Genomic DNA, 110,832 nt, shown 5'->3' on the forward strand with positions numbered 1-110,832 from the left:
CGACGGTGAGGGCCTTCTGGGTGAGCTGGCCGGTCACCAGCAGCAGCTCGGGGGAGTTGTCGGCGGCACCGCGGACCGAGACGACGTCGATCTTGTCGCCCTTCGGCTCGTTCGCGACCTTGGCGACGTGGAAGCCGCGCTTCTTGAGCACCTCGGCGACGGCGGCCGCCGTACCCGCTTTGGCTCCGCCGTTGTAGACGTTCACCACCACCTGCTTGGGCACCAAGCGGTTGTTCGGCAGCTTCTGCTCGACGCAGGTCGGCTCGGCGCTGCTGTTGATCAGTGAGTTCCAGCCCCACCAGGCACCGCCGACGAGGACGCCGAGCAGGATCACCATCGTGATCGGCGTCCGCCAATGGATCCGCGAGTGCGGTCGCGGCTGCGGATGTATCGCGGTCATCGGCTCAACCCCCCGTGAGCAGCCATTGTGTCAGTCCACGACCAGTACCCGGGCGTGGAGGACGGAACGCTGCTGCAGCGCCGCGCGCAGGGCGCGGTGCAGACCGTCCTCGAGGAACATCTCACCCTTCCACTCGACGACGTGCGCGAACAGGTCGCCGTAGAAGGTGGAGTCTTCGTCGAGCAGTGCGTTGAGGTCGAGAGTGCCCTTGGTCGTGACGAGTTCGTCCAGCCGCACCTGCCGTGGCGGCAGCGACGACCAGTCCTTCGGCTTGAGCCCGTGGTCCGGGTACGGCCGTTCCTCCCCGACGCGCTTGAAGATCACCCCGCAAAGTCTAGCGGGGTAAAAGGTCTTGTGAGAGGTCGTGAATGTCACCGGAATAGTCCGGAGTGGGGACTCAACCTTTTGGGCACGATCTGCGTCACACGGGGAAAGGGGTAGGGGCAGGGCACAGCTGGTGGGCGCCCACGGTGCCCGCGACTTAGGGGGTAAACCGCATGCGAATTCTTTCCAAACTCGGTGTCGCGGCCGCGTCGATCACGCTCGTCGCCGTCGGTACGGCGCTACCGGCCGACGCGATCACCGTGACCCAGGCCAAGGCCGCCCAGACCCGGCTGAACAAGCTCGGCTGCGGCGCCGGGCCGGTCGACGGCAAGATCGGCACGATGACCAAGGCCGCCACGGTCCGGTTCCAGTCCGCCAACCGGCTCAGCCAGAACGGTTCGCCGACCGGTACGACGTACACCCGCCTGATGGCGAGTACGGCGAAGCGCTGTGACGTCCGCGCGGTCCCGGCCCGGTCCGGGAGCGGCCGCCGGATCGTCATCAGCCAGTCGCAGAACTGGGTCTGGCTGATCGATGCCCGGGGCAAGGTCGTCCGTCAGGGCGGGATCATCGACAACCCGCGGTACCTGCGGGCCGGGACGTACACCAGCGGCGCGAAATGCGGCCGGGCGGCCCGGATCCGGAAGAACACCGACGGCGGGTCGCTGTACCTGAACAACTTCGTCCGCTTCGCCCCGTGCGGGATCGGGTTCCACCAGATCCCGACGTACAAGTCGAACGGCCGGCAGATCCACGCCGACTACCTGCTGGGCACGAACTACAAGGCCTCGCACGGCTGCATCCGGGTGTCCGCCTCGATGTCGGCAACCATCTGGTCGTTCGCCGCCAAGTCGGTCCGCGTCGTGGTGATGCGCTGACCGGGGACGCTTGCAGCCCGTCAACCCCCAGGCTCGAGTTGCCCAGGCACTAGCATGCGCAGCGGGTAGTTCTGTCAACCGGGGAAAGGCACGCTGACATGGCCGAGACAGCCGACGTCGTGGAGACCGTCAAGCAGGGGTACGCGTTCGAGGGGGCGGCGATCGAGCTCGGCGCGCTGCTGGCCGGGGACGAGCCGAAGCCGGAGGCGGCGGTCCGGATCCCGTTGTCGATGGTGAACCGGCACGGCCTGGTGGCGGGTGCGACCGGTACCGGTAAGACGAAGACCCTGCAGTTGATGGCCGAGCAACTGTCCGCGGCGGGTGTCTCGGTGTTCGCCGCGGACATCAAGGGCGACCTGTCCGGGATCTCGCAGCCGGGGCAGGAGAGCGAGAAGCTGCTGGCCCGGACCAAGACGATCGGCCAGGAGTGGACCGCGACCGGGTTCCCGACCGAGTTCTACGCACTCGGCGGCCAGGGCACCGGTGTCCCGATCCGCGCCACCATTACGTCGTTCGGCCCGGTGCTGCTGTCCAAGGTGCTCGGGCTCAACGACGTCCAGGAGTCCTCGCTCGGCCTGATCTTCCACTTCGCCGACAAGCAGGGGCTGACCCTGCTCGACCTGAAGGACCTGCGCGCGGTCATCACGCACCTGACCAGCGACGAGGGCAAGGCCGACCTGAAGGAGCTCGGCGGGCTGTCCGCCGCGACCGCCGGGGTGATCCTGCGCTCGCTCATCGGGTTCGCCGACCAGGGCGCCGAGGCGTTCTTCGGCGAGACCGAGTTCGACACCGCGGACCTGATGCAGCAGCGCGACGGCAAGGGTGTCATCTCGCTGCTCGAGCTGCCGAACCTGCAGGACCGGCCGGCGCTGTTCTCCACCTTCCTGATGTGGCTGCTGGCCGACCTGTTCCACGACCTGCCCGAGGTCGGTGACGTGGACAAGCCGAAGCTGGTGTTCTTCTTCGACGAGGCGCACCTGCTCTTCAACGACGCGTCGAAGGCGTTCCTCGACTCGATCGCGCAGACCGTCCGGCTGATCCGGTCGAAGGGTGTCGGCGTCTTCTTCGTCACCCAGACGCCGAAGGACGTACCGGACGAGGTGCTCGCGCAGCTCGGCTCGCGGGTGCAGCACCAGTTGCGGGCGCACACCCCGAACGACGCCAAGGCGCTGAAGGCGACCGTCTCGACCTTCCCGAGCTCGTCGTACGACCTGGCGGAAGTGCTGACCCAGCTCGGGATCGGCGAGGCGGTCGTCACGGTGATGAACGAGAAGGGCGCGCCGACCCCGGTCGCGTGGACCCGGCTGCGGGCACCGCTGTCACTGATGGCGCCGGCGTCGCCGGAGCAGCTGACCGCCTCGGTGCAGGCGTCGCCGAACAACGCCAAGTACACCGAGGTGATCGACCGCGAGTCGGCGTACGAGAAGCTCGCCGCCAAGGTCCAGGCCGGCGCCGAACAGGCCGAGGCCGAACAGCGGGCCGAGGAGCAGGCCAAGCCGGCACCGGAACCGAGGCCGCGGGCGCAGAAGCAGGACAAGTCGATGGTGGAGCAGGTGATCGGCTCGTCGGCGTTCAAGCAGTTCGCCCGCTCGGCCGGCCGCGAGATCGTCCGCGGCCTGTTCGGCGCGGCCCGCCGCAAACGCTGAGGTCAAACGTTTCACCTGTCAGGGCAGCTGTTTTCACCTGTACTGGAAGGGATTCACGCGTTTGATGGTTGATCAAACGACTGAATTCTCAACGGTCGACCATCGTTTCCACATCGTCATCCACAGCGCGCCGTCGCGGATTGGGACGAGACGCTCACTCGTCGTACCGTGAGAGGTGATGGTTGCGCAGAGTAGGCGAGCGGTACGTTATTGGGCGCTGTGGACCCTGACGGTCCCGGCGTTCGCTGTTGTCGTGCTGGTCGACCTGGCCGCCATCGGGTACGGCGTGCAGGCCTTCGCCGAGCTGCCGAGCTGGCGCGGGCTCGACGTGGTCTTCGCGCTGACGGTCTCGGCGCTGATCGCGGTCGAGGGTGCCCGCCGGGTCGAGAACCGGCGACGTCGCGGCGGCGCGCTGCACAAGGACCTCGCGCCCGCCTGGATGATCGCAGCCGCCGTGGTGCTCCACCCCGCGCTGGCGATCCTGGTGGTCGTCCTGCTCCGGATCTGGTGGCGGATCCGGGCCGGCAAGTGCATCCCGTACCGCTGGGCCTTCTCGACCGCTGTCTACGTGCTCGCGGTCGGCGCGGCGCACACCGTCTTCACCGCCGTCAATCACCTGACCGGCAACGGCGGCCTCGGCCTGGTCGTCGCGATGGTCGCGGCGGCGATGGCGTACGTCGTGACCGACACCGTGCTGTGTGGCCTGGCGATCTCGCTGATCCTCCCCGGCAGCAGCTGGCGCGAGGCGTTCGGCACGATGGACGACCTGTGCACCGACGCGACAGCCGCGACCCTCGGCTGCCTGCTGGCAGCGGCCTGTCTGGTGAGCCCGTGGTTCGCGTTCCTGGCGATCCCGATCACGCTCACCGCGCAGCGGGCGTTGCTGCTCACGCAACTGGAGTCCGAGGTGCAGACCGATCCGAAGACGAGCCTGAGCCGGGTCGACTGGTGGCGGCGCCGGACCGAGGAGATGCTGCGCGTCGCTCGGAACCAGAGCGAACCGATGGCAGTGCTGCTGATCGACATCGACCACTTCAAGCAGGTCAACGACCGGCACGGGCACCTGGTCGGCGACGAGGCGCTGCGGGCGGTCGCGACGATCCTGCGCAGCGCGATCCGGGCGAAGGACGTGATCGGCCGGTTCGGCGGCGAGGAGTTCGTCATCGCCCTGCCGGAGACCGGTCTCGACGACGCGACCGTGACGGCGGACCGGCTCCGCAACGCGGTCGCCGCCAGCCCACTCGCCGCGATGTGCGCGGGCGTCCTGGACGACCCGGACCTCGATCCGGACACGTTCCACCTGACCGTCTCCATCGGCGTCGCCGTCTACCCCGCCGACGGCATCACCGTCGACAACCTGCTCCTTCGTGCGGACCGGGCCATGTACGCCGCCAAGGCCGCCGGCCGCAACCGGGTCCGCCTGGCCGCCGACGTACTCCCGCCGCCCCGCCCCATCCCGCACCCGGCCGTGCCCTTCGACGACTCGGACTCCCACCCCAGCCGCCAAGCCGCCGATCACCCGGTGACCACTGGCGCCGCGGCTCCGACCGACCGCACCTGACAGCACTCCGTCGAGTCCCCCTGCGGACGGGCAGAACCTTTTGCCCGGGTACGGCGTCCTGTGTGTGAGGGCAGCAGGACGGAGAGGGTATGGCGGGTCCGGGGAGTCGTGACGACGACTTCACCGCATTTGTGCTGGCCAGGTCCGCGCGATTGGTGCATTTCGCGCGGATGCTCTGCGGCGACGCCGGACTCGCGGAGGATCTGGTCCAGACGGCGCTGGAGAAGGCGTACCTGCGCTGGGACCGGATCGAGTTGGCCGATCCGTTCGGCTACGTCCGGCAAGCGGTGGTGAACCAGCACCTGTCCTGGGTACGGCGTCGTCCGTGGCGCGAGCGGCCGAGCGGTGACGCGAGCGAACTGGATCAGTACTTCGGGACGTCCGTCGCCGACCCGGCCGGTGCGGTGGCTCGCCGTGTCGCGATCGGCGCCGCACTGGCGACGCTGAGCCGGCGCGAGCGTGCGGTCGTCGTACTGCGGTATGTCGAGGACCTGACCGAGAAGCAGACGGCGGCCGTCCTCGGGGTCGCGGTCGGGACGGTGAAGAGCGCGAACGCGCGAGCGCTGGACAAGTTGCGCGCGGCTCCCGAGCTGAGCGGCCGGTATGTAGGAGAACGAGCATGAACGATGAGCGCCGCACCACGCCCGAGGACGATCTCCGGGTCGCGCTGGCACCGGACGACACCATCGCGCCGCTCGATCCGGCCCGGGTGATCGCCGGTGCGCGCCGCCGACGGAAGGTTCACGGTCTCGCCGCGGCCGGCGTCGCCGCGGTGGCTGTCATCGGCGTCGCCGCGGGCGGATTCCTGGCCGGTGGCGGGTCTCTCGACGACGCGCCCCAGCCCGCCGACCCTGCACTGACTGTCCCAGCTCCGACGCTCGCGACGCAGGACAGGCCGACGCCGCGACCATCCGAGACGCCGGAGCCGAACGCGTCCACGCCGCCGTCCAGTGGACAGACAGGGGGTCCGGCGGGAACCCCGCCGACGGTGGAGAGCTGTCTCCAGGAGGCGGCCGCATCCGGCGTTCCGGTGCCTGCGCCGGCTGCCAAGCAGCGAGGTTCGCTGGATGGCCGGCTAATCATCGTGGCCGATAGCAACTACTGGATGGCGTGCGACAACACGTTCCGGACAACCCCGTCGGCCCGCAAGCCCGCTAAGCTGCAGAGACCGGGCATCCAGGACAACAACGCCTTCGCGGTCGCGGGCAACACCATCGGCACCGCCGCCGGCGAGCGTGACTTCTTCTGGGCGGCCGGGATGCTGCCCACCGGCGTCGCGACCGTGCGGTACAGCTTCGTCGACGGTGCTGTCGTGGATGCCGAGGTCAGCAACGGCTTCTGGATGATGCGGCACGTCTCGACCGTGCCGCCCGGTGCACACGACCTGGGCGACCGGATCCGGGTCCAATTGCTCTCGCCTTCCGGCGCCGTACTGAACGACGTCCGGCTGAACTGGGGGACGCAGACCTGCGCCCAGATCAGCCATGGCTGCTGAGCAGAACTTATCCAGGCAGAACCGTTCCAGGCAGAACCATTCCGGCCGGGCCGCGCGTCCTTCAGCCCGACCGACCGGACGAAAGGGTGTGGAGGGCAACGATGATCGAACAGGACCGGAAGCGGCGCATCGTCAGGCTGCTGGTGACCGGGCTCGCGGTCGCGGCGGTGGCCGGCGTCGCGATCGCCGGTACGGCGGTGGCACGCAGCAGGCAGTCGGCGGGAGAGACCGCGGTCGCGGGCGGACCGGACACCCCGGCCGCGACACCGAGCCCGGCCAACCTGGCCACCCCAGCAGCCGGTACGGCGAACCCCGCCACACCGTCACCGGCGCCCGAACCGGCTGCGACGCCTGAACCGGTGGCAACCCCCGAACCAAGCCAGACTCCAGGTCCGGAAGGCACCGGACGCAAGCCCGCCATCCCGCCGAAGCCGGCGGCAAAGGCGCCGCCAGCCGACCCTGTCGCAGCCTGCAAAACCTGGCTCAAGGAGGTCGCGAGCGAGCGCGGCGAACCGGCACCGGGTCCGAACGCGAAGGTGGCCGCCCGGCTGGACGGCGTACCGGGCACCGTAATGATCCTTGCCGACAGCAAGTACTGGGCCGGCTGCGACACCGCGTTCGCGCGGAACGGCAGCGAGGGCTCGATCCGGCAACCGGCCAAGATCGCCAAGCCCGCACCGGGTGACGCCGAGGCCTTCGAGGTCGCGAACAACCTGATCCCCATCAAGGGCAAGGAGTACGCGTACTACTGGGCCGCCGGCCAACTGCCGTCCGGCGTCGCGAAGATCTCCTACACCTTCCCCGACGGCCGGACCACGGACGCCGTGATCAAGGGCAACTACTGGCTGATGCAGCACCAGACCGCGACGCCCTGGCAGGAAGGTTCGGCGCCGGGCCCGCAGATCAAGGTCACGCTGTTCGGTCCGAACGGCCAGTCGCTACGGACGTTCCTCCTGGTCTGGGGCGAGGACACCTGCGCTCAGGTCAGCCACGGCTGCTGAAGCACCACCTCCCGTACGCCGCCCAGAGCGGCGTACGGGAGTCACAAACCTCAGCAGGCGGCGAAGGACCCGGCCGAGATGTAGGCCTTCGCGACGTACATGCCGGAGTGCACACGGAGCCAGATGTTGCTGGTGCCCTGCGAACCAGTGACGGTCTGACCGGTGGTCTGGCACTCGACCGTCACCTGGGCCGACTTACCCGCCATGCCGACGACCGCGCCGGACGAGTTCGGGGTGTTCCGCACGTTGAGGTAGCCGGACGTGATCGACACCGTGCCGCGGCCGCCGTCGCCGGTCCACAGGTAGGTCACGTCGACCCACGCGTTGTTCGTCAGTGCGAGTGCGTCCCAGAACGTCCCGTCCGCGAGGTCGATCCCGGCCGGGTTGGCGACGGTCCGGCCGAACTGGTCCTTACCGCCGTTGTAGCCGTTCTGGTACGCCGCCTGGGCCTCCGGGCGACCCTGCGGCAAGTCCTTCCACATCTCCCGGATGGCACTCGGGTTCCAGTAGTCGTCCTTGGTGTTCCACGGGCCGACGTCCCACACCGGCTCGAAGGCACACCGGGAGGCTGTGCACACCTTGACCGAGTAGGTGCCGGAGCCGTTGCCGGAAAGTCCGCGGCGAGACGGCAGGGCGACGAAGTGGTCGCGGTTCACGATCACGTGGCCGTTGGCCGTCGTACCTCCGACCAGGCCTTCGCGGGTGGCGAAGACGCGGGACTGCAGCGGTGCGGCCTGGACGCTTATCCGGCTCGGGTCGACCTTGTCGGTGGGCAGGACCGTCAGGTCGCCGACCCACGGGCTGCCGCCGGTCGGTGGGGCGCTGACGATGATCCGGAGCTGGACCTGGTCACTGGCTCCGGGCAGGGCGGTCGGCGTACCGGACCGGGCGGGCGTCCACTCTGTCCACCTGTCCTTGACCCACGCCCGTACGTCGACGTCGGCCGACGAACCGTCCGGCGTACCGGCGGTGTAGCCGACCACGACGGCCGAGGTGGCGGTGTCGAAGCGGACCGGGACGAGTTCGGCCAGGCCGGAGCGCTGCTTGATCTCGCTCGAGCCGGTCGCGGCCGGGGCGTCGCCGAGGATGATCCGGCTGCCCTCGACCTTCACGTTGCTGGATCCGGCGACTGGTTGGGCCGCGACCGAGACCGGATCGGTCGGTGCGGCGGTGCTTTGCAAGGTGGCGGTGAAGATCGCCAGCGTCGCGGCCAGACAGGCTGTGAGCTGGGCAGGTCGGGTGATACGCATGGGCGGTTACCTCCGGGGCGGTGAAGGTGCACTGCGTGGTTCACCCAATGTGACAAATCAACCGGGCCTCTGTATAGCCCGTGAATAAATTTCTTCGAAGGAGTTGGTGTACGGACAGAACCGGATCGATCACCCAGCGGGTTTGGACCGGTGTGACAGAGGCAGAGGAGAATCGATGACCCGGACCGCGGACGCCGATTTCGAGCGCTTCGTGTTGGCGCAGTCGACCCCCTTGCTCCGCTTCGCGGAGATGTTGTGCGGCGATCGGCACAACGCCGAGGACCTGGTGCAGCAGGCGTTGATGCGGTCCTATCCGAAATGGCACCGGCTGGACGGTGACCCGATGCGCTACGTACGCCGGGTCCTGGTCAACCGGTTCCTCTCCCAGACCCGCCGGCGCTGGAACAACGAGGTTCCCAGCGACCCGGTGAGCAACGACTGGGACCAGCGAGCGGTGGCGGACTTCGCCGGCGAGGTCCAGACCAGGGAGGCCGTGCTCTCGGCTCTCGCCGGTCTGACCGTGCGGGAGAGAGCCGTGGTCGCGCTGCGCTACTCGCAGGATCTCTCCGAGGCCGAGACCGCCGAGCTGCTGGGGATGGCACCCGGGACCGTGAAGAGCACGGCATCCCGCGCGCTGGCCAAGCTGCGTCTGGCACCCGACCTGATCGATACCGGAGTTGGAGGACTGTGATGAGTGACGAGCAGCGGGTACGCAGCGCACTCGAGTACGACCTGGAGCCCTGGCAGCCGAACGCGACCGACCTGATGCGTCGCGGCAAGCGGCTGGCCTGGCTCCGCCGTGGACTGGCCGCGGCGGGCGTCACCGCCTTGGCCGGAACCGTTGCGACGGTGTCCGCCGCGGTCGGCGGTCCGTCCGCCGCAAGGAATCTGCTGGCCGGTGACGGCAAGCCGCCGGTACCGTCCGTGGTTCCGGCGGACACGCCGAAGCCGTCAGTCGACCCGACCTGTCTGCCGGCCAAGCCGACGTTGCCGAAGGCAACCGTGTCGGTGGACAAGACGATCGACCCGAACAACCCGCCGAGCGTGAAGCCGTCGCTGCCGGCCAAGCCGACCGTGCCGTCGGTTCCGAGCGGCAAGCCGTCGCTGCCGACGACGAAGCCTTCGCTACCTGGTACGACGGCCAAGCCGTCGATCCCGACGAAGACGCCGTCGCTGCCGCCGAAGCCCACCTTCCCGACCGGCAAGCCGTCGATCCCGACGGCCACGCCGAGCCTCCCGACGGGCAAGCCCACGCTGCCGAGCAAGCCGTCGATCCCGACGGCGACGCCGTCGCTGCCGGGTAAGCCGACGGTGCCGACGGCCAAGCCGACCCTGCCGTCGGTGGCGGTCCCGAGTCAGAAGCCCTCGCTCCCGTCGGCCAAGCCGTCGCTGCCGGGCAAGCCGGTCGCGACGCCGACCCTGCCCGACTGCGTGGACGGCGTTCCGACCGAGAAGCCGTCCGTGCCGGCGCCGAAGCCGACCCTGCCGGGCAAGCCGTCGCTGCCGACCACGAAGCCGTCCGCGCCGAAGCCGGCCGTCCCGACGGTGAAGGTCTCCGGTGGCGTCAAGGTCACCGTCGACCCGGGTCAGCAGCCCGCCGTCCCGACGACCAAGCCGTCCCTGCCCACCACGAAGCCGACCCTCCCCAAGGAGACCCCGAGCTTCCCGACCACCTTCCCCACCGGTCAACCCTCCTCAGACCGGTGAGGTCCCGGTCACCGGCGGGTAGGCGAATGCGAGTCCCTACTCGCCGGTGACCCCATCTGCTAGTTCGCGGACGACGTCCAGATGGCCGGCGTGCCGTGCGTACTCCTGCAACACGTGGAAGAGGATCCAGTTCAAGGTCGGGCGGTTCGCCTCACCGAACCGCCCACCGACTGCTCCCGGCGTCGCGGGATCCACCCCGCTCACCAGTCGGCGGGTGGTCGCACCACCTTCGTGCAGCCGGGCGATCAGCTCGGCAAGGGTCTCATCAGGCCCCACCGACCAGCGGCCGTCCGGGTCTGCGGCGGAGTCGCCCCACGGTTCGTCCACCTGCTCGCCGGCGAACCCCCAGCGCAGCCAGCGCCGCTCCATGAACACCAGGTGCTTCAGCAGCTCCAGCGGCGACCATCCGGACGGCAACCGGCTGGACCTCAGCTCGGCCTCGGTCAGCCCGGTCAGCTTGGCCTCGATCACGCCGCGGTAGTGGTCCAGGAAACCGAGATGCAGCGCGATCGTGTCGCCTTCTCCGACAGGCGGAGGCTGCGTCATGACAGTCCTCGAAGGAACTCGGCGGTCGGCTCGTCGGCCGGATAGAAGGACTCGATCATCAGCTCCGACACCGTGACGTCCAGCGGCGTCCCGAAGGTGGCGATCGTGGTGAGCAGCGACAGGTCGTGCCCCTCATGCCGGAGATTCATCGGTACGACGACCTCGGTCGGCCCCGGGTGGACGGGCTTGTCGCCGGCAGCGTACTCGCGGAGTTCGTCGTACAGGTCCTGGAGTTCGGGGTCGGCGGTACTGGCGACCTGGCGTTGCAGGCTGGACAGGGCTGCCGCGCGGACCTCGGCCAGGTTGCCGAGCCGGCGCGCCAGGCCGTCTGGGTGCAGGGTCAGCCGCAGTGCGTTGATCGGTGCCTTGAGCAACTGCTCGTCGACGTCAGTGGTGAAGATCTGGATGCCGGCGTTGGCCTCGACGATGTTCCACCAGCGGTCGACCACGAGGGCCGGGTACGGCTCATGCGCCTTCAGCAACCGGCGGAGCGTCGTACGGATCGCGAGCATCGACGGCGAGTGCAGCGACGCCTCGCTGTAGATCGGCGCGTAGCCGCCGGCCAGGAGCAGCTGGTTGCGGTCCCGCAGCGGTACGTCGAGATGCTCGGCCAACCGGAGCACCATCTCGCGACTCGGCTTCGAGCGGCCCGTCTCCACGAAGCTCACGTGCCGCGTCGACACCTCGACCCGGTTCGCCAACTCGAGCTGGCTCAGCCGGCGGCGCTCCCGCCAGCCGCGTAAGAGCTCACCCACCGGGCGCTGGAAGGTCTCCTCGATCGTCGCTGCCATGGTCCGACCGTAACCGTTGGGGTGGTCGTCGCGATTACCTCCGACGTCATCGACCGGATGCGGCGCTCGGCGGCAAGGTTCTGGTCATCCGAACTTCCGAGGAGGAAACCATGAATGCCAACGCTCTCGCCGACCAGTACTTCGCGATGTGGAACGAGGCCGACGCGGACCGCCGGGCCGCGCTGATCGGGGCGAGCTGGGCCGCGGACGCGACGTTCGTCGACCCGAGCTTCGAGGTCGCCGGCCACGACGACCTGAACAAGCTGGTCGGCACCGCCCAGCAGATGTTCCCCGGCCTCGGCTTCGTCCGCATCGGCGACATCGACGAGCACCACACCTACCTGCGCTGGACCTGGCACCTGACGGCGGAGGGCCAGGAACCGGTGGCCGGTGGCACCGACATCGTCCTGCTCACCTCCGACGGCCACATCCAGCAGATCATCGGCTTCCACGACTTCGCCCCTGCTCACTGAGGTCTCGAAGTCACACTGCTGACAGGAGCCGGGCGCAGCGCACTGGGTCTTCGGTGAGACCGACGGACAGACCCCAGAGCCAGTAGTCGACGGTGCGGTAGACGACCCAGTCGCGCGCCCGGTCCCTGTCCAGCCCGGCCTCGCGGACGGCGATGTCGAAGTGCGCGACGATATCGGTCATCTCGTCGAGCCGGGTCCAGAGCACCCGGGCGAGGTCGTACTCGATGTCGCCGCGCAGCAACACCGGATCGACCGTCAGCCAGTCCTCGCGCGTACCCGCGAGCACCTGGTCGGAGTGCAGGTCGCCGTTGACGGCAAGCTCTGACGTGGTCTCGGTCAACGCCGGCGCGACGTCGAGCGCCTCTCGCAGGATCCCGACATCGAACGGCCGGCCCAACCGCTCCCACTCGCGTTCCAACTCCGCGGACCGATCGGCCACGATCACCGCGGTCGACAGCGCATCCGGCGGTGCCGGCACCGCCAACCGCCGCATCAGTTGTCCGAGTACGGCGACCGCCTCGGCGACCGGTTTGGTCGTCAACGGCGTCGACAACCGCTCTAGCAACATCGCACCGGCGTCGAGGTCGGCGTCGTACAGCAGAACCATTCCGCGCCCGTCCCACCACCGCAGCGCCCGGACCTGCTCCTCGACCTCGGGACCAGGCGGGTTCATCCGCAGGACGAGATCCGCCCCGACCGGCACCACGATCGCGTTGGAGCCAAAGGCAACCTCGCCCGTGACCGAGAGCCCCCACTCGGAACATTGCCGTTCCACCGCCCGGGGCAGCCCTGCCAACCACTCCGCGCCCTCCCGCCACCAGCGCGGCATGGCCAGGAACTCCGCGGGCACCTCGATCATCCGGACAAACTAGCCCGGGGCAGATCGGCGACGCGCCTCATTTAGGTCTGTCCGGGCGGCAGGTGGCAGACCATGATGTGGGGATGGGCGGAGATGCATTGCAGTTTGATTCGGGGGTCTCTCGGCAGGTCGAGGCGGTCTACACGGCGCCTGATGTGGTCGAGCAACGGCGGATCGTCCGGGCCGCACTGGCGTTGCGGCCGGGCGATCGGGTGCTGGATGTCGGAGTCGGCCCGGGATTGCTGGCGGCGGAGATGGCGCCCGAGGTCGGGCCGAGTGGGCGGATCTGCGGGATCGACGTCAGTGACAGCATGCTGGCGATCGCGCGGACCCGCGCCGACGTGCCCGGCGGGCCGGGGATCGAGCTCGAAGTGGGGTCCGCGACGAGCATCCCGCACCCGCCGGAGAGCTTCGACGTGGTCGTCTCGACCCAGGTCTTCGAGTACGTCGACGATGTCGCCGGCGCGCTGGACGAGGTACGACGGGTGTTGCGGCCGGCGGGTCGCGTCGTACTGCTGGACACCGACTGGGGTTCGGTGGTGTGGCGGTCGAGTGACGACTTGCGGATGCAGCGGGTGCTGACCGCGTTCGAGGACCATCTGGCCGATCCACATCTGCCCCGGCGGCTGGGCGACGTACTGGCCGAGTCCGGTTTCATGCTCACTCATCTGCAGGTGGTGCCGATGCTGAACGCCGGGTACGACGCGCACACGCTGAGTGCCGGCCTGATCGACATCATCACCGCGTTCGTGCCCGGTCGCGCGGGTGTCACCGAGGAGGAGGCGCAGGCGTGGGCGAACGATCTGCGGGCGCTCGGCGGCAGTTACTTCTTCAGCCTCAACCGGTACCTGTTCGTCGCCTCGGCGCTCTGACCGTCAGTCACCGGGAGGGGTCCGAACTCGGCGGGCGCACCCTGGGATACGCCCGCCGGGGCCGGTCGTTCTCCCGCCCCTCAGTGGGAGAACTCGCGGCTCGGTGAACACCACCCATGCCCGAATGGCACTGACCGAACCGCGGGACCACTAACTGGTACCCCACCCGCCGCCGGATCACACCCCCCGGCACGCGGAAACCGGCCCGATCTTCACATTCCCCGAACCTTCGGTGCCCCGAAAGACATTTACCGCGACCCTGCGCGCACCTACGCTGGACGGCGATTCCGCGCGCCGGGGGAGGCCGCGGGACGGCACAGGGGGAAGGAACGAGGGATGTCGAGTTTGTTCGACGACGAGTTGACCGATGACGACCTGGACGAGCTGGAAGCGCTCGGAGCCGCGGAGGACGCGGACCTGATCGTGACCGCGGCGCTCGGGGAAGCAGCAGATGCCTGAGGCAAGGATCGTCTGGCGGGACACCACGCTGAACAAGCGGACCGTGGCGATGATCGAGGCCGCGGAGAAGCTGTACAAGTCGAAGTTCGCGCTCCTGCAGGGGTCGTACAACAAGGGTGGCGTGGCCGCGTCGGCCGGTACCCATGACGGCGGCGGGGCGGTCGACCTCGACGTCGCGTCGAAGAGCCCGGCCCAGCGCCTGGCGGTGGTGAAGGCGATGCGGCAGGTCGGGTTCGCGGCCTGGCTGCGGACGCCGGCCCAGGGCAACTGGCCGTATCACGTGCACGCGATCGCGATCGGCGACAAGGATCTGTCCCGGGGCGCGGCGCACCAGGTGGCGGAGTACCGCCGCAAGCGCAACGGGCTGGCCAACCGGGGCAAGGACGACGGCCCGGCCGGGTACTACGGGATGACCTGGGAGCTGTACCTCAAGGCGCACCCGCCGGCCCAGCCGGTGCCCGACTCGACCATCTCGCTCGGCGCGATGGCGCACGCCCGCACGCACGACGCGATGACCGGGGCCTGGGGTGCGGACCGGGCCCGGGTGATCGCCTGGGCGGCGCACCCGCGGGTCGGCGCGATCACGAAGGCGGAGACGGTGCCGCCGAAGGGAGTGCCGTGGCACCTGCACTTCCAGCGGGTGATCCGCAAGGTGCAACTGCACTTCAAGCTCGAGGTCACCGGCGTCTTCAACAACTCCGTCGCCGCGGTGATGAAGCGCTACGGGTACAAGATCGTCGCCTGAGACGTCGTCGTACCGGAACAACGACAAGGCCCCACCGGTAGCAGCCGGTGGGGCCCTGGTGGTCCACTACCGCCCGGGCATTCCCGGTGCAGCTGTGGAGGTGGAGAGCGGAACCGACGCCGATGCAGGGGTCAAGACGTCAGCTCCGCTTGCCTGTGTGGAGTTATCTCGTGTCGACCGCCCAGACGTGTGCCTGGTGGAACTCGAGGTCCTGCCGCATCGCCGCCGGGGTGCCGACCGAGCCGAGGTGGTTCATCGTCGGTACGACGACGGCCCGGACGTCGGTCCGCTTCACCTCTTCGAGCAGTGCGTGGAAGGCCGCGGACTCGGCCGCGTCGCGCTCGGTGTAGACGGTGCCGAGGGTGAATCCCTCGGCGGTGGCGAAGGCGACGAGGGAATCCGTCGCCGCGGCCAGCTCCTCCGCGCAGCTCAGCGCGTCGGCCCGTACATACCCCAGAAGCGTCGGCCGGGTCGTCATCGTCCCGGCTCCGCGGTGCTGTCCGCCAGCACCGGCTCGCTCGTCACCCGGAGGGAGGCGAACCGCCGCCGCATGGCTTCCTCGTACTGCGCTGCCTGCTCCGCTGTGGCGGTGTGGTCCGCGATCGGGTGAGCTCCGAACCAGACTCGCACGCGGCGGTGCGAGGCGGGGGTTTCGAGCGTCTCCGTCATCAGCGGGTCCTTCGGCAGTCTCGGTCGGTGCCCCGAACGGCTTTGTCCGGTGCTGAGAAAAGAACACAACACCCGAAGGTCCCTCCGGAACAGTTCCGAAGGGACCTTTACAGAGCCTTGACGCAGAGTAGGGAAACCCTACGAATCCGCTGGTCAGAGCAGTCGTGACAGACTGGCCTGGACCAGTTGAAATGTCCTGTCAAGAATGTTTGCCGGAATTTGCCAATAACGATTCGGCGACGCTGCTTTTTCGATCAAGACCGAAATGTATGACGTCCTGCTAACCGTTTGCACTCACCTGCTTACCCACCGGTATCCGCAGTCCCCCGCCGGCCACGAGAACCCCCACCACAGCTGCCACCAGTGGCACCGCCAGCCCGTTTCGGAAGCCGTCGATCGTCAGTTCGTCCGCAGCTGTCAGCACTGCCGCGACGATGGCCAGCCCGAGCGCCGACCCGAACTGGAACGACGTCGTCAGGACGCCGCTGGCCAGCCCTTGCTCGTCCTCGGAGACCCGCTCGGTCGCGGCGATCGTCAACGGCCCGTAGGCCAGGGCGAATGCGAGTCCGAGCAGCAGGAAGGCCGGCAGCATCGCCGCGAAGGTCGATCCGAAGGGCAGGAACGCCGCGTAGCCGATGACGGCGAGCACGAACCCGCCGAACACGACCCGCCCGTTGCCGAAGCGATTCACCAGCCACGGCGTCAGTGTCGGCGCCAGCACCGAGTCGATGCCGATCACCATCAACGCCAGCCCGGTCTCCAGTTCGGACCAGTGCCGCAACTCCTGCAGGTACAGCACCGCGATGAACTGGAAGCCGACGAACGACCCGACCAGCAGGATCGCGCCGACGTTGGCCCGGATCAGCGCCGTGTTCCGCAACAGTCCCAACCGGACCAACGGCGAGGCCACTCGCATCTCGATCAGTACGAAGATCCCCAGCAGGACCAGCCCGCCGACGCCGGTCGCCAGCGTCTGCGTCGACGACACGTCCGGCGCCCGTACGACGGTGGCCACCAGTAGCAGCATCGAAGTCGTCAGCGTCAGTGCGCCGGTGATGTCGAATCCCTGGCGTGGCTGGGTGCTCGGTACGTCCCGTGGGAGCAACGCGAGTGCCCCGACCAGGATCACCGCCGAGACGATCACCGGCGCGAAGAAGACCCACCGCCAGTCGATCGCGGTGAGGAGTCCGCCGGTGACCATGCCCAACGAGAATCCGCCGGCCGCCGTACCGGCGTACACGAGCAGGGCCTTGGTGCGCTGGGGTCCTTCGGGGTAGGTCGTGGTGATGATGGACAGGCCGGCCGGGGTCATGAAGGCCGCGGCGACACCGGTGACGAAACGGGCCAGGATCAGCACCCAGCCCTCGTCGGCGAATCCGCCGAGGCCGCTGAACAACAGGAACACCACCAGCCAGCCGACGAACATCCGGCGCCGGCCGAGCAGGTCCGCGGCTCGGCCGCCGAGCAGCACGAACCCGCCGTAGCTGAGCGCGTAGGCGCTGACGATCCACTGCAGTTCACCGGTGGCCAGGCCGAGCTCGGCCCGGATGGACGGCAGTGCGACGCCCATCATCGAGATGTCGATGCCTTCCAGAAAGATCGCGCCGCAGAGCACGAACAGAACGGCCCAGGCGCGGCCGGTCAGCCGCTCCTGGGTGACGGTTGATGACACGAAAGACTCCCTCGATCCACAGTTACCTCTTGTAACTGACCCCATCATCAGGAACCATGAAGAATTGTGGAAGAAGGCACTTCAAAGGAACCGAGTTACTCCTGCTGCACCGAGGAGGCGTTCCAGTGGGACACCCGGGAGGACTGTGACGTCCGGCAGATCCTGGACCGGATCGGTGACAAGTGGTCGCTGCTGGTGATCGCGCTGCTGGACAACCAGTCGATGCGTTTCACCGAGCTGAAGACGACGATCGACGGGATCAGCCAGCGGATGCTCACGGTGACGTTGCGCCAGCTGGAGCGCGACGGCCTGGTGAAGCGGACCGTGTATCCCGTCGTACCGCCGCGGGTCGACTACGAACTCACCCCGCTCGGCGTCACCCTGCACGCCACGATCCAGTCGCTCGTCAACTGGACCGAGACCCACCAGTCCGAGATCGCCGCCGCGAGGGCGAGGTACGACGCCGCTACCGCCGCGCCGGCGTCTTCGTGAAGTTCGCCGGATGACCCGGTACGGCGACCAACGTCAGAGCCGCCGCGAGTACGGCGAAGGCCGCGAGTGCGTTCAGCGTCAGCGGTAGATCGAGGAGCAGTGTCAGTGCGGGGGCGGCCAGCGCGCCGATGAGCAGGGCGAGGGAGTCGGCGGCGAAGAACAGGGCGCCGATCCGGCCGAGCAGGCCCGTCGGCGCGGTGCGCTGGATGGCGGTCTCGGCGGTGATCAGGAGGATGCTGCCGGGGAGGCCGATGAGGACCGCGGCGGCGATCGCCCAGGGGATGCCGGGGGCGTTGAAGAGGGCGAAGTAGCCGGCGGCGGTGACGAGCTGGGTGAGCGCGAGGAGGTCGCGGACTCCCAACCAGGACTGGGCTTTCGTGCTCAGTGCTGCACCGATCAGGTAGCCGGCGCCGAGGCCGGAGATCAGGTAGCCGAGCACGTAGCCGGGTGCGTGCAGACGGTCGACGGTGAACGGGACGAGCAGGGCGGTCAGGCCGGCGTTCGCGGTGAGGAAGACCGTCTGGCCGATCAGGATCCCGCGCAGCGCTCGGTGGCCGGCGACGTACCGGAATCCGGCGGGTGGGTTGTCGACGCGCTCCGCGGTCACGTGCCGGCGGGTGCGGACCGCGCTGATGATTGCCGCCGACAACAAATAGCCGGCGATGTCGACGGCGAGGACGAACTCGATCCCCGGGCCGGCCAGCAGGAGCGCGCCGAGCGGTGGTGCGGCGAGCCGGATCGCGCTGCCGGTGAAGGCGTTCAGGGCGTTGGCCGCGGCGAGTTCGTTGCCGGTGCCAACGATCGCGGGCAGCAGGGCGCGGGTGGCCGGGCGGAACACGGTGGTCGCCGTACTCTCGATCAGGATCGCCAGGTAGATCGGCCAGATCCGGTCCGCGTCGGCGAACAGGATCAGCGCGACCGCGGCTGCGCTGACGAGATCGGCGATCCACATCGCGCGGGTGAGATCACAGCGGTCCAGCAGGACGCCGGCCCACGGCCCGATGAACAGGGCCGGCAGCGCCTCGAGGGCGAGGGCGAGGCCGGTCGCCACGGTGGATCCGGTCAGGGTGAACACATGGAACGGGATCGCGACGACCAGCAGCCAGGAGCCGATCCCGGAGATCCCGCCACTGATCCACAGGTGGCGGAAGTCGCGGTTCCGAAGTGTGCTCACGGATCGGGAAGCTATCTTGACGAGATAGATATTGGCAAGAGTGTTCTGTGAGAATATGCTGGCGACTGTGGAACTGGGTGAAGTCCTCCGGGATCGCCGCAAAGCGGCCGGTCGCACGATCGCGTCGGTCGCCGTCGACGCCGGCCTGTCCGTGCCCTACATCGCCAACCTGGAGAACGGTCGCGGCAACCCGACAGTGTCCGCGCTGGACCGCCTCGCCACCGCGCTCGGTGCCCAGTTGGAGGTGAGCATCTCCGACGAACCGCCGCCGCCTCCGCCATCGGTCGGCGCCGATCTCCTGGCCGCATCCCCTCGAGCCGACCGGGTGGTCGCCACTCTCGCCGCCGCTCAATCGCCCACAGTGCCCACGGCCGTGGGCCGCGAGTCCCGCCCTCGCGCCGCCGTGCGCGCCCAGCTGATCGAAACCCTCGACTCTCTGGCAGCCGTCCTCGGTCGCCCACCCGTCGCCGCCGATCTCGACCGTCTCCTGGACCTGCTGCTTCTCGCTGACCAGGGATAACCGGTCGAGTGGTGTGGTCCGCGCCCCGTAGGGTCCGAGCATGGAGATCGGTGCGCGGATCGCCGCGGCTCAGCTGGCCGGATCGTCGAGATCGAAGCGGCAGGTGGTGGCAGGGCCCTTGGTGGGGTTGTTGCACGACGACGATGCCTGGTACCTGTCCGCCATGCTCGCGGCCGAGCCTGGACAGCCGTTCGATCCGGACGAGGTCCCGTGGGCGCTGGCGACCATTCGCCAGGCGTTCGCCGCCGAGGGCCGGTGGCTGAGTGCCGAGTTGGTCGACGAGGCCAACCCTGGCCTGGCCGAAGCTCTCGAGGCCAACGGCATGACGATCGTCTCCCATCCGCCGCTCCTCGTCGTCGAGTCCGGCGACCTGCTGAGCCCTGAGCTTCCCGCTGGTGTCACCGTCCAGGTGGTCACCACCGACGATGACCAGGTCGAGGCGAACGCGGTGTCCGCTGACGCCTATGAGATGGAGGGAGCGGGTTTCGCTCGGCACTCCGATCCTGCGAACGGCGGCTGTGTCCTCGTGCGCGTCGATGGGGTTGCTGCTGCCAGCGCTTCCTGGGTCGCTGTGGCGGATGGCGTCACCGAGGTGGCCGGCGTCGGCACGATCCACACGCACCGTCGTCGTGGGCTCGGTGCGATCGCGACGGCGTACGCGACCCAGCAGGCCTTTGAGCTCGCAGGCGCCACGCTCGCTTGGCTGACGCCCGGCGATGACGGTGCCGACCGCATCTATCGCCGTCTCGGCTACGCACCGAAGGCGACCGCCGTACACCTGGGCGATCCGGGCGGCCATCTCGCCGACCTACGCTGAGGCGGGTTCTGGTCAGGGCGTCAGCAGGCGGATGACGCTCGTGCGGAGCGCTGTGGATGCCTTCTTCGCCGGCAGCCGGTTGGCGCCCGCGGCTTCGCCGGCCGCGTGGCCGAGGGCGATCAGGGCGGAGACCAGCCAGGCGACCGGGACCTCGCGGGTGATCTCGCCGGTGCGCTGACCGCGGCGGATCAGCCGCTCGAACCGCTCGACCACCGGACCGTGTCGCTCATCCTGCTCGACCGACAGCGGTAGGTGGAGCAGCAGTGGGTGCTGCTCGAATTCTCGCCAGCCGAGGTCGATCAGTGCCAGCAGTGTGTCCATTGCGGGCCCGTGATCGAGATCGAGGGCGTCGATCGCCTGCACGGTCTCGTGGGTGAGTTCGTCGACGACCGCGGTCAGCAGGACGTCGCGCGACGGGAAGTGCGCGTACACCGTCTGCCGGGTGACGCCCGCCGCCTCGGCGACGCTCTCCATACTCGCGTCGATCCGCTCGTCCAGCAGCGTGATCGCCGCGGCCAGGATCGCGGTGCGGCTCCGATCCGCGTCCGCGCGCCGCCTTCTCCGTTGTACCAGCTCATCCTTTGACACCTTGTCAAGGTTAGCGGAGCGAGTTAAATTTGACGGTATGTCAGAGTTAACTGTGCGGGAGTTCTTCGACGCGTTCACCCGGGAGGTCGTCGGAGGGGGTGACGCGGGGGAGATCGTGGATCGGTACTACACACCGGATATCGAGCAGGTCGTCGACGGAGTGACGCTGGACCGGCAGCGGCTGATCGATCACCTGCGGCCGGTGCGGAAGAACTTGGTGGCCTGGGAGTACGACGTGCATGAGGCGGTGCGGTCGGGTGATCGGCTCGCGGCGCGGTTCACCGTGCATGCGGAGATGCGGCGAGGGCGGACGATCTCGACCGAGGTCTATCTGTTCGGCGAGGTCGCGCCGGACGGGCGGATTCGCCGTACGACGCAGGCGACGCGGGATGTGAGTGCGCGATGAGTCGCCAGGAGTTCCGCGTGCTGGGGATGAGTTGTGGTCACTGCGTGCAGTTCGTGACCGAGGAGCTCGAGGTGCTGCCCGGGGTCGAGTCGGTGACGGTCGATCTGCCCGCGGAACAGGTGACGGTGGTGAGCTCCCGGGTCCTGGAGCCGGCCGCGGTCCGTGCTGCGATCGAGGTGGCCGGCTACGAGCTCGCCGAGGCTTTGTGATCAGGCCGTGCGTCGATAGATGAGCAGGACGATGCCGGACTCGAACGACGTGGTCTTCGTCAGGCGCAGCGACTGCGGAGTGCCGTCGGGGAACAGTCGCCGCCCCTCGGCAACGACGGTCGGGTAGACGAACAAGCGGTACTCGTCGACGAGGTCCGCCGCGATCAGAGCGTGCGCGAGGCTGATGCTGCCGGTGCAGACGATGTCCTTACCGGCCGTGGTTTTGACCTCGCGCACGCCGTCCAGGTCGCGCAGGATCGTGGTCGGCTCCCACCCCGGCTCCTGCAGCGTGCTGGACACGACGTACTTGTGCACCTGGTTCAGATACGCGGTGACGCCGGTCGTGTCGTCCGTCTGCTGCGGCCAGTACTCACGCATGGCCTCGAACGTCAGCCGCCCGACCAGGAACCCGTCCGCCCGCGAAGACTGCTCGTTCAGTACGTCGAGCACGTCCGACCCGCCGTCGGCCGGGCCGAACCAATCGCCCGCCTCCACGACGCCGTCCACCGTGATGTTCTGGGTGACGATCAGCTCCCGCATCAGCTCTCCTCCTAGGTCTCAGCTGTACGTCGGACTCGATCGCCACCCGTCGACATCATGTCGTCAGCGGACGGTGAAGCCTGCCTTGCGGAAGGCATCGGCGAGCGAGGTCTCGTCCATCGGGGTCTCGGGCTGGGAGGCGCCACGGTTCGACCCGCCGCGGCCGTCACCGCGTCCGCCTTGGCCGCCCGGGCCGCGTCCGCCGCGACCACCCTGGCCGCCACTCGGTCCACGGCCCTGACCGCCGGAGCCACCCTGACTGCCTGAACCACGGCCCTGCCCACCGGAACCACCCTGGCCGCCGCCGGGTCCGCGGCCCTGGCCGCCCTGTCCACGGCCGCCCTGGTTGCCCGCCGTACGGGCGCCGCGGTCACCGGGGCGACCGCCTGAGCTGCCGAGCTCGTCGTCGAGGCGCAAGGTGAGGGAGATGCGGTTGCGCGGGATGTCGACCTCGAGCACCTTCACCTTGACGATGTCGCCGGGTTTGACCACCTCGCGTGGGTCCTTGACGAAGTTCTTGGACAGCGCCGACACGTGCGCCAGCCCGTCCTGGTGGACGCCGATGTCGATGAACGCCCCGAACGCGGCCACGTTGGTGACCTGACCCTCCAGCCGCATCCCCGGCTTCAGGTCGGCGATCTTGTCCACACCCTCGGCGAACACCGCGGTCTTGAACGCCGGCCGCGGGTCCCGGCCCGGCTTCTCCAGCTCGGCCAGGATGTCGGTCACCGTCGGCAGACCGAACATGTCGTCGACGAAGTCCGCCGCGTTCAGCTTCTTCAGCGCCGCCGACCCGATCAGCGACTTCACGTCCTGCCCGGTCGCGTCGAGGATCCGCCGGACGACGGGATAGGCCTCCGGGTGCACGCTGGACGTGTCCAGCGGGTCGTCACCGCCGGGGATCCGGAGGAACCCGGCCGCCTGCTCGAACGCCTTCGGCCCGAGCCGCGCCACCTCCTTCAGCGCCGAGCGGGACGCGAACGGACCGTTCTGGTCGCGGTGCAGGACGATGTTGTCGGCCAGGCCGGGCGTGATCCCGGAGACCCGGGTGAGCAGCGGCGCGGACGCCGTGTTCAGGTCGACGCCGACCGCGTTCACACAGTCCTCGACGACCGCGTCGAGGGACCGGGACAGCGAGTTCTCCGGCAGGTCGTGCTGGTACTGCCCGACGCCGATCGACTTCGGGTCGATCTTCACCAGCTCGGCCAGCGGGTCCTGCAGCCGGCGGGCGATCGAGACCGCGCCGCGCAGCGACACGTCCATCCCGGGCAGCTCCTGCGAGGCGAAAGCGGACGCGGAGTAGACCGACGCGCCGGCCTCGGACACGACCGCCTTGGTCAGCTTGAGCTCGGGGTGCTTGGCGATCAGCTCCGCAGCCAGCTTGTCGGTCTCGCGCGACGCCGTACCGTTGCCGATGGCAATCAGCTCGACGTTGTGTGCGGCGGCCAGCGCGGCCAAGGTGGCGATCGACTTGTCCCACTGGTTCTGCGGGACGTGCGGATAGATGACGCCGGTGTTGACCACCTTGCCGGTCGCGTCCACCACGGCGACCTTCACGCCGGTCCGGAAGCCCGGGTCCAGGCCCATCGTCGCCCGGGTGCCGGCCGGGGCGGCGAGCAGCAGGTCGCGCAGGTTGGCCGCGAACACCCGGATCGCCTCGTCCTCGGCGATCTGCCGCAGCCGCATCCGCAGATCGATACCGAGGTGGACCAGGATCTTCGTCCGCCAGGCCCAGCGGACCGTCTCGACCAGCCACTTGTCGGCCGGGCGGCCCTGGTTCTCGATGTCGTTCTTGCGGGCGATGGTGGTCTCGTACTCCGTCGGGCCGTCGGGCTCGACCCCGGCCGGGAGCGGCTCGACGGTCAGCGTGAGCACGTCCTCCTTCTCGCCGCGGAACATCGCCAGGATCCGGTGCGACGGCATCTTGGTGAACGGCTCGTCGAAGTCGAAGTAGTCCGAGAACTTGGCGCCCTCGGTCTCCTTGCCCTCGCGGACGGCCGAGGCGAGCCGGCCCTGCGTCCACAGCCGCTCGCGCAGCTCACCGATCAGGTCGGCGTCCTCGGCGAACCGCTCGACCAGGATCGCCCGCGCGCCGTCCAGCGCCGCCTGCGGGTCGGCCACCCCGGCCTCGGGATTCACGAACACCGCGGCCGCGGCGAGCGGCTCGACCGACCGGTCGGCGAGCAGGCCGTCGGCGAGCGGCTCCAGGCCGGCCTCGCGGGCGATCATCGCCTTGGTCCGCCGCTTGGGCTTGAACGGAAGGTAGATGTCCTCGAGCCGCGACTTGGTGTCCGCCGCGAGGATCGAGGCCTTCAGCGCGTCGTCGAGCTTGCCCTGGCTCTCGATCGACTCGAGCACCGTCTGCCGGCGCTCCTCCAGCTCGCGGAGGTAGCGCAGGCGTTCCTCGAGTGTGCGCAGCTGCGCGTCGTCGAGCATCCCGGTCACCTCTTTGCGGTACCGCGCGATGAACGGAACCGTGGACCCCTCGTCGAGCAACGCCACCGCCGCCCGCACCTGGTTCTCGCCGACCTCCAGCTCGCTGGCGATCCGCTGCTCGACCGACTGCACCACCACTGTCCGATTCCCCTCTACCGACAACCTGCCCGGGCGACCCGCACCCGCGTGGCCCATATCCTTCCCCATCCCACCCCCCACGCCGAAACCCGATCCCCCTCCCTGTGGACAACTTCCGTGCAATGATCACGCCACGGCCTGGGAGGAACACATGCGGCAGTTCGACGTCTACGTGGTGCGCACACTGCTGCCGCCGCGTGTCGCGCTGCGAATCGTCCAGGTGGTGTTCAGCGTCGGGGCCCTCGCAATCGTGGTGGTGGCCGGCCGGTGAGCGGGAAGGTCGAGTCGCCGGGGCGTGGGCCGACGTGGATCGGTATGCCCGCGGTGGTTCTGGTGCTGCTCGGCGTACTGGTGCTGGTCGACGTGACGTCGCGGCAGCAGCTGAGTCGTGAGTTGCTCGACAGCGGGATCGAAACGGTGGCCGACTCGGTTCAGGTCGAGGTCACCGGTGGGGCGGGCCGTCCGGCGATCAGCGAAGTACGGGTCGACTTCACCGCCGGCGGTGTGGACCGGATCCGGACCACGCTCAACGACATCGAAGACGATCGGCAAGGGATGAAGGAAGGTGCTCAGGCACCCGCTGCCGGCACGCGCTACGCAATGCCGCTGCACATCGTTTACCGCCAGTCCGAGCCGTCGACCGCGCTGGCCGTGGTCGACGCCCGCAAGTGGGCCGACGACAAGAACACTCCGAAGCTCGGCCTCGGCCTGGTGGGTGGCGGCCTGGCTCTCGTCCTGCTGGCGATGCTGCTCCTGACCATCGGAGCTCGCCGCCGCGGCCTGTCCTGGTGGCAGTGGTACACCGAAACCCCGGCACGACATCGCAAATAGACGAACTCCCCGTGACCACAGTGGTCGCGGGGAGTTCGTCGTAGTTGCTCAGGCTGCTTCGAGGGCGAGGTCTTCCTCTTCGGCAACCTCAACCGGCTGCTTGGCCGGGCGCATCAGGGTGCAGGCGATGACTACGGCAGCGGCGACGATGGCGGCGGCGATGCCGAAGGACAGGTGGTAGCCGGAGGTCAGGGCTTCCAGGGGAGCCTTGCCGGCGGCGTCCAGGCCGGCGGTGCGGGTGGCCGACAGGGTGGCCAGGACGGCCAGGCCCAGCGCCGCGCCGACCTCGGCGGTAGTACCGATCAGGCCGGAGGCCAGACCAGCGTCCTCGGGCTTCACGTCTGCCATCGACAGACCCATCAGAGCCGGGAAGCAGACACCTGCGCCGAGGCCCAGCAGGATCAGCACGGGCAGCACGTGGACGAAGTAGTTGCCACCGACGGGAGCCTGGGTGAACAGGGCCAGGCCGACCACGATCAGCACCAGTCCGGCGATCAGCGGACGGCGCGGACCGAACCGCATCACCAGCTTCTCGGAGTACCGCACCGACAGCAGGCCCATGACCACGGTGGTCGGCAGGAACGCCAGTCCGATCTCCAGAGCGTCGTACCCGAGCACTCGCTGCAGGTAGAGGGAGCCGAGGAAGAAGATGCCGAACATGCCCGAGCTGGACAGTGCCTGGATCAGGTTCGCACCGGTCAGGTTGCGGGAGCGGAAGATCCGCAGCGGCACCAGCGGGTTGGCCGCGGTCGCCTCCCGGATGATGAAGCCCGCCAGCAGAACCAGCGTGACAAGGCCGAGAACGAGCGTCCGCGGCGCGGTCCAGCCCTCTTCGGCGGCCGGCTTGACGATGGTGAAGACGCCGACCATCAGTGCCGCGGTGATCAGCACCGCACCCGGTACGTCGGTGCCGCGGCCCATCCCAAGACCCTTGTCCTTGTCGATCAGCTTGACGGCCAGTACGGCGGTCAGCGCGCCGATCGGCAGGTTGACGAAGAAGATCCAGTGCCAGTTGATCGCCTGGGTCAGCAGACCGCCGGCGAGCAGACCGATCGAGCCGCCGGCCGACGCCACGAACGCGTAGACGCCGATCGCCTTGGCCTGCTCACGCGGTTCGGGGAACAGGGTCACGATCATGCCCAGGATCACCGCGGAGGTCAGCGCGCCGCCGACGCCCTGGAGGAAGCGGGCGATCACCAGGACCTCCTGTGACTGTGCCAGTCCGCACAGCACCGAGGCGATGGTGAAGACGATCAGGCCGCCGACGAAGACGTTCCGCCGGCCGAGGAGGTCGCCGAGTCGTCCGGCCAGCAGGAGCAGGCCGCCGAACGTGATCAGGTAGGCGTTCACCACCCACGCGAGCGAGGAGCTGGTGAAGCCGAGGTCGTCCTGGATGGCCGGCAGGGCCACGTTCACCACGGTGACGTCGAGCACGATCATCAACATGCCCGCGCACAGGGTGTAGAGCGCCAGCCAGCGCGAGCGGCCGCCCTGCGCGGCCGGCGTCGTCGCCAGGGTGTCGGTCGTCGCGTACATTTCCGGTTCTCTCCTTGGTCCGTAGGGGCCTTACACCCTTACGTCGGACCAGGACCGCTCAGATTGACACGCCCTTCGAAGTTTTTCTGGCCGGTTTCGACATCCAGTACGCGAGCAGCGCCGGGACGAGCCCGGATCCGACCACGAACAGGGTCGGCAGCGTGGAGAGCAGAGCGAACCAGGTGAACAGACCGATCACCCCACCCGCCACCGGCAGCGACCGGCGGAGCAGGAACAGGTTCGCGGCCCGGAACAGACTCTTCGTGGTCGTCTCGTCACCGGCATCCGGGAGTACGGCGAGCGCACACAGGTACAGGCCGACGATCATCCCGGTCAGCGGGATCAGCACCGCCAGCGCGAAGATCCGCGCCACACCGTCGCTGTACGCCCAGAACGCCAGGCCGAAGGCGAGCGCGATCCCGCCGAAGTACAGCCCGAGCCCGACCAGCCAGAACCTCTTGAAGGCCCACCTGAACTGCCGGAAGTAGTGCCGCAGCAGCGACGGCCGGTCCTGGCTGATCGCGTCCGGCAGCACTCGCTGCATCGCGAACGCCGCGGGGAACAGGGTGACGATGCCGACGCTGAGAACCAGGAAGACCAACTGCAGCATGAGCAGGTCGCCGATCATCGACAGCTTCGCCACGACGGCGTTGGTCCGGCCGGCACCTTCCACCGATTGCCTCCTCGTTCCGCGCGGGCTGCGTTGATCGTATGATCACGATCAATCACGCGCCATCTCACAGGGCCACAGCACAGGGGACTGCATGCTTGCACCGGAGCGCCACGAGCTGATCCTGCGGAGCCTACGGCGGCACGGCCGGCTCCGGGTGACCGAGCTGGTCGCCGAGCTCGGCGTCTCCGCGATCACAGTACGCCGGGACCTCGCCGAGCTGGACTCGGCCGGTCTGCTCCGCCGGGTGCACGGCGGTGCGATCGGGGCCAGCGCCGAGGGGCGCAACAGCGCGCAGGGCAGCCGGCTCACGATCGGGATCGTCGTACCGAGCGCGGCGTCGTACTACTCCGACGTGATCCGCGGCGCCGAGGCGATGGCCGACCGGTACGGCGCCCGCCTCGTCCTCGGGGTGTCCGGATACGACGTGGTGAAGGAGCAGGAGCGGGTCGAGCGGGTGCTCGGCATCGGGGTGGCCGGGCTGCTGATCAGCACCGCGCTCGGTGACGGCGATGCGGACCGGCTCGGGTCGTGGCTGGACGACATCGACGTACCGGTGGTGCTGATGGAGCGGGCGTTCGGGTTCCCGCAGCTGGCGCGCGAGTACGACCATGTCCGCACCGATCACGCGTACGGCGCGATGCTCGCACTCCGGCATTTCGCGAAACTCGGGCATCGGCGGATCGCGATCAACCTGCAGGCGACGGTGACGGCGTACTGGCTGCGGCGCGGGATCGAGGCGGCCGCGTCGACGCTGGACGTCGAGGTGTTTCTCTCCCCGGTGGACCTGCCGGCGCACGGTGAGGACCCGGCTGCGCTGGCGCAACTCGATGCGTTCCTGGCCGAGTGCGAGTCGTTCGGCAGCCGGGCGGTGCTGGTGCACTCCGACGAGCACGGTGCGCGGCTGGTGGAACGGGCGATGGAGCGTGGGCTCCGGGTCCCCGAGGACCTGGCCGTGATCGCCTACAACGACGTGACCGCTGCGCTGGCCGTCGTACCGCTGACCGCCGTCTGCCCGCCGAAGTTCGCTCTCGGCGAGACGGCCTGCGAGCTCCTGCTGCGCAAACTGCAGTCGGGTCCGGCGCCGGTGCAGCACCTCAGCCTGCTGCCTGATCTGAACATCCGGACCTCCTGTGGGGCGGCCCTCCCAGCGGAACCCGGCGTCGTTTTGTTCCGGAACTGATCGAATGTGATCATTCGAGCGCTAGGGTATTGACGAGGAAAGCCCTTTCCCATACTTTCGCTGCACTTGGGTGGTGGTCTGGTCACGGACCCCGGCCGAACCAGGCAGCGAAGGAGTTCCCCTGTGAGACGTGGTGTGGGACTGACCTTGCTGGCCGCGGCGCTCAGCGTGGTGGTCAGCAGTTGTGGCAACGGGGTGATCGACAAGAGTACGGACGGCGTCCCGCCGGCCGAGGCGACCGGGACGTTGCGGGTGCTGATCCCGTCCTTCCCGCCCAGTACCGCGGGCCGGGAGGCGTTCCAGAAGGTCGTCGACGACTTCAGCAAGACCTATCCGAAGATGAAGGTCGAGCCGGACTTCGCGACGTACAAGAACCTGAACGAGAAGCTGTCCACCTCGATCGCGGCCGGCATCCCGTACGACGTGGTGGTCACCGGCGTCGGCTGGGTCCAGCCGTTCGCGTCGAAGCGGATCTTCGAGGATCTGGGCAAGTACGGCGTGACACCGGACGTGATCAAGGAGAAGAGCCTCGGGGCGCTGATCCCGGCGGCGACGTACGACGGCAAGCTGTTCGCCTACCCGCTGCTCGCCGACGCCCGCGCGGTCGCGCTGCGCAAGAGCGCGTTCCGCGAGGCCGGTCTGGACCCGGACAAACCGCCGACCTCGCTGGCCGACATCAAGGTGGCCGCCGAGAAGCTGACCAAGCGGGACAAGGACGGCAACATCACCCGCAGTGGTTTCGACCTCGCCTCCGCGACCGGATTCCGGCAGTCGTTCACCACCTTCCTGGCCTCGACCGGTACGCCGCTGTACGTCGGCGGCGAACCGAACTTCAACAACAAGGAAGGCCTGGACACGCTGTTGTGGATCAAGTCGATGATCAACAACGTCCAGCCGTACGGCCAGCAGAACGCCGCCCAGCAACCCCTCGTGCTCAGTGGTGAGGCCGCGATGGGCATCGTCAACGGCGGCGTGGACTGCTCGGACAAGGGCATCGGCCAGAAGACCTGCGACGACCTGAAGTTCTTCCGCTTCAACAGCGGCAAGGAGATCGAGTACGTCGGTGGCGACCTGGCCTCGATCGGATCGCGCAGTCGGCACAAGGACGCGGCCTGGGCCTTCATCCAGGAGCTGACCAAGCCGACCACGCTGGACGCGGTCGCCAAGCTGAACAAGAAGATCCCGGCCTACAAGGACGCCAGCAACTCGCCGCAGGCGAAGTCGAACCCACTGAGCCAGTTCGTCGCCGACGGCCTCGTCTACGCGGCGAACGAGAACGAGGTGCCGTCCAACTGGCTCGAGATGCGCGGCAATTTCGACATCCAGCTCACCCAGGCGGTCCTCGGTCAGAAGGATCCCGCCAAGGTGCTGGCCAACCTGGCAGGACAGTCACGATGAGTACAACTCTTGAACGTCCGTCACTCGCCACTCCCCGCAAGGTCGCTCCGAGCAAGGACGGCCGAACGCTGATCCGCAGCCAGGTCCGGGCCGGCTGGGCCCTGCTCGCGCCGGCGCTGCTGCACTCCGGCGTCTTCATCGTGATCCCGGTGATCGCGGTCCTGGTGCTCAGCCTGACCGACTACAGCTTCGGTGACACCTGGGCCTGGGTCGGGTTCGGCAACTACGCCGACCTGTTCCGCGACGTCGACTTCCAGGCCTCGCTGTGGCACACGGTGCTCTACGCGATCGTGGTGATCCCGATCTCGATGGCAATCTCGCTCGCGGTCGCGGTCGGGCTGAACCAGAAGATCAAGGGCCTCGGGTTCTTCCGGACCGCGTTCTACATTCCGACGGTCACCGCGACGGTCGCGGTCGCCACCATCTGGCTGTGGATCTACAACCCCGGCTCGGGGCTGGCGAACGGCTTCCTCAGCCTGTTCGGCTTCGCGCCGAACCGCTGGCTCGCCGATCCGGCGACCGCGCTGCCGTCGCTGATGGTGGTCGGCATCTGGCAGGGGCTCGGGACCAAGGTGATCATCTACCTGGCCGCGCTGCAGGGCGTCTCCCGCGACCTGCTGGAGTCGGCCGAGCTGGACGGTGCCAACCGCTGGCAGCGGTTCGTCAACGTGACGTGGCCGGCCATCGGCCCGGTCCAGTTCTTCGTCCTGATCACCTCGATCGTCGGCACCTTCCAGGTGTTCGACCTGGTCTACGTGATGACCCAGGGCGGCCCGGGATCGGAGACCCGGGTGCTGGTGATGGACATCTACCAGAACGCGTTCCAGGACCTGAAACTCGGCTACGCGTCCGCCGAGACCGTGATCATGATGGTCGTGATCGCGCTCTTCATCGGGGTCGGACGCCTGCTCCAGAAGGCGGATGCCAATGACTAGCGTGAGTGTGGCCGGACCGGCGGCGTCGTCGAAGGCGTCCTCGGTCCCGCTCGGCAAGATCGTCCTGTACCTCGTCCTGACCGTCGGCGCGATCCTGATGATCACCCCGTTCATCTGGATGCTGCTGACCGCGTTCAAGAGCAACGCGGAGATCGCCAAGTTCGGCTGGCTGCCCGGGGAACTGCGCTGGCGCAACTTCGTCGAGGCGATGCAGACCGCGCCGTTCCTGCGGTACTTCCGCAACAGCCTGTTCATCGCGGTCGGCGAGACCGCCTTCACCCTCGCGGTCTGTACGACGGCCGGCTACGCGCTGGCCAAGTTGCCGCTGCGCGGGTCGAAGGCCCTGCTGAACTACTTCATCGTGCTGTTGCTGGTGCCGTTCCAGATCATCCTGGTGCCGCTGTTCCTGATCGTGAAGTCGATCCCGCTGTTCGGCGGGAACAACATCCTCGGTCAGGGCGGCATCGGCTGGCTGAACTCGTGGTGGGGCCTGATCATCCCGCTCGGCGCGGCCCCGCTGTTCACCTTCCTGGCCCGGCAGTTCTACGTCTCGGTGCCGAACGAGCTGGCCCAGGCGGCCCGGGTCGACGGGCTCGGGGAGTTCGGCATCTTCTGGCGGATCATGACGCCGCTGATCAAACCGGCCTTGATCACCATCGCCGTGTTCCAGATCGAGGCGGCCTGGAACGGGTTCCTCTGGCCGCTGATGATCACCACGTCGGACTCGATGCGGCCGCTGCAACTGGGGCTGGCGATCTTCTCCCAGAACCCGGCCGAGATCGAATGGCCCTATCTGATGGCGGGTACGGCGCTGGCGACACTGCCGATGATCGTGTTGTTCGTGTTCGCCCAGAAGCGGTTCGTCGAAGGAATGGCGAACGTGGGCATCAAGGGCTGACAGCCCGGTAAACCTCGAACAGGTGCTCACCCCGCCCCGGGTGAGCACCTGCGAGGCCCCCCACAACATGCGGTGGTCCCGAAGAAACACCGGAGCTTCCCACTCGGTCCCCCCGCCGGGTCGCTCACCCGTTTATCGTCACAGTGTGGCCGCCGTTACAGCATTCGTCCGGATTTTTCTGCTACTTCCCGGATGATTTCTGCGAGACCTTACCGAATTGCCCTGTTGGTACTACGTTTCGCACCCGCCGGGCGACCGTGGGTAGGCACAGCCCTTCCGGGGAACCTGGAATGGCATGCGGATCCGGGTGCTCACGATGAATGTCCAGCATGACGCCGGCGACCCACGCCGTACGGGGCTGATCAATGCCGAGCTCCGGCGGTTGTCGCCGGACCTCGTCGCGTTCCAGGAGGTCTGCGACGACCAGCTCGCCGAGCTCATCGACGGGACCGGGCTGACGCACACCACTCACCAGTCCGAGGTGCTGAAATCCAGCTGGCGTCACGGGTCGGTGCTCGCGACTCGGTGGCCGCATCGTGTCGTCGACGTACAGGAGCGTCGTGCTTCGGCGGAGTCGGATGTGCACTGGTGGACGCTGGCCGCGGCGGTCGACGTACCTGAGCTGGGGGAGTTGCTGTTCATCCACCCCTCGACGCCGTGGCGACTCGATCAGGCCGGGGCTCGCGAGGAGCAGTTGCTGGCGGCGGTCGAGCTGGACGAGCAGCATCGCTTCCGGCTGCCTTCGATCATCGCCGGGGACCTGAACGCGACGCCGAAGTCGGCCGGGGTCCGCTTCCTGACCGGTCTGCAGTCGCTCGGCGGTCGCAGTACGCAGTACCACGACGCGTGGGCCGTGGCCGGCGACGGCACCGGATTCACCTGGACCGTGGCCAACCCACTCGCGGCCGCCGAGATCGACCGCCTGCTCGGCCAGTCCCGCCTCCGGCGGCGCATCGACTACGTCTTCGTCGGCTCCGCACACTCCCACCCGGACGCCCGCGCCAGAGTCCTACACACCGAACTAATCGGCGACGCCCCGGTAGACGGAGTCTGGCTCAGCGACCACTTCGCCGTACTCACCGACCTGGACTACACGCTGAGCTAGCTGAGGTGGACGCGGACGATGTGTTTTACGACGGGGGTTAGGTCGTCTGTGCCGAGGAGGTCCAGGGCTTGGGTGGCGCGGAGGGTGGTTAGGCCGTGGATGTTGGTCCAGAGGGCGATTGCACGGTCGCGGGCGTCGGTGCTGTCCGGGCGGGCTTGGGCGACCAGGTCGGCGAAGTGCTGGAAGAGGGGAAGTGAGCGGGAGCGGAGGTTGCCGCCGGCGCCTTCCAGTAGGTCGTGTCTGAACAGGAGCTCGAACATGGCCGGGCGTTCGGCGGCGAACCGTAGGTAGGCCGAAGCTGCCTCGATCAGGAGCTCCTCGGGCCGGCGGGTGGACCGGCGCCTGTCCGCTTCGCCTTGCGCTGGATGCAGACGGGTGGAGAGGTCATCCAGGCCGGTGGAGGCGATGGCGGCGAGCAGTGCGTTGTGGGTGGGGAAGTAGCGGCGCGGGGCGCCGTGCGAGACGCCGGCGCGGCGGGTGATGGCGCGCAGGGTGAGGTTGGCCAGACCCTCTTCCTCGAGCAGTTCGACGCCGGTCTGGACGAGACGGTCGCGCAAGGGGGTGTCGGTCACGGTAGACATTGTCTACTATCTCTGCGTAGACACTGTCTACTGCAGGAGGATCCTGTGTGGTACTGGCTGTTCAAGTATGTGTTTGCCGGTCCGTTGCTCCGGTTCGTCGGGCGTCCGACGGTTGAGGGGCTGGAGCACATCCCGCGGTCCGGCCCGGTGATCGTGGCCGGCAACCACCTGGCGCTGGCGGACTCGCTCTACCTGTGCCTGCTGGTCCGGCGCCGGATCACGTTCGTCGCGAAGCAGGAGTACTTCGCCGGCAGTGGGCTCAAGGGCCGTTTGATCCGATGGTTCTTCACGGCAGTCGGCCAGGTGCCGATCGACCGCTCCGGCGGACGCGCCGCCCAGGACGCGCTCGCCGCCGCGACCGCGATCCTCGAGTCAGGTGGGATCTGGGGCATCTACCCCGAGGGGTCCCGATCACGCGACGGTCGCCTCTACCGCGGCAAGACCGGCGTCATGCGCGTCGCACTGGCCACCGGTGCGCCCGTCGTACCGGTCGTTGTCACTGGCACCGATCGGGTCAACCCGCCGGACACGCGGCGCTGGCACTTCGGCCACGTCCACCTGAAGATCTGCCCACCACTCGACCTCTCGCCGTACGTCGGCCGCCCGCTGAGCCAACCGGTGGTCCGCCAGGCGACCGACCACCTGATGCGCGTGCTGCAATCGCATTCGCACCAGGAGTACGTGGACGACTATGCCCGTCGAGCATCCTGATTGTCTCGAAGCCGTTCTGCGTCTAGGATTCCGGTCGTGACTACCGGGTCGGCCATTGGCCATTCACGAGTCGGGTTCCCGGCTGCGTTCTGAGCGCCGGTAGGGCCATTCGCGGCCCACCTTCGCATCTCTGTTGTCGACAAGCTCATTTCCGCATGTCCGAACACTCCAGAGAGAAGCGAATCCTGAACGATCTCATCGAGCATTTCCGGGCGAACGCTGGCCAGGTCGACGACAGCAGGTACTTGCTGTTGACAACCACCGGTGCCCGCTCGGGCCGGCCGCACACCGCGATCCTCGGCTACTACCCGGACGGCGATCGCGTCCTCGTCGTCGGCTCGGCCGGTGGCGGTCCCAAGCATCCGGACTGGTACCACAACCTGGTGGCCAACCCCGAGGTCACCATCGAGACCGGCCTTTTCACCTATCCCGCCACGGCCGTCGTCCTGCGGGACGCCGAACGCGACGAGGTGTTCGCCCGGCTCGTCGAGGCGGACCGTGGGTGGGGTGAGTACCAGGCGAGGACCACCCGCACGATCCCGGTCGTGGCGCTGGTCGCGCAGCCCGGTCCACCGGCCGGCGGCTCCTTCGCCGAGACGCTGAAGCGCATCCACACCACCTTCCGGCGTGAGCTGGCCTTGATCCGCAAGGAAGTCACCACCTCCGGCACGGCAGGCCTCGGCGCGCAGTTGCGCATCAATTGCCTGACGCTCTGCCAAGCTCTGCACCATCACCACACCGGCGAGTCCGTCGCGCTCTTCCCGGCGCTCGCCGACCAGCATCCCGAGTTGGCCGACGCGCTCGCCACGCTCCAGTCCGAGCACGACCAGATCGCCGTACTCCTCGAAGAGCTGGAGAAGCTGCTCTCCAATCCGTCGCCCGATCTGCTTCCGCAGGTGGATCGCTTGACGGCTGCTCTCATCGCCCACCTGGACTACGAGGAGGCCGTGCTCCTGCCTCACCTGTAGTCCGCTCTTGCGTTCGACGGCCGACCGGATCAGCGTTGGCCTGTGTACGACGAGGCTGTGGAGGCCGGCCGGGATGCCCTGTCGCGGGGCGCCTGGCCGGCTGCTCGGCGGCAGTTCGAGAAGGCTCTCGAGATTGCGGCGACTCCTGAGGCGTACGAGGGGTTGAGCTGGGCTGCGTGGTGGCTCGAGGACGTGGCTGCTTGTCTTGACGCGCGGGAGCGGGCGTATCGCCTGTATCGGCAGGCAGACGACGTCCGCGGTGCGGCCCGGATGGCGTTGTGGCTTGGTGACGATCACAACGAGTTCCACGGTGCCGATGCGGTGGCCGAGGGCTGGTTCAACCGGGCTGGCCGGCTGCTCGAAGACTTGGACTGTCCGGAGCGTGGTTGGCTCACGGTGTTCGACGCGCATGGCGCGCTCAATCGGCACGACACCGGTCGCGCGCGCGTTCTCGCCGTACAGGCTCGGGACGTCGGTCGGCGGCATCGGGCGGTGGATCTCGAGATGTTCAGTCTCGCCACCGAAGGACTGGCCCTGGTGGCGGAGGGCGCAGTCGAGCAGGGGATGCGGTGTCTGGACGAGGCTTCGGCGGCCGCGCTCGGGGGAGAGTACGAGAACCTGGCGCCGGCGGCGTGGACGTGTTGCCAGTTGATGTCGGTCTGTGAGGAGATCCGCGACTACGAGCGCGGTGCTCAGTGGTGCCGGCAGATCGACGAGTTCAGCCGGCGGATGGAGGCGCGGTTCGTCATCGGGGTCTGCCGGGCGCACTACGCCGCGATCCTCGGTTGGCACGGGAAGGTGATCGAGGCTGAACTCGAGCTGACCGGAGCACAGGCGGAGCTGACCGCGAAACGGCCGTACTGGCGGGCTGAGGCCGTCGTACGGCTTGGTGAGCTGCGCCGGCGACAGGGACGGCTCGCCGAGGCGGAGGCCCTCTTCAACGAGGTGTCGTGGCACCCGCTCGCCAAGCGCGGGGTGGCGGAGCTGAGTCTGGATCGAGGAGATCCGGCGGCGGCGCGGGCGGTGCTGGACCGGGTGCTCCGACAGGTGCCCGCGGTGGGATCGGTCGGTCGTGCTTGGCCGCTCGAGTTGCTCGTGCGGGCTGAGACGGCGCTGGGGGAGCTCGATGCGGCTGCGACCCACTTGGCTGAGTTCTGCTCGATCGCGGCGTCGGTGGGGACGCGGCCGTTGCGTGCGGCCGCACGCTTTCTGGAGGGTCTGTACGCGGCTGCCCTTGGGGACCACGACAAGGCGCGGGTGTGCTTCGAAGACGCTGTCGAGTTGTACGACGGGATGGCTCCTTTCGAAGCCGATCAGGCCCGGGCGGAGCTGACCCGGGTGCCGAGCCGGTCGATGCTCACCGCGCGACAAGTCGCAGTACTGCGACTGGTCGCCGCCGGCCTCGGGGATCGGGATATCGCCGAGCGGTTGGTGATCAGTGAGCACACGGTGCACCGGCACGTGGCCAACATCTACACGCGGTTGGGCTGTTCCACTCGTGCGGCCGCGGTGTCTCGGGCCACCCAGCTGGGCCTGATGGCCTGATCAGGCCATCTGAATGAGTTGGCCGCTGCGGGTGAAGCGGCCGCGGGCCGGGTCTGCCGATGCTGAGGGTCATGGAGCAACTGGCGCAGTACAAGGAATCGGTGCGGACGACCTGGTCGGCCGGGGACTACGACGCGATGATGCGTCAAGAAGGCTTGTACGACGTGGGGTCGCGGTTGGTGCGGACGGTGGGAGTCCGGCCTGGTGAGGACGTGCTCGACGTTGCCTGCGGGACGGGGAACGCGACCATCCCGGCTGCCCAGGCTGGAGCCCGGGTGACCGGTCTGGATCTGACACCGGTGATGCTCGCTCGCGCCCGGGAACGAGCGGGCGGGCTCGAGATCGAGTGGGTCGAGGGTGACGCCGAGGAGATGCCGTTCTCCGATGAGCAGTTCGATGTGGTGCTGTCGACGTTCGGTTGCATGTTCGCGCCCCGGCACGAGGTGGTCGCCGACGAGATCGCCCGGGTACTGCGGCCGGGCGGGCGGTTGGGGGTGTGTACGTGGACGCCCGCCGGCGTGATCGGTGAGTTCTTCCGCGTCGTGGGCGGGTACTTCCCGCCTGATGCGTCGTATGTCGATCCGCCGTTGAGCTGGGGCGAGGAGGACCACGTGCGCGAGCTGTTCGAGGGGACCGGGATCGAGCTCTCGTTCGGTCGCGAGGTTTCTGTCATCCGCCACGAGTCGCCGTCGGCTGCCGTCGACTGCTACGCGACGAAGTTCGGGCCGGTCGTGCTGGCGCGCCAGGCGCTGGACGATCGGTGGCCTGCGCTGCGTGATGATCTGCTCAAGCTCTTCACTTCGTATGACGCCGTACTGCCGGCTGAGTACCTGGTGATTCAGGGGCGGCGGGCCAGTAGGGCGTAGGCGTTGGGCAGTCGGCCGGACCAGGCGGCGGCGCTGTGGCCGTCGGCGGGGCGCCAGAACGGTTCGGCGTACTCCTCGAGGGCCTCGATCCGCAGGCCGGCGGCGACGACCGCGGTGACGATCTGGCCGAGGTTCCACTGCCATTCCTGGGCGCCGTTGGCCGGGAACGAGTCGTTGATGTGCGACTCGGCGAAGTAACTGCGATCCGGCCGGATCCGCGGCTCGTCCTCGTCCCAGGTCCACAGCGGCACGGCTGGGTGGGCCTCATAAACGAAGAGGTGACCGCCTGGCCGCAGTACCCGGGCCACGTCTGCTGCCCAAGCCGCGATGTCGCGCATCCAGATCAGCGCACCCTTGCCGGTGTAGACGAGGTCGGCGGCCCCGTCCTTCACTGGTACGCCGGGGACCTCGGCGACGACGTACTGGCAACTGATGCCGAGCTCGACCGCTCTCCGCTGCGCCGCACCGGCGGCCACTGAGCTGTAGTCCACTCCTACTACCTGCCGGGCCCCAGCCTTCACCAGCGCGACATCGTCCAGCCCGTGCCCACTCTGAAAGTGCACAACGATCGGCTGCTCATCGAGCAACGGCTGCAGCAGCTCCGCCTCCCGCTCAAAGAGCCGCGGCCCACTCCGCGCCTCCTCCAGCAACTCGTCGTACTCCCGCACATGCTTGGCAGAAGCCCGCTCCCAAGCCACCCGATTACTCCGCACAACCTCATCCACCGCCCCAGTCTCCCGTACGCCAAGGTCGCGGTCAGTCGGAGAGGGGGAGGATCTGGAGGATGTCTTCCAGGTGGGCTTCGAGGGGGACAGTGGCCGCGCCGTCGTGGATTGTCGCGCCACGGAGTGCGTTCGGGGCGAGCAACTCGGTCGGGAACGTTGCCTCGCAGACGAATCCAGTCTGAGTCTGGGTGAGGTTCGGGGTGCCCGTTGCCGAGACAGTCAGAGCCGAGGCAGCGTACGGCGTTCCGGCGATGAAGTACTGGGTCAGCAGGACGAAGAATCGTGGTGGATTCTCGGACCGCAGCGCCTCGGCCATCGACCGCACTTCGAGGAACCGAGTGGCCAGATGGTCAGGGACGGCGTACGGATCCACTGACGCGCTCATGTGTCACTGCCGTCCAGTTGGAATGACAGCGTGGCCGGGACGTCGGTGAGGACAGCACGGTAGGGGATGACGCCGAAACGCTTACGCCGAACCTTCGCCTCGATGGTGGTGGTGCCGGTGACTCTCGCGTCCTTCGGGGTCCGGACGACGAGGTGGAACCGATACAGGCCGCGCAGCTCGGTGGAGCTGGTGCGATAGAGCGCCCAGCTCGGGGTGGACTCCAACTCGTACATCGCCTCCAGGAATGCCTCTCGGCGTGTCACCGTCCGTGCCAACTCACCCTTCGCCTCGATACCGACACCGAGGATCTTCATGGTCGGTCCGAGACTCACCGTCCGGGACACCTCGACGGCGTCGCTCATCCGGTCCGGCTGCATCGACCAGGCGATCGGCGGCGTCTCCGTCCCCGCCGCGGTCAGGTCGAGTTCCAGCAGGGCCTCGGTGAACGGCTCGTCGTCGGTGTGCCTCAGCGTGCAGGTGAGGTGCAGCAGGTAGAAGTCCGAGTCGGCGGCCTCCTCCTTCAGGAAGTGGCGAAGTTCCGCATCGTCGGTGGAATCGGCGTCGATGCGGCGGTGGATCGGTCCGCCGACCGAGATCCGCTGCCGAACCGGTTCGGCGGCAGCCGGGTCGGAGTCGCCGCTGCGGACGAACTCCTCCTTGGCTTCCAGGACGACGTCCTGCATGGGTGGATCGGGCATTTCGACAACGATCATGATTCCTCCCCAACGTGCGCGTCGCGATCGGCCCAGTCGCCAGCGAAGTAGAAGGCCCCCCAGTCACGGTACTGCGGGAACTGTGTCCTGGTATCGCGTTGCGCCGTCACAAATGCGTCGAGCATCGGCGCTCCACCGACGCAGGCTTGATGAAAAGCTGCGAAGAAGTGCCGCGAGACCGGGTCACGGACCTTCCACAGCGTTCCGATCAGGGTGCCGACTCCGCTGATGAAGAAGCTGGCCGGGAGGCCGCGAATGTTGTCACCGCGGTCGAACCGGCCCAACGCCGTCTCGCAGGCGCTGAGAGTCAGGAGACGCAGTCCGGTCAGGTCCAGGCCGAGCAGCTCGTAGGCGTGCAGCCTTCCGTCCGACTCGGCGGTCGGGTGCAGATAGAGCGTCTGGAACGCAGGTGCGTCGACGTTGTGACGGCCGTGGGTGGCCAGGTGAACGACCGGCGAGCCGGACAATGCGGTCACCGCGGCCTGCTCGGTGGCTTGGTCGTCGATGACGGCCTGCCGGCCGAACAAGGCCGCGATCTCCTCGGCTTCCGGTACCGCTTCGGGCAGTGGATTCAGGCCGGGCCGTCCGTCGTGCGCGAAGCCGAGGCCGATCGCCGTACCGGGTCCTCGGCTCGGTTCCCGGTCACGTCCGGCGGCCAGCAGGTACAGGTGCGGCAGGTAGGTGACCACGAAGTCCTGCGCCAACGGCCGCGCGAGCGGGCCGAGCAGGTGGAAGGGGAAGAAGTGGAGCGGGCCGTGCGGCACGATGCAGAGGTGGTCGCGCCCGGTGGCCAGAAACTCCTGCAGGCGCTCGCTGACATGACCGAACAAGCCCGGCAGATAGTCCGCAAGGGCGTGCTCCGCGTCACGGGACACCACGCGGCGGCCGAGTGGCGGATCCTGCACGTCGCGCCTCACCTGTTCGACCAGCAGGCCGAACGGGTTCGTCAGCAGGCCGCCCATCTCGATCATGCTGGAGGGGAAGGCGTGCGGGATGACGCTCACGCCGACGTTGTCGTTGGTGATGTAGAGGACGTAGACCGCCATCCGGCCGTCCTTGACCGCGCCGACGTAGAGGCTGATCAGGACGGTACGCGCACCGAGCGCCGCCTGGACCTCTTCGAGCGACAGGTACGCCGACGTGGCGGTCCCGGGCGCGAGGAGCATCTTCCGGCTGACGAGCTCATCGAAGGCGTACTCGAGGTTGGCGAGCTGCTCCTTCTCGGTCGCACCGCCCTCCACAGCTCGGGGGCGAGCGTAGGTACCGAGCACGGTCTCCTCGTCGAGCAGGACGTCCGGGTCCGAATCGGCGACTCCGGGCTCTGCCGACACGACCGCACGGAGCTGGTCGATGCGCTCGAGATACCGGCCGGCATGGTCATCGGAAGTCGGGTCGTACTCAGTGCCTGCCGCCAGGACCGGCGCCAGGCGCGCACCCTTGGCGATCTGCCACAACAGGTTCAGCGCCTCGCCACTGGTCGGGTGGGCACCGATGACCGCCACCGCCTCCCGGACCATGTCCTGAATGACCTGGGTCGCGCCGTCACCGAGTCTTGTCTCGATGCGGGCCGCGTTGGGTGCGAGTGCGCGGAGGAACGGTACCTCGATCGGTGTATCTGCCTGCCTGACGATGTCACCGATCCTCAACAGGACTTGGAGTCCCTGGTCGTCGAGACCGAGGTCCAGGAACCCGGACAGTGCTTGTGCGTACCAGTCGGCGCAGTCGGCCCATTGCCGTGCGTGGTAGGCGTTGACGCCCATGTTCAGTTGAAGATTCGTCCGGCGCCAGATAAGCAGCTGCCAGTGCTCGGCGGCAACGATCGGACTGATCTCGGGCACCTGGTCGAGCAAGGTCAGGCCGAGAGCTTCCTCGTCGGTCGCGCTCGCCCGGCCCGCCAGGCGCAGCAGCGCGGCCGCTCGCCGAGCGCCGTTCCAGTTCTCCCGGACAGCTCGCTCGTCCATCGCCTGAACGCCGGCCACCAGCGACTCGTACGCCGGAATCTCGCCGACCAGGCTGTCCGCCAGCGCGGTCAGTTCGGCCTCGAAGACGCTGGTCCGTAGGTCATCGGTTCCTCCGGCGAAGAAGGGCCGGAGGCGTTTGATCTCGTCGAGTGCGGCTCGCGGCGCCGCTGGCAGGAGCAGCCGGACGGCAGCCAGCAGCATCGTGGTCGCGTTCTCGAAGCCGTAGTACTCCACCAGGCCGTCCAGCGGGCTTTCCAGAATCGGCGCGACCGCTCCGGCGTCGATCTCCTCGCCGAGGTACTGCAGATGGTTGAGAAGGAAGATCCGCAACCGGGGGTTGTCCTGCTCGGCAAGATCGGCCAGGGCCTGGTGGCAGATCTCCGCGATCTCACCGTCGTCCACGTCCTCCCCGAGTTCGCGGCGCCAGCCGAGAACATCGGCGAGAGCTTTGAGCCCGTACGCGCGGCCTCCTGGCGAGGCGAGTTGCACGGCCTGTCGTAGATAGGCCTCGGCGGTGTGCAGTGCCTCCCGCGGCTCGGGCATGGGCGGGCCGTCGTCGTCGGTCGGATCCCGCGTCAGCGCCCCCCGTTGCAACCACGTCAGTGCTCTTTCCTCGGCGCGACCGGAGGTTGCCCGGGCGAAGTATGGATCCAAGAACAAGGTGCCGAGGGCAAAGTAGAGGGAGGAACGGGCATGCCGATCGCCATCGGGACCGAGGTCTGCCAGCACTTCCTCGCAGATGGAGCCGGCCTCGGCCAACAACCCGCCATCCGGGTTCTCCGCCAGCGCCGACTTCGCCACGTCGGACCACGCGATCGCGAGGCCGACGCGAACCTCGATCGAGGCGATCGTGTGGTCGGACGCCTGGACTGCTGCCCGTGCCAGACGCGCGATCTGGAGCGCGGGACGCCAGTTGCCCCGGACGCCCTCGCGACCGAACCAGCGAGACAATGCGATCAGGTAGCGCGCGGACAGGGTCGCGGTGAATGCCGCTGAGCCCACCCTCCGCTGCCCCTCGGCCATGGAGATCTCCCCGTCGCCGACGAGTTGCCACACAGCTTCGATCGGTCCGAGATAGGCCGGATAGCCGCTGTCCTGCTCCTCATACCGTTGCCGGGCGTCCCGCACCGAGGCCAGCGCAGCAGACATCGCAGGATGCTCCCCAACGGGAATTGAGGAGAGCTGCTCGGTCATGCGCTCAGCCACTCCTGGTTCGAGCAACCAAGGGTGTCTCCACACGTAAAGCTCGCGGTCGTCGTCGGACAGCAATTGGGACAACTCGACGAACATGTCGAGCTCGAACGACGCACGGGTCTCGGTCACCACAAGCACTCCCCCTGCAATCCCCACCTGATCACTCACGGTAGTTCCAGCTCGTCCCTGTGACCAGATCGGAAGCGCTCCAGGGTGGTCGAGTTGCGGTCTGTGCCCCGGCCCGGCAGCTCGTTCGTCACGTATTGTCCGGATTCAGCTTTCCGCCTGGAGGTTTTGATGGAGCTGAATTGGCCGGATTGTTTGAATGTGCGGGATCTGGGTGGGTTGCCGGCGGGGGATGACGGACGGATCGTGCCTGGTGCGCTGATCCGGTCGGACAATCTGAGTCGGTTGACCGAGGGCGGGGTCGAGGCTGTTCGGTCGGCCGGTGTCAGTCGCATTGTCGACGTACGGACGCCGGTGGAGTGCGAGTGGGATCCGTCGCCGTTCGCGACCGACCCGATCTGCCGGAATCGGCCGCTCGCCAACGCTGACGATCCTTACGATCCGACGTTGAGCATCGAAGAGCAGTACATCCAGATGGTCGAGCAGAACCCGAGTCTGTTCGCCGCCGCGGTCGGGGCGATCGCGGATGCACCTGCCGGTGCGGTTGTCGTTCATTGCCATGCCGGGAAGGACCGGTCCGGGAGCGTGGTTGCGTTGGCGTTGAGTCTGGTCGGCGTACCGCCCGAGGAGGTTGCGGCGGACTACGCCATCCTGACCGACCGCATGCGCGACCACTTCGCCGGACAACTCGGCGAAGTCGAGGACCCGACCGAGCGACGCCACCTGGCCGAGTCCTTCACCGCACGACCCGACACGATGCTCGCCCTCCTCGATCACCTCGACCGCACGTACGGCGGCGCCGAGCGCTACCTCAAGCAAGGCGGGCTGACCAACGACCAGGCCACCAGGCTCAGAGCCCGTCTCGTTAGTGGATGACTTCGTAGCGGAGGTTGAGGGTGCCGTCGGGGGTGGGGGTGGCGGAGATGAATTTCAGCTGGGTGGGGGATTCGTCGGCGGTGAGTTCGGGGCCGTCGAAGATGGTGGGGACGGATTTGCCGGCTACGGCTGCCGGGAAGAGGGAGAGGTGGAGTTCGTCGATGAGGTTGGCTCGGAGGAGGGCGGCGTTGAGGTTGCCGCCGGCTTCTGAGACCACGCAGGTGACGCCTAGGCGATCCTGCAGCTTCCACAACGCGGTCGGGAGATCGACGCGGTCCTCGCCGGCGACCAGGTAGGGGATGGTCTTCCCGCGGAGGTAGGCCAGGTACGCCGGAGGGGTTGCGCGGGCCACCAGGAGTAAGAGGTCGATGCCTTCTTCGCCCTTCTCCGTCCATTCGACGCGGCCTCGGCTGTCGACGACCGTGAACCACTTCTTGTGGCCGGGATGATCGACGATCTCAGCAGGCAGGTAGTCCTCGAACAGTTCGGCGTCGGCCGGAACCGGGGCGAGGTCCAGCGGACCCGCGGAGTCGATGACGAAGGTGCCGCTGCCTTCGAGGAGGACCGTCGGGGCGTACAGCTCCTCGATGAGCGCGGTTCGCGCCGAGATCGCGCTGTCCGACCACAACGACCGCCAGACCTGCCCGTTCTCTTCCTGGAGGAGCAGCCGGTCGCGGCCGAGGGTGACCCGTCCGTCGACCGACGCTGTCACGGACACAATCACTCTCGGCCGCTGCATAAAGCCTTCGTACCAAGGGCCACCGACATTATTCGTTGTGGAGGACTTCGGCGATGGTGGTTCGGGCGGCGGAGCGGGCCGGGAGGAAGGCGCCCAGGGCGGCGATCGCGATGCCGGCCAGGACGAAGAGCGCGAGCAACGGTAGTGGGTAGACGTCGAGCATGAAGTCGGGGAGGGCCACCTGGGCGCCGTTGGCCATCGCGGGGACGACCAGGCGGTGGGCGATGATGCCGAACGGGATGCCGAGGACACCGCCCAGAGCCCCGAGCGCGGCCATCGACGTCACCACCATCACCGTGACCTGGCCGGGTGTCATGCCGATCGACTTGAGCATGCCGAGGTCGCGGCGTCGTTCCCGGGTGTTCAGTACGACGGTGTTGAAGACGCCGAGCGCCGCCACGGTCCCGAGCATCAGCGTGAGGAGTACGACGGTCGCCAGTACGACCGCGACGAACGTGCCCGGATCCTGACCGGGAACCTCCTGCAACCCGGAATCGCCTGCCAGCACGGCTTTGACGTAGGTATCGACGTCGGTGCCCGGCTCGAGCTGAATCTCGTACATCGTCGCCCGTAGGTCGGGGTCGATCAGTGCCAGCGTCTCCCAGTTGGAGAGCACTTCCTCACCTGAGTTGTAGAGCGCCTTGCCGACGATCGTGGCCTGCGTACTCTTGCCCTTCGACTCCAGCGTGATCGTGTCGCCGACGGAGAGACCACGCTGCCGGAGGAACCGTTCGGACACGACCACCTGACCCGGTCCGTCGAACCAGTGCCCCTCCAGCACCCGGTAGCCGATCTGCTCCGAATCGCCCCGGTAGAAGGTGACCCGGAGGTCCTGATTCGTTCCGACGAGCCGCATCAGCAGGTCCCGGCTGGCCGTGACATACGCGGCTCCGGATGTCGACCGCATCAGCGCCTCGTCCGCCGGATCGCTCAGCTTCGCGACCGGTCGCGCCGGCTCCGCACCTTCCGGAGCGAGCTGCGGACCCGGCTCCGTCGTACCCGCGAAGATCGTCACGTCGACAGCGCCCGTGCGACTCGCAGCGGTCTGGTAGTTCGTCAGCGATTCCCCGAGGCCCACCGCCAACGTCACACTCGTCACCCCGAGTACGACGGCCGCCAGCGTCAGCGCCGTACGCGCAGGACGAGCGAATGGCAGCCCAAGCCCCAGGCTGACCGACCGCGGCAGCCGAGTACCACTCAGCCAGCGCTGAGCCCGGAGCCCTCGACCGGCCCGCGGTGCGCTCCCCGCACTGATCGCCTCAGCCGCCGACAAGCTACGAGCTCGCAGCGACGGCGCCAGAGCGGACAGCGCCACCAGCAGCGGTACGCCGATCAGCGCAGCCACGTCCACCCAGATTGGCACCCCCACACCCTCAGCGCCGTAGTTCTCGAAAGCCCTTGTCAGCAAGGACTCTGCGAGGACGTTGCCGAGCACCGTCCCGAGCGCACACCCCACGATCGCCGGAATGGAGATCATCGCGAGATAGACCGCCATCACCTGCGTCGGTGTGAACCCGAGTGCCTTCAGTACGCCGATGTGCTTGAACCCAGCCACCACCGCACCACTCACCACGTTGGCCACGATCAGTACGGCGACCGCCAGCCCGAGCCACCCGAACACCATCAGGAACGGAACGAACGTGTTCGGCTCGCCGATCGCAGTGGCCCGCAGCGCAAGGTAGGACTGGGTGCCGAGCAGCGCACCCGACGGCAGACCCGCCGTCACCGCGGTCTGCCCCGCCGAGACCTGCGCATCGGTCGCGGCCTGCGTGAAGCGGTAGAGCATCTGACTGCCAGTCGGCTTCAACGCCGTCATCTGCTCAGGAGTGACCCAGGCGTCGGCAGACCCGCTGACGCTGTAGGCGAACCCGACAACGGTCAGCGTGGTTCCACCGGTCGACAGTTGCGTCCCCAGCGTCGCGGCGCCGCGCTGGTTGCTGGAGGTGACCGGGTTGCGGTTGAGCACGATTTCCCCGGGCTTGTCGGGCCAGCGGCCCTCCCACACGTTGAGGCGGTCGACAGGTCCACCAGCGTCCGCACGGCCAACGACGACCAGCGGGCGTCCATTCGCGTCCAGGTCCACAGTTGCCATGCCGAACGGTCCTGCCACCGCCTCGACCCCGGACTGCTTCGCAGCGTCGGTGAGCTGGCTGTCCGAGACCTTGCTCCGGTCGTACGACGCCACCAGGTGTGCACCGCTCTGACGCGCGTACGCCTGGTCGAATGGCCCCGACGAGGCTGCCAGGAGTCCTAGCGCCACCACGATCATCGTGGTCGACAGTGCGACGACGACGCCGATCACGATCGTCTGGAGCCTGCGACGTCGTACCGCTGCTCGGGAGACCGGCCAGACGGCGCTCACGGCGTACGCTCCAGACTGCGCTCGCGGGCGATCTGTCCGTCGACCACCTCGATCAGCCGGCTCGCGCACCGGGTGGCGAGTTGCTGGTCGTGGGTGACGAGCAGCAACGTCTGGCCGATCTGGTTGAGGTCGAGCAAGAGGTCCATCACCTGTTCGCCAGCGCGGGTGTCCAGCGCGCCGGTGGGTTCGTCGGCGAGCAGGATGGCCGGGCGGTTCATCAATGCCCTGGCGACGGCGACCCGTTGCCGCTCGCCGCCGCTGAGCTGGGCCGGGTAGGTGTTGCGTCGTCCCGCGATGCCCAGCTCATCGAAGAGCTCCAGTGCGCGCTTCCGGGCGTGCGACGCAGAGGTCCCGGTCAGCTGCGCGGCCAGAGCGACGTTGTCGAGGGCCGACAGATCGTCGAGCAGGTTGAAGAACTGAAAGATCATCCCGATCCGGCGGCGCCGATACAGCGCCAGGCCCTTCTCGTCGAGCGAGCCCAGCTCCTCGCCGTGGACCACGATGGACCCGGAGGTCGGCCGGTCCAGCCCGGCCACCATGCTCAGCAGCGTCGACTTGCCGCTGCCGGACGGTCCCATCACCGCCACTGCCTCACCGGCGTGGATCTCCAGCGAGACCCCGTCCAGCGCGACCGATTCGCCGTACTCCTTGCGGACCTCACTGAGCCGCACGACCGCCTGTTCGTTGCCTTCTGCATCCGTCATGCGTTCACGCTAGGGCCGCCGGCGCTCGCCGGACGTCAGTCTGCGGACGTAACGTCCGGGCCCTGTCATCCTGCGGATGTACGGCGTGCCACCTGCGGATGATGCAGAATCCGCGGCCCCTTGGGACAGTGGACCTTGTGATCACGATCTGGCTGCTCGTCCTGGCCTGCCTGGCGGCCGTGACACTGGCGGCCGCGCTCGTCCGGGCCCGGCGCGCGCACGCCCGGGCGCTCGAGGAGCGCGGCTGGCTGCTGGAGCGTGAGCGAGAGAGCGCCGCGCAGAACGCGGTCGACGCCGAGCGGGCCAGGATCGCCCAGGATCTGCACGACATCGTCAGTCACAACGTGAGCGTCATGGTGATCCAGGCCGGCGCCGCCCGGCACGTGCTGGCGACGGAACCGGCAGAGGCCGAGGCAGCCCTGCTCGCTGTCGAGGCAGCCGGTCGCGACACGATGGCCGAGCTTCGGCACCTGCTCGGCCTGCTCGCGCCTTCGTCCGACGGCTCGGCCGAGGAGTTGTCGCCACAGCCCAGTCTGAGCCGGTTGAGCCCGCTGATCGACCGGATCGCGTTCGCCGGTCTGCCGGTCGACGTACGCATCTCGGGGGAGCCCCGCCCGTTGCCGGCCGGGGTCGACGTCACGGCGTACCGGATCATCCAGGAGGCGCTGACCAACGCGCTCAAGCACGGCGACGGGGTGAAGGCGGAGGTGACGGTCCGGTACGCCGACAACGCGTTGCGGGTCGAGGTGCTGAACACGGGGCCAAGTGTGCTGTCCGGTGGACGTTCACCGGGTCCGGATGGGGAGGGCCGGGGGCTGCTCGGGTTGCGCCAGCGGGTCGCCGTGTACGGCGGTGACCTCGACGCGCGGCGGAGACTCGGCGGCGGGTTCCGGGTGCGGGCCAAGATCCCGTTGGAGCGGCCGTGAGCGAGCCGCGGGTCGTGATCGTGGACGACCAGGCGCTGGTACGGATCGGGTTCCGGATGATCCTGACCGCGCGCGGGATCGAGGTGGTCGGCGAGGCCGGCGACGGTGGTGAGGCGATCGAGGCGGTACGGCGGTTGCGGCCGGACGTCGTACTCATGGACATCCGGATGCCGACCATGGACGGCCTGGAAGCCACCCGCCGCATCCTGGCCGAGTCGCCGGACTGTCGTGTGGTGATGCTGACGACGTTCGACCTGGATCGCTACGTGTACGCCGCTCTGGCCGCCGGCGCGAGCGGGTTCCTGTTGAAGGATGTGACCCCGGAGCACCTCGCGGCGGCCGTCCGCCTGGTCAACACCGGTGACGCGCTGCTGGCTCCGTCGATCACACGGCGACTGGTCGAACGGTTCGCGGTCGGTGATCACGGTCCGACCCAACCCGCCGTACATCGGGATCTTGCCGTCCTGACGCCGCGCGAGCTCGAGGTGCTGACGCTGATGGGGCACGGTCTGTCCAACGCGGAGCTCGCGACTGAGCTGACTCTCAGCGAGGCGACGGTGAAGACGCACGTTGCCCGGATCTTCGCCAAGCTTTCACTCCGCGACCGGGCGCAGGCTGTCGTACTCGCGTATGAAACCGGCCTGGTCTCCCCGGGCGACCGAACGCCCGGTGCATGAACAAGACATTGCTATTGACAACGATGGAAAGCTAGAGTCCCGAGACTCGCCCGGAGGGGGACCTGTCGTCATGGCGAATGGAACGTGCATCCTGTGCGCGCAGAGCGGACCGTTCCGCCCGCGCGGCGCGAAGGACGGCTACGGCATTGAGGAATGCCCAGCGTGCGGGCTCGTGCAGCTCGTGCCGACGCCGACTCCCGAGACCTTGCGCGCTTTGTATGAGGGCGACTCGTACTTCGGCGGGGACGGTGACACGGGTTATTCGCAGTACGAGAGTCAGGAGCTCGAATACCTGGCGACGTTCCGCGAGGACGTCCGGCGGATCGCCGAGTTCATCCCCTCGGGACGCGTGCTCGAGGTGGGCTGTGGCTACGGGTACTTCCTGCAGTGCGCGCTGGACGCCGGGTACGACGCCTATGGCATCGACCTCTCACCGGCCGCCGTCAAATGGGCGGCCGAGCGTCATCCCGGTCGCGTGTTCTGCGGGCTGCTCGAAGAGGTTCCGGAGATCCAGGAGCAGCAGTACGACGTCATCTTCGGCTCGCACCTGATCGAACATCTCACCGAGCCGGGCGCCTTCCTCGAGACGGCGTCGCGCCTGCTCCGGCCCGGCGGCCTCATCGTCATGGTGACCCCGAACATCAAGAGTCTGTTGTCTCGCGTCTCCGGCTCCCGGTGGGTGTCGTTCAAGATCCCCGAGCACGTGAGCTACTACGACCCCGCCACCATCACGACGCTGCTGAACCGCGCCGACTTCACGGTCGAAGCCGTCGACTCCGCCTACCAGTACTACACCTTGCCGTTCGTCACCTCTCGCGTCCGCGAACTCCTCCACCCGGCGTCCCGGCTGATCCCACCTTTCGAACGGTTGAAGCTCCTCCGCGATCGCCGCATCCGCGTGACGAGCGGTTCGATGAGAGTGATCGCCGCACTGCGGAAGTGACCCCTGCCGGCGGCGACAATCGCGGCATGCTCATCAGCCGGCGTGCTCTCGGGACCCTCGCCGGCGGCGTCGTACTAGGACTGGTCACGGGGTGCACCTCCAACAACTCTCCCGAGCGGGCGTCCGCGGATCGGCTCGAGTGGTTGCGTGGTCTCGACGGCGTCGAGAAGGCCGAGTTGGTGACGCCCGCCGTACAGCCCGAGGACAAGCTGGTCCGGCTCACCTTGGTCAGGCGTCTTCCCGACCATGACGTGAACGCCTTGGTGGACAAGGTCAAGCGGGAGTTCCGGACGTACGATGAGGACTACTTCCGCAGCATCGAGGTGGCCATCGACGGGTACCACGGCCGGTTCTATCCATCCAGCTCCTCGAAGAGCGACCCGGACCTGGATCGGGCGCTCTGGCTGCGCCGGGACGGGCGTGCGACGTCGTCGACGTACGGCGCGTCCGGTCTGATCATCACCGCTCCGGCGGCCGCGGTGGCTGCGGTAGCCCTCGGCTTCGATCAGGTGGTGCCGAGCGAGGATGCTCGCCGTACGCATCGGGTCGAATCCGCCGATCGGCAGGTGGTCGTCGAGTGGACCGACAGTCCGACCCTCGGCTTCCGCCTCGATCGTGCCGCGGCACAGCATTTCGTCGATCTGCAGTCGAAGTACCGCAACCTGACCGGCTGGATCGCGGGGCCGGAGCGCCGGGCCGGCGTCCACTTCGCGGCCAAGGACATCTCGCTGGATGCACTGCTCGCCGGCCTGCCGAAGCTGGTGGACGCCACCACGTTCGGGGAGCTCCAGCTCGGCTGGGGGCCGGTTCGGGCGCCGGAGGCAGTCTTTGCCGCGGCGTTCACCCCGCAGTTCCGGACGCTGGTCGACCACCTGATGAAGATCCCCGGGGTCACCGCGATCGAGATCCGCGACGACCACGGCGACGGCGAGCCGGCATCGGTCACGGTCAAGGACCGGGCCGGCTTCATCACCGCCGTCACCACGGTGCGCAAGGTCTGGGACTCGTACCTGCCGATCCAGCTGGTCCGGAGGCCGTCCCGGTACGTCGGACGGCCAGGCAACCCGGTCTTCCGCAGTTCGTCCTTCGACAAGGACGTCGAGTTCCGGATCTACTCGACGATCGCCGACCTGACCGGTGTGACCGAAGTGCAGATCGGCCCGGAATTCGCCAACCTGACCGTAGCCAAGGACATCACCGACTCCGACCTCACAACAGCCGCCAAGGCGATGGCCGAACTCCCGCCGGCGAACCCGATCAACCTCGCCGTCAGCGACGGCCCCGACGACGTAGGCATCACCTCCATCGGCCGCGTGATCAACCGCAAGTACGCCCCCAGGCAACCGACCCCATCCAAGATCGACGCCACCCTGATCACCCGAATCACCAACACCTGGACCCGCTGACCACGTCATGCAGCATCGGGTCGCGCTCGCACCATCCCCAGCTGAAACGACGCCCTGCTTCTCTGTTCCGAAGCTGGCAAACTGAGGCCATGCGCCCAGCCGCAGCACCGCGGTCCGCCGGCGAGGCATTGGCACGGCACGCCTGGGGGGACGCGTTCGCGATCCTGTCCGAGGGTGATCGGCAGCATCCGCTCGCTCCCGATGACCTGGAGTGGTGCGCGCTCGCCGCGCACATGATCGGCGAGGATCCGGAGAGCGACGACCTGTGGACGCGGGCTCATCATGCGTGGCTGAGCGGTGGCGATGTGCCGCGGGCCGTACGGTGCGCGTTCTGGCTGGGCGTCAACCTGGTGGTGCGTGGCCAGTGGGCGCAGAGCGCGGGCTGGCTGGCCCGAGGACGGCGTCTGCTTCAGTCGACCCACCAGAGCAGCGTCGAGGAGGGCTACCTACTCGCGCTGGAAGGGCTCCAGAGCTATCTCGCCGGCGACGCCGCTCACGCCAAGGCTGTCTCGGAAGAGGCGTTGACCTTCGCCACGCGGTTCAGCGACCCCGACCTGCAGACCTGCGCCATGGTCACCCTCGGCGAGAGCCTGATCCGGCTCGGTGAACCAGGCGAAGGTATCCGGCTCCTCGACGAGGCGATGATCGCGGTGACGGCGGGCGAGGTCTCACCGACCGTGTCCGCGCTCGCGTACTGCGCTGTGATCGCGGCGTGCGACGAGATCTTCGACCTGCGCCGGGCCCGCGAGTGGACCGCCGAGCTGTCGCGCTGGTGTGCGGCCCAGCAGGAGGCGGTGCCCTACCGTGGCGTGTGCCTGGCCCACCGCGTCGAGATCATGCGGTTGCAAGGCAACTGGGCGGATGCCGTGGACGAGGCGAACCAGGCCTGCCAATGGCTGGGTTCACTGCCGGCCGTCCGCTCGGTCGATGCCGCCTATTACCAGCTCGCTGAGCTGCACCGGCTGCGCGGGGAGTACAGCGAGGCGGAGCAGGCATACCGCAAGGCCAGCGGATTTGGTCATACCGCGCAGCCGGGACTTGCCCTGCTCCTGCTGGCGTCCGGCGACACCGGCGCTGCCGAACGCGCGATCCGCACCGCACTCGACGGAGCCCGCGACCAGGCGTCGCGGTGCAGGATCCTGCCGGCCTTCGTCGAGGTGATGTTGGCCGCGGGCGCGATCGAGGTCGCTCGGACTGCGGCGACAGAACTGGCCGGGGTCGCCGAGCGCCTGCAGGCCCCGTTGCTGATCGCCATCAGCGGACACATGACGGGCGCAGTCCTCCTGGCCGCGGACGATGCGCGCAGCGCCCAGGCGGTGCTCGGCCATGCGGTGGCGACGTTCCGCGAACTCGATGCGCCGTACGACGCCGCCTCGCCGCGCGGGCCAGGTCGGCCACCCGCGTGGAGCGACTCGTCGGAACGGCGGTCCCCAACTTCTTCCGCACCCCGTACGGCCCCCTGGCAGGACCTCCCCCTCCGATCCCCTGACGCAGCCCTCAGGCCCGAACGAAAGAAGGCCGGTCGCTGACGCGACCGGCCTTTCTCTCTGTTCGTCCCTCCAGACCCTGAACCACGCTGTGACCTGCGGTTTCTGGACTCCAGGGGAGTGGCGGAGGATACGAGATTCGAACTCGTGAGGGGTTGCCCCCAACACGCTTTCCAAGACCGCTATCCGACGTTCAGCGGGGTTCGGGAGTCGTTCGGGAGCGTGGACCTCCCGGACCTCGTTCGTTGGCGAACGGTGCTGAACCGTCGCGGATGAGACCCACTTTGAGACCCCTGGGACCGTCTCCAATGGCGGGCGGCTGGAGCAGGGGGGCCTGAGCTACTGGCACCTGTGTCCCCCTGCGAGTGAGAGGATCCTCGCGTGGACAACACGTCGGATCTTGAGGTTCATGGGCACTGGTGGCTGGCGGACCGGCCGGACAACAAGGTGTCTGGCGTGCTGAGATTCGATCCCGACAAGGGTGGCGTGCTTCGACTCATCGGCTCGTTTCGGCGACTGTCTGAGGCTGGCGAAACGGTGACGGAGCCTGATGGGACTCAGCTCACCAAGTTCTCCCAGGACTCGCTTCAGGGATCAGGCGTATATCCCCGAATTCTCGGTGAGGACGACTGGGGTCAATACACTCTTGACGATTGCTTATCGACTCATTTCCGTTCTCAACTCTTCAGGGGCGGCGGGGAAGAGACGGTGTCGGTCAGTTCGATATTGCATGGTGCTGCGATCTCGGATCCGCTCGACATGAATCAATGTTCTGTGAGGATGCACTACCTGCCGCATTGGATCATGTGCGACGCGATTAAGGAGCAGCACCTTTTTCGTGATGAGAAGAATCCTGCGCCTTTTGGCTACGAACTCAGCGTTAAGCGCCGAGACCCAGAGCGGGTAGTCCTGGAGGACGGCACCGAGGTCATCTTGCGTCATTCCATCGGCATCGAGGGCAATCGGGTTGCGGCGCGAGAAGTCCTACAGGATTTCCGGGTTGAGGTGACGCCGTCATCGAGGCTGTCAATCGATGACATCTTGGAGATTTCCAGCGACTTTCAGGACTTGGTGTCAATCGCGACCGGCAGGATCGCTGAGTTCCGAAGTGTCGCATTGTGTCGCTCGGACGTGCGGTACCCACCGATCGGAGACGTTGATCGCGGCCCGCGTCCCCTCCAGTACTACGCTGCCTGGAGTGCTCGGGACGCTTCAACTTCCGACCTGTCGGTTCGCGACGTATATTTTACATTCTCTGATATCGGGGGGATAGATGGAGTGCGACTGTGGCTCGACAGCGCTGCTGTCTATCGATCGACCCTGGGGCGAGTTATGTCGACCCGGTATTCAGGCGGAATGCTGGTCTCTGATCGTCTGCTGAACTGTACGGCAGCACTAGAAGCGTTTGACAAGCTTCGTACCGGTTATGGAAACAGCACCTTCGCAACACGGATTTCGCGCGCGGTTTCCTTCGCTGGTACGCCGTTTGAAGTCGTGACAGGCAGCGACTCAACTGCTTGGGTCAACGTAGTGCGCTACCACCGCGACGACATTGCGCACCACCTCGGGCGCAACCTGCGGCGCGACGCGCCGGATCTGCACGTCCTGGGGGAGAGCCTGTATTGGCTCTACGTAATGTGTGCTCTGCGTCAGGCAAATGCTCCGATTGCTGTGTTCGAGAAGCTGGCTCGGGATCGCCGGATTCTCGGGCTAGGGCGCAATGTCAGGGATGTCGTCGTCCGCCAGGCGGCGCGACTGTGACCTGACGCGGGCCACGATCTGACCGGGTGGGAGTCATCGAACGCAGAGGACCTTCCGTGTTTCAGCGCCTGTTCTTGCTGAAACACCGGGGGATCGACGCCTCCGTCGAGAGTCGCTCCGGTCGACGTGTTGAGACACCTGGGACACCCGGTCGCCCTCCCCTGTCCCAGACATCGGCGCAGGTCAGAACAGATGCTGGGACGGTGGGACACCTGGGACACACGCGCGCCGATTGGATGCTGTGAGTCCCGGAGAGTCCGTGAGCCAGCGGTCGGGTTGAACTGCCAGACTGAGTCGCAATTCGACGCGACCCTGGGGAGGGCACATGGCTGACAACCCGAAGCGCATCACCCGAAGGCACCGGGAATGGCAAGCGTGGACGGGAACGACTGCTGATCTGGAGAGAATAGCGAAGGTAATGTCTCAGTTGATGGATCAGCGGAGAGAAAGCCTAGTCGCAAAATATGAGGCGGAGCACCCCAAGCCGACTGCGCCAGTCGATGAAGAGAAGGCTGCGGAAGATGTCACCGCAACGGTCTACTTTGAACTCATGGACTACAAGTCGGCCATGCAACAGCGGGATGCGGAGCTTGAGCGGCTGAATGATGTCGGAGTTCGGTTTTCGTTGGTGGACAACCATTCTGATGAGGTCATCGGCGACCCGGCAGCGGTTCTAATGGAATTTGATAAGCGAACGTATCGCGCGCTGACCTTCGAAGGCAGGTTCCCCCCGCGCCACTACGGCGAAAGTCTCAGCATAAAAATGAATCGCAGTACGCCAGCGCCTGGGGTGAAATTCGAAGTAGAGTCGGTTGACCCCGGGTGGGCTAAGCAAGCGATGGCGGAGATCAGCGAGGAGATCGACCACGGTGCACCGTGGTGGGGATTCTTTCGCTCTATGTTGGGAACGGTGATCTTCAACCTCATCGTCTATCTGATGGTGGTAGTCACCTTCTCCCTTCTGGTCGACCTCGCTGACTGGAAGAATAAATATTGGATAGCGGCTGCCGCTGCGGGTGTATTTGTGATCGCAATGCAGGTGGTTGAAAGCTCCTTCCGTCTGATATTTCCGCCGGTCGAGATCGTCGCCGAAGGCGAGAAGCCTAGAGGTGCTCGCGTGATTCCGTACCTAGTTGCCCTCGCGCTGGCCGCCGTAGTGAGTGTCGCTGTAAACACGATTGGCGGGTGAGGCGAGGTGCCTTACCGCTTCGTGCGAAGCAAGGAATTCATTGCCGAGTATCTGACGAGCAATCCTGGCAGGGATGGAGTCCTGTGGATCGAGCTGCTCGCGGAAGCCGTAAACGCCTCTGGTGCAGTTATCGTCAGCGTGGGCTATGACGCCATTGGTGAGCCGATGACCGTGCTCCTCCAGGAGAGGGACGCCGACTAACTGTTGAGCCCGTACTTGAGCATGCCGGCCGTGGTGACGTCATGCGCAGGGCGCTCGAATAGCGCGCCCGAGTTCCGGTGTGCCAATTCGACGGTGCGTACATGCCGGAATCCCTGGCAGAGATAGTACTTCTGCAAGTCGAAATTCGTACGCCAAGCGTCGAGACGCAACAGCTCCCCGCCCAGCTGTGCAGTCTTCCGGCTACACCAGTCGAGTACTGCTGACCCGAGTCCGTCGTATCCGCTGACGGTAGAAATCTTGCTGACGTAGTAGGCGGAGTCGGTCAATTCGTCAGGCGTCCAGAAATCCTTATCGCCATTCGGGCTGAGAATCGTTGTGGCAATGGCGTCTCGTCCATCCCAAACCATGTATGCGTGACCGGCTTCGATGTCGGGAAGGACTTTGCTCGGCGCAAACCGGGGCGGCCATTGCTGGATGCCGCGCGCGTGTAAGCGCGCGGTTGCGGCAGATAGCACGTCTAGAAAAGCATCCAGGTCGGAAGATTCGGCGCGCCTAATGCTCGTCATGCCTGTACCTCGTAAAGCAACCGGTGTCGATCACCGGGCAGCACACTGACGGTGCATCGAATCGGAGTACCGTCTTTCGCGCTGCCAGTCCGGGTTTGGATTGTCACGGGAACTCCAGGGCCGATTTCGAGCCTTTTCGCCTCGTCTGGCGTAGGCATTCGGCTTGTAATTTCGTCTAGGTAGGAGACCTGAACGTGACCACGGTCGGCGAGGTGCACAGTTAAGCCTGTTACGACGTCGGCCGGATCGAGGATCGCCGGGACCTCCTGGGCGAGCTCCATCGGGTAGTACGAGTCGTTGATGTTCCAAGGCTGGTCGTCGACGAGACGAATGCGCTGCCGAACGGCGGCCAAACCTCCAGGTTCAAGGCGCAATCGCTCGGCGACGTCGGACGGCGGTTGTACGACCGCGACCCCGATATCGGTCCTGGCCCGACGACCCTGCGCCTCCACGTCATCTACCCAGGAGTCCACGCCAGTCGGCCGCCTCCGTGCTCTGCTCTCCGAGCGTGATGCGTAGATCCACACGGGTTCACGGCGGCTGACGTGCCGCCCGCGCCCCTTGACGCTCGTGACAAGCCCGGCGTTCTCCAGCGTCCGTAAAGCGCCGCGCACGGTGTTCCTGGAGACGTTGTAGCGCTGCATGAGTTCGGCCTCGCTCGGCAGAGCTGCGCCGGGCGGGAGCTCGCCAGTCTCGATAGCTCGCCTCAGGTCACCCGCCATCGCCTCATGCAGATGCACCCCGGCTGCGGTTCGAGCTGGTCCATCGGTCGTCACCTGACTGCTCCTCTGATCAGTACCAACAGATCTGTACCAACAACTCTACCCAAGAGCCTTGACTTGCGGGGTGTGGTCATGTGACGGTTACCCAGTGCCACCTGTTGGTACAGATTTGTTGGCACAGGTAAGACAGGTCGGTTCCGAACGTAGCGACGCCCCGGCGGGTGCAACCGCCGAGGCGTCTGGGTCGCACTAGTCCGTTGAGAAGGAGCACAACCCAATGAGCATCATCCACCTTTCGGTCCTCCGTGACGATGAGCCATCCGCCGCCGATCTGGCGGCGATTGAGCAGGAGTGGCCGCTGATCGCGGCCGAGCGGGACTTGCTGGATGCCGAGATCGCGTTCATCAACGCTGGTCCGAACGTGTCGGTCCTGGACCGTCGCCGGATCCGCCGGGCCGAGCGCCGGGTGTTGGTGATCGCCCGTGAGTTGGCCATCCCCGCCGCAAGTGCGGAGGTCGTCGCATGAGCACGCCGCTTCGTACGTCGTACCCGGTCCCGGTGGAAGACCTGATCCCGGCCGCGCGCCGTCTGGCGGTCGAGTTGGGTGAGGTTCCGTCGCAGAACCGGTTGATGAAGCACCTGCGGGTGGGCAAGGACAAGGCCAAGGCCGTCCACGCCGCCCTGATCGAGGAGCGGACCGAGACCCGCCCGGAGACGCACCTGCACTCGGTCCCCGACACCGACGAGGCCGGGCCCGTGACCGAGACACCCGAGGCGGCCGCTGGGGAAGTTGTGGAGACACCTGCGCAGGTCACGCCTCCTGGAGACCCGGCTTCGGTGGAGCGCCCGGGTTGGCGGAAGTGGTCCCCGCGGCTACGGAACCGGCAGAGCATCTCTCCGGCCGACGACAGCGCTGCGGAGACCGCTGCCGAGACTGACGAGGACGCGCGGCTGGTGCGGTCGTGGCCGGTGCTGCTGCTGGCGCTGCCCGCGTTCGTCGCTGTCTGGTCCGGCTGGGTCGGACTCGGTGAGCTGACCGGATTCGGTGTCGTGCACCCGCTGCCGGGCATCGCGGACGACTTCACCATCAACTCTGCGATCACGCTGCCGATCGGTGTCGAGACCTATGCCGCGTTCGCGCTGCGGGTGTGGCTGTCCGGCCGCGTCCCCGCCCGCGCTCGCCGCTTCGCCAAGGTGTCCGCCCTCGCGTCGCTGGCCCTTGGCGCGCTGGGACAGGTCGCCTACCACCTCCTGGACGCCCAAGGCGTCACGGCCGCTCCGTGGCCCATCACCACCGCTGTTGCTTGCCTGCCCGTCGCCGTACTCGGCATGGGCGCCGCGCTGGCCCACCTGATCCAAACCCGCGAGAACGGGAGTCGCTGATATGACCGAGAACCTGCCCGAGCCGATCGACCTGGACGCCCACCGCACCCGCCGCGACGACGACTCGCGCCCGGCCGACGAAACCGCCGGCGCAGTGGTGCCGCTGTCGCCGGGCGAGGTCGAGAGGATGGACACCGCCTACGAAATCGCCCTGGACGGCGACGCCGACGACGACCCGGCGACCGGGAACGTGCTGGTCCCGGTGGACACCCCGGGACTCATGCTGCCTGTGCAGGAGGGTGCGCGGAATCCCATCATCCCCGTACATCTGCGGCCGGGGAACCTGCGCGGCACGGTCCGGCGCGCGCTGGTCCGCAGTGGTCACGTGGCTGCGTTCCACGCGGTCCGCACGCCTTGGTACGGCGTCAAGTTCACCTGGTTCGCTGGTCGCGGTTTCACTCGGCTGGTGCGGAACCAGGTGAACTGGTGGTGGGTGCCGAACTCGTTTGCCCTTGAGCAGAAGGCGGCTGACGCTGGCGAGCTGAGGGAGTGGGAGAAGATCCACCGTCAGCTCAAGGCCACGCGGATGTGGCGCGGCGGTGTGCTGGCCGTGCAAAACGTGGGTCTGCTGATCGGTGCGCCGATCGCGTACACGTCGGCTCCGGGTGCGGCTCTGGTCGCGGCTGGTGCAGTCGCGGCCGGTGCTCTGGCGCACTACGGACGCCCGGCCGGTCAGACCCTGATCGGTACCGCAGTCGTCGCGCCCAGGTACCGCAAACTCACCTCGGACGTGGTTCTACGTGCCTACTACGCTGCGGGTTTGGGTAATCCGGACAAGGCGGACCAGCAAGTGACGTTCGGGTCGATCATGTCCCGCGACGCCTCCGATACCGGTACTCAGGTCGTGATCGACCTGCCCTGGGGCAAGTCGTGGTCGGACGTGCTGAAGTCGCGGGAGAAGATCGCGTCGGGCCTGGACGTGCACGTGCGGCAGGTGTTCCTGACCGAGGACGACTCGTCCAGCCGCCGTCATGTGCTGTTCGTCGCCGACAAGGACCCGCTCGCGATCCCGGCCGGTCGCACCGACATGCTCGACGGCAAGCAGCGCTCGATCTGGGAGCCGATGCGACTCGGCAAGGATGAGCGAGACCGCCTGGTCGAGCTGTCGCTGATGTGGTTCTCGGTCCTGGTTGGTGCGCAGCCGCGCAAGGGCAAGACGTTCACCGCGCGCTTGGTCGCGCTGCACGCCGCGCTCGACCCGTACGTGAAGCTGATCGTTGTCGATGGCAAGAAGTCGCCGGACTGGCTCGGCTTCCGGAAGGTCGCGCACCGGATGGTGTTCGGTGAGCTGCCGAACCCGCTGGACGATGACCCGATCGGGCACCTGTTGGCTGTCCTGGACGAGGTCTTGGAGCACATCGACAAGGTCAACGCCAAGCTCACGTCCTTGCCGGTGGACGAGTGCGAGGAGGGCAAGCTCACCCCTGCTCTGGCACGGGATCGGCGCTACCCGGAGCTGCGGGTGATGGTGCTGGTGATGGAGGAGTTTCAGGTGTACTTCGAGACCGCCAGCCAGGAGGTGAACAAGCAGGTCGCGGACAAGTTGTCGAAGATCCTCGCCATCGGTCCGAGTGCTGGCGTGATCTTGGTGTCCAGCTCGCAGAAGCCGTCCGGTGTCGGTGCGGGTGACGTGCAGCGGCTGTTCAACCGCTACCGCGACAACCACACCATCCGGTTCGCGCTCAAGTGCGGCAACCGCGACGTGTCGATGGCCGTGCTCGGTGGCGACGCCTACGCCGAAGGCTACGACGCGTCCTCGCTGCCGGTCGGGGAGAAGTTCCGGGGTGTGGGCTACCTGTATGGGGCGAGCGATCACACCCCGACCGTGCGCGGTTTCCTTGCCGACGGCAAGGACGCGGACAAGATCCTGGACGCCGCCCGGAAGCACCGCGAACGGCTCGGCACGCTGACCGGCGAAGCAGCCGGGGAGGAGCTGGCCCGCGAGAGCCGCGATGTGCTCGCCGACATCCTCACCGTGTTGGGTGCGGACACGGCCGCGCACTGGGAGGCGATCGCCGGACGGCTCGCCGAGCAGATGCCTGAGCAGTACGACGGCACCACGCCCGACGCGATCTCGGCTCAGGCCCGCGCACTCAAGGTCCCCTCGCGCGACGTGAAGCGCGATGGCGTGAACCGCAAGGGCTGCCGCGCCGCTGACATCCGCGCCGCGATGGACCGTCGCAACGCGTAACTCACCGTGATCAAAGCGGGTGGGGTGGTCGGCCGCCGAAGGTAGCGCGCCAACGGCTACCGGTAGCGGCACCGCTACCCCACCCCGCTACCACGAATCTCACACCTGACCAGGCCGTCTTTCCGCAGGTAGCGGGTCGCGGCTCTGGCTCCTCGCGCCCAAAATCCGGCCTCTGGAGGCTTCCTGTGCTGTCCCGCGCCGCTACCTCTACCTTTACCGTCGCTACCCAGGGTAGCGACTCTGCCGCTACCCTCACCGCCGCCATCCATACCGCCGGCGAGGTCGCCACGGTTCTACTGATCGTGACCATCGCTCTCGGCCTGTACCTGCTGAGCTGCCTGATCTGGCCGTTCGGCAAGTGCCGCCGCTGCAAGGGTGCGGGCAAGTTCAAGTCCCCGTTCGGCCGCGCGTACCGCTATTGCAGCAAGTGCCAGGGCAGCGGCCTGCGTGTCCGGCTCGGCCGCCACATCGTCAACCACGTCCGCGCCGTCCGGGGAGCCGGGGAGAACTCGACCAGCAAGGGCGGCCGGTAATGGCCGCCGCGCTCGAAGTCAGCCTCCATCCGGCCCGCTCGGTCTACGTCGAGCTGTGGAACGGCAAATACGCGCTCGGCTGGGAGCACTACGGCACGCCGGTGTTCAAGTTCGGCTGGGCACCCGCCGGTCTGGCCACTCGCCGCCAGCTCCGCGCCGTCCACATGTGCCCCGGCGGACAGGAGCCCTACGCCCTGCTGGCTTGGCGCAAGGGCAAGCGCTGGGCGTGGCATTACCGGCTCGACCTCGCCAAGCCTTCCCGTCGCGCAACCCCGGCAGTCCTCAACGCCCTGGACAAGGCGATGCGCGCCCGCCGTACCTGCGGGCAGTGCCACCGCGAACAGACCTACTGCATCCCCACCTCGGACGGCCGCTGCATCGACTGCATCGACGCCGCCGACTGCGCCCACGCCGCTTGACCCATCTCGGAGGAGGAACCACCGATGAATGACCTGCTGACTGCCGCCCTCACTGCCGCTTCGCATGGCTGGCATGTGTTCCCGCTCGTCCCGGACGGCAAGCGCCCGGCAGTAGAGGACTGGGAGCACCGCGCCACTACCGACACGGCCCGGATCGAGCGTTGCTGGTCGGCTGGCCCGTACGGCGTCGGCATCGCATGCGGCCCGTCCGGCTTGGTCGTGATCGACCTGGACCAGCCCAAGCCCGGCCAGACGGCACCGGAGGCGTGGCGCAAGCCGGGCGTCACCTGCGGAGCTGACGTGCTCGCCGATCGCGCGGACGTGGCGGGGGAGTGCTATCCGTGGGACACCCACACCGTGCTGACGGGACGTGGCGGCGAACACCTCTACTTCGCTGCACCGGCTGGGATCGAGCTACGCAACACCCAAGCTCGGCTCGGCTGGCTGATCGATACCCGCGCACACGGTGGGTACGTCGTCGGAGCCGGTTCTGTGGTCTCAGGACGCCGCTACCGCGCGGTCTACGGCATCGGCCCGGCTCGCCTGCCTCAGTGGCTCACAGAGGCACTCAAGCCCACCCCCGCGCCGGTTCAGCAGTCCGCGCCCGTCCAGCTGGAAACGGGCCGCCGGTCGGGCTACCTGGATGCTGCGATCCGGGCCGAAACCCATCGTGTTCGGGCTGCCTGCGAGGGGCAGCGCAATCACGTGCTCTACACCGCCGCCGTTGCTCTTGGGCAGTTGGTTGCCGGTGGCTCCCTCACCGAGCCGGACGTACGCGCTGTCCTCGCTGACGCTGCGTCGGCGCAGATCGCGTCCGGTGCATACACGGCATGGGAAGCCGACAAGACGATCTCATCCGGGCTGCGGGCCGGAGCGAAGCGCCCGCGTCAGGTGGCGGCGTGATGGAACCCGCGTACGAGCCTGATCCGGACGAGACGTACCGGATGGCTGAGGTGATCTATCCCGACTGGCTGCCGCCGCTCGAGGAACGGTCCGAGCCCGAACCGGCTCGCCCGGCGAAGGTCGATCCGTTCGCGAACGCCTGGACGGCCGATCGGTTGATGGCACAGGAGTTTGCGCCGCCGCGCTGGGCAGTGCCCGGCCTCATCCCGGAAGGGTTGTCGCTTCTGGCCGGCGCACCCAAGGCCGGTAAGTCGTGGCTGTCGCTCAACCTCGCGCTCGGCATCGCTGCCGGTGCGCCGGTCCTTGGCGAGGTGGCCGTTGACCCGGGCGAGGTGCTGTACCTCGCGCTGGAGGACACACCGCGACGGCTGCAAAGCCGCATGGGCAAGATCCTTGGTGGCAACCCGGCACCGGCCGGACTCACGTTGCTGACCGAGTTCCCGACCCTGCCCGCCGGTGGCGCAGATGCCATCTGCGGATGGCTCGACAACCGGCCGAACGCACGCATGGTCGTCATCGACGTGTTCGCCAAGATGCGCGGAACAAGCCCGTCCGGCGTCAACCCGTACGACGCCGACTACGCCGCCATGGGCCGCGCAAAGCGCATCGCGGATGACTACGGCATCGCGGTCGTCCTCGTGCACCACCTGCGCAAGATGGCCGCCGATGACTTCACCGCCGAACTGTCCGGCACTAACGGCATCGTCGGCGCGGCCGACACGATCATGGCGCTCAAGCGGCCACGTGGTGAGGCTGACGGCGTACTCCACATCACCGGCCGCGACGTCGACGAAGCCGAACGCGCAATGCGCTTCGACCCCAACACCGGCACATGGGAGTTGCTCGCCGGGGCCGCCGTCGACCACACCTTGCACCGCACTCGCGCCGGGATCTTGGCCTACCTGCGGCAGTCGCCCGGAGCAACCCCCAAGGCCATCTCCGACGCGCTCGGAGAAGACCGCGACAGCATCCGCCGCACCTGCGCACGCATGGCCGACGACGGCCAACTACGCCGCCGCGATGGAGGCCGCTACTTCCCACCCGACACCGGGACTGTCCCAGGTGTCCCAGAGTCCCAGCACCTCATTTGACCTGCGAAAACGCCTGGGACACCCGTCTAGCGGACCTGTCCCAGATGTCCCCACACCAACCCGTTGGACCGAAGGAGATCCCTCCCCATGAGCATCACCGAAGGCTCGACCTCCACCACTGGGCCCCTGTTGCTGACGGTGGAGCAGGCCGCACAACGGCTCGGCATCGGCCGAACGACGGTCTTCGCCCTGCTGAAGTCCGGCCAGCTCGAATCGATCCCGCTCGGGCGTCTCCGGCGCATTCCGGCGGAGTGCATCACCGAGTACATCGACCGTCTCCGGGCTGCCGCCCGCGACAGCCGCCAGGCCGCCTAGGAAGGAGTTCCCAGTGAGCGAGGACAAAGAGAAGCGGCACAAAAATCCTGACGGCCGGTCGTCGATCTACCTCGGAGCAGATGGATACTGGCACGGTCGCGTCACGATGGGCGTCAAGGACGACGGCACACCCGACCGGCCGCACGTGAAGCGTAGGCGCAAGGAAGACGTTGTCGAGCGCGTCAAGGAATTGGAGAAGCAGCGTGACAGCGGCAAGGTGCGCCGCACCGGAACGAAGAAGTGGACCGTTGCGGAATGGCTCACGCACTGGCTGACGATCGTCCGCCCAAACTTGCGTGACGGTGCGTACGACGCGTACGAAGTCGCTGTTCGGGTACACCTCATTCCAGGGCTCGGTGCCCACAAGCTCAACAAGTTGCAGCCGGAGCACCTGGAGCGCTTTTACACGAAGATGCAGGACAACGGGGCCAAGCCGGGCACGGCTCACCAGGCGCACCGGACCATCCGGACGGCGCTGGGCGAAGCTGAAAAGCGCGGCGCGCTGACGGCCGACAACCCGGCGGAGAAGGCGAATCCGCCGCGCCTCGATCTGGAAGAAGAGGACGAGGTGGACCCGTACACCGTCGAGGAGATCAAGGCGATCTTGGCGGAGGCGGGCAGGCGTCGAAACCATGTGCGGTGGGCAATCGCGCTTGCCCTCGGGTTGCGCCAGGGTGAGGCGCTGGGACTGAAGTGGTCGGACCTCGACCTAGACGAAGGCGTCCTCAAGGTCCGGCGCAGCCTGAACCGTCCGAAGTACAAGCACGGATGCGATGACGGTTCGTGCGGGCGCAGCCCTGGCCACTGCAAAGCGCGTCAGCTTGCCCGACCGCAGACCTCACCTACCAAGTCCCGCGCCGGACGCCGCACGATCGGCCTGCCGTCAGAGCTGACCGAGATCCTTCGGGAGCACTGGAAGGAACAGGCCGACGAACGCGTCACAGCCCGCCAGCTCTGGAAGGACGAAGGGTGGGTATTCGCGAAGCGGACCGGAGAAGCGCTCAGCCCGAACATGGACTTCCGGGAGTGGAAAGACATCCTGGCCGCCGCCGGAATTCGTGAAGGCCGACTGCACGACGCCCGGCACACTGCCGCGACCGTTCTGCTCCTACTCGGTGTTCCCGAGCGGGCTGTCATGGACGTGATGGGCTGGTCGTCGTCATCGATGGTGAAGCGGTATCAGCACATCACGGCACCGGTTCGGATGGACATCGCCGAACGTGTCGGCGGCCTGATCTGGGCTGAGCCGAAGGGCAAGGCCAGGAAGAAGTCGAAGGGCAAGGAGCGGAAGAAGGGTCGCCGCGACGACGGCCCTGAAGGGCTGCCAGTACCCGCCTGAGAGGGGTCGTTGAGACCCTCGTTGAGACCCTGGGACGAGAAGAGGGGCCGGACGCTCAGCGTCCGGCCCCTCTGTCGTTCTCGCCCCCAGGCTCGGAATCACGCTCTGACCTGCGGAAACGTGGTTCCCTGTGCCTCTTGGGAGGTGGCGGAGGATACGAGATTCGAACTCGTGAGGGGTTGCCCCCAACACGCTTTCCAAGCGTGCGCCCTAGGCCTCTAGGCGAATCCTCCAAGCGGAGAGGATACGCGAGACGGCTCGCGAACCTGAAATCGGGGCGTGAACCTTATGGGGGTGCCGGGCGACTGTGCTGGTAGGAGGTGAGCGTGGAGCGGGAGTGGGTGGCGGTGGTGGTGCGGGCCCAATTGGGGGAGCGGGAGGCGGTCGCCGAGCTGGTGCGGGGGTGGCACGAGCCGGTCTGGGGGTATGTACGGCGGATGCTCGGTCGGGACGACGTAGCGGACGACGTGTCGCAGGAGGTGTGGCTGGCAGTGGTCCGTGGACTGCCTCGGCTGACGGAGCCGGAGCGATTCGCCGCGTGGCTGTTCACTATTGCTCGCCGCAGTGTGGTCAACCAACTCAGAGGCCAGTACGCCGAGCATCCGCAGCCACTGTCGTACGACGAACCGGACCCGGCGGATCAGGTGGTCGACCGGGTGGACGTACGGCGCCTGGTGGACAAGGTGCCGGTGGTCGAGCGAGAGGTACTCGTGCTGTTCCACCTGGAGGACCTGAGTCTGGAGGAGTGCGCCGAGGTGCTCGCCGTACCCGTGGGAACGGTGAAATCGCGGCTGCATCGGGCGCGACGGATGCTGCGGGAAGGAGCGGAATCGTGATCTCGGCCGAAGAGACGATCGCGGGACTCCAGGACGCGCTCTCGCTGCGCAGACGGGTCCGGTCCGTGGTGCAACTGTCAGGGGCGGCGGCCGTGGTGGCGCTCGTCACGGTGCTCTGGCTGACCGAGGACGGCCTGCCGGCCAGGACACGGATCGGTTTCGCGGTCGTTGTCACCACCGGGCTCCTGACCATGATCCGAGCGGCCCGAGCGCTCCGACGCCGCGGCCACCTGTTCGCCCGGGATCGCGTCATCGCGGGCTGGGTCGCTACCGGTTTCGCAGTCCTGCTCGCAACAGGGCTCGTCCTTGCCGGCCACGGCCTCCTCGGTCTGCCGGTCGCGCTGGCAGCGACCGGATTCCTGGTGTTCACCCGACAAGCAAGGAAGAGACTGGAGGAACGATGAAGCCGATCGGGCCCTTGGGCATCGCGTTGAGGCGCTTCGGGACAAACCGCACCGCGCTCGTGATCGCGGCCGCCTTAATTGTGCTGCTGGTGGTGGGGCTGCTCATCTAGGGTCGGTGGGGTGGACGGAGCGCCGGATCCGAACGTTGTGCACCCGATGCCTGCCGCCGAGCGGGTGGTGTTGCTGAAGGCGGTGGTGACGTCGCCGCTGATCGAGGTGGGGGACTACTCGTACTACGACGATCCCAACGACCCGACCGCGTTCGAGACCAGCAACGTGCTGTACCACTACGGTCCCGAGCGGCTCCGCATCGGCAAGTACTGCGCTCTCGGTGAGGGCACCACGTTCATCATGAACGGCGCCAACCACCGGATGGACGGCCCGTCGACGTTCCCGTTCCCGATCATGGGTGGCGCGTGGGCGGAGCACTTCGACCTGATCACCGGGCTCCCGGGTCGCGGCGACACCGTGGTCGGGAACGACGTGTGGTTCGGGTACCGCAGCCTGGTGATGCCCGGGGTGACGATCGGGGACGGCGCGATCATCGCATCCGGTGCGGTCGTGGTCGACGACGTACCGCCGTACGGGATCGTCGGCGGGAATCCGGCCAAGCTGATCCGCACCCGGTTCCCGGCCGAGGATGTGGCGCGGCTGCTGAAGATCGCCTGGTGGGACTGGCCGGTCGAGCGGATCACGGCGAACGTGCGCGCGATCATGGCCGGCCGCATCGAGGAGCTCGAGGGATGACCCTTCGTGAAGGAGTCACCAGTCGCCGGACAGGGGCTGTTCGCAACCAAACCGATTGCCCAGGGCACGGTTGTGGGACAGCTGTCCGGACAACGGGTCACCACGGCAGAGCTTCAAGAACTCCTGAAGAACCCGCCCGTCGACACGATCACCATCGACGACGACGAACACCTGGTCCTGAGCAACGATCCGCGACCGAAGATTGCTTACGGCAACCACAGCTGCGATCCGAACCTGTGGTGGATCGACGCCGTCACTCTCGAGGCCCGCCGGGACATCGCGGCGGGCGACGAGGTGACGAGCGACTACGGGACCTCGACCGGCGTGGACTTCGAGATGATCTGCACCTGCGGCTCACCGCTCTGCCGCGGCGTCGTCACCGGCGAGGACTGGAAGCGTCCGGAGCTCCAGACCAGGTACGGCGAGCACTGGATCCCGGTGCTGCTACGCAAGCAGCGTGCCGGCTAGCGTCCGCCACTGCTCGATCGGCTGTGGACCGGTCACACCGGTGATCACGTTGACCCCGACGTGGTCGGCTCCGGCGTCGAGGTGCTCAGTCAGCTTCGCCTTGATATCGGCCGGCGTACCCCACGCGGCCAGTGCGTCGACCATGTGATCGGGCAGCTCAGCCTGGTCCTTCGCGCTGAACCCCTGCCGCTCGAGTGAGGCGGCGTACGACGGGAGCCGCGGGAAGAAGCCGATCGTGTCCCGCGCGATCGCCCGAGCCCGGTCCGCGTCGCTCTCCACCACGACCAGGTGGCTCACCGCGAGCAGCTTGTCGGGCCCGAGCACCTTCCGCGCCTCGGCGGAGTACGCCGCCGTGGTCAGGAACGGGTACGCACCGGCCGACCGGTCCCGGGCCAGCTCCAGCATCCGCGGCCCGAGCGCGGCGAGCAGCCGACGCTCGGTCGGTACGTCGTCCAGTTCGTCGAGGTAGGCGTTGAGCGTGGCGATCGGTTTCGGCCCGCGCGCACCACCGAGGCCGACGGTGAACCGGCCCGGCGCGGACGACTCCAACGCCGCGTACGTCGTGCTGACGTCCGAGGCTTTGTATTGATCGACGGCGAGGATGCCGCTGACGAACTTGATCGAACTGGTCGCGCCGACCAGGTCGACGATGGTCTGGAGACCGGGCAGCGGACCGCCCGACAACCAGATCGCGGGGTACCCGAGCTCCTCGGCCGCCTGCGCGGCGGCGAGCGACTCGGGACGGCTGTCAAGGCCCGTGGTGATCCCGAACGGACCGAATTGATGATTCGTCACCTAACTAGAGTAAGCACGTCGCCCGGGTCATGGGGTGCGGATTTCGGGCCTGGCGATGCGATCACGTACACTTCTGGCTGGTTCCCCGCGTGGCGGTATCTCGCCCAACTCCCCCAGGGCCGGAAGGCAGCAAGGGTAAGTGAGCTCTTCCGGGTGCGCGGGGAATCCTCATGTCCGGGCCCTGTCTAGGCTGGTGCAGCCGAACCTAGATCGTGAGGGAGCCCGATGAGCGACGAACGCCGCTACCTGCAGGAACTGATCATCGCCGAGCTGGGCGTGTCCGCATCCTTCGACGCGGACGCCGAGATCGAGCGGCGGGTCGAGTTCCTGGCCGACCGGCTCCGGCGGACCGGCGCGTCGGCGTACGTGCTCGGTATCAGTGGCGGCGTCGACTCCGGTACGGCGGGCCGCCTCTGCCAGCTCGCGGTCGAGCGGGTCCGCGCCGAGGGCGGTCAGGCGACGTTCGTCGCGATGCGGCTCCCGTACGGCGTCCAGGCCGACGAGGCGGATGCGCAGCGGTCGCTGGAGTTCATCCAGCCCGACGAGACGCTCGTGGTCGACGTGAAGCCGGCCACGGACGCGATGGTCGAGTCGGTCCGGCACGCGGGGCTCGGCGCCGATCGCGAGGACTTCCACGTCGGCAACATCAAGGCGCGGCAGCGGATGATCGCGCAGTACGTCGTCGCCGGGGCGCGCGGCGGTCTCGTCGTCGGCACGGACCACGCGGCCGAAGCGGTGATGGGGTTCTTCACCAAGTACGGCGACGGTGCCTGCGACCTCACGCCGTTGTCGGGCCTGACCAAGCGGCGGGTCCGCGCGGTCGCGGCGCGGCTCGGTGCATCCGACGAGCTCACCGGCAAGGTCCCGACCGCCGACCTGGAGACGAACAACCCAGGTGTCCCGGACGAGATCGTCCTCGGCGTGACGTACGACGAGATCGACGACTTCCTCGAGGGACACGAGGTGAACGACAAGGCCGCAGCCACGATCATCGCCACCCACCGCCGTACCGCCCACAAACGCGCGGTGCCCCTCGCGGTCTGAGCAGCCCGGTGCCTGACGCCGGTTCAGGGGTTGGTGAGTCGGCGGACGCGGTTGGCGAGGCGGTCGAGGCGGACGGCCGCGATGCCGCGGTACGAGCGGCGGAGTACGGCTGCCAGTGGACCGGTGTGCTCGAACGAGTGGGTGATGGCGCCGTTCGTCGCGATGGTCCAGGTGCCGGCCTCATGGAATCCGGTGACCCGCCAACTCATCTCGACGCGGTCCGGTTCGATGGCTGTGTATTCCAGTGAGCCGTTCATCCCGGGCCGTACCCGCAGGATGTACCGCTGACCGACTACGGGTACGCGCGGTCCGTCGATCGCAACGAAGGCTTCGTTCCACAGCGGGAGCGCCAGCGGGTCCAGCAGCACGGCGCGGACGGTGTCAGCTGCCGCCGGGATGGTCAGCGTCGCTTGTTCCATCGTTTCCTCCGGTTCGACGGCGGGCGAGTGCCTCGCCCGCGGGGAAGGCCTCGGCGAGCACCCGCAACGTGTTGATGGTCTGGTCGACTGCTTGCCCTGCCACGAGATCGTCGATCGCCTGGTGCAGCACGTCCTCAGCAGTGGCGACCCGGCTGCTGAGCTGACGACCCTCCACCGTCAAGCTCAGCGCGAGGTACCGCCGGTCGTTCGGATCGGTGTCGCGCTGGATCAGCCCTTGTGCGACCAGCCGATCCACCAGGCGGCTCGGGCTGTTCCCGGTCTCGCAGACCAGGAGTCCTCCCAGCGCGCTGAGGGTGAGCGGACCGTGGTCCCCGAGCACGCGCAGCACCTCGGCCTGCGAGGGCGTCAGTCCGAGCGGCCGTAGCTCGGCGGCCAGCAGTCTGTTGCCCTCTCGCTGAATCGCCAGGATCAGGTACCGCAACTCCTCGGCGGTCTTCACGTCCTGCCCACCTGGACCTCGGCCAGCCGGCCGGCCGCCGCCGGGTCATGGGCCGCCAGAACGACGAGGCCCGGCTGCTGCGCCCGAAGTTCGTTGACCTGGGCGACGGCTCGGCGCAGGTCCGGCCTGGTCCCGACCCCGGGGATGTGACCGGCCGCCAGCAGGTCGGCGTCGTACGTGAGGTCGCCGACCAGCAACAGTGGCGGTTCGCCCGGGCGCCGTACGAGCATGGACAGCGAGCCGGGGGTGTGTCCGGGCGTGGGCAGGAGCACCAGACTGCCGTCGCCGAACAGGTCGTGTCCGGCGGTGAACGGCGTCAACCCGGGATCGCCCAGCGGCTCGGGCCGGATCAGCTCCCACCGGAGGCCGGGGAGTTCGATATGCCGGCGCAGGTAACCGCGGGCGGCGGCCAGCGGGCGGTCCATCGACCGCCACTCGGCTTCGCTGATCACGATGCGAGCGCCGGCCAGCTCGGGGAGTCCGCCGATGTGGTCCTGGTGCAGGTGGGACAGGACGGCGGTGTGGACATCGCGGATGTCGTAACCGTTAGCCGCGAGGAGACGGGTCAGCGTCTGCTCCGGCCCGATCTCGAACTTCGCGAGCCGGTCGTAGATCACCCCGTTGACGCCGCCTGGGAAGTAGTCGGCGTCGGTGACGGACGCACGGTCCTGTCCGGTGTCGAACAGCACCAGGCCGTCGCGATGCTCGACGACGTAGGTGTTGATCGGGCGCGGAGCGGTCCAGCTTCGCGACGTCGCGAGCCAGACGTAGAGGTTCTTCTTGGTGGGGCCGACGTGCTCCGGCCTGATCCGCACGGAGCCGGTGCTCAGTGCGGTGACGCGGCTGATGGGGTTCATGGAAGATACATTACACGACATGTATGTCGTGTCAACTATCGAAGAGGCGCCGCCCTGGAGTGCTGTGAAAGTGCCGACAGAGTGCCGCGCCGGGTCGTGGTCAAGCTGACAGCGCGGCTGGCAGAGTGTGCTCATGAAGGGTCTGATGCAGAACTACCAGCTGTCCCTCGACACCATCTTCCTCCGGGCCGAGCAGTTCTACCCGGACAAGACCATCTACACCGGCGGTCCGGCGCCGACGAAGCTGACGTACGCCGAGTGGGCCGCGCGGACCAGACGATTAGGCGGCGTGCTGGACACGCTCGGGATCAGCGCGGACGGCCGGGTGGCGACCTTCGCGTGGAACTCGGGGCGCCACCTCGAGCTGTACTTCGGTGTTCCCTGCACCGGCCGGGTCCTGCACACCCTCAACATCAGGCTCTTCCCCGATCAGGTCGTCTACATCGCGAACCACGCGGAGGACGAGATCGCCTTCGTCGACCGGTCGTTGCTCGGGCTGTTCCTGCCGTTGCTCGATCGGTTGCCGCTGCTCCGACATGTGGTCGTGATGGACGATCTGCCGGCCGGCGCACCCGGCGTGGAGGTGCCGGACGATCCGCGGTTCCACGACTACGAGGAGCTGCTGGCCGCGGCAGAGCCGGTCGAGTTCCACGTCGAGGACGAGAACCAGGCGGCCGCGATGTGCTACACGAGCGGTACGACGGGGCACCCGAAGGGCGTGGTGTATTCGCACCGGTCCACCTGGCTGCACTCGATCGGCGTGCTGACCAACGCGGGGATCGGGTTGGCCGAGACGGACACGGTGATGCCGGTCGTGCCGATGTTCCACGCGAACGCCTGGGGTCTCGCGCATGCGGCTCCGATGGCCGGCGCGTCGCTGGTGTTCCCCGGGCCGGACATGAGTCCGCAGGGGATTCTGAAGCTGTTGCAGGAGCAGGAGGTCACGCTGGCCGCCGGTGTTCCGACGATCTGGCAGGGATTGTTGCCCTTGCTGGACGGGGTCGAGTTGCCCAAGCTGCGACGGGTTCCGTGTGGTGGGTCCGCCGTACCGATGGCGTTGTCGGAGGCGTTCCGGGAGAAGCTCGGCCGGCCGATCCTGCAGGCCTGGGGGATGACGGAGACCAGCCCGGTGGCGACCGCGGCTCACGTGCCGGCGCGGTACGAGGACCTCCCGGAGGACAAGAAGGCGCGGCTCCGGGCCCGGCAGGGGCAGCCGCTGCCCGGTGTCGAGGTGCGGATCGTCGAGCCTGGGTCGATCACTCCGTTGCCCTGGGACGACGAGGCGACGGGTGAGCTGCAGGTTCGCGGTCCGTGGATCGCGGCGGAGTACTACCGGCCCGACGAAGGCGTCCAGCTGAGCACGGAAGACGGCTGGATGAAGACGGGCGACGTGGCGGCGATCGACCAGTTCGGCTCGGTGCGGTTGGTGGACCGGACGAAGGACCTGGTGAAGTCCGGCGGCGAGTGGATCAGCTCGGTCGAGCTGGAGAATCTGCTGATGGCCCACCCCGCGGTCAAGGAGGCCGCGGTGATCGGCGTACCGCACCCGAAGTGGGACGAGCGCCCCCTGGCCTGCGTCGTACTCCAGGAAGACGCGACCGCAACAAGCGAAGAGATCCTGAACTACCTGCGGCCGCTGGTGGCGAAGTGGTGGCTCCCCGACGCGGTCGAATTCATCGACGAGGTCCCCAAGACCTCAGTCGGCAAGTTCTCCAAGAAAGACCTCCGCACCCGCTTCGCGGACTACCACCTGGAGTAGCCCAGCGAACGATCCCCGGGCCAGGCCCGACGACCCCGAACTGATGCCGCTGCTTCGGGACATCACCGGTCCCTGGCCGTGGCGCCGGACGACCGCCACGGCGCCGTCCGGACAGTGTCGTCGCGGGCAAGGCCTACTCTCACCCATCAACCCGCAAGGCATTGCGCCGCAGGGGAATCCGGGTCGTCAACCCGGAGCGCAGCGACCAGATCGCGCACCGCGCCGGCATGGTCTGTGTTCTGGCTACGGTGAGCCTTTCCGGCAGCCTGACAGAGGAGAAACACGTGACGCTCCCAGCCCTCGTCCAGGACCTGTGCGACCGCTTCCTGTTGCTGGCCGAGCGGGAGCTGCCCCCGGGGCTGCTGACCGGGCTGTATCTCCATGGCGGGGTGGTCTTTGGCGAGTGGGCGCCGCGGGAGTCCGACGTCGACTTTCTCGCCACGCTCGCCCACCGGCCGGAGCCGGCGGAGGTGGAGGCGCTGCGGGGCGTCCACGCACAGATGGCGGCACACTCCTCGATCCGGTTCGACGGGCCGCACGTGCTCGCCGCCGACCTGGCGTGCGACCCGCGCACGCTGCCGGCGGTGCCGCAGATGCTGTTCACCGGGAAGCTCGAGATGGTCGCCTCGCCGTCGCGGATGATCGTCTGGCACGAGTTGGCCCAGGCCGGGATCACGGTCACCGGTCCAGATCTGTCCACGCTTCAGGTATGGACTGACAAGCAGGTGCTGCGTGACTACACCGTGGACAACCTCGACACCTACTGGCGCCGCAACGCCGAGGGCCTGGCCCGGGCGACTCCCGCCGACCTCCCGGCGGATCAGCGCGAGCGCGAATATCTGCTCACGCACTGCATCCTCGCCTCTGTACGCCTGCACCATCTCCTGGTCACCGGCGAGATGACCGCGAAGTCGCGCGCCGGCCGCTGGGCACTGACCCACTACGACGAGCGCTGGCACCGGGTGCTGGCCGAGGGTCTGCATCTGCGCGACGCCGACGGCACATCCGGGTACGCCGACCAGTCCGACCTGCTCTGGGACGTCCGGGACTTCCTGGCATACGTCGTGGAGACCGGCACTGGCAGGCCCGTGGCCACGATCGACGCCTGAGACGATCCATCTGGTCCGCGACGGCGAGGTGGCGCGCTCGGTCGCCCGCGATGTCTGACCGAGCGGGGCAGCAGGTGCTCGCAGGGTCACCCGGGGGCACCGTTGACGAAGTTGCGCAGCAGACTGGGCCGGCGTGGGTGGAATGTGCCTGTTAGCCGGAATGCGCTGGGTGACCAGGGCGCGGATTCTGGTGTCATGGCCCTGCGCTGCTTCATCGTCGACGACAGCCCTCACTTCGTCGACGCCGCACGGGCTCTGCTGGAACGGGGCGGGTTGCCGGTAATCGGCGTCGCCTCGACGACCGATGAGGCGCTGCGACGGGTGGAGGAGCTCAAGCCGGACGTCGTACTGGTCGATGTGGAACTTGGTCAGGAGAGCGGGTTCGACTTAGCCCGGCGGTTCCAGCTCGAGACGACCCTGGACCGCTCGAAGGTGATCCTGATCTCCACCTACGCGGAAGAGGACCTCGAGGACCTGGTCACCGCCGCCCCGGTCGCGGCGTTCCTGTCGAAGTCGCACCTGTCAGTCCGCGCGATCCGCGAGATCGTCGACAACCCAGGCCACTCCGACGCTTCCCGGAGGTCATGACGGCGGCCGACACACGCCGAGCCGCGAAGGTCTGCGCCCGATGGACGCGATGAGGTGAGGGCCGCTGACACTCGCCGTGCCGCGAAGGTCTGCGCCCGTGGAGGCCAAGCGCGCAGCAGTCGGAGAGCCTCGGTGTGCTGGTCCCGTTCGGATCACCAAGACCCAGCCTGAGACGCCGGTGGAAAGCCGAGCGCCGGCTGGAACGATCACCAGGATGCGGCGTCGGCGCAACGGCGTCGGCGTCTCGGTCGGAACGGCGTTTCCGGGTTTGGCGGTCTATTGATACCGGCCAGCAGGTATGGCGGTTTCCGGCTTGCTGGACTGGGGGTGGGGCGCTGGTGGGGGCGATTGCGGCTCCGTGCGCGGGCATTCTGAGAGGACATCCGAAGCCCAGCATCCTGGATGTGGGCGAGTTGCCAGGAGGCAGGCCGACATGGAACGTGCAGATTGGCTCGACGGTGCGTTGACCTCGCCCGAGGCCCGATTTCTGATGGTGACCGCGATTACGCATCACCGGATCAACTCGCCGAACTGGGGAGAGCGCGAGGTCCTCAAGCTGAACGCCGAGCTGGCGGAAATCGAGCGCGCCGCGAGCACGGTGGTTGCCGAACTTCGGTGACGTCAACGCGAGGCCAGGACGCAGCCGGATCGGGCAGGTGCCGGATGAAGCAGGTTCGGGTGAAGGTGAGTCGCACGAAGAGCTCCCGGCGGCGGGACGCTGAGCTCGACGCGCTGCCTGCTGATCCCCGCGACCCAGACGTGGCGAGGGCGAAGGCGTTACAGCGCGACGGCGAGTCACAAGTCAGGCGCACCCGCTGAGACCGAGCCCACCGACGAGGCATGGTTCGACTAGGCACACGCAGGCAGTTGGCGTAGTACTCAGAGGTTGCGGGCTGGGGTGGGGTGGTCGGTGGGGGTGAGGGGGAGGGATACCTCGATGACGGTGCCGTCGCCGGTGTGGCTGGTGATGTCGAATGATCCGCCGAGGGCCTCGACTCTGTCGCGCAAGCCGATCAAGCCCGATCCACGGCCCGGCTCGGCGCCGCCGAGGCCGTCGTCGCGGACCTGGAGGTGGAGGGTGCCGTCGCGTTCGCCGATTGTCACCTCAGCCCCAGATGCGTCGGCATGTTTGGTCGCGTTGGTGAGTGCCTCGGACACGACGTAGTACGCCGCCACCTCGATCGGCGGCGGGTAGCGGGAGTCGATGCCGATGCTCAGCTCGACCGGGACAGCCGAGCGCCGGGCCAGCATCCGGAGCGCCGCACCGAGGCCGCCTTCGGACAGGACCGAAGGGTGAATACCGCGCGCCATCTCACGCAGTTCGTCCACCACCCCGGTGAGGTCCTCGGAGATCTTGCCCAGGCCGCCCCGCAGCACGGGCAGGTAAGCGGGTACTCCGTCCTGGAGCAGGCGCAGTTCGAGCGCCAGTGAGACGAGTCGCTGCTGGGCTCCGTCATGCAGATCCCGCTCGATCCGTCGGCGCGTCTCGTCGGCGGTGGTGACGATGCGCGCGCGAGACTCGGTCAGTTTGGTGTGCGCCTCGGCGTTCGCGATGGTCGTGGCGACCAGTTCGGTGAAGTCGGTCATCCGCTGCTCGGTGTCTGGTGGAAGCCGCTCGCGCCGCGATGCGACGTTGATCGCGCCCCACAGCCGGCCCTCGACCGCGATCGGCAGGTCGACCGCCGAGCGGATGCCTTGACGCCAGGCGTCTTCGGTCAGGCTCGCCGCTGCCGCTGCCGCGCCGTCGAGTTCGGTGCGCGCGGCCCGTTCGGTGTCCCGGACCGTCGCCAGGGCGAGGCCCGGAGGTGGAGTGAACCGCGTTCCCGGCTGATGTCCGCCCAACCACCCGTGGCCGCCCACGAGCGTTGCCTGCCCATCCGGCTCGAACCTGACCAGCGCGGTCGCGTCGGCGTCGAAGAGTGCACCGACCTCCTCGGCCACCGCGGCGAACACGCGATCCGGCCCCGCCCCCTGGGCGACCATGGTCGCGACTCGCCGCAGGGCGGCCTGCTCGTCGGCCATCCGGCGCAGTTCGGCGCGTGACTCGGCGTTCTCGATGGCGGTGGCGACGAGTTCGGTGAAGCCGGCGATCTGTGACTCCGTGTTCGCCGCGAAGGGTTGCTCGCGCTTCGTCGAGGCGGCGATCACTCCCCAGACCTGCCCGGCCACCACGATCGGGCAACCGATCGACGAGCGGATGCCCAGCGCACGCGCCTCAGCGGCGATCTCCCCGGTGGCGCCGGCGAAGCTGTCGACCCGGACCGGGTTGCCGGTCAGTCGGACTTCCCGGGCCACGCTCAGCCCTTCGAGGTCGAACCGCGTGTCGACGGCCAACTGAACCGGCACCCGGCTCCAGGCGGCGACCGCGGACACGGTCCCGTCCGCCTCGTAGCGCTCCATCCGGGCGAGGTCGGCCCCGCACAGCAGCCCGACCTCCCGGGTGACGGCCTCGAACACCGCCGACGGCGCGACCGACTCCGCGACCAGCGTCGCGATCCGTCGCAACCCGGACTGCTCCGTCGTCAGTCGGCCCGACTCCATCGCGGCCCGTCGCGACCGCGCCGCCAACTCGGCCACCACGACCGCCGTCACCAGGAACACGCCGAGCGCCACCGCGTTCCGCGCCTCGGCGACCCAGATGGAACCCACTGGTCCCAGGAACAGGAAGGCGAAGGCGCCGACACTGAGGATTGAGGTCAGCGCGCCCAGCCGGGCTCCCCACGCGATGGCGACCGGGAGTACCGCGAACAGATACAGCACCAACAGGCTCAGCGCCGGAAGGTGCGGCTCGACCAGTGCGATGATCCCGGAGATCACAGCCACCAGCGCCACGCTGGTCAGCAGCCCGCGCCACCAGCGCTCGATGGGCAGATTCAACCGGGTCCATGCCATCTCGTCGCATCCCCTCAGCCGAACGCTAACGGATGGGGCTGTCGCTGACGACCTCCACGAACCCGTGAGATCCGCAGCTCATATTCGGGATCCGGCGGCGGGGATACTCTGGGGCATGACGACGGAGCCCTCCGGCGACGAGCCGGAGAGTCACGACGGTACGGCGGTCGCTCGTGTCCTGCTGGCCGAGGACGACGTACTTCTCCGCGCGGGTCTGGCCAGTCTGCTGGAGCGGTCGGGGTTCGAGGTCGTCGGGGAGACCGGCGACAGCGAGTGGATTCTTCCGCTGGTGCGCGAGTTGGCGCCCGACCTGGTGGTGCTGGACATCCGGATGCCGCCGACGAACACCACCGAAGGACTGGACGCAGCCCTGGAGATCCGCAGGGAGTTCCCCGCGATCGGCATTCTGGTGCTGTCGGCCCATGCCGAGGTCGAGCAGGCGATGGAACTGCTGGCTACCGGTCAGCGGGTCGGCTACCTGCTGAAGAGCCGGGTGACGGATGTGGGCGAGTTCATCGAGACGCTGGAGCGGATCGTCAGGGGTGGTTCGGTGATGGACCCCGCGCTGGTCCAGGAACTGGTGAGCGCCCGGCGGCGCAACGATCCGCTCGCCGCGCTCAGCCAGCGGGAGCACGACGTACTCGCGCTGATGGCCGAGGGACGGTCGAACGCCGGCATCGCCCGGCGGCTGTGGGTGACCGAAGGCACCGTGGAGAAACACGTCCGGCACATCCTCGCCAAGCTGAGCCTTCCCGAGACCGGCGATGATCATCGCCGGGTACTCGCGGTGGTCACCTTCCTCGAAGCCCGCTGACCGCCAGGATTCCGGCTAGCAGGAATGGACGTTTGGCGCTGGTGGTGACGACCTGACGGTCCCGCGAGGCGATCCTGGTTGGACGGCGGTGGACCTGGCGTTTGTGCACCCCCACACCCCTCCGGCGCCAGGTCCGCCCGCCGCCCCCGCGGCTGGGCATCAGCCGAAGTCGGTGCCGAAGTGCCGGCCGAGGTGGGTGAGGGTGGCGTCGACGAAGGCTTGTGGCCAACGGGTGCCGGTCTCCCGGGCCAGGGCGGTACCGCGGTGGATGAACTCGCGGCACATGTACTGGTTCGCCGCGATGATGTCGGCCGGGTCGGTGCCGGCTGCCGGGATCGCCTCGAGGGTGGCGCGCTGTTCGTCCGACAAGTAGGCGTTCAACCGCTTCACTCCACCAGTACGACGTACGCCGCGCTCGGCCAGCATCAGCGCGATGAGCTGGTCGCGGACCACGCTGATGCCTTGGTTGCCGACGACCCGCTCGTCCCGGCCGAGCACGACCACCAGGTTCCCCAGGAAGTAGAAGAACAGATTCACAGCCCCCTGCGGCCAGTACGGCGTACCCGGGCGACCGCCTTGTCGCGGCTGGTCGCCGTCGGGGAAGTGGGATCCGTCCCGGTCGAAGAGCACCCGGACTCCGTCGTACTGGAGACGGTCGAAGCCGGCGAGCGGGTGGATGACCAGATCGACGTGCAGCCAGTCCGGCGTGATCGCGAGGCCGCCGATCAGTCCGGGGATCCGGTCGGTGAGGACGGTCGGGCCGGTGATCAGTGCCATCGACTCGGCCCAGTGCTCCTCGAACCAGGCTGCGCTCTCGTCCGTGACAACACAGTGCACGTCGACGTCACTGAACCTGTCCGCCTCGCCGGACCCGTAGCTGCCGGCCAGATAGACGGCGAGAATCCGTTCGTCCGCCGGCAAGATCGTGCGGGCGCGCTCGATGACCCGTTGCTGTCCGGCATCCCCAGTCACCTGCGACAGCGTATGTCGCCACTCAGCGCCCCGGCGTCCGAGGGCTCACGTGTACAGCGACTCGATCACCGCCGCGTGGTTGTCCGCGACCACCCGGCGCTTCACTTTCATGCTCGGGGTCAGCTCACCGGTCTCGACGGTGAGTTCGCGGTCGAGGATCGCGAACCGCTTGATCTGGGACGCTTTCGAGTACCGCGCGTTGACCGAGTCGACCACCTCGGTGACCACCTTGAGGATCTCCTCGGGTCCGGCCGCGCCGGCGGTGTCGGGATCCACTGTCAGCAGGGCGATCGGGTACGGCCGGCGGTCGCCGTACACGATCGCGTGTGAGATCCAGGGCGACTGGCGCAGGTCGTTCTCCAGGTTGGCCGGGCTGAGGTTCTTGCCGCCGGAGGTGACGATGATGTCCTTCGCCCGGCCGGTGATCCGGACGAAGCCGTCGGCGTCGATCTCGCCCAGGTCGCCGGTCCGGATCCAATCGTCGGTCATGGTCGCGGCGGTGGCGGCGGGGTTGTTCCAGTAGCCGGCGAAGACGTGTGGTCCACGCATCTCGATCTCCCCGTCCACGCCCAGCCGCAACTCCACGCCGGGCGTCGCGCGGCCGACGCTGCCCGCCTTGAACAGGTGGATCTCGTTCACTGTGCCGACACCCGTGGTCTCGGTCATCCCGTACCCCTCCAGCACCGGTACGCCGGCCGCGTGGAAGAACTCCAGTACCTCCTGGGCGATCGGCGCCGCGCCGCACAACGCCTGGCGCAGTCGCCCGCCGAAGGCGCCGCGGACCTTCGCGAACAGGGGTTCCAGCTCGGCCTGTGCAGCGGCGAGCTCGGCGGGCACAGCCGATCCCTCCCGCTGGAGCTGCTGGATCCGCAGGCCGACCGACACCGCCTGGTTGACCGCCGCCGGATCCAGCCCGGCGGTCATCGCCGCGTACAACTTCTCGAAGATCCGCGGCACCGCGGGCAGGAAGGTCGGGCGTACTTCGACCAGCTCGGGAACGATCTTGGTGAGGTCGCCACCCCAGTAGACCAGCGTGGCGCCGATGCTGAGCGAGGCGAACTGAACCATCTGAGCGAACACATGGGCCAGCGGCAGGAACAGGTACACGACATCGCCGGCGCGGACGTAGTTCAGCTCCTCGGTCAGCTCGCCGATCCGCAACCAGTTCCGATGTGTCAGCACACAGCCCTTGGGCGGTCCGGTGGTCCCGGAGGTGTAGATGATCAGCGCCGGGTCCGTCGGCTGCACTGCGGCGCGGCGGTCGTACAAATCGGCCTGCCCGGAGCCCAGCTGGGCCAGTGACTCCAGTCCGCTCTCCAGCGAGATGACCTGCGGCGACTCGGCCAACGCGAGCCCGTCGATCCGGTCGCGCGCCTCGTCGGCGCAGACCACGATGCGCGCGCCGGAGTCGGTGATCACCCAGGCGCACTCCTCCGGCGAGCTGGTCGCGTAGATCGGCACCACCACACCACCGGCGGACAGTACGCCGAGTGCAGCCAGGGTCCACTCCGGTGTGGTCTCGGCCAGGATGCACACCCGGTCGCCCGGGCCCACGCCGTACGCCGCGAATCCTCGGGCCAGCGCATCGACCAGTACGCCGACCTCGGTGAAGGACTGGTGTTGCCAGCCGCCGCCGGATCGGTACTGCAGGGCGGGCCGGTCACCGAAGCGCTCCGCCGAGACGAACGGCAGCTCGGCGATGGTGCGGATCATGAGGCCTCCTGTGGATCCAGCACGAGCTTGCCGACGGTGCCGCGGCCGAGGATGGCCCGATGCGCGCCGGCCGCGTCCGACAGTGGGTACTCGCCGCCGACCACCGGTCGGAGTACGCCGTCCAGCGTGAGGCGGAACAACTCCTGCAGCGGCTCGGCGATCGTCGCCGGGCGGCCGAAGCAGTGCCCGAGCCAGAACCCGATCACCCCGCGCGACGCGGCCATCAGCTTCACCGGATCGATCGCCTTCGAGGCGGTCCGCGACGCCTGGCCGAACGTCACCAGCCGGCCGAAAGGCGCCAACGCCCGCAGCGACTGGTCGAACACAGTCCCGCCGACCATCTCCAGCACCACGTCCACAGGCCGGCCGCCGTTCGCCTCGATCAGCCGATCCTTCAGGTCGTCCCCGGCCTCGATCGCACTGTCGGCGCCGAGCTCTTCCGCGAGCTTCCGCTTCTCCGCAGTGGACGCGGTGGCGATCACCCGACCTGCGCCGTAGTGCTTGGCGAGTTGTACGGCGACCGTGCCGACACCACCCGCAGCCGCGTGAACAACGACAGACTCGCCTGCGGCCAGATGAGCGCTGGTGTGCAGCAGACGCCAGGCCGTCACCCCCTGCAGGACCAGGGCGAGCGCCTGTCCATCGGTGATCCCGTCCGGGATGTCGAAGATCAAGTCGTCGCGCGCCGTGGCCAGCTCGGCGTAGCCACCACCCGGTACCAACGCGACCACGCGGCGGCCGTCCGGCGTCGTACCGGCGACCTCACCGCCTGGAACCGCGGGCAACCGGGTCGGGGTGAGGTAGGTGTTCTCGGTGGTGTGGGTGTCGGCGTAGTTCACTCCGGCCCGGGTCACCCGGATCAGGGTGTGGCCGGGGCGCTCCACCGGCTCCGGCAGGTCGACGTACCGCAGGACCTCCGGGCCGCCGTACGCTGAGATCTGGATCGCCTTCATGAGCGCACCTCCGCGGCATCGAGGGCCCGGGCCAGCTCCAGCCGGGACGAGATGCCCAGCTTGTGGTAGATCCGGGACAGGTAGACCTCGACGCTGCGCGGGCTGTAGTGCAGGTGTTCGGCGATCTGCCGGTTACGGAGGCCCTGCTGGACGAGCCGGGCCATCCGTTCCTCCGTGGGCGTCATCCGGCCGAGCCGCCGGACGGCCAGTTCGACGGGTGTCAGGATCTGGGTGGTCATCGGCGTACCCCTTCGACGGACTGTTGAGGAAACACGACTGTTGCCGCGGTCGCGGCGGTGCTGTGCTGGACGGAGAGTGCTCCGAGGAGGCAGAGATGACGATCGACGGCACGTGCGCACCGGAGTTCACGGCGGTCCGGGAGGCCTTCGAACGCAACTTCACCGAGTACGGCGAAGTCGGCGCGGCGGTGCACGCCACGGTCGACGGGCAGTCGGTGGTCGACCTGTGGGGCGGACTGCAGGACCCGGCGACCGGAACGCCGTGGCAGAGGGACACGCTGGTGCACATCTGGTCGGGGACGAAGGGCGCGGTCGCCCTCTGTGCCCACCTTCTCGTTGCCCGAGGCAAGCTTGACCTGACCCTGCCGGTGGCCCACTACTGGCCGGAGTTCGCGGCCGAGGGCAAGGGCGGCATCCTGGTCCGGCAGCTGCTCAACCACCAGGCCGGGCTGCCGGCGTTGAGCGAGCCGCTGCCGCCAGGCGCCTTCTACGACTGGGATCTGATGGTGGATGCCCTCGCGCGGCAGCGGCCCTGGTGGGAGCCGGGGACCCGGCACGGCTACCACGGCCTGACCTTCGGCTTCCTGGTCGGCGAAGTGGTACGGCGAGTGGCCGGGGTGCCGCTGGGCGAGTTCTTCCGGACCGAGATCGCCGAACCGCTGGGACTGGACTTCTGGCTCGGCCTGCCGGGGTCGGAGGAGCACCGGGTGGCTCACACCATCCCGGCCGACCTGACCGTCCCGGGTGCGCCGGTGCCGAATCTCTTCATCGCCGCGATGACGGATCCGGCCTCGATCGCCGGGCAGTTGCTGCTGAACAACGGCGGCTACATGAACCCCGGTGAGGCGGACACTCGCGCCGCCCATGCCGCGGTGATCGGGGCGACCGGTGGAATCACCAACGCCCGCGGGCTTTCCGGGCTGTACACGCCGTTGGCCAACGGCGGTGGCGGTCTCGTCGACGAATTCCAGCTCGCCGCGATGGGTGCGGTCAGTTCGGCCGCTTCGGTGGATGCCGTCGTACTGGTGCCGAGCCGCTTCACCCTCGGTTTCGTGAAGGCGGTCGACAACAGCCACCTGCCGATCGCCGATGCCGAGGGCATCCTGCTCTCGGAGGAGGCGTTCGGGCATTCCGGCTTCGGTGGTTCGATCGGGTTCGCGGATCCACGCGCCAGGTTGTCCTTCGCCTACACGATGAGCCGGCAGGGGCCGGGGATCGGGATCAACGAACGGTGTCAGGCCTTGGTCGACGCGACGTACGCGGCGCTCGGGTACCGGCGGCCTCCCAGTGGCGGACTGTGGGTGCATCCCTAGTCACCGCAGCTCATACAGGTCGTAGGTGAGGGTGTTGCCGGTCAAGGTGCCCTTGCCTACGGCCTGCAGCTTGTTCAGCCAGCCGTAGCGCGGGTCGCCGGTCTCGAACCTCGGTGTCGCGTAGAGCGGGGCGACGTCGCCGTCGGTGAGGTCGACGCGGCCGCTGTACTGCAGGAAGAGCAGCGCGCCGTCGTCGGTCTCCACCAGCGACCTGACGTCCAGAGTGCCGGTGCCGTCCGGTCCGACGAGCATCCAGTCCGCCGACGAACTGCCGGCGAGCTTCGCCTTCAGCCGGTCGCCGCTGATGTGGCCGGCCGCGACCTCGTAGATCATCCGCGTCCCGGCGGGGGTCCGGAGGAGCACCTTCGGCGGCCGCAGTTCGGCGACCATGGTGGCCAGCGGGACCAGCGTCAGCTCGCTAGACATAGCCGCCGCCACTGACGGACAGCGTGTGGCCGGTGACGAACGATGCGTCGTCGGACGCGAGGAAGGCGACACAGGAGGCCACCTCTTCCGGCGTACCGCAGCGGCCGAGCATCGTGCCCGCCACCATCGCCTGCCGGATCTTGCGGCCGAGGCCGGACTCGTCCAGGCCGGCCAGCATCGGGGTGTCGATCGGACCCGGGGTGACCGCGTTGCAGCGGACTCCATAGTGCGCCGCCTCCCGCGCGATCGCCTTGGTGAAGCCGAGTACGCCGGCCTTCGCCGCGGAGTACGTCGCGCCGGCCGCCAGCCCGGCTCGTCCGGCCTCGCTGGCCATGTTGACGATCGCCCCACGCCGGCGGTCCTGCATGCCCGGGAGGATGGCGTGCGTACAGGCCATCGTTCCGCGCAGGTTCACCGCGATCCAGTGGTCCCAGTCGGCGGGCGAGCTGTCGACGAAGTACGCCGTACGGTCGCCGCCGGCGTTGTTCACCAGGACGTCGACCGGCCCGATCGCGCGCTCGACCTGGCCGACCGCGGTCTGGACCGAGACCAGGTCGGCCACGTCCAGGCGGACGCCGTACCCGCCGATCTCGGCCGCGACCTTGCCGGCGCCGGACTCGTCCAGGTCCCCGACCGCGACGGTCGCGCCCTCGGCGGCGAGTCGCCGGGCCGTGGCGGCGCCGATCCCGGACGCGCCACCCGTCACCAGGACAGTACGGCCGCTGAAGCGTAGGATTGACATGCCGTCGACGATATTTGACACTCTGTCGACAAACAAGAGGAGGGCCGATGATCGACTTCGGGCTGTCGGAGGAGCAGCGGGCGATCCGGGACGTCGCCCGCCGGTTCGTGCGCGAGCAGCTGATGCCGCTGGAGACCGAGGTGCTCCGGCGCGAGCGGACCGGCGGCGCCGGGATCGAGCCCGCCGAGGTCGAGGAGCTGCGGCAGCGGGCCAAGGAGTTCGGCTTCTGGGGGCTCGGCACGCCGGACGAGTACGGCGGGATGGACCTGCCGGCCGTGGAGCAGGCGCTGATCACCGCGGAGCTCGGCCGGACCTTCATCCCGTTCAGCTTCGGCGGCGAGGCGGACAACATCCTGTACGAGGCCGACGAACGGCAGACCAAGGAGTACCTGCTGCCGACGATCGCCGGTCAGCGGAAATCGTGCTTCGCGATCACCGAGCCGGGGGCCGGGTCCGACACCCGGGCGATCCGCACCAGCGCCCGCCGCGACGGCGGCGAGTGGGTGATCCGCGGTGAGAAGACCTTCATCACCGGCGGCAACGAGGCCGACTTCGCCATCGTCATCGCGGTCACGGATGCGCTGCGCGGTCCCAAGGGCGGGTTCACCGCCTTCCTGGTCGACCGGGACCGCGGCTGGACGTCGAGCCCGATCGTCACGATGGGCCCGGCCGGACCGGCGACGTTGCTGTTCGACGACGTCCGGGTCCCCAACGACCACGTGCTCGGCGAGGTCGGGGCCGGGTACGAGCTGGCGATGCGCTGGATCATGAAGGGTCGCTACCTGATCCCGGCCCGCGGCCTGGGGGCGTGCGAACGGCTGCTGGAGATGGCCATCGAACACGCGAACACCCGGCACACCTTCGGCCACCCGATCGGCGAGAACCAGGCGATCCAGTGGATGATCGCCGACTCGGAGGTGGACCTGGAGGCCGCCCGCTGGCTGGTCCTGCGGTCCGCGTGGGGCATCGACCAGGGCGAGCCGCCGCAGCACGACTCGGCGATCGCCAAGCTGTACGGCACGAACGCCGTGAACCGGGTCGCGGACCGGGTGCTGCAGATCCACGGCGGTATGGGCTACACGAAGGAGCTGCCGATCGAGCGGTGGTTCCGCGAGGTGCGGTTGTGGCGGATCTTCGAAGGCACCGACGAGATGCAGCGGCTGATCATCGCCCGCGATCTACTCCGCGGCTACCGGAAACCGGGCGGGCACATCTAGATGCCGTAGATGCTCCGCAGCCAGATCGTAGTCAGGGTGTCGACGATCTCGCGGTCCGCGGTGGCCGACCTGCGGGACCTGGAGTGGTGGTAGAAGACCTCGTCGTTCATCGAGACCAGGGCCAGCGCCAGCGACTTGGCCGTCGGCGGCCCGGGCAGGGCGCGGCCGGCCGCGCGTTCGGTCTCGATCCGGTCCGCGACAGCGGTGATGAACTTCCGCGCCATGTCGCTCCAGAACTGCGTCATCGGCGGGCTGGTCTCCCGGGCCCGAGTCGCGGCCCGGAGGACGGGGCCGCTGCGGCGCCAGATCGCCACCGACCCGGCGGTTGCCTCCCGCAGCGCATCCGCCGCCGGTGAGGCGGGTGACTCGGTCCAGGCGCTCGCGGTGGCGTACAACTCGGCCACGATCTTCTCCGCCAGCACGTACAGCACAGCCTCGCGGGACTCGAAGTGGAAATAGAAGGCCGAGCGCGAGATCCCGGCGCCGGTGGTCAGGTCGTCGATGGTGATCTCGGTGATGTCCCGCTCGGACAGCAGTTTCGCGGCGGCTTCCAGGATCGCCTGGGAGGTCAGATCACCCTTGCTCGGCTTACGTCGCCGTACCCCCGGCGTCCCGTTCGACATGCGTCGATTATCCCCGACACCTCGTCGATTCCGCACCGGACCGGGTTTGGGGAGGAAATGTCGGGGGTCGGCGCTAGGGTTGCGGGCGTGGAAGCACCCCTTGCGTTGTACCGCCGGTATCGCCCGGAGACGTTCGCCGAGGTGATCGGGCAGGACCATGTCACGGCGCCGCTGCGGAACGCGTTGAGCAACAACCGGGTCAACCACGCCTATCTGTTCTCCGGCCCGCGCGGCTGCGGCAAGACCACCAGCGCCCGGATCCTGGCCCGTGCGATCAACTGCGAGAAGGGCCCGATCGCGGAGCCGTGCGGGGTGTGCAAGTCCTGCACCGACCTGGCCCGCGGCGGTCCCGGCAGTATCGACGTGATCGAGATCGACGCCGCCTCGCACGGTGGTGTCGACGACGCCCGGGACCTGCGCGAGCGAGCCTTCTTCGCGCCGGTCGAGAGCCGCTACAAGATCTACATCATCGACGAGGCGCACATGGTGACCACGCAGGGCTTCAACGCCTTGCTGAAGCTGGTCGAGGAGCCGCCGCCGCATCTGAAGTTCATCTTCGCCACCACCGAGCCGGACAAGGTGATCGGGACGATCCGGTCCCGGACCCACCACTACCCATTCCGCCTGGTCCCGCCGAAGGTGCTCGGCGACTACATGGCCATGTTGTGCGAGTCCGAGGGCGTCGCGATCGAGGCGGCCGCGCTGCCGCTGGTCGTGCGCGCCGGTGCCGGCTCGGTCCGTGACTCGCTGAGCGTGCTCGACCAGCTGATCGGTGGTGCCGGGCCGGACGGGGTCACGTATGAGCTGGCCGTCACGCTGCTCGGATTCACACCCGATTCGCTGCTCGACGCGTGTGTCGACGGGTTCGCCGCGCATGACAGCAAGGCCGTGTTCGAGACGATCGAGAAGGTGATCGAGACCGGTCAGGACCCGAAGCGGTTCGCCGAGGACCTGCTCCGGCGCCTCCGCGATCTGGTCGTGCTGTCTGCCGTACCGAACGCGATCATCTCCGGTCTGATCGAAGCCGCCGAGGACCAGGGCGAGCGTCTGCAGACCCAGGCCGCCGGGATCGGTGCCGCCGAGCTCACCCGGGCGGCGGACATCGTCGCGGCCGGTCTGCTGGAGATGCGCGGGGCTACTGCGCCGCGGCTCCAGCTGGAGCTCATCTGCGCCAAGGTGCTGCTGCCCGGGGCCGACGACTCGACCAACGGCATCCAGGCGCGGCTCGACCGGATGGAACGCCGGCTCGCCATCGGAGTCCCTGCCGGCTCGCCGGACGCGGGGCCGGTGGCTCAGCCGATCGAGAACGTGGGTGGCCCTAACGCAGCCACAAGCCGCGCTGCGGCTCGAGCTGTCGCAGCATCCGGTACGACGGCCACTGCTTCCGACGCCAGTGGTATGGCGCCTGCCGGTGGAGGCAGTGGAGCCGGTGCCGGTGCCGGTGCTGCCGGTGCCGGTGCCGCCGGTGGTGCATCCGGTCCTGATGGTTCGGGCGGCAGCTCTGCCGGGACGGTTGCTGATTCGTCAGCCAGGGGCGCCGGGGCTGGCAGTCGTGGTGGCGACACCTCAGCTGCCGATCCGGCGGGACGCTCCGGTGCCTGGGCAGATGAGTCGAATGCCCCAGTGACTTCGCAGCCGTCCGCTGCGCCGGCATCGGTACCCGCCACCCCGGCATCGACACCCGCCACCCCGGCATCGACACCCGCCACGCCGTCATCGCAGTCAGCCGGCGCGGCGGGTGCTCCGTCGGGTGGGTCCGTCGGGCTGGCCGACGTACGGCGGTTGTGGCCCGAGGTGCTCGAGGCGGTGAAGGCGAAGCGCCGGTTCGCCTGGATCATGCTGAGCCAGAACGCGCAGGTCATCGCGATCGACGACCAGACACTGACGCTTGGTCTGGTTAACGCGGGCGCCCGGGAAAGCTTCGCCCGATCCGGGAGCGATGAGATTCTCCGCCAGGCGATGATCGACACAATCGGTCTCAACCGCCGCGTCGAGGCAGTCGTCGACCCGTCGACTGACCCGGGTGCGGGCGGTGGCAGTCAGCACGCAGGCGGCCCGCGCTCCGGTGGACCCCACGGCGGTGCTCCCGGTGGTGGATCAGGCGGCGGTGCTGGTGGCGGCGCGGGTGCCGGAGGATCGGATAGCGGCAGTTGGGGCGCAGGCCCCGGCGGAGCGTCCGGTGGGCCAGGCGGAGGTCCCGCAGGCGCCGGTGCACCTGGCACGAGCCCGTCCGCAGCAGGCCCCGCTGGGTCTGGCGTGAGCGGACCTGGTGCCGGCGGTCCTGGCACGGGCGGACCTGGTGCTGGCGGACCTGGTGCTGGCGGACCTGGTGCTGGCGGTCCTGGCACGGGCGGGCCTGGTGCTGGCGGCACGGGTGGTGCTGGTGGACCTGGCAACGGCGGACCTGGTGCTGCCGGATCTAGTGCTGCCGGATCTGGTGCTGGTGGGTCAGGTGCAGGCGGACCTGGTGCCGGCGGACCTGGTACTGGTGGGGCAGGTGCAGGCGGACCCGGTGCTGGCAGTGCGGGTGCTAGTGGAGCCGGGGCTGACGGGCCGCAGGGTTCGTCGGGCAACGCGGCGGCGCGGGATGCTTCGCGTGGGTCCGCTGGTGATGGTCGGAGTGGATCCGGGCCAGGCGACGGTGCGAACGGGTTCGGCGGGCCGGGTGGCAGCTCGGGGAGTTCTGGGCAATGGTCCGATGGGCCGGGTGCGGCAATTGCCGTACAGGATCCGCCGGACTCGGAGTACGACGTACCACCGGAGCCTGACCCGTGGGACGAAGGTCCCACTTCGCGACCCGGGCCAGGTCCTGGCCCGTCAGCAGGCCAACCAACGTCAGCCGGACCGGCCACCGCAAGCGGCCGCGGGACGTCAGCCGGGCTGGGCAGGTCAGTTGGGTCTGGGACGGCGGAGGTAGACCGTCGGGAGCAGGCAGCCAGTAAGCGTCGTGCGGCAGAAGCAGCTGTCGCTGCGGAGCAGGCTCGCAAGGCCGCCGCGGCTCCTGCCGCCCCGGAAGTCCCGCTGACGCCTGAGGAAGAAGCGGACGCGATCGGCGATGACGACATGGTGCTGGAAGAAGACTCCCGCTCCCACACCGACCTCCTCCGCGAAACCCTCGGCGCCCAAATCATCACCGAAGAACCCAACTGACAACCGGACCCGCGACGGCGGTCGCCCGCCCGTCCTGAACCCCACGCCAGCACCTCCGCCACCGGCGACCACCACGCCGACGACCGCCATCCCCGGCGATCATCCGCGGCGACCACCGCCGCCGACCACGACCGACGACGATCATCCCCGGCCACCACGACCGCCGGCGACCACCGGCACCGCCGCCGACGACCAGCGCCGACGGCGCTCTTCCTCGGCGGCGACCATCCCCCCGGCGCCGACGACCATCCACGGCGACCACCGGCGACCAATCCCGCGACCGGCGGTGGGTTGTCGGTGGGGGTGGCAGATTGCTTGTATGGGTTTCCGAGGGTGGACTGATGCGGCGTTTGATGTGCTGGTGGATCTTGAGGGGGATCCGAGTCCTGCTCAGTTGGAGACGCATCGGGATGACCTGGAGCGGTATGTCCGCGGGCCGTTGCAGGAGCTTTGCGATGAGCTCAATGCGGATGGTGAATTCGGCAGGTTCTGGTTGGGTGGGATGTCTGACCGGCCGGCCGCGTGGCAGCGCCAGAACGCTACGGCTTGGATCGCGCGACGGGTGCGCATCTCGTTCACGTTCGATCTGGATGGGCTCGTGCTCGGGGGTGGTTCGGCGCATCCGGAGAGCGATCAGGTGCGGCGGTTCCGCGCCATGGTCGATGCCGAGGACAGCGGTGGCGAGCTCGCCGGGATCGTCGGCGCGCTGAGCCGCGACGGGTTCGAGCTCACCGGGCCGATCGCCGCTCGGATGCCGCGCGAGTACCCGGCCGGCCATCCACGCGCCGACCTCCTCAAGCGGCGGTCCGTGTACGCCGAGAAGCCGATCGACACCAACAACGTCGGCCTGATCGGCGAGGCGCTCCGGCCGCTCATCGAGCTGACCACCTGGTACACGGACTACGTCGTCACGACCGGCTGGGAGAAGCCGTAGCCCCACGTCGGCAAGCCGGGTCGCCCGGGCAGGGGGCGGTCGGTCGTCCACAGGGCTGTGGAGAGCGTGGGTGGACCGGGGCGGGCGGGGCTCCACAGGATTCACAGGGTGTGGATAAAGGTGTCCACAGGGTTGTGGAAAGGCTGGGGAGACCGGTCGGTTTCTGGTTGGGGGACGGCGGCGGGTGGGGTTGTCCGGGCGACCGGCTAGGGTTGAGGCTCGGTGACAGGTAGCGGCTCGACGAGGAGATCGCGGTGTTCGACGGTGGCGGTGCTGGCGGCTTCGATATGTCCGACCTGCTCGCGCAGGCGCAGGCGATGCAGAACCAGTTGATGGAGGCCCAGGCCAACCTGGAGAGCCAGGAGATCGAGGGCTCGGCAGGTGGTGGGCTGGTGACCGCGCTCGTGTCCGGGACCGGCGAGTTGCTGAGCCTGACGATCAAGCAGGAAGCCGTCGACCCGGACGACACCGAGACGCTCGCCGATCTGGTCGTCGCCGCCGTGCGTGACGCCTCCGAGAACGCCAAGGAGGCCGCGGCCCGCGCGATGGGCCCGCTGGCCGGTGGGATTCCGGGCTTCGGCTCCGAAGGACCTGGGTTCGGCGGCGGTTCGTCCGCGCCGGCCGGGTTCGCCCTGCCCGGTGCGACGGGAGCGCCCGGCGGAAGCCTCCCCGGTGGGAGTACGCCGAGCAGCGGTGAGACGACGGACGACGACAGCGGTCCCGGCACCGGCGCGAGCGGCTCCAGCGCAGGCGGTTCAGGCGCGGGTGGTTCGAGCGCGGGTGGTTCGAGCTCGGGCAACACCAGCCCGAGCGGTTCGAGCGCCGGCGGGACCGGTTCAGGCGCGGACGGCGCGAGCGCGAGTGGGACGAGCGGGAGCGGGACGAGCGCGGGCGGTTCCAGCGCAGGCAGCACCGGCGTGAGTGGTTCGGGCGCGAGCGGCACTGGCGGTCGTGGGGTCGGGTTCGTCAACCCGGGTAGCGGGGCCGGGTTGCCCGGTCAGAACCCGGGCTGACGTGTACGAGGGGGCCGTCCAGGACCTCATCGACGAGCTCGGCCGGTTGCCCGGCGTCGGTCCGAAGTCCGCACAGCGCATCGCGTTCCATCTGCTGTCCGCCGACGAGACCGACGTACGCCGGCTCGCCCATGTGCTCGTGCAGGTGAAGGAGCGGGTCAAGTTCTGCGAGATCTGCGGCAATGTCGCGGAGGAGGCGCAGTGCCGGATCTGCCGTGACCCGCGCCGCGACCTGAGCCTGATCTGTGTGGTCGAGGAGGCCAAGGACGTGGTCGCGATCGAGCGGACCCGGGAATTCCGCGGCCGGTACCACGTGCTCGGCGGGGCGATCTCGCCGATCGAGGGGATCGGTCCGGACGAGTTGCGGATCAAAGAACTCCTCCAGCGGCTGGCCGGCGGTGAGGTGACCGAGATCATTCTGGCCACCGACCCGAACCTGGAGGGTGAGGCGACCGCCACGTACCTGAGCCGGTTGCTCCGGCCCATGGGGTTGCGCGTCACCCGATTGGCTAGTGGACTTCCAGTAGGCGGTGACCTCGAGTATGCCGATGAGGTCACCCTCGGACGGGCGTTTGAAGGGCGACGATCGATCGATGACTGAACCGACAGATATTGCAGAACGCGCATTGGGCACGGACTCCGAGGATCTCGCCGAGTTCGCCGAGCAGATCGCCGACCAGGTGCAGAGCTTCCTGATCTCGGTGCGCGACATCGCGGCGCAGCCGGACGAGGACGGTGTCGACGAGGGACTCGCCTCGCTGCCGTACCTGCTGCTCGAGGTGAGCCAGTTGCTGCTCGCCGGCGGCCGGCTGGGTGCGTTCGAGGACTTCGTACCGGAGGAGCGGTTCGAGAGCGACGCGGGTCCCGACCCGGATCTGGACGCGATGCGGGACCGGCTGGCGGTGCTGTTCGAGGGCCTGGACGAGTACGCCGAGGTCTTCGACCCGTACGCCGCCCCGCCCGAGATCACCGTGAACCGGCTGTCCGACGACCTCACCGCGATCGCGACCGACCTCGTGCACGGCCTGGCGCACTACGAAGAGGGCCGGATCATCGAGGCGCTCTGGTGGTGGCAGTTCTCCTACGTGTCCACGTGGGGTGCCGCGGCGAGCGCAGTACTGCGAGCCATCCAGTCGCTGATCGCGCACGACCGGCTGGAGCCGGCCCACGACGCCGAGACCGAGGCCACCGACCGTGAGTTGGTCGAGGTCGCCGAAGAGGTCGTCCAGCGTCGCTGACCAGCGCCGTCGAGAGTTATCCACAGGCACTCGACTGACCGGCGCCGCCGAGGTTCCTCAGCCACTACGGTGAGAGCTCGGTTCCGGTCAGGAGGCTTGTATGCAAGAGCAAACGCACGTCGGCGCGTCCTTCACCACCACCAGGACGCGCCCGGCGGTCGTCGCGGTGATCACGACGTTGGTCGGCCTCGCCCTGGTGCCGCACGAGCTGTCCTACACCCGGGAAACTCTCACGATCAAGCTGGTCCTGCACGTCCTGTGCCTGGTCTGCCTGGTCACCGCCTTCCGCAGTTGGCGCGTCGTCCTCAGACGACCGGCCGAGCTGCGGTTGACGCCGGCGGCGCTGACTCTGCGGCGCGGTGATCGGGAGCTGAGCGTGCCGTGGAACGCGGTCGGGCAGATCCGTATCGACGGAGACACCAGCCGGCCGTGGGTGGTGGCGTGGCTCGATCCCCTGCAGAGTCCGGCCGACGTACCCGCGTCCCGTCGTAACGACGGCGCCTACAAGCTCTTCCCGGTCGCCCACGGGCGATCGGTGAAGCACCGCTGGAGGGAACTGAAGGACGTCCGCGCGGCGATCACCGGATACGGCCGTCGCTATCTCGACGCGACCTTCTAGTGCGGCTTGAATAGGTCGGTGTCTGTCTTCGAGGTGATTCAGCGGATGCCTGATCCGGCGACTGTCAGGAGGATCAGCCGGGCGTTGGCGGTGCTTGATCTGGTGCTGAACGACGACGGGGCTGCGAACTACTTCTCGTTCGACGCGCGGTGGTCGGAGACCGAAGAGGCCGCGTTGATGCGGGACGGGTCGGGGAACGAGTACTCGATCGTGTTCTCGGCCGACGGTGCGTTCGGGTACGGGTTCGACCACGAGTCGCCGATGTCGCCGTACGTGAATGACATGCGGCCCTGGCCGGGTCTGATCGACGGCGTGCCGGAGGTGTTCCAGAACGCGCGGGACGACAAGGCGTTCTGGGACCCGCTGGGCTCGCCCCGTGCGACGGTCGCCTTCTGGCGTACGACGGCCGACACGCAGTGGCGATGTGGTCCGGTCGAAGGTGTCGACAAGGACGGCGCCGACCAACTCTTCGAGGTGCTCGCGGACGGTCGCCCGGAGGCGTACCTGACCTTCGCCGAGGACTACTACGAGCTGGCCCTCGACCTCGAGCCGATACGGCACGTTTACGCGCTGATGCCACTGACCGAGTACGTCGTCACGTCGCTCAATCGTCAGCGCCGGCTGTCGGATCTGTCCGAAGGCATCGCCGAGATCGGTTACCCGCGGTCCTGAACCGCGTTAGCCTGACTCCCCGATGACAACGCACCCAGGGGATCCGGCGACGATCGGGTCGTTCGCGATCCAGGCCCGGCTCGGTCGTGGCGCGATGGGTGCGGTGTACCTGGCGCGGTCGCCCGGCGGTCGCCTGGTCGCGGTGAAGGTGGTCCGCGACGAACTGGCCGGTGACGACGGCTTCCGGGCCCGGTTCGCCCGCGAGATCGAGGCCGCGCGGAAGGTCAGTGGCGCGTTCACGGCCGCCGTCGTCGATGCCGATCCGGACGCCGAACCTCCGTGGCTGGTCACCGAGTACCTGTCCGGACCGACGCTGCAGAAGGCGATCGACACGTCGGGCCCGCTGATGCCTGGCGGTGTGCGTTCGCTCGCGGGCGGGCTCGCCGAGGCGCTCGGCGCGATCCACCGCAGCGGGCTGGTCCATCGCGATCTCAAACCGTCGAACATCGTCCTGACCGACAACGGTCCGCGGGTGATCGACTTCGGCATCGCTCGCGCCCTCGAGGAGGTTAACCTGACGGCGACCGGTGTGGTCATCGGTACGCCGGGCTACCTGTCACCCGAGCAGATCACGGGGACGACGATCGGCCCGCCGAGCGACATGTTCGCGCTGGGTGCGGTGCTGGTGTTCGCGGCGTCCGGCCGCGGTCCGTTCGCGACCGGCAATCCGGCCTCGTTGCTGCATCGGATCGTCCACGAGCAGCCCCAGATCCCGCCGCTGCCCGAACCGTTGCAGGAGCTCGTACGCCGTTGCCTGGCAAGAGATCCTGCCCATCGCCCGACCCCCGCCGAGCTGCTGGAACTCGTGGGCTCGCCGGCGAACACCGCGATCATCACTCCACCGCCCGCGACGATCATCGCCCCCACCAAACTCCTCCCCGAGCCGCCAACGCCTGCGCAGCACCACGCACCCGCACAGCACGAGCCGCCCACGCAGCACCCGACGCCCGCGCAGCACGAGCCGCCCACGCAGCACCCGACGCCCGTGCAGCACCCGACGCCCGTGCAGCACGACGCACCCGTGCAGCACCACGTGAACGCTCAGCACGAGGCACCCGCGCAGCATGAGGCGCTCGTGCAGCACCCGGCACTCATCCAGCACCTAGCGACCCCGCACCCCACCCCTCCGCAGCAGACCGGCGCCACCTTCACCACCACGAGGACAAGACCCGCGATCATCGCCGTGATCACCACGCTCCTCGCCGCCGTCTGCATGCCGCGCGAGACACCCACACCAGACCCGTCCGGCGTGGTGATCGGCAGTATCGCGACCGCGATCAGCCTGTACTTCGCAGTCCGCAACTGGCGCCTGCTCCTCAGACGCCGCGTTGTACTCCACCTGTCACCAGAAGGCCTGGCCATCACCAGGGGATACCACCAGGCAGCCATCCCGTGGTCCTCGGTGACCCGCATCCGCATCGTCGGCGACATTCGCAGACCTTGGCTGGTCGCCTGGCTCAATCACGACGCCACCCTGCCGACGCCGACCCGCCTCCATCACGGCGGCCGAAAGCTCTACCCCGTCGCCCACGAGCGTTCCGCCCGGCGCCGCACCCACCAACTCAACGAGCTCCAGGCCGCCCTGAACTGGTACGCCGGCCACCTCCACGACAACAACTATTAGTCCGGCAGCATCGGCACCGTCAGGCCCTGGTCGCGGCCGAGCAGGATCCCGCGGGTGATCGCGTTCGTGCCGAACTTGTCCTTCACCGAGTCCAGGGCCGAGTCGAGCTCGTCGTTCGACGCCTTGTCGAACGGCAAGGCCAACTGCAGTGCCGCCTCGTTCTCCAGGTTGCCGACCGAGATGCCGATCATGGTGATCCCCTGCGTCGCGATCATCGGCCGAGCCGCGGACAGCAACGCCCGCGCGGTGACCAGGATCGCCCGCGTCTGATCCGTTGCCTGGGGCAACGTATGCGACCTGGTCGCCCGGCTGAAGTCGTCGAACCGCAGCCGCAGCGTGACCGTCCGCCCGGCCCGCCCCGCCGTCCGCATCCGCCGGGTCACCCGATCGACCAGCCCGGCCAGTACGGCGTCGAGCCGCTCAGGCGACTTGGGCGACCGTCCCAGCGCCCGCTGCGATCCGATCGACCGCCGCCGTCGGCCCACCTCGATCGGCCGGGGGTCCCGGTTGTGCGCCAGCGCATGCAGATGCCGGCCGGACGCTCGCCCGAGCATCGCCACCAGCGCCGCCTCCGGCAGGATCGCGACATCGCCGACCTTGGTCAGCCCGCGGTTGCGCAACTTCTCCGCGGTCACCTCGCCCACGCCCCAGAGTCGCTCGACATCCAACGGATGAAGAAACTCCAACTCCTTGTCCGGCGCCACCTCGAGCAGACCGTTCGGCTTCGCCACCCCGCTGGCCACCTTCGCCAGGAACTTCGTCCGCGCCACCCCGACCGTGATCGGCAACCCGACCTGCGACATCACATCGGCCCGCAACCGCCGAGCGATCTCCAGCGGCGTCCCGGAGATCTTCCGCAGTCCGCCGACGTCGAGGAACGCCTCGTCGATCGACAGTCCCTCGACCAACGGCGTGGTGTTCTCGAAGACCTGGAACACCGCTTTGCTGGCTTCGGAGTACGCCGACATCCGGGGCTCGACGATGATCGCGCCGGGACAGCGGCGGAGCGCCTGTCCACCGTTCATCGCGGTCCGGACGCCGTACGCCTTGGCCTCGTAACTGCAGGCGAGGACCACGCCGCCGCCGACGATCACCGGCCGGCCGCGCAGGCGTGGGTCGTCCCGCTGCTCGACCGACGCGTAGAAGGCGTCCAGGTCGGCATGCAGGATGGTGGCCGCACGCTGATCCGACACGAACATATGTTCGCATACCCGACACCCATCCAGATAGGGAGAAATCCTGAGGTGCTCGCCGGTATGTCAGGACAGAATGCACTCCATGGACCTGACGTCGTACCGCGATCTCTGGAAGACCCACGGTGTGATGGCGCTGCTGGCGTCGGCCCTGATCGCGCGGATGCCGGTGATGGCGACGATGGTGCCGCTGGCGTTCCTGGCCAAGGATGCCGCCGGCAACTTCGGCTGGGCCGGCGTCGTGGCCGGTGCCTACTCCGTCGGTACGGCGATCGCCAGCGTGGTGTGGTCGCGCCGGGCGGACCGGAAGGGCGCGCGCTGGGTCCTGATCGGGACCGGGATGGCGTGGGGTGTCCTGATGGCCGTCGTCGCGCTGCTGCCGGACAGCTGGTACCGGGTGCTGCCGATCGCGGCGGCGCTGGCCGGGATGTTCGTGGCGCCGGTGACCTCGGCCTTGCGGGCCAGTTGGCCTCGGCTCGTGCAGGGTGCGCGGCTGCGCGCGATCTATGCGCTGGACGCGACCGCTCAGGAGCTCCTGTTCGTCGTCGGCCCGATGCTCGGTGCCGTGATCGTCAGCTTCGCCAGTCCGCGAGCCGGTCTGCTGGCGTGTGCGGTGACGGCGGCCGCGGCCATCTGGTGGTTCGGTCTCAAGCAGCAGCCGTGCACGCCGCACGAGGAAACCGACGAGCCCCGGCCGACCGCGCGGGAGTTGGTGTTCCACAAGCACCGGTTAGGGCTGCTGATCGCCTTCGCCTGCATGGTCACGGGTTTCGCGTCGATGTCGCTCGGCATCGTCGCGTTCGCCGACGAGCACGGCAACCGGCTGATCGCCGGCGTACTCGAGACGGTGGCCGCGCTCGGCAGCTTGCTCGGCGGTCTCGTCGGCGGCGCACTGCCTGGCCGGCGCGACTCGTACGTCTGGCGGCGGATGCTGGCGATGGCGGTGCTCGTCACCGGCTGCGTGTTCGCCACCTCGTCGGTGGTCGCGCTGGCGGTGATGCTGTTCGCGGCCGGCTGCCTGATCGCGCCGACGATCGGCGCGATCTACGAGCGGCTGGGCGTGATGACGCCGGCCTCGGCCCGGACCGAGATCTTCGGCTGGATGCTCAGCGGCGGGATGATCGGCTCCGCCGTCGGGTCCGCGGTGGCCGGCGCGGTGGTCGAGGCGTTCGGTGTCCGCTACGCGTGGGTCCTGATGGCCGTTCTCGCGGTGCTGGCGACGCTGGCCGTGCTCCACGTCCCGCCCCACCGGCCGGCCGATGCCGACGTGGAAGAGGTCGCGGTCGCCGCGTAGTCCACCCGGTAGCTCGCCTCCAGTACGCCGGAACCGCCCGCGCACATCGAGATCAGCCGCAGCGCCCGCGGATCCGCGAACAGGGGAGAGCCGAAGCCGGCCTGGACCGGATGGATGAGCAGCGACATCTCATCGATCAGCCGCCACCGAAGCAGCGACCGGACCAGTTTCACGCTGCCGACGACATGGATGTCGGCACCCGGCACGTGCTTCAACGCCCGCAACACCCGGTGCGGATCCCCTTGCAGCACCTCGGTGTGCGGTCGTGCGATCACCGGCCTGGACGCGACCACCAGCTTGCGAGCCCGATCCAGCGGTACGACGGCCTGGTGGTAGCGGGCCACGGGGGCGGCGTACTCCTCGAACGTGCTCCGTCCGAGCAGCACCGTCTCCGCGCCGGTCACCAACCGGTCGAGCACATCGGCCAGACCGGTTTCGGGCAGCCAGTACTCCGGCCGGTCCACGATCCCGTCTTCCGACATGCACAGCCTGGCGACGATGTTCCGCATTCACTGCTCCTCTGGGTCTCCTTACCAACCCAGATGCAGTCCAGGGCCCGAATGTTTCAGGCCGGGCCGTACACGGTGTGCAACACGCCGGTGGGGAACGTCGTACTGGACAGGAGCTCCAGCGGGACGTGCTCGCCACCGTCGAAGAGGCGGGCGCCGGAGCCGAGGGCGATCGGGTGGATCAGGAGGTGCAGCTCGTCGACCAGCTTCGCCTGCAGCAGGGCGCGGGTCAGCGTGAGGCTGCCGCTGATGCTGATGTCCTTGCCGGTGCCTTCCTTGAGCTTCGGCAGCGTTTCGGTCGGGTCGCCCGGCAGGAGGGTCGAGTTCTGCCACTCGTCGACGCTGTCCAGCGTGTTCGAGACGACCAGCTTGGGGATGCCGTTCATGAAGTCCGCACCCTCGGCCTCCGGGTTGCTGGGCCAGAAGCCGGCGAACTCCTGCCAGCTCTTCCGGCCCAGCAGCATCGTGTCCGAGCGCGTCCAGATCGCGTCGATGGCCGCGCCCATCGCGTCGTCGAAGTACGGGAAGTGCCAGGTCGCGGGTGCCTCGGCGACCCCGTCGAGCGAGATGAACAGGCCGGCGATGATCTTCTTCATGGTGGTGACTCCTCGGTCTCAGCGGTTGCTCTCACCGACGCGTCGACCCGCACCGGCCCGGATCGACACTCAGTCCGAAGAAACTTTCCGGCGGCCGCGGCGGATCTCGGTCTCGAGGGCGTCGAGCCGATTGGTCCAGAACTTGCGGTACCGGTCCAGCCAGCTGTCGATCTCCCGCAGTGGTCCGGGGTCGACGGCGTACAGCCGCCGGGTGCCGTCGACGGTGACGGTGGCGAAGCCGTTGTCGCGCAGCACCTTGAGGTGCTGGGAGACGGCCGGCTGGCTGATGCCGAACTCGCTGCCGATCGCCGCGGCGATACTGCCGGCCGGCAGCTCGCCGTCGGCCAGCAGTTCCAGGATCCGGCGCCGGACCGGATCGCCGAGGATGTCGAACGCGTGCACGGATCGAAGTATTTCAGTGATGACTTATATGAACAAGAGGCCGCACCGGTCGGACGGTTTCCGGCCGGTCCGCACCGTCGCCGCGAACCTTCCGGGGTGGCACGGATCGGCCGGACAGCCGGACCGGCTGCTGGTCAGCGGGTAGGCAACGAACAAGTCACGGCTAGAATGAGGCCCGAGACTACGCCTGGTGCAACGCCGCACGGCGTACCGCAACCAGTGGTTTGAGGAGACACACCTGTGGGACGCGTCGTGCACAAGTACGGCGGTTCTTCGGTCGCTGACGCCGATTGCATCAAGCGCGTGGCCCAACGGATCGTCGCGACGAAGAAGGCCGGGAACGACGTGGTGGTGGTCATTTCCGCCATGGGTGACACCACCGACGAGCTGATGGACCTGGCCCAGCAGGTCTCCCCGTTGCCGCCACCTCGCGAGCTGGACATGCTGCTCACCTCGGGTGAGCGGATCTCGGCCGCACTGCTGGCGATGGCGATCGCGAACCTGGGCTACGAGGCCCGCTCGTTCACCGGCTCGCAGGCCGGTGTCATCACCACCTCCGCGCACGGCAACGCGCGGATCATCGACATCACGCCGGGCCGGATCGAGGAGGCGCTCGGCGAGGGTCACGTCGCGATCGTGGCCGGGTTCCAGGGCGTCGCCCAGGACACCAAGGACATCACCACGATGGGCCGCGGCGCCTCCGACACCACCGCGGTCGCGCTGGCCGCCGCGCTGGAGGCGGACTACTGCGAGATCTACACCGACGTGGACGGCATCTTCACCGCGGACCCGCGGATCGTGCCGGCCGCGAAGCACATCCCGAAGATCTCCTACGAGGAGATGCTCGAGATGGCCGCCTGCGGCGCCAAGGTGCTGCACCTGCGCTGCGTCGAGTACGCGCGGCGCTACAACGTCCCCGTCCATGTGCGCTCCTCCTTCTCGCAGAAGGAAGGCACCTGGGTCGTCGATGCGAAGGAGCTGAATCAGATGGAACAGGCGATCATCTCCGGCGTGGTCCAGGACCGCAACGAGGCCAAGATCACCGTCGTCGGCGTACCGGACAAGCCCGGTGAGGCGGCCCGGATCTTCGAGACGGTCGCGGGCGCCGAGACCAACATCGACATGATCGTGCAGAACGTGTCGGCGGTCGCCACCAACCGCACCGACATCTCCTTCACGCTGCCCCGCGTCGACGGCGCTCGGGCGATGTCCGCCCTGGCCCGGACCAAGGACGAGGTCGGCTACGAACAGTTGCTGTACGACGACCAGATCGGCAAGGTCTCGGTCGTCGGCGTCGGAATGCGCTCCCACCCGGGCGTATCGGCGAAATTCTTCTCCGCGCTCGCCGACGCCGGCGTGAACATCGAAATGATCTCCACCTCGGAGATCCGGATCTCGGTGGTCGTGGACGAGAACCTGGTGGACGCCGCCGTGACCGCGGCGCACACCGCATTCGACCTGGACGACGAGCACACCCAGGCTGTCGTGTACGGAGGAACTGGACGGTGACCCCTGTGAGCGCTTTGGACAACGAGACCGAGGACCGGACGGGCCTGCCCTCGCTGGCGGTGGTCGGTGCGACCGGCGCCGTCGGGACGGTGATGCTGGCCCTGCTCTCGACCCGGGAGAACGTCTGGGGAGAGATCCGGCTGATCGCGTCCGAGCGCTCCGCGGGCAAGAAACTCAAGGTCCGCGGCGAGGAGGTCGAGGTCGTCGCGATCAGCGAGGACGCCTTCGACGGCATCGACGTGGCGATGTTCGACGTACCGGACGCGGTGTCGGCACAGTGGGCGCCGATCGCGGCCGCCCGGGGTGCCGTCGTGGTGGACAACTCCGGCGCCTTCCGGATGGACCCGGACGTCCCGCTGGTGGTGCCCGAGGTGAACGCCGAGGCGGCCCGGAACCGGCCGAAGGGCATCATCTCCAACCCGAACTGCACGACGCTGTCGATGATCGTGGCGATGGGCGCGCTGCACCACCGGTACGAGCTGGAGCAGCTGGTGGTCGCGTCGTACCAGGCCGCCTCCGGGGCCGGCCAGGACGGGATCGACGCGCTCTACGACCAGCTGATGAAGGTGGCCGGCAATCGCGATCTCGGCACCACGCCGGGCGACGTACGCCGAGTGATCGGCAACGACCTCGGACCGTTCCCGGCGCCGCTGGCGATGAACGTCGTCCCGTGGGCCGGCTCGCTCAAGGAGGACGGCTGGTCCTCGGAGGAGCTGAAGGTCCGCAACGAGTCGCGCAAGATCCTCGGTCTGCCCGACCTGAAGGTGTCCGCGACCTGTGTCCGGGTGCCGGTGATCACCACGCACTCGTTGTCGGTGCACGCCCGGTTCGCCCAGGAGGTCGACGCCGACGGGGCCCGGGAGGTACTGCGGGACGCGCCCGGCGTACTGCTGTTCGACAACCCGGCCGAGGGTGAGTTCCCGACCCCGGCCGACGTGGTCGGCACCGACCCGACCTGGGTCGGCCGGCTGCGCAAGTCGCTGGACGACCCGAACGCACTCGAGCTGTTCGTCTGCGGCGACAACCTGCGCAAGGGTGCCGCCCTCAACACCGCTCAGATCGCCGAGGTCGTGGCGAAGGAGTTCACTGCCGCCGCATCCTGAAAGCCGTTGTAACAAAGGGCTCCCGGCACTGCCGGGAGCCCTTCTCATTCCCCGCTCCGGAGGCGAGGTTCTTTTGTTGTCTTTGGCAACTAGAGCCAGTTCTCCCGGGCCGCGTGCAGGGCCAGCTGGAAGCGGGTGCTGGCGCCGGTCCGGTTCATCAGGCGTTCGAGGTACCGGAAGAAGGTACGGCGGCTGATACCGAGCGTGCGCGCGATGGTGTCGTCCGCGGCGCCCGTCGCGAGCAGGGCCAGCAGCCGGCGCTCGATCGGCTCCAGCCGGTCGTCCTCGGCGCCGACCGAGGCGTGCAGCGGCAGCGCGTTGCGCCAGCACAGCTCGAACATGCCGATCAGCGCGGTCAGCAGGCTGCTCGGCCGGATGATCAGCAGCGAGCGGTTCACATCGGTGTCGCGCACCGACATCGACACGAACGCGATCGACCCGTCGATGATGGTCAGCTTCGCCGGTACGTCGGGCAGCACCCGGGCCTGCTCACCGGCCTCCACACAGGGCAGGATGTTCTCGGTCAGGTAGCCCGGCACCTCGACCGACTCCGGCGAGTACACGACCCGGTAGGAGACGCCGCGCCTGAGGTGCTCGATCTCCTCCTGGTTCGGGCCGCCGATGTAGTACGGCGGGGAGTCGATGGCGAGGATCTCCCGCTGCGCACCGCCCTTGATCTGCCGGATCCGCTCGACGATCGCGTTCCCGGTGACGACCTCGATCAGGTGCGTGGTCGACTCGTTGTGCACGGTCCGGCGGAACTCGTCGTACGCGTTCAGGACCTCGATCCGGGCCTGTTTCAGCTCGGACTCGCGGCGCAGCGTCATCGCCTCCAGGCCGGCGTCCGGAGGGACCGGCAGGTACCGGGAGTGGTCCGAGCCGGACCGCCGGGCCAGGCCCGCCTGCACCAGCCCGCCGAGGGTCGTGTCGATCCCGGCGGCGCGGTCGGGGACCGCCTCGTCCAGTTCGGTGATCGACGACGGACCGGTCCGCAGCAGGTGCTGGTAGACCTTGATCTCGTCGTCACTGAGCCCGAGTACGCGTAGGTGGTCGGCACGCTCCGTGTCGGTTGTGCTCACAACCCTCCCCTCCCTTCCGAGCGCGGTCACTGTCCGCTACCGCCACTCCAGAGTAGAGCGGGCGTTCCAGCGCAGTATGCACTGTCCGTGTCGTCGTGAATGCGCCTAGCGATATTTGTTGTCCTGTCAGCATTCTTGTGCCGTGTCACCATCTGGCCACCATTTCCGCGCAGTTGTGAGCGAGAATTGAGGTCCAGCAGCCCGGCGACGGACCACCTGAGCGCCGCCGGGCTGCTGTTCCAATTCTGGCCCGAGTTCGCTGCTACGTCAGCGGAGCCCGTTTCGGTTGGGTCTCGATCCCGGCGCATCGGTGCCCTCGCACTCCCGTGCCATCACCGGCTGTGCTGGAGGGTGTACAAACTGTGCATCTCCATCGTGAGGCCGATGAGGAGGAGAGTCCGATGCGACCGGTTCCGCACCACACCGCCGCTCGCTTCGGTGCTGCCGTCCCCAGTGCTCCGACCTGGCATCTGCCGCCGGAGCGACTGCCTTCCCTCAGTGGCCTTGGCGCGATGACCGCCGCCCTGGTCATCGTGCCGGCCGATCCGGTGCGCGCCCGGTCCGCTTCCGCCCATGGCGGACGGGTCCCCGGATCGTCGGTGATGGCCGTGTCTTCCCGGACGCGGCCTGGGCCCCGGGAGGTGCTGAGCGGAGCTCCGTGGATGGTGAGGCTGTCCATGGGGTGCGGGGACGACACGTCCCCCGCCCGGCTCGCCCCGGCCAGGAAGCACCCCCTGGGGCCCCACCGGTAACACCAGTCGCCTGCGCCCATCGACTTCACAGTCGCGGTGGGACATGTCACCCCGCTCGTGGCAACTTCCGCCCGGCGCCGGGCGTCGTACCCAGCGGGCGTGAAACCGTTCGCGTTTTCGTGCTCTGGCAGGCGTTTTGGCCGGTGACGGCTGTCAAATGTATATTCCAGATAACGATCGGCGAAGGGCGAATCTTCGGGGCAATGCACGACGTTTGGTAGCCGTCTGTACGTCGTTGCTCACTATGGAGGACCACTGTGTCGTCGGTATTGACGCCGATCCGCTACTCTGCTTCCCGGTCTGCGTGGCCCGCCGTCGTACCGGGCGGCAGCCGCCGAGCCCCAGTCGGATACCGGGCAAAGAGAGGCGTCGCCTGAATGAACGCGACTAGCGTCGACGAGGAGTTCAACCCGTCGGTGCATGTGTACGAACCGCACAAGGTCGGCCTGCCGGCGCTGCGTCCCTACTTCAAGGCGCTGTGGCAACGCCGGGAGTTCGCGGCCGAGATGTCCCGGACGAACATCCGGGCGGCCAACACGAACACCTTCTTCGGTCAGGTGTGGCTGGTCCTGAACCCGCTGCTGCTGGCGGGTGTGTACTACCTGCTGGTCGACATCATCGCGGGCGGTGCGAGCAAGACCGACGGCGCGGAGCGGTTCGCCCACATGTGTGGCGGACTGTTCGCCTTCTACTACTTCTCCGGCGCGATGACCGCCGGAGCGGCCAGCGTGGTCGGCGGCGGCAAGCTGCTGATGAACCAGTCGTTCCCGCGGATGCTGCTGCCGCTGTCCGCGGTGCGGACGGCGTTCTTCCGCTTCCTGCCTACCCTGGTCGTGTACTTCGCCATCCACCTGCTGATGCGTCAGCCGCTGCACTGGGAGATGCTGCTCGCGCCGGTCTTCCTGGTCTTCCTGACGATCTTCGCGGCCGGGATGGGCATGATCTTCGCCGCCCTGCAGGTGTACTTCCGGGACACCACGAGCTTCCTGCCGTACTTCGTCCGGATCTGGCTGTACCTGTCTCCGGTGCTCTGGTTCGCCGAGGACGCGCCGGCCAAGTTCAAGGGCTTCATCCAGTACAACCCGCTGTACACACTGCTCGGCGGCTGGACCGACCTGCTGGTCCGCGGTGACTTCCCGGAGTGGCAGATGTGGGCCGGTGCGGCGTTCTGGGCGGTCGTGGCCTTCGTCGTCGGCGCCTTGTTCTTCATGTCGAGGGAGCGTGAGTTCGTTGTCCGTCTCTGAGGCAGAGAAGAAGCCCATGCAGAAGACCACGTCGGGTATGCCGGCCGTCAAGGTGCAGGACGTGTCCATCACCTACCGGACCACGTTCGAGCGGGTGCCGACCTTCAAGAGCGCCCTGGTCCGGTTCGGCCGCGGCGAGCGGGCGGTCCGCGAGGTCAAGGCGGTCCAGAACGTCTCCTTCGACGTCGACCACGGCACCACCATCGGCATCATCGGCGCCAACGGCGCCGGCAAGTCGACGCTGATGCGCGCGATCGCCGGCATCCTGCCGCCGACCTCGGGCCGGATCGAGGTGCACGGCCGGGTCTCCACCCTGCTGTCCCTCGGTGTCGGCTTCAACGCCGCGCTGTCCGGCCGGGAGAACGTCGTCCTGGGTGGTCTGGCCGCGGGCCTGAGCCGCAAGGAGATCCAGGCCCGGTACGAGGAGATCGCCGAGTTCGCCGAGCTCGGCGACTTCATGGAGATGCCGATGCGGACGTACTCGTCCGGCATGTTCAGCCGGCTGGCGTTCTCGGTCGCCGTCCACATGGACCCCGACATCCTGCTGATCGACGAAGCGCTGTCGGCCGGTGACGCGTCGTTCAAGACCAAGGCCGCGGCCAAGATGAAGGATCTGGTCACCAACAGCCGGACGATGTTCCTGGTCAGCCACGCGATGAGCAGCGTCCGGGATCTGTGCAACGACTGCATCTGGCTGCACAAGGGCAAGGTGATGATGCGCGGCGAGCCCGACGAGGTGATCGCGGCGTACACCAAGTTCCTCCAGGTCGGTGAAAAGGAATCCGTCTCTCTCGAGGACCTCTGACCATGCCCAATTCCGGGTCACGCAGTACGGCGCCGGACGTGGGGATCATCACGACCGGTCACGACGTCGCCGACGCGCGCCTGCACAAGATCACCGCGGCTCTGCAGCACCGAGGCCTGAGCGTCGAGCTCTGGGGTCTGGGTGAGGTGGACGGGGGTCCGGCCGGTGCGGACATCCACGCCGGTCCGCGGGGCAACCTGGTCCAGCGGCTGGCCCGAACCGCGGTGCTGCCGTGGCGGACCAACGCCAAGGTGGTGATGACGGTCGACCCGGACATGATCCCGGTCACCCGCCTGGTCACCACCCTGCGCCGCCGCAAGATGGTCGCCGACGTGCACGAGGACTACGACCGGTTGCTTGCCGACCGGGCCTGGGCGAAGGGGCCGGCCGGTCTGCCGGCCCGGCTGATCGTCCGGGCCAGCTCCAAGCTGGCTGCCGGCGCCGACCTGACCGTCGTCGCCGACTCGCATCTCGCCCCGCACGAGGCGAAGCGCCGGCTGGTCGTGCAGAACTTTCCCTACATCCCGTTCCTGGCCCCGACGCCGCCCTCGGGCACGCCGCGGGCCGTGTACGTCGGGGACCTGCGAGCCAGCCGTGGTCTGTTCGACATGGTCGAGACCGTCGCCGCGGCGTCGGATTGGTCACTCGACCTGGTCGGCCCGGTCGCACCCTCGGACCGGGACCAGCTCGAGGCCCGGATCGGGCAGCCCGACCTGGCCGGCCGGGTCCGGCTGCACGGGCGCCAGCCACCCGCTGACGCCTGGCGGATCACCCAGGGTGCCTGGGCCAGCCTGGCCATGCTCCAGCCGACTCCGGCCTTCGTCGAGGCGATGCCGTCCAAGATCTACGAGTACCTCGCCAGCGGTCTTCCCGTCCTCTCCACCCGGCTGCCCCGGCAGACGAGGGTGATCGAGGAGTCCGGTGGCGGAGTCCTGGTGGACTCGGTGACGGAGGCGGCCGAGACGCTGCGGCGCTGGTCCGCGGATCCCGGGGAGCTGGAGAAACTGCGCGACCACGCGCTTCAGTGGGCGACCGACCATCTGCCCGCGACCACGCCGTACGACGAACTGGCCGACGCGATTCTCGACCTGCTAAGAGGACATGCATGACCGACCGCCCACATCTGTTGTACGTCGCCTGGGGCTTCCCGCCCTGCCGAGGCGGCGGTGTCTACCGGGCCCTGGCCACGGCCAACCGGTTCGCCGCGCTCGGCTGGAAGGTGACCGTGCTGACGGCCGAACGCGAGACCTTCCATCGGTTCACCGGTGCCGACCTGACCCTGGAGGAGCGGGTCGACCCGTCGGTCGACGTCGTCCGGGTGCCGTTCGAGTGGCCGATCCTCGAGGCCGACCTGCGTAAGTGGTCCAAGGCCCGCGCTTCGAACCCGAAGCTGTGGAGCAAGTGGCGGACCAAGCAGGACCAGATCCCGTTCCCGGAGACCGGGTACGGGCCGTGGCGCTCGATCATCGAGAAGGCCGCCGAGCGGATCCACCAGGCGCACAAGGTCGACCTCACCGTCGCCACCGCGAACCCGCACGTCGCGTTCACCGCGGCATACCACCTGCACAAGAAGCACAGCGTGCCGTACGTGATGGACTACCGCGACGCGTGGCTGCTGGACGTCTTCACCGGTGACCGGCTGCACGAGCCGAACAGCCGGGCCGCCAAGTGGGAGAAGAAGCTGGTCGAGTCGGCCCGCGAAGTGTGGTTCGTGAACGACCCGATCAAGGAGTGGCACGAGAAGCTCTACCCGGCCCAGGCCGGCAGGATGCACACCGTTGCCAACGGCTTCGACCCGGATCTGGTCCCGGACACGCAGGACCGCGGCCCGGTGACCGACCGCCCGCTGGTGTTCGGGTACGTCGGCACGGTGTCGCCGAAGGTCCCGCTGGCCGAGTTCGTCGAGGGCTGGCAGATCGCCCGCTCGTCGTCGGAGGAGATGGCCGGCGCGAAGGCCAAGATCCACGGCTACCTCGGGTACTACGCCCAGCCGCGGGCCGACATGCTCGCGACGATCAACAACGCCAAGGACGACGGGGTCAGCTACGAGGGCCCGGTCGGCAAGGCGGAGATCGCCAAGGCGTACGACGAGTTCGACGTCCAGCTGCTGATGCTGGGCAAGGGTCGCTACGTGACCAGCGGCAAGGTCTTCGAGTACCTCGCGACCGGGTTGCCGGTGGTGTCGGTGCACGACCCGGAGAACGCGGCGTCCGACGTACTGCGGGGGCACCCGTTGTGGTTCCCGGTGACCGAGGTGACGGCGGAGGCGATCGCGGCCGCGCTGATCGAGGCGGCGCACGCGGCCCGGACGGCCGACGAGGGGATCCGGGCCAAGGCGCGGGAGTTCGGTGCGTCGTACCGGCGGGATCTGCAGCTGGATCCTCGGATCGAGTCGCTTGCTGCTTCGGTGCAGGGGGTCAACGCGTGAAGAACGTCGTACTGCTGAGCACGCGCCGGCTTCCCCCGGCGTACTTCGACACCGTCCGCGAGGACCTGGGTGACCCCAACGTCACCCTTGACGTCGTCGGCTGGGTCGCCCCGGCCGGACCGGTCGCGGACAAGGTCAACAGCTTCACCCTGATCGGCCCAGGCCGCATGCCGGTCGCCCCCACCCCGGAGCCCGTCGAGGAAGCCGACCCCACCGAAGAAGCTCCCGACGCCGTGATCGCACCCGAGGCTGTCGCGGGGCCGGAAGCTGTCACCGCTGACGAAGCTGAAGTTGCTCCTGCAGCAGCTGAAGTCTCTGATGCCGGTCCTGCTCCCGAGCCGCAGCCCGCACCTGCCCCGAAGCCCAAGCCCACCGGAGCCAAGCGGGTGGTGAAGGCTGTGCAGTGGCGGTACCGGCGGGCTCGGAAGGTTGCCGGGCGGATCTTGCCTAAGGCAATTAAGACGTCGGCGCCGGTGAAGTTCCTGCGGGGGAACCGGGCCAGCAAGGATCTCGGCAAGACCTACTGGGGCCGGATCCTGACCCGTCGCGACGTGCTGACCACGATCGAGAAGGCCGACGTCGTCGTCGCCCTGGACGCCGGTGCGATCTGGGCCGGCTGGAACCTCGGTCAGCGCCGGGCCGGCACCCCGGTGGTGCTCGGTATCCCGGCCGCCCGCCGCGAGCTGGACATGCTGAAGGCACCGGCAGGTAATGGGTGATTCGATGACGGTGTCGCGTTCGATCCGCGAGCACCTGCCGGCGCCACTCGCCCGGACCGCGGGAGCGGTCCGGCGGCGTCTGCGCGGCTTGCGGTACTCGTACGCACAGCTGCCGGCGTTCCCGCCGGTGGCGACGACCCCGGTGCGGATGCTGGTCGGACCGACCAACTCCGCCGGTCAGGGCTACGCCTGGGCACAGGCTGCCCGGACCGTGCCCGGGGTCAGCGCCGTCTCGTTCTCCCTGCACCGCAAGGGGCAGTTCCAGTTCCGGACCGACTACGGCGTCCCGCTCGCGTGGTTCGGCCAGCCTCGCTGGCAGCGCGCGCAGGAGCAGCACGTCGTCGGTTCCTACACCCACGTCCTGGTGGAGTCGCTGCGGCCGATCTTCGGCGCGCGCGGTTTCCCGGACGCGTCCGCCGACATCGAGGCGCTGCGCGCGGCCGGTATCAACGTCGGTGTGCTCTTCCACGGCTCCGACATCCGGCTGCCCAGCCGGCACGCGAAGCGCGAGCGCTGGTCGCCGTTCACCCCGGGTGACGAACTGACCGAGCGGCTGGAGTCGCAGGCCCGCCGGCACGCCGAGCTGGTCGAGAGCCTCGGCCTGCCGGTCTTCGTGTCCACGGTCGACCTGCTGGACGACGTACCTGATGCACAGTGGTTGCCGGTCGCGATCGACCCCACTCCGTGGCGGGACGCGGCCCGTCCGTTGTTCACCGGCGAGCGTCCGGTCGTCGTACACGTTCCGTCGAACGCGCAGCTCAAGGGCACCGACCGGATCGACACGGTCCTGACCGAGCTGCACGACCGCGGCGTACTGGAGTACCGGCGCATCACCGGAGTACCGCACAACGGGATGCCGGCCGTCA

The 110,832-nt window shown here is 68.2% G+C and carries 115 protein-coding genes, 1 tRNA gene, 1 other RNA gene and 1 pseudogene (2 of these 118 only partly in view); 75 read left to right on the forward strand and 43 right to left on the reverse strand.

Translation table 11 applies throughout. The features are described from left to right. Together ACGFIF_RS32245 and ACGFIF_RS32250 are read right to left on the reverse strand one after the other, a co-directional pair. Positions 1-400 carry the 5' portion of a LytR C-terminal domain-containing protein gene (locus ACGFIF_RS32245; protein ID WP_393159842.1) on the reverse strand. The gene continues 164 nt to the left of window position 1, outside the view, so the window shows 400 of its 564 coding nt (coding positions 1-400); the start codon lies at positions 398-400; the stop codon falls past the left edge of the window. A gap of 30 nt (positions 401-430) precedes the next feature. Continuing rightward, a complete protein-coding gene (locus ACGFIF_RS32250; protein WP_132149481.1) occupies positions 431-724 on the reverse strand; it encodes a type II toxin-antitoxin system VapB family antitoxin in 294 nt (97 codons plus the stop codon). Between the two features lie 173 nt (positions 725-897). Here ACGFIF_RS32250 and ACGFIF_RS32255 point away from each other — a divergent pair, with 173 nt between their 5' ends. From ACGFIF_RS32255 to ACGFIF_RS32280, 6 genes are all read left to right on the forward strand, one after another. After that, entirely contained in the window at positions 898-1,602 is a 705-nt protein-coding gene (locus ACGFIF_RS32255; protein WP_393159844.1) for a peptidoglycan-binding protein, read from the forward strand. Between the two features lie 98 nt (positions 1,603-1,700). Further along, positions 1,701-3,248 carry a helicase HerA-like domain-containing protein gene (locus ACGFIF_RS32260; protein ID WP_393159846.1) on the forward strand — a complete coding sequence of 516 codons (1,548 nt, stop codon included), beginning with the start codon at positions 1,701-1,703 and terminating at the stop codon, positions 3,246-3,248. Positions 3,249-3,426: 178 nt separating this feature from the next. Continuing rightward, complete coding sequence (locus tag ACGFIF_RS32265) at positions 3,427-4,809, forward strand: diguanylate cyclase (RefSeq protein WP_393159848.1); 1,383 nt, start codon at positions 3,427-3,429, stop codon at positions 4,807-4,809. A gap of 89 nt (positions 4,810-4,898) precedes the next feature. Next, positions 4,899-5,432 carry a SigE family RNA polymerase sigma factor gene (locus ACGFIF_RS32270; protein ID WP_393159850.1) on the forward strand — a complete coding sequence of 178 codons (534 nt, stop codon included), beginning with the start codon at positions 4,899-4,901 and terminating at the stop codon, positions 5,430-5,432. After that, the gene (locus ACGFIF_RS32275) at positions 5,429-6,304 is read left to right on the forward strand and encodes a hypothetical protein (RefSeq protein WP_393159852.1); all 876 of its coding nucleotides are present in this window, start codon (positions 5,429-5,431) and stop codon (positions 6,302-6,304) included. The genes ACGFIF_RS32270 and ACGFIF_RS32275 overlap by 4 nt, the downstream gene beginning before the upstream one ends. Positions 6,305-6,405: 101 nt before the next feature. After that, positions 6,406-7,305 carry a hypothetical protein gene (locus tag ACGFIF_RS32280; RefSeq protein ID WP_393159854.1) on the forward strand — a complete coding sequence of 300 codons (900 nt, stop codon included), beginning with the start codon at positions 6,406-6,408 and terminating at the stop codon, positions 7,303-7,305. 50 nt (positions 7,306-7,355) lie between these two features. Here the strand turns inward: ACGFIF_RS32280 and ACGFIF_RS32285 are convergent, their stop codons facing one another. Then, positions 7,356-8,555: a hypothetical protein gene (locus ACGFIF_RS32285; RefSeq protein ID WP_393159856.1), complete on the reverse strand. Its 1,200-nt coding sequence runs from the start codon at positions 8,553-8,555 to the stop codon at positions 7,356-7,358. Positions 8,556-8,730: 175 nt separating this feature from the next. Between ACGFIF_RS32285 and ACGFIF_RS32290 the strand changes: the two genes are divergently transcribed. Together ACGFIF_RS32290 and ACGFIF_RS32295 are read left to right on the forward strand one after the other, a co-directional pair. Next, positions 8,731-9,246 carry a SigE family RNA polymerase sigma factor gene (locus tag ACGFIF_RS32290; RefSeq protein WP_393159858.1) on the forward strand — a complete coding sequence of 172 codons (516 nt, stop codon included), beginning with the start codon at positions 8,731-8,733 and terminating at the stop codon, positions 9,244-9,246. Next, complete coding sequence (locus ACGFIF_RS32295; RefSeq protein ID WP_393159860.1) at positions 9,246-10,262, forward strand: hypothetical protein; 1,017 nt, start codon at positions 9,246-9,248, stop codon at positions 10,260-10,262. The genes ACGFIF_RS32290 and ACGFIF_RS32295 overlap by 1 nt, the downstream gene beginning before the upstream one ends. Before the next feature lie 36 nt (positions 10,263-10,298). Here ACGFIF_RS32295 and ACGFIF_RS32300 read toward each other — a convergent pair whose 3' ends face one another. Together ACGFIF_RS32300 and ACGFIF_RS32305 are read right to left on the reverse strand one after the other, a co-directional pair. Then, the gene (locus tag ACGFIF_RS32300; RefSeq protein ID WP_393159862.1) at positions 10,299-10,808 is read right to left on the reverse strand and encodes a DinB family protein; all 510 of its coding nucleotides are present in this window, start codon (positions 10,806-10,808) and stop codon (positions 10,299-10,301) included. Beyond that, positions 10,805-11,599, reverse strand: a complete 795-nt coding sequence (locus ACGFIF_RS32305; protein WP_393159864.1) for a helix-turn-helix domain-containing protein — start codon at positions 11,597-11,599, stop codon at positions 10,805-10,807. Before ACGFIF_RS32305 ends, ACGFIF_RS32300 begins: the two co-directional genes overlap by 4 nt. Positions 11,600-11,709: 110 nt before the next feature. Here ACGFIF_RS32305 and ACGFIF_RS32310 point away from each other — a divergent pair, with 110 nt between their 5' ends. After that, entirely contained in the window at positions 11,710-12,072 is a 363-nt protein-coding gene (locus tag ACGFIF_RS32310; protein WP_393159866.1) for a nuclear transport factor 2 family protein, read from the forward strand. Positions 12,073-12,082: 10 nt separating this feature from the next. On the opposite strand, the gene ACGFIF_RS32315 is transcribed toward ACGFIF_RS32310, so the two are convergent. After that, positions 12,083-12,931, reverse strand: a complete 849-nt coding sequence (locus ACGFIF_RS32315) for an aminoglycoside phosphotransferase family protein (protein WP_393159868.1) — start codon at positions 12,929-12,931, stop codon at positions 12,083-12,085. Positions 12,932-13,029: 98 nt separating this feature from the next. On the opposite strand from ACGFIF_RS32315, the gene ACGFIF_RS32320 reads away from it, so the two are divergent. The 3 genes from ACGFIF_RS32320 to ACGFIF_RS32330 all read left to right on the forward strand — a co-directional run bounded on the left by ACGFIF_RS32320 (position 13,030) and on the right by ACGFIF_RS32330 (position 15,007). Next, complete coding sequence (locus ACGFIF_RS32320) at positions 13,030-13,803, forward strand: methyltransferase domain-containing protein (RefSeq protein ID WP_393159870.1); 774 nt, start codon at positions 13,030-13,032, stop codon at positions 13,801-13,803. A 336-nt stretch (positions 13,804-14,139) separates the two neighbouring features. After that, on the forward strand, positions 14,140-14,262 hold the full coding sequence (locus tag ACGFIF_RS32325) for a hypothetical protein (protein WP_393159872.1): 123 nt from the start codon (positions 14,140-14,142) through the stop codon (positions 14,260-14,262). Next, positions 14,255-15,007 (forward strand): hypothetical protein, encoded by a 753-nt coding sequence (locus ACGFIF_RS32330; protein ID WP_393159874.1) that lies wholly within the window; start codon positions 14,255-14,257, stop codon positions 15,005-15,007. The genes ACGFIF_RS32325 and ACGFIF_RS32330 overlap by 8 nt, the downstream gene beginning before the upstream one ends. 163 nt (positions 15,008-15,170) lie before the next feature. Here the strand turns inward: ACGFIF_RS32330 and ACGFIF_RS32335 are convergent, their stop codons facing one another. The 3 genes from ACGFIF_RS32335 to ACGFIF_RS32345 form a co-directional block, all read right to left on the reverse strand. Next, positions 15,171-15,485, reverse strand: coding sequence for a hypothetical protein (locus ACGFIF_RS32335; RefSeq protein ID WP_393159876.1), 315 nt, complete (start codon positions 15,483-15,485; stop codon positions 15,171-15,173). After that, a complete protein-coding gene (locus ACGFIF_RS32340; protein ID WP_393159877.1) occupies positions 15,482-15,676 on the reverse strand; it encodes a hypothetical protein in 195 nt (64 codons plus the stop codon). Before ACGFIF_RS32340 ends, ACGFIF_RS32335 begins: the two co-directional genes overlap by 4 nt. Positions 15,677-15,956: 280 nt before the next feature. Beyond that, a complete protein-coding gene (locus tag ACGFIF_RS32345; RefSeq protein ID WP_393159878.1) occupies positions 15,957-17,348 on the reverse strand; it encodes an MFS transporter in 1,392 nt (463 codons plus the stop codon). Positions 17,349-17,414: 66 nt separating this feature from the next. Between ACGFIF_RS32345 and ACGFIF_RS32350 the strand changes: the two genes are divergently transcribed. Further along, on the forward strand, positions 17,415-17,840 hold the full coding sequence (locus ACGFIF_RS32350; protein WP_393159879.1) for a winged helix-turn-helix transcriptional regulator: 426 nt from the start codon (positions 17,415-17,417) through the stop codon (positions 17,838-17,840). On the opposite strand, the gene ACGFIF_RS32355 is transcribed toward ACGFIF_RS32350, so the two are convergent. Continuing rightward, a complete protein-coding gene (locus ACGFIF_RS32355) occupies positions 17,815-19,014 on the reverse strand; it encodes an MFS transporter (protein WP_393159880.1) in 1,200 nt (399 codons plus the stop codon). The two genes, ACGFIF_RS32350 and ACGFIF_RS32355, sit on opposite strands and share 26 nt — an antisense overlap. 67 nt (positions 19,015-19,081) lie before the next feature. Here ACGFIF_RS32355 and ACGFIF_RS32360 point away from each other — a divergent pair, with 67 nt between their 5' ends. Both ACGFIF_RS32360 and ACGFIF_RS32365 read left to right on the forward strand, forming a co-directional pair. After that, positions 19,082-19,534 (forward strand): helix-turn-helix domain-containing protein, encoded by a 453-nt coding sequence (locus ACGFIF_RS32360; protein ID WP_393159881.1) that lies wholly within the window; start codon positions 19,082-19,084, stop codon positions 19,532-19,534. Positions 19,535-19,574: 40 nt separating this feature from the next. Further along, positions 19,575-20,351 carry a GNAT family N-acetyltransferase gene (locus ACGFIF_RS32365; protein WP_393159882.1) on the forward strand — a complete coding sequence of 259 codons (777 nt, stop codon included), beginning with the start codon at positions 19,575-19,577 and terminating at the stop codon, positions 20,349-20,351. A 12-nt stretch (positions 20,352-20,363) separates the two neighbouring features. Here ACGFIF_RS32365 and ACGFIF_RS32370 read toward each other — a convergent pair whose 3' ends face one another. Further along, the gene (locus ACGFIF_RS32370) at positions 20,364-20,939 is read right to left on the reverse strand and encodes a TetR/AcrR family transcriptional regulator (protein ID WP_393159883.1); all 576 of its coding nucleotides are present in this window, start codon (positions 20,937-20,939) and stop codon (positions 20,364-20,366) included. Between the two features lie 37 nt (positions 20,940-20,976). Here ACGFIF_RS32370 and ACGFIF_RS32375 point away from each other — a divergent pair, with 37 nt between their 5' ends. Both ACGFIF_RS32375 and ACGFIF_RS32380 read left to right on the forward strand, forming a co-directional pair. After that, complete coding sequence (locus ACGFIF_RS32375; RefSeq protein WP_393159884.1) at positions 20,977-21,345, forward strand: nuclear transport factor 2 family protein; 369 nt, start codon at positions 20,977-20,979, stop codon at positions 21,343-21,345. Then, on the forward strand, positions 21,342-21,554 hold the full coding sequence (locus ACGFIF_RS32380) for a heavy-metal-associated domain-containing protein (RefSeq protein WP_393159885.1): 213 nt from the start codon (positions 21,342-21,344) through the stop codon (positions 21,552-21,554). The genes ACGFIF_RS32375 and ACGFIF_RS32380 overlap by 4 nt, the downstream gene beginning before the upstream one ends. Here ACGFIF_RS32380 and ACGFIF_RS32385 read toward each other — a convergent pair whose 3' ends face one another. Continuing rightward, on the reverse strand, positions 21,555-22,094 hold the full coding sequence (locus ACGFIF_RS32385; RefSeq protein WP_393159886.1) for a dihydrofolate reductase family protein: 540 nt from the start codon (positions 22,092-22,094) through the stop codon (positions 21,555-21,557). It abuts the gene before it with no gap. A gap of 63 nt (positions 22,095-22,157) precedes the next feature. Beyond that, positions 22,158-24,668: a Tex family protein gene (locus ACGFIF_RS32390; RefSeq protein ID WP_393159887.1), complete on the reverse strand. Its 2,511-nt coding sequence runs from the start codon at positions 24,666-24,668 to the stop codon at positions 22,158-22,160. Between the two features lie 267 nt (positions 24,669-24,935). On the opposite strand from ACGFIF_RS32390, the gene ACGFIF_RS32395 reads away from it, so the two are divergent. After that, a complete protein-coding gene (locus tag ACGFIF_RS32395; protein WP_393159888.1) occupies positions 24,936-25,499 on the forward strand; it encodes a hypothetical protein in 564 nt (187 codons plus the stop codon). Between the two features lie 48 nt (positions 25,500-25,547). Here ACGFIF_RS32395 and ACGFIF_RS32400 read toward each other — a convergent pair whose 3' ends face one another. Both ACGFIF_RS32400 and ACGFIF_RS32405 read right to left on the reverse strand, forming a co-directional pair. Then, positions 25,548-27,035, reverse strand: coding sequence for a DHA2 family efflux MFS transporter permease subunit (locus tag ACGFIF_RS32400; RefSeq protein WP_393159889.1), 1,488 nt, complete (start codon positions 27,033-27,035; stop codon positions 25,548-25,550). Positions 27,036-27,093: 58 nt separating this feature from the next. Continuing rightward, positions 27,094-27,708 carry a DUF624 domain-containing protein gene (locus tag ACGFIF_RS32405; RefSeq protein ID WP_393159890.1) on the reverse strand — a complete coding sequence of 205 codons (615 nt, stop codon included), beginning with the start codon at positions 27,706-27,708 and terminating at the stop codon, positions 27,094-27,096. A 91-nt stretch (positions 27,709-27,799) separates the two neighbouring features. On the opposite strand from ACGFIF_RS32405, the gene ACGFIF_RS32410 reads away from it, so the two are divergent. From ACGFIF_RS32410 to ACGFIF_RS32430, 5 genes are all read left to right on the forward strand, one after another. Then, the gene (locus ACGFIF_RS32410) at positions 27,800-28,888 is read left to right on the forward strand and encodes a substrate-binding domain-containing protein (protein ID WP_393159891.1); all 1,089 of its coding nucleotides are present in this window, start codon (positions 27,800-27,802) and stop codon (positions 28,886-28,888) included. Positions 28,889-29,011: 123 nt separating this feature from the next. Then, on the forward strand, positions 29,012-30,286 hold the full coding sequence (locus tag ACGFIF_RS32415) for an extracellular solute-binding protein (protein WP_393159892.1): 1,275 nt from the start codon (positions 29,012-29,014) through the stop codon (positions 30,284-30,286). Continuing rightward, a complete protein-coding gene (locus tag ACGFIF_RS32420) occupies positions 30,283-31,221 on the forward strand; it encodes a carbohydrate ABC transporter permease (protein WP_393159893.1) in 939 nt (312 codons plus the stop codon). Before ACGFIF_RS32415 ends, ACGFIF_RS32420 begins: the two co-directional genes overlap by 4 nt. Further along, positions 31,214-32,119 (forward strand): carbohydrate ABC transporter permease, encoded by a 906-nt coding sequence (locus tag ACGFIF_RS32425; protein WP_393159894.1) that lies wholly within the window; start codon positions 31,214-31,216, stop codon positions 32,117-32,119. Before ACGFIF_RS32420 ends, ACGFIF_RS32425 begins: the two co-directional genes overlap by 8 nt. Before the next feature lie 316 nt (positions 32,120-32,435). Further along, complete coding sequence (locus ACGFIF_RS32430; protein ID WP_393159895.1) at positions 32,436-33,224, forward strand: endonuclease/exonuclease/phosphatase family protein; 789 nt, start codon at positions 32,436-32,438, stop codon at positions 33,222-33,224. Here ACGFIF_RS32430 and ACGFIF_RS32435 read toward each other — a convergent pair. Beyond that, a complete protein-coding gene (locus tag ACGFIF_RS32435) occupies positions 33,221-33,796 on the reverse strand; it encodes a TetR/AcrR family transcriptional regulator (protein ID WP_393159896.1) in 576 nt (191 codons plus the stop codon). The two genes, ACGFIF_RS32430 and ACGFIF_RS32435, sit on opposite strands and share 4 nt — an antisense overlap. 54 nt (positions 33,797-33,850) lie before the next feature. On the opposite strand from ACGFIF_RS32435, the gene ACGFIF_RS32440 reads away from it, so the two are divergent. From ACGFIF_RS32440 to ACGFIF_RS32455, 4 genes are all read left to right on the forward strand, one after another. Beyond that, positions 33,851-34,516 carry a lysophospholipid acyltransferase family protein gene (locus tag ACGFIF_RS32440; RefSeq protein ID WP_393159897.1) on the forward strand — a complete coding sequence of 222 codons (666 nt, stop codon included), beginning with the start codon at positions 33,851-33,853 and terminating at the stop codon, positions 34,514-34,516. Positions 34,517-34,671: 155 nt separating this feature from the next. Continuing rightward, positions 34,672-35,484: a nitroreductase/quinone reductase family protein gene (locus tag ACGFIF_RS32445; protein ID WP_393159898.1), complete on the forward strand. Its 813-nt coding sequence runs from the start codon at positions 34,672-34,674 to the stop codon at positions 35,482-35,484. Between the two features lie 42 nt (positions 35,485-35,526). Beyond that, positions 35,527-37,029 (forward strand): LuxR C-terminal-related transcriptional regulator, encoded by a 1,503-nt coding sequence (locus ACGFIF_RS32450; protein ID WP_393159899.1) that lies wholly within the window; start codon positions 35,527-35,529, stop codon positions 37,027-37,029. A gap of 71 nt (positions 37,030-37,100) precedes the next feature. Beyond that, positions 37,101-37,895 (forward strand): class I SAM-dependent methyltransferase, encoded by a 795-nt coding sequence (locus ACGFIF_RS32455; protein ID WP_393159900.1) that lies wholly within the window; start codon positions 37,101-37,103, stop codon positions 37,893-37,895. Here the strand turns inward: ACGFIF_RS32455 and ACGFIF_RS32460 are convergent. From ACGFIF_RS32460 to ACGFIF_RS32475, 4 genes are read right to left on the reverse strand one after another with little or no spacing between them, the layout of a single operon-like run. Then, positions 37,868-38,620: a class I SAM-dependent methyltransferase gene (locus tag ACGFIF_RS32460; RefSeq protein WP_393159901.1), complete on the reverse strand. Its 753-nt coding sequence runs from the start codon at positions 38,618-38,620 to the stop codon at positions 37,868-37,870. The two genes, ACGFIF_RS32455 and ACGFIF_RS32460, sit on opposite strands and share 28 nt — an antisense overlap. A gap of 31 nt (positions 38,621-38,651) precedes the next feature. Continuing rightward, on the reverse strand, positions 38,652-39,005 hold the full coding sequence (locus tag ACGFIF_RS32465; protein WP_393159902.1) for a hypothetical protein: 354 nt from the start codon (positions 39,003-39,005) through the stop codon (positions 38,652-38,654). Continuing rightward, positions 39,002-39,718 (reverse strand): hypothetical protein, encoded by a 717-nt coding sequence (locus ACGFIF_RS32470; protein WP_393159903.1) that lies wholly within the window; start codon positions 39,716-39,718, stop codon positions 39,002-39,004. Before ACGFIF_RS32470 ends, ACGFIF_RS32465 begins: the two co-directional genes overlap by 4 nt. Then, the gene (locus tag ACGFIF_RS32475) at positions 39,715-43,002 is read right to left on the reverse strand and encodes a CHAT domain-containing protein (RefSeq protein WP_393159904.1); all 3,288 of its coding nucleotides are present in this window, start codon (positions 43,000-43,002) and stop codon (positions 39,715-39,717) included. Before ACGFIF_RS32475 ends, ACGFIF_RS32470 begins: the two co-directional genes overlap by 4 nt. A gap of 168 nt (positions 43,003-43,170) precedes the next feature. Here ACGFIF_RS32475 and ACGFIF_RS32480 point away from each other — a divergent pair, with 168 nt between their 5' ends. Continuing rightward, positions 43,171-43,875, forward strand: a complete 705-nt coding sequence (locus ACGFIF_RS32480) for a tyrosine-protein phosphatase (protein WP_393159905.1) — start codon at positions 43,171-43,173, stop codon at positions 43,873-43,875. Here the strand turns inward: ACGFIF_RS32480 and ACGFIF_RS32485 are convergent. Genes ACGFIF_RS32485 through ACGFIF_RS32495 form a run of 3 tightly spaced genes read right to left on the reverse strand, consistent with a single transcriptional unit; the run spans position 43,865 to position 47,680 of the window. Next, on the reverse strand, positions 43,865-44,593 hold the full coding sequence (locus ACGFIF_RS32485; RefSeq protein ID WP_393159906.1) for a RibD family protein: 729 nt from the start codon (positions 44,591-44,593) through the stop codon (positions 43,865-43,867). The two genes, ACGFIF_RS32480 and ACGFIF_RS32485, sit on opposite strands and share 11 nt — an antisense overlap. 49 nt (positions 44,594-44,642) lie before the next feature. After that, positions 44,643-46,976, reverse strand: a complete 2,334-nt coding sequence (locus ACGFIF_RS32490; RefSeq protein WP_393159907.1) for an FtsX-like permease family protein — start codon at positions 46,974-46,976, stop codon at positions 44,643-44,645. Further along, the gene (locus ACGFIF_RS32495) at positions 46,973-47,680 is read right to left on the reverse strand and encodes an ABC transporter ATP-binding protein (protein ID WP_393159908.1); all 708 of its coding nucleotides are present in this window, start codon (positions 47,678-47,680) and stop codon (positions 46,973-46,975) included. The genes ACGFIF_RS32490 and ACGFIF_RS32495 overlap by 4 nt, the downstream gene beginning before the upstream one ends. Before the next feature lie 137 nt (positions 47,681-47,817). On the opposite strand from ACGFIF_RS32495, the gene ACGFIF_RS32500 reads away from it, so the two are divergent. From ACGFIF_RS32500 to ACGFIF_RS32535, 8 genes are all read left to right on the forward strand, one after another. After that, positions 47,818-48,606: a sensor histidine kinase gene (locus tag ACGFIF_RS32500; RefSeq protein ID WP_393159909.1), complete on the forward strand. Its 789-nt coding sequence runs from the start codon at positions 47,818-47,820 to the stop codon at positions 48,604-48,606. Beyond that, positions 48,603-49,283, forward strand: coding sequence for a response regulator (locus ACGFIF_RS32505; protein WP_393159910.1), 681 nt, complete (start codon positions 48,603-48,605; stop codon positions 49,281-49,283). The genes ACGFIF_RS32500 and ACGFIF_RS32505 overlap by 4 nt, the downstream gene beginning before the upstream one ends. 70 nt (positions 49,284-49,353) lie before the next feature. Continuing rightward, positions 49,354-50,226, forward strand: coding sequence for a class I SAM-dependent methyltransferase (locus ACGFIF_RS32510; RefSeq protein ID WP_393159911.1), 873 nt, complete (start codon positions 49,354-49,356; stop codon positions 50,224-50,226). Between the two features lie 26 nt (positions 50,227-50,252). Continuing rightward, entirely contained in the window at positions 50,253-51,632 is a 1,380-nt protein-coding gene (locus ACGFIF_RS32515) for a hypothetical protein (protein ID WP_393159912.1), read from the forward strand. Between the two features lie 89 nt (positions 51,633-51,721). Continuing rightward, positions 51,722-53,161 (forward strand): hypothetical protein, encoded by a 1,440-nt coding sequence (locus ACGFIF_RS32520; protein ID WP_393159913.1) that lies wholly within the window; start codon positions 51,722-51,724, stop codon positions 53,159-53,161. 339 nt (positions 53,162-53,500) lie between these two features. Further along, positions 53,501-54,880 carry a hypothetical protein gene (locus tag ACGFIF_RS32525; protein WP_393159914.1) on the forward strand — a complete coding sequence of 460 codons (1,380 nt, stop codon included), beginning with the start codon at positions 53,501-53,503 and terminating at the stop codon, positions 54,878-54,880. 325 nt (positions 54,881-55,205) lie between these two features. Then, positions 55,206-56,069 (forward strand): hypothetical protein, encoded by an 864-nt coding sequence (locus tag ACGFIF_RS32530; protein WP_393159915.1) that lies wholly within the window; start codon positions 55,206-55,208, stop codon positions 56,067-56,069. 6 nt (positions 56,070-56,075) lie between these two features. After that, positions 56,076-56,270, forward strand: a complete 195-nt coding sequence (locus ACGFIF_RS32535) for a hypothetical protein (RefSeq protein ID WP_393159916.1) — start codon at positions 56,076-56,078, stop codon at positions 56,268-56,270. Here ACGFIF_RS32535 and ACGFIF_RS32540 read toward each other — a convergent pair. Beyond that, positions 56,267-56,797, reverse strand: coding sequence for a hypothetical protein (locus tag ACGFIF_RS32540; protein WP_393159917.1), 531 nt, complete (start codon positions 56,795-56,797; stop codon positions 56,267-56,269). The genes ACGFIF_RS32535 and ACGFIF_RS32540 overlap by 4 nt on opposite strands. Then, on the reverse strand, positions 56,794-57,573 hold the full coding sequence (locus ACGFIF_RS32545; RefSeq protein WP_393159918.1) for a GntR family transcriptional regulator: 780 nt from the start codon (positions 57,571-57,573) through the stop codon (positions 56,794-56,796). Before ACGFIF_RS32545 ends, ACGFIF_RS32540 begins: the two co-directional genes overlap by 4 nt. 223 nt (positions 57,574-57,796) lie before the next feature. On the opposite strand from ACGFIF_RS32545, the gene ACGFIF_RS32550 reads away from it, so the two are divergent. The 9 genes from ACGFIF_RS32550 to ACGFIF_RS32590 all read left to right on the forward strand — a co-directional run bounded on the left by ACGFIF_RS32550 (position 57,797) and on the right by ACGFIF_RS32590 (position 65,693). Then, the gene (locus ACGFIF_RS32550; protein ID WP_393159919.1) at positions 57,797-58,045 is read left to right on the forward strand and encodes a DUF6284 family protein; all 249 of its coding nucleotides are present in this window, start codon (positions 57,797-57,799) and stop codon (positions 58,043-58,045) included. After that, positions 58,042-58,902, forward strand: coding sequence for an ABC transporter permease (locus ACGFIF_RS32555; protein ID WP_393159920.1), 861 nt, complete (start codon positions 58,042-58,044; stop codon positions 58,900-58,902). Before ACGFIF_RS32550 ends, ACGFIF_RS32555 begins: the two co-directional genes overlap by 4 nt. A gap of 1 nt (position 58,903) precedes the next feature. Then, positions 58,904-61,093, forward strand: coding sequence for a cell division protein FtsK (locus ACGFIF_RS32560; RefSeq protein WP_393159921.1), 2,190 nt, complete (start codon positions 58,904-58,906; stop codon positions 61,091-61,093). A gap of 302 nt (positions 61,094-61,395) precedes the next feature. After that, positions 61,396-61,626, forward strand: coding sequence for a hypothetical protein (locus ACGFIF_RS32565; RefSeq protein WP_393159922.1), 231 nt, complete (start codon positions 61,396-61,398; stop codon positions 61,624-61,626). After that, complete coding sequence (locus ACGFIF_RS32570) at positions 61,626-62,045, forward strand: RRQRL motif-containing zinc-binding protein (protein WP_393159923.1); 420 nt, start codon at positions 61,626-61,628, stop codon at positions 62,043-62,045. The genes ACGFIF_RS32565 and ACGFIF_RS32570 overlap by 1 nt, the downstream gene beginning before the upstream one ends. Before the next feature lie 24 nt (positions 62,046-62,069). Continuing rightward, on the forward strand, positions 62,070-62,948 hold the full coding sequence (locus ACGFIF_RS32575) for a bifunctional DNA primase/polymerase (protein ID WP_393159924.1): 879 nt from the start codon (positions 62,070-62,072) through the stop codon (positions 62,946-62,948). Next, positions 62,948-64,039, forward strand: a complete 1,092-nt coding sequence (locus ACGFIF_RS32580; RefSeq protein ID WP_393160222.1) for an AAA family ATPase — start codon at positions 62,948-62,950, stop codon at positions 64,037-64,039. Before ACGFIF_RS32575 ends, ACGFIF_RS32580 begins: the two co-directional genes overlap by 1 nt. A gap of 87 nt (positions 64,040-64,126) precedes the next feature. Then, positions 64,127-64,354: a helix-turn-helix domain-containing protein gene (locus ACGFIF_RS32585; protein WP_393159925.1), complete on the forward strand. Its 228-nt coding sequence runs from the start codon at positions 64,127-64,129 to the stop codon at positions 64,352-64,354. A 13-nt stretch (positions 64,355-64,367) separates the two neighbouring features. After that, the gene (locus tag ACGFIF_RS32590; protein WP_393159926.1) at positions 64,368-65,693 is read left to right on the forward strand and encodes a tyrosine-type recombinase/integrase; all 1,326 of its coding nucleotides are present in this window, start codon (positions 64,368-64,370) and stop codon (positions 65,691-65,693) included. Between the two features lie 145 nt (positions 65,694-65,838). Here the strand turns inward: ACGFIF_RS32590 and ACGFIF_RS32595 are convergent. Then, a tRNA-Ser gene (locus ACGFIF_RS32595) sits at positions 65,839-65,926 on the reverse strand. A gap of 93 nt (positions 65,927-66,019) precedes the next feature. On the opposite strand from ACGFIF_RS32595, the gene ACGFIF_RS32600 reads away from it, so the two are divergent. The 4 genes from ACGFIF_RS32600 (at position 66,020) to ACGFIF_RS32615 (ending at position 68,148) form a co-directional block, all read left to right on the forward strand. Next, complete coding sequence (locus ACGFIF_RS32600) at positions 66,020-66,529, forward strand: RNA polymerase sigma factor (protein WP_393159927.1); 510 nt, start codon at positions 66,020-66,022, stop codon at positions 66,527-66,529. After that, the gene (locus ACGFIF_RS32605; RefSeq protein WP_393159928.1) at positions 66,526-66,933 is read left to right on the forward strand and encodes a hypothetical protein; all 408 of its coding nucleotides are present in this window, start codon (positions 66,526-66,528) and stop codon (positions 66,931-66,933) included. Before ACGFIF_RS32600 ends, ACGFIF_RS32605 begins: the two co-directional genes overlap by 4 nt. 156 nt (positions 66,934-67,089) lie before the next feature. Beyond that, on the forward strand, positions 67,090-67,680 hold the full coding sequence (locus tag ACGFIF_RS32610; protein WP_393160223.1) for a CatB-related O-acetyltransferase: 591 nt from the start codon (positions 67,090-67,092) through the stop codon (positions 67,678-67,680). Between the two features lie 6 nt (positions 67,681-67,686). Then, positions 67,687-68,148 (forward strand): SET domain-containing protein, encoded by a 462-nt coding sequence (locus tag ACGFIF_RS32615; RefSeq protein ID WP_393159929.1) that lies wholly within the window; start codon positions 67,687-67,689, stop codon positions 68,146-68,148. Here the strand turns inward: ACGFIF_RS32615 and ACGFIF_RS32620 are convergent. Next, on the reverse strand, positions 68,125-68,943 hold the full coding sequence (locus ACGFIF_RS32620; protein WP_393159930.1) for a TIGR03620 family F420-dependent LLM class oxidoreductase: 819 nt from the start codon (positions 68,941-68,943) through the stop codon (positions 68,125-68,127). The two genes, ACGFIF_RS32615 and ACGFIF_RS32620, sit on opposite strands and share 24 nt — an antisense overlap. A 76-nt stretch (positions 68,944-69,019) precedes the next feature. Between ACGFIF_RS32620 and ffs the strand changes: the two genes are divergently transcribed. Both ffs and nadE read left to right on the forward strand, forming a co-directional pair. Continuing rightward, positions 69,020-69,116, forward strand: an RNA gene (gene ffs, locus ACGFIF_RS32625) — signal recognition particle sRNA small type. Between the two features lie 52 nt (positions 69,117-69,168). Continuing rightward, entirely contained in the window at positions 69,169-69,987 is an 819-nt protein-coding gene (gene nadE, locus ACGFIF_RS32630; RefSeq protein WP_393159931.1) for an ammonia-dependent NAD(+) synthetase, read from the forward strand. Between the two features lie 23 nt (positions 69,988-70,010). Here the strand turns inward: nadE and ACGFIF_RS32635 are convergent, their stop codons facing one another. Genes ACGFIF_RS32635 through ACGFIF_RS32645 form a run of 3 tightly spaced genes read right to left on the reverse strand, consistent with a single transcriptional unit; the run spans position 70,011 to position 71,723 of the window. Continuing rightward, complete coding sequence (locus ACGFIF_RS32635; RefSeq protein WP_393159932.1) at positions 70,011-70,406, reverse strand: SRPBCC family protein; 396 nt, start codon at positions 70,404-70,406, stop codon at positions 70,011-70,013. Next, the gene (locus ACGFIF_RS32640) at positions 70,369-70,866 is read right to left on the reverse strand and encodes a MarR family winged helix-turn-helix transcriptional regulator (protein WP_393159933.1); all 498 of its coding nucleotides are present in this window, start codon (positions 70,864-70,866) and stop codon (positions 70,369-70,371) included. The genes ACGFIF_RS32635 and ACGFIF_RS32640 overlap by 38 nt, the downstream gene beginning before the upstream one ends. After that, complete coding sequence (locus ACGFIF_RS32645) at positions 70,863-71,723, reverse strand: N-acyl homoserine lactonase family protein (RefSeq protein WP_393159934.1); 861 nt, start codon at positions 71,721-71,723, stop codon at positions 70,863-70,865. Before ACGFIF_RS32645 ends, ACGFIF_RS32640 begins: the two co-directional genes overlap by 4 nt. A 133-nt stretch (positions 71,724-71,856) precedes the next feature. On the opposite strand from ACGFIF_RS32645, the gene ACGFIF_RS32650 reads away from it, so the two are divergent. From ACGFIF_RS32650 to ACGFIF_RS32665, 4 genes are all read left to right on the forward strand, one after another. Beyond that, on the forward strand, positions 71,857-73,482 hold the full coding sequence (locus ACGFIF_RS32650; RefSeq protein ID WP_393159935.1) for a long-chain fatty acid--CoA ligase: 1,626 nt from the start codon (positions 71,857-71,859) through the stop codon (positions 73,480-73,482). Positions 73,483-73,766: 284 nt separating this feature from the next. Next, positions 73,767-74,591, forward strand: a complete 825-nt coding sequence (locus ACGFIF_RS32655; RefSeq protein ID WP_393159936.1) for a hypothetical protein — start codon at positions 73,767-73,769, stop codon at positions 74,589-74,591. A gap of 195 nt (positions 74,592-74,786) precedes the next feature. Next, complete coding sequence (locus tag ACGFIF_RS32660) at positions 74,787-75,179, forward strand: response regulator (protein WP_393159937.1); 393 nt, start codon at positions 74,787-74,789, stop codon at positions 75,177-75,179. Positions 75,180-75,612: 433 nt separating this feature from the next. Continuing rightward, positions 75,613-75,798, forward strand: coding sequence for a hypothetical protein (locus tag ACGFIF_RS32665; protein WP_393159938.1), 186 nt, complete (start codon positions 75,613-75,615; stop codon positions 75,796-75,798). A 260-nt stretch (positions 75,799-76,058) separates the two neighbouring features. On the opposite strand, the gene ACGFIF_RS32670 is transcribed toward ACGFIF_RS32665, so the two are convergent. Then, positions 76,059-78,071 carry a GAF domain-containing protein gene (locus ACGFIF_RS32670; RefSeq protein WP_393159939.1) on the reverse strand — a complete coding sequence of 671 codons (2,013 nt, stop codon included), beginning with the start codon at positions 78,069-78,071 and terminating at the stop codon, positions 76,059-76,061. A gap of 115 nt (positions 78,072-78,186) precedes the next feature. Here ACGFIF_RS32670 and ACGFIF_RS32675 point away from each other — a divergent pair, with 115 nt between their 5' ends. After that, positions 78,187-78,885 (forward strand): response regulator, encoded by a 699-nt coding sequence (locus tag ACGFIF_RS32675; RefSeq protein WP_393159940.1) that lies wholly within the window; start codon positions 78,187-78,189, stop codon positions 78,883-78,885. A 159-nt stretch (positions 78,886-79,044) separates the two neighbouring features. On the opposite strand, the gene ACGFIF_RS32680 is transcribed toward ACGFIF_RS32675, so the two are convergent. From ACGFIF_RS32680 to ACGFIF_RS32695, 4 genes are read right to left on the reverse strand one after another with little or no spacing between them, the layout of a single operon-like run. After that, positions 79,045-79,857 (reverse strand): aminoglycoside 6-adenylyltransferase, encoded by an 813-nt coding sequence (locus tag ACGFIF_RS32680; protein WP_393159941.1) that lies wholly within the window; start codon positions 79,855-79,857, stop codon positions 79,045-79,047. 45 nt (positions 79,858-79,902) lie between these two features. After that, the gene (locus ACGFIF_RS32685) at positions 79,903-81,570 is read right to left on the reverse strand and encodes an AMP-dependent synthetase/ligase (RefSeq protein ID WP_393159942.1); all 1,668 of its coding nucleotides are present in this window, start codon (positions 81,568-81,570) and stop codon (positions 79,903-79,905) included. Further along, on the reverse strand, positions 81,567-82,523 hold the full coding sequence (locus ACGFIF_RS32690) for a zinc-binding alcohol dehydrogenase family protein (protein ID WP_393159943.1): 957 nt from the start codon (positions 82,521-82,523) through the stop codon (positions 81,567-81,569). Before ACGFIF_RS32690 ends, ACGFIF_RS32685 begins: the two co-directional genes overlap by 4 nt. Then, on the reverse strand, positions 82,520-82,762 hold the full coding sequence (locus tag ACGFIF_RS32695) for a helix-turn-helix transcriptional regulator (protein ID WP_393159944.1): 243 nt from the start codon (positions 82,760-82,762) through the stop codon (positions 82,520-82,522). The genes ACGFIF_RS32690 and ACGFIF_RS32695 overlap by 4 nt, the downstream gene beginning before the upstream one ends. 95 nt (positions 82,763-82,857) lie before the next feature. On the opposite strand from ACGFIF_RS32695, the gene ACGFIF_RS32700 reads away from it, so the two are divergent. Continuing rightward, on the forward strand, positions 82,858-84,075 hold the full coding sequence (locus ACGFIF_RS32700; protein WP_393159945.1) for a serine hydrolase domain-containing protein: 1,218 nt from the start codon (positions 82,858-82,860) through the stop codon (positions 84,073-84,075). Here ACGFIF_RS32700 and ACGFIF_RS32705 read toward each other — a convergent pair whose 3' ends face one another. Both ACGFIF_RS32705 and ACGFIF_RS32710 read right to left on the reverse strand, forming a co-directional pair. Further along, positions 84,076-84,501 (reverse strand): DUF3237 domain-containing protein, encoded by a 426-nt coding sequence (locus ACGFIF_RS32705; RefSeq protein WP_393159946.1) that lies wholly within the window; start codon positions 84,499-84,501, stop codon positions 84,076-84,078. It abuts the gene before it with no gap. Further along, positions 84,494-85,243 carry an SDR family NAD(P)-dependent oxidoreductase gene (locus ACGFIF_RS32710; protein WP_393159947.1) on the reverse strand — a complete coding sequence of 250 codons (750 nt, stop codon included), beginning with the start codon at positions 85,241-85,243 and terminating at the stop codon, positions 84,494-84,496. Before ACGFIF_RS32710 ends, ACGFIF_RS32705 begins: the two co-directional genes overlap by 8 nt. 47 nt (positions 85,244-85,290) lie before the next feature. Here ACGFIF_RS32710 and ACGFIF_RS32715 point away from each other — a divergent pair, with 47 nt between their 5' ends. Further along, positions 85,291-86,460, forward strand: a complete 1,170-nt coding sequence (locus tag ACGFIF_RS32715; protein ID WP_393159948.1) for an acyl-CoA dehydrogenase family protein — start codon at positions 85,291-85,293, stop codon at positions 86,458-86,460. Here ACGFIF_RS32715 and ACGFIF_RS32720 read toward each other — a convergent pair. Beyond that, positions 86,457-87,083 carry a TetR/AcrR family transcriptional regulator gene (locus ACGFIF_RS32720; protein WP_393159949.1) on the reverse strand — a complete coding sequence of 209 codons (627 nt, stop codon included), beginning with the start codon at positions 87,081-87,083 and terminating at the stop codon, positions 86,457-86,459. The two genes, ACGFIF_RS32715 and ACGFIF_RS32720, sit on opposite strands and share 4 nt — an antisense overlap. A gap of 57 nt (positions 87,084-87,140) precedes the next feature. On the opposite strand from ACGFIF_RS32720, the pseudogene ACGFIF_RS32725 reads away from it, so the two are divergent. The 8 genes and pseudogenes from ACGFIF_RS32725 to ACGFIF_RS32760 form a co-directional block, all read left to right on the forward strand. After that, positions 87,141-89,477 (forward strand): annotated as a pseudogene (locus ACGFIF_RS32725) (DNA polymerase III subunit gamma and tau); the annotation flags it as partial. A 1,258-nt stretch (positions 89,478-90,735) separates the two neighbouring features. After that, the gene (locus ACGFIF_RS32730; RefSeq protein WP_393159950.1) at positions 90,736-91,167 is read left to right on the forward strand and encodes a DUF2461 family protein; all 432 of its coding nucleotides are present in this window, start codon (positions 90,736-90,738) and stop codon (positions 91,165-91,167) included. A gap of 254 nt (positions 91,168-91,421) precedes the next feature. Beyond that, positions 91,422-92,180, forward strand: coding sequence for a YbaB/EbfC family nucleoid-associated protein (locus ACGFIF_RS32735; protein ID WP_393159951.1), 759 nt, complete (start codon positions 91,422-91,424; stop codon positions 92,178-92,180). A 1-nt stretch (position 92,181) separates the two neighbouring features. Continuing rightward, positions 92,182-92,781: a recombination mediator RecR gene (recR, locus tag ACGFIF_RS32740; RefSeq protein ID WP_393159952.1), complete on the forward strand. Its 600-nt coding sequence runs from the start codon at positions 92,182-92,184 to the stop codon at positions 92,779-92,781. Next, positions 92,774-93,418 (forward strand): DUF5063 domain-containing protein, encoded by a 645-nt coding sequence (locus ACGFIF_RS32745; protein WP_132214275.1) that lies wholly within the window; start codon positions 92,774-92,776, stop codon positions 93,416-93,418. Before recR ends, ACGFIF_RS32745 begins: the two co-directional genes overlap by 8 nt. Positions 93,419-93,518: 100 nt before the next feature. Next, positions 93,519-94,037, forward strand: a complete 519-nt coding sequence (locus ACGFIF_RS32750; protein ID WP_393159953.1) for a hypothetical protein — start codon at positions 93,519-93,521, stop codon at positions 94,035-94,037. Positions 94,038-94,055: 18 nt separating this feature from the next. Further along, a complete protein-coding gene (locus ACGFIF_RS32755; protein WP_393159954.1) occupies positions 94,056-94,709 on the forward strand; it encodes a hypothetical protein in 654 nt (217 codons plus the stop codon). 22 nt (positions 94,710-94,731) lie between these two features. After that, on the forward strand, positions 94,732-96,333 hold the full coding sequence (locus ACGFIF_RS32760; RefSeq protein ID WP_393159955.1) for a protein kinase: 1,602 nt from the start codon (positions 94,732-94,734) through the stop codon (positions 96,331-96,333). Here ACGFIF_RS32760 and dinB read toward each other — a convergent pair. Continuing rightward, positions 96,330-97,532, reverse strand: a complete 1,203-nt coding sequence (gene dinB / locus ACGFIF_RS32765) for a DNA polymerase IV (RefSeq protein WP_393159956.1) — start codon at positions 97,530-97,532, stop codon at positions 96,330-96,332. The two genes, ACGFIF_RS32760 and dinB, sit on opposite strands and share 4 nt — an antisense overlap. Positions 97,533-97,611: 79 nt before the next feature. Between dinB and ACGFIF_RS32770 the strand changes: the two genes are divergently transcribed. Beyond that, complete coding sequence (locus ACGFIF_RS32770) at positions 97,612-98,820, forward strand: MFS transporter (protein ID WP_393159957.1); 1,209 nt, start codon at positions 97,612-97,614, stop codon at positions 98,818-98,820. On the opposite strand, the gene ACGFIF_RS32775 is transcribed toward ACGFIF_RS32770, so the two are convergent. From ACGFIF_RS32775 to ACGFIF_RS32785, 3 genes are all read right to left on the reverse strand, one after another. After that, positions 98,706-99,329: a dihydrofolate reductase family protein gene (locus ACGFIF_RS32775; RefSeq protein ID WP_393159958.1), complete on the reverse strand. Its 624-nt coding sequence runs from the start codon at positions 99,327-99,329 to the stop codon at positions 98,706-98,708. The two genes, ACGFIF_RS32770 and ACGFIF_RS32775, sit on opposite strands and share 115 nt — an antisense overlap. Before the next feature lie 56 nt (positions 99,330-99,385). Then, complete coding sequence (locus tag ACGFIF_RS32780; protein WP_393159959.1) at positions 99,386-99,925, reverse strand: dihydrofolate reductase family protein; 540 nt, start codon at positions 99,923-99,925, stop codon at positions 99,386-99,388. A 69-nt stretch (positions 99,926-99,994) separates the two neighbouring features. Continuing rightward, on the reverse strand, positions 99,995-100,327 hold the full coding sequence (locus ACGFIF_RS32785) for an ArsR/SmtB family transcription factor (protein ID WP_393159960.1): 333 nt from the start codon (positions 100,325-100,327) through the stop codon (positions 99,995-99,997). A 240-nt stretch (positions 100,328-100,567) separates the two neighbouring features. Between ACGFIF_RS32785 and ACGFIF_RS32790 the strand changes: the two genes are divergently transcribed. Then, positions 100,568-101,836: an aspartate kinase gene (locus tag ACGFIF_RS32790; RefSeq protein ID WP_393159961.1), complete on the forward strand. Its 1,269-nt coding sequence runs from the start codon at positions 100,568-100,570 to the stop codon at positions 101,834-101,836. Continuing rightward, positions 101,833-102,939 (forward strand): aspartate-semialdehyde dehydrogenase, encoded by a 1,107-nt coding sequence (locus tag ACGFIF_RS32795; RefSeq protein WP_393159962.1) that lies wholly within the window; start codon positions 101,833-101,835, stop codon positions 102,937-102,939. Before ACGFIF_RS32790 ends, ACGFIF_RS32795 begins: the two co-directional genes overlap by 4 nt. Positions 102,940-103,028: 89 nt before the next feature. Here ACGFIF_RS32795 and ACGFIF_RS32800 read toward each other — a convergent pair whose 3' ends face one another. Further along, positions 103,029-104,018 carry a helix-turn-helix domain-containing protein gene (locus tag ACGFIF_RS32800; protein ID WP_393159963.1) on the reverse strand — a complete coding sequence of 330 codons (990 nt, stop codon included), beginning with the start codon at positions 104,016-104,018 and terminating at the stop codon, positions 103,029-103,031. Positions 104,019-105,147: 1,129 nt separating this feature from the next. On the opposite strand from ACGFIF_RS32800, the gene ACGFIF_RS32805 reads away from it, so the two are divergent. The 6 genes in view from ACGFIF_RS32805 to ACGFIF_RS32830 are tightly spaced (at most 16 nt apart) and all read left to right on the forward strand, a layout consistent with a single transcriptional unit that may run on beyond the window. Then, positions 105,148-106,014, forward strand: a complete 867-nt coding sequence (locus tag ACGFIF_RS32805) for an ABC transporter permease (RefSeq protein ID WP_393159964.1) — start codon at positions 105,148-105,150, stop codon at positions 106,012-106,014. A gap of 16 nt (positions 106,015-106,030) precedes the next feature. Further along, positions 106,031-106,819, forward strand: a complete 789-nt coding sequence (locus tag ACGFIF_RS32810) for an ABC transporter ATP-binding protein (protein ID WP_393159965.1) — start codon at positions 106,031-106,033, stop codon at positions 106,817-106,819. Between the two features lie 2 nt (positions 106,820-106,821). Continuing rightward, positions 106,822-107,928 (forward strand): glycosyltransferase family 4 protein, encoded by a 1,107-nt coding sequence (locus ACGFIF_RS32815; RefSeq protein ID WP_393159966.1) that lies wholly within the window; start codon positions 106,822-106,824, stop codon positions 107,926-107,928. Then, positions 107,925-109,247, forward strand: coding sequence for a glycosyltransferase (locus ACGFIF_RS32820; RefSeq protein WP_393159967.1), 1,323 nt, complete (start codon positions 107,925-107,927; stop codon positions 109,245-109,247). The genes ACGFIF_RS32815 and ACGFIF_RS32820 overlap by 4 nt, the downstream gene beginning before the upstream one ends. After that, positions 109,244-109,966 (forward strand): hypothetical protein, encoded by a 723-nt coding sequence (locus tag ACGFIF_RS32825; RefSeq protein WP_393159968.1) that lies wholly within the window; start codon positions 109,244-109,246, stop codon positions 109,964-109,966. Before ACGFIF_RS32820 ends, ACGFIF_RS32825 begins: the two co-directional genes overlap by 4 nt. A 4-nt stretch (positions 109,967-109,970) precedes the next feature. Next, positions 109,971-110,832: the 5' portion of a hypothetical protein gene (locus ACGFIF_RS32830; RefSeq protein ID WP_393159969.1), read on the forward strand. Its footprint extends 326 nt past the window's final position; 862 of the gene's 1,188 nt are visible here — the first part of the coding sequence; its start codon is at positions 109,971-109,973; its stop codon lies off the right edge, out of view.

Source organism: Kribbella sp. NPDC049174 (assembly GCF_043197365.1).
Taxonomy (GTDB): domain Bacteria; phylum Actinomycetota; class Actinomycetes; order Propionibacteriales; family Kribbellaceae; genus Kribbella.

What these genes read in the sequence shown, in the direction of transcription:
- ACGFIF_RS32425 (WP_393159894.1), top strand. Translation starts at nt 31,214, where the DNA reads ATGACTAGCGTGAGTGTGGCCGGACCGGCGGCGTCGTCGAAGGCGTCC.
- ACGFIF_RS32610 (WP_393160223.1), top strand. Translation starts at nt 67,090, where the DNA reads ATGCCTGCCGCCGAGCGGGTGGTGTTGCTGAAGGCGGTGGTGACGTCG.
- ACGFIF_RS32410 (WP_393159891.1), top strand. Translation starts at nt 27,800, where the DNA reads ATGCTTGCACCGGAGCGCCACGAGCTGATCCTGCGGAGCCTACGGCGG.
- ACGFIF_RS32560 (WP_393159921.1), top strand. Translation starts at nt 58,904, where the DNA reads ATGACCGAGAACCTGCCCGAGCCGATCGACCTGGACGCCCACCGCACC.
- ACGFIF_RS32495 (WP_393159908.1), bottom strand. Translation starts at nt 47,680, where the DNA reads ATGACGGATGCAGAAGGCAACGAACAGGCGGTCGTGCGGCTCAGTGAG.
- ACGFIF_RS32315 (WP_393159868.1), bottom strand. Translation starts at nt 12,931, where the DNA reads ATGATCGAGGTGCCCGCGGAGTTCCTGGCCATGCCGCGCTGGTGGCGG.
- ACGFIF_RS32255 (WP_393159844.1), top strand. Translation starts at nt 898, where the DNA reads ATGCGAATTCTTTCCAAACTCGGTGTCGCGGCCGCGTCGATCACGCTC.
- ACGFIF_RS32375 (WP_393159884.1), top strand. Translation starts at nt 20,977, where the DNA reads ATGTCAGAGTTAACTGTGCGGGAGTTCTTCGACGCGTTCACCCGGGAG.
- ACGFIF_RS32575 (WP_393159924.1), top strand. Translation starts at nt 62,070, where the DNA reads ATGAATGACCTGCTGACTGCCGCCCTCACTGCCGCTTCGCATGGCTGG.
- ACGFIF_RS32730 (WP_393159950.1), top strand. Translation starts at nt 90,736, where the DNA reads ATGTCTGACCGGCCGGCCGCGTGGCAGCGCCAGAACGCTACGGCTTGG.
- ACGFIF_RS32310 (WP_393159866.1), top strand. Translation starts at nt 11,710, where the DNA reads ATGAATGCCAACGCTCTCGCCGACCAGTACTTCGCGATGTGGAACGAG.
- ACGFIF_RS32650 (WP_393159935.1), top strand. Translation starts at nt 71,857, where the DNA reads ATGAAGGGTCTGATGCAGAACTACCAGCTGTCCCTCGACACCATCTTC.
- ACGFIF_RS32570 (WP_393159923.1), top strand. Translation starts at nt 61,626, where the DNA reads ATGGCCGCCGCGCTCGAAGTCAGCCTCCATCCGGCCCGCTCGGTCTAC.
- ACGFIF_RS32305 (WP_393159864.1), bottom strand. Translation starts at nt 11,599, where the DNA reads ATGGCAGCGACGATCGAGGAGACCTTCCAGCGCCCGGTGGGTGAGCTC.
- ACGFIF_RS32645 (WP_393159934.1), bottom strand. Translation starts at nt 71,723, where the DNA reads ATGAACCCCATCAGCCGCGTCACCGCACTGAGCACCGGCTCCGTGCGG.
- ACGFIF_RS32290 (WP_393159858.1), top strand. Translation starts at nt 8,731, where the DNA reads ATGACCCGGACCGCGGACGCCGATTTCGAGCGCTTCGTGTTGGCGCAG.
- ACGFIF_RS32285 (WP_393159856.1), bottom strand. Translation starts at nt 8,555, where the DNA reads ATGCGTATCACCCGACCTGCCCAGCTCACAGCCTGTCTGGCCGCGACG.
- ACGFIF_RS32465 (WP_393159902.1), bottom strand. Translation starts at nt 39,005, where the DNA reads ATGAGCGCGTCAGTGGATCCGTACGCCGTCCCTGACCATCTGGCCACT.
- ACGFIF_RS32745 (WP_132214275.1), top strand. Translation starts at nt 92,774, where the DNA reads ATGACTGAACCGACAGATATTGCAGAACGCGCATTGGGCACGGACTCC.
- ACGFIF_RS32520 (WP_393159913.1), top strand. Translation starts at nt 51,722, where the DNA reads ATGCGCCCAGCCGCAGCACCGCGGTCCGCCGGCGAGGCATTGGCACGG.
- ACGFIF_RS32820 (WP_393159967.1), top strand. Translation starts at nt 107,925, where the DNA reads ATGACCGACCGCCCACATCTGTTGTACGTCGCCTGGGGCTTCCCGCCC.
- ACGFIF_RS32555 (WP_393159920.1), top strand. Translation starts at nt 58,042, where the DNA reads ATGAGCACGCCGCTTCGTACGTCGTACCCGGTCCCGGTGGAAGACCTG.
- ACGFIF_RS32750 (WP_393159953.1), top strand. Translation starts at nt 93,519, where the DNA reads ATGCAAGAGCAAACGCACGTCGGCGCGTCCTTCACCACCACCAGGACG.
- ACGFIF_RS32380 (WP_393159885.1), top strand. Translation starts at nt 21,342, where the DNA reads ATGAGTCGCCAGGAGTTCCGCGTGCTGGGGATGAGTTGTGGTCACTGC.
- ACGFIF_RS32385 (WP_393159886.1), bottom strand. Translation starts at nt 22,094, where the DNA reads ATGCGGGAGCTGATCGTCACCCAGAACATCACGGTGGACGGCGTCGTG.
- ACGFIF_RS32705 (WP_393159946.1), bottom strand. Translation starts at nt 84,501, where the DNA reads ATGTCTAGCGAGCTGACGCTGGTCCCGCTGGCCACCATGGTCGCCGAA.
- ACGFIF_RS32660 (WP_393159937.1), top strand. Translation starts at nt 74,787, where the DNA reads ATGGCCCTGCGCTGCTTCATCGTCGACGACAGCCCTCACTTCGTCGAC.
- ACGFIF_RS32265 (WP_393159848.1), top strand. Translation starts at nt 3,427, where the DNA reads ATGGTTGCGCAGAGTAGGCGAGCGGTACGTTATTGGGCGCTGTGGACC.
- ACGFIF_RS32530 (WP_393159915.1), top strand. Translation starts at nt 55,206, where the DNA reads ATGGCTGACAACCCGAAGCGCATCACCCGAAGGCACCGGGAATGGCAA.
- ACGFIF_RS32340 (WP_393159877.1), bottom strand. Translation starts at nt 15,676, where the DNA reads ATGACGGAGACGCTCGAAACCCCCGCCTCGCACCGCCGCGTGCGAGTC.
- ACGFIF_RS32455 (WP_393159900.1), top strand. Translation starts at nt 37,101, where the DNA reads ATGGAGCAACTGGCGCAGTACAAGGAATCGGTGCGGACGACCTGGTCG.
- ACGFIF_RS32275 (WP_393159852.1), top strand. Translation starts at nt 5,429, where the DNA reads ATGAACGATGAGCGCCGCACCACGCCCGAGGACGATCTCCGGGTCGCG.
- ACGFIF_RS32510 (WP_393159911.1), top strand. Translation starts at nt 49,354, where the DNA reads ATGGCGAATGGAACGTGCATCCTGTGCGCGCAGAGCGGACCGTTCCGC.
- ACGFIF_RS32720 (WP_393159949.1), bottom strand. Translation starts at nt 87,083, where the DNA reads ATGTCGAACGGGACGCCGGGGGTACGGCGACGTAAGCCGAGCAAGGGT.
- ACGFIF_RS32365 (WP_393159882.1), top strand. Translation starts at nt 19,575, where the DNA reads ATGGAGATCGGTGCGCGGATCGCCGCGGCTCAGCTGGCCGGATCGTCG.
- ACGFIF_RS32540 (WP_393159917.1), bottom strand. Translation starts at nt 56,797, where the DNA reads ATGACGAGCATTAGGCGCGCCGAATCTTCCGACCTGGATGCTTTTCTA.
- ACGFIF_RS32695 (WP_393159944.1), bottom strand. Translation starts at nt 82,762, where the DNA reads ATGACCACCCAGATCCTGACACCCGTCGAACTGGCCGTCCGGCGGCTC.
- ACGFIF_RS32685 (WP_393159942.1), bottom strand. Translation starts at nt 81,570, where the DNA reads ATGATCCGCACCATCGCCGAGCTGCCGTTCGTCTCGGCGGAGCGCTTC.
- ACGFIF_RS32770 (WP_393159957.1), top strand. Translation starts at nt 97,612, where the DNA reads ATGGACCTGACGTCGTACCGCGATCTCTGGAAGACCCACGGTGTGATG.
- ACGFIF_RS32815 (WP_393159966.1), top strand. Translation starts at nt 106,822, where the DNA reads ATGCCCAATTCCGGGTCACGCAGTACGGCGCCGGACGTGGGGATCATC.
- ACGFIF_RS32635 (WP_393159932.1), bottom strand. Translation starts at nt 70,406, where the DNA reads ATGGAACAAGCGACGCTGACCATCCCGGCGGCAGCTGACACCGTCCGC.
- ACGFIF_RS32710 (WP_393159947.1), bottom strand. Translation starts at nt 85,243, where the DNA reads ATGTCAATCCTACGCTTCAGCGGCCGTACTGTCCTGGTGACGGGTGGC.
- ACGFIF_RS32325 (WP_393159872.1), top strand. Translation starts at nt 14,140, where the DNA reads ATGTCGAGTTTGTTCGACGACGAGTTGACCGATGACGACCTGGACGAG.
- ACGFIF_RS32515 (WP_393159912.1), top strand. Translation starts at nt 50,253, where the DNA reads ATGCTCATCAGCCGGCGTGCTCTCGGGACCCTCGCCGGCGGCGTCGTA.
- ACGFIF_RS32300 (WP_393159862.1), bottom strand. Translation starts at nt 10,808, where the DNA reads ATGACGCAGCCTCCGCCTGTCGGAGAAGGCGACACGATCGCGCTGCAT.
- ACGFIF_RS32580 (WP_393160222.1), top strand. Translation starts at nt 62,948, where the DNA reads ATGGAACCCGCGTACGAGCCTGATCCGGACGAGACGTACCGGATGGCT.
- ACGFIF_RS32480 (WP_393159905.1), top strand. Translation starts at nt 43,171, where the DNA reads ATGGAGCTGAATTGGCCGGATTGTTTGAATGTGCGGGATCTGGGTGGG.
- ACGFIF_RS32715 (WP_393159948.1), top strand. Translation starts at nt 85,291, where the DNA reads ATGATCGACTTCGGGCTGTCGGAGGAGCAGCGGGCGATCCGGGACGTC.
- ACGFIF_RS32295 (WP_393159860.1), top strand. Translation starts at nt 9,246, where the DNA reads ATGAGTGACGAGCAGCGGGTACGCAGCGCACTCGAGTACGACCTGGAG.
- ACGFIF_RS32260 (WP_393159846.1), top strand. Translation starts at nt 1,701, where the DNA reads ATGGCCGAGACAGCCGACGTCGTGGAGACCGTCAAGCAGGGGTACGCG.
- ACGFIF_RS32760 (WP_393159955.1), top strand. Translation starts at nt 94,732, where the DNA reads ATGACAACGCACCCAGGGGATCCGGCGACGATCGGGTCGTTCGCGATC.
- ACGFIF_RS32775 (WP_393159958.1), bottom strand. Translation starts at nt 99,329, where the DNA reads ATGCGGAACATCGTCGCCAGGCTGTGCATGTCGGAAGACGGGATCGTG.
- ACGFIF_RS32700 (WP_393159945.1), top strand. Translation starts at nt 82,858, where the DNA reads ATGACGATCGACGGCACGTGCGCACCGGAGTTCACGGCGGTCCGGGAG.
- ACGFIF_RS32810 (WP_393159965.1), top strand. Translation starts at nt 106,031, where the DNA reads ATGCAGAAGACCACGTCGGGTATGCCGGCCGTCAAGGTGCAGGACGTG.
- ACGFIF_RS32585 (WP_393159925.1), top strand. Translation starts at nt 64,127, where the DNA reads ATGAGCATCACCGAAGGCTCGACCTCCACCACTGGGCCCCTGTTGCTG.
- ACGFIF_RS32445 (WP_393159898.1), top strand. Translation starts at nt 34,672, where the DNA reads ATGTCCGAACACTCCAGAGAGAAGCGAATCCTGAACGATCTCATCGAG.
- ACGFIF_RS32330 (WP_393159874.1), top strand. Translation starts at nt 14,255, where the DNA reads ATGCCTGAGGCAAGGATCGTCTGGCGGGACACCACGCTGAACAAGCGG.
- ACGFIF_RS32420 (WP_393159893.1), top strand. Translation starts at nt 30,283, where the DNA reads ATGAGTACAACTCTTGAACGTCCGTCACTCGCCACTCCCCGCAAGGTC.
- ACGFIF_RS32280 (WP_393159854.1), top strand. Translation starts at nt 6,406, where the DNA reads ATGATCGAACAGGACCGGAAGCGGCGCATCGTCAGGCTGCTGGTGACC.
- ACGFIF_RS32670 (WP_393159939.1), bottom strand. Translation starts at nt 78,071, where the DNA reads ATGGCATGGACCCGGTTGAATCTGCCCATCGAGCGCTGGTGGCGCGGG.
- ACGFIF_RS32780 (WP_393159959.1), bottom strand. Translation starts at nt 99,925, where the DNA reads ATGAAGAAGATCATCGCCGGCCTGTTCATCTCGCTCGACGGGGTCGCC.
- ACGFIF_RS32690 (WP_393159943.1), bottom strand. Translation starts at nt 82,523, where the DNA reads ATGAAGGCGATCCAGATCTCAGCGTACGGCGGCCCGGAGGTCCTGCGG.
- ACGFIF_RS32270 (WP_393159850.1), top strand. Translation starts at nt 4,899, where the DNA reads ATGGCGGGTCCGGGGAGTCGTGACGACGACTTCACCGCATTTGTGCTG.
- ACGFIF_RS32675 (WP_393159940.1), top strand. Translation starts at nt 78,187, where the DNA reads ATGACGACGGAGCCCTCCGGCGACGAGCCGGAGAGTCACGACGGTACG.
- ACGFIF_RS32550 (WP_393159919.1), top strand. Translation starts at nt 57,797, where the DNA reads ATGAGCATCATCCACCTTTCGGTCCTCCGTGACGATGAGCCATCCGCC.
- nadE (WP_393159931.1), top strand. Translation starts at nt 69,169, where the DNA reads ATGAGCGACGAACGCCGCTACCTGCAGGAACTGATCATCGCCGAGCTG.
- ACGFIF_RS32400 (WP_393159889.1), bottom strand. Translation starts at nt 27,035, where the DNA reads ATGTACGCGACGACCGACACCCTGGCGACGACGCCGGCCGCGCAGGGC.
- ACGFIF_RS32665 (WP_393159938.1), top strand. Translation starts at nt 75,613, where the DNA reads ATGGAACGTGCAGATTGGCTCGACGGTGCGTTGACCTCGCCCGAGGCC.
- ACGFIF_RS32430 (WP_393159895.1), top strand. Translation starts at nt 32,436, where the DNA reads ATGAATGTCCAGCATGACGCCGGCGACCCACGCCGTACGGGGCTGATC.
- ACGFIF_RS32470 (WP_393159903.1), bottom strand. Translation starts at nt 39,718, where the DNA reads ATGATCGTTGTCGAAATGCCCGATCCACCCATGCAGGACGTCGTCCTG.
- ACGFIF_RS32335 (WP_393159876.1), bottom strand. Translation starts at nt 15,485, where the DNA reads ATGACGACCCGGCCGACGCTTCTGGGGTATGTACGGGCCGACGCGCTG.
- ACGFIF_RS32805 (WP_393159964.1), top strand. Translation starts at nt 105,148, where the DNA reads ATGAACGCGACTAGCGTCGACGAGGAGTTCAACCCGTCGGTGCATGTG.
- dinB (WP_393159956.1), bottom strand. Translation starts at nt 97,532, where the DNA reads ATGTTCGTGTCGGATCAGCGTGCGGCCACCATCCTGCATGCCGACCTG.